The sequence below is a fragment of the Runella sp. R0.1_18 genome (assembly GCF_057652155.1).
The window spans coordinates 173,015-265,308 of record NZ_JBYFCK010000009.1 but is presented as its reverse complement, the minus strand read 5'-3'; the positions used below and the strand labels follow the sequence as shown (position 1 = coordinate 265,308).

The window sequence follows — 92,294 nt, the reverse complement described above, 5'->3', positions numbered from 1 at the left end:
AAATGAATCGGAATATCATTCAAAATATCGAATCTGTCCTACAAGGCTCTTTTCAATGGGCTACCTAAACAGTTACGTTTTTTTTAGTTATTGCAAGCATTTCTCTAGCATTTGCGCAAGCCCCTGTCATTACTGATTTTAATCCTAAAAAAGGCCCCATCGGAACAGAAGTAACTTTTGTTGGAACAGGTTTTCATCTGGCTCCTGATAGCAATATCGTTTATTTTGGGGCGACTAAAGCTAAAGTTCTTCAGGCATCTGCTAATCAACTAATTGTAAATGTTCCTAACGGTGCGTCTCCTCAATACCCTACCGTCACAAATAGTCAAAATGGCCTTACAGGCTATGCTGCAAAAATTTTTGATGTAACCTTCAAAGGTTCACTAAATTTCCTGCCCTATACAAAGCTTAGCTCAAATGGTTCTAGCCCAGTTGCTGTACAAATTGTTGACTTCAATAATGACGGAAAACCAGATGTTCATGTTACCAATTATGGTCAAAGAGCTCCCATTCAGTACTCAACCTCGACTATATTCAAAAATTTGACTGGTTCAAATTTAATTAATTTAGGAAACCCGAGGATTTTGTCCATACCTAACACTACCGAATCGTCTAATGTTGGTGACTTAGATGGGGATGGAATGATTGACATCGTTTTTTATACTGGTAAACCTTATTTAAAAAACATTTCAAAAATTGATACTATCAACTTCTCTCCTTTATCTTTTATTAATTTAAATACGGATAGTTGGAGTAATGAATCTGTGGTAATTGACTTAGATAATGATGGAAAGCCTGAAATTGTTGGAGCTTCTCCGTTCAATAGTATAATGGTTTACCGTAATAATTCTACCGTAGGCACTATTAATTTTTCAGAAGTATTGACCTTCAATACTGGGGCTAGTAGTTATAATATTTGCGTCGGCGATTTGGACGGCGATTCTAAAGCCGACGTTGCCCTCTATAATTCTTCCAACATTTCAGTCCTTAGAAATACAAGTTCAGCACCTGGACAAATCAGCTTTGCTCCATTTATTAGCTTCCCCAAAACTCCAGATGTATATAACTATGGTGCCAGATATGCTATTAAAATGGAAGACTTAGATGGTGACGGAAAACTGGATTTAGCGGTCTCAAATGGAGGTGGCTATACGGTCTCTGTTCTGAGAAATACTTCAACAATTGGCGCGATAAATTTTGCCCCGAAAATTGACTTCACTGTTGGTTTTAGTCCTTATTCTGTTTCCATTGGGGATGTCGATGGTGATGGTAAACCTGAATTAGTGTCTGCCAACCAAGGGTCGTACTCTTTGTCAATTTTACGCAATCTATCTACGCCTGGTACGATAAATTTTGCCCCAAAAAATGATGTAACAGTCGAACAACAACCGTACGCCGTTGCTATTGGTGATTTGAATATGGATGGCAAAACTGACCTTGTAGCAGCCACCGCTGGCACTATTTCCATCTTACAACAAACCTCTACCACCAAAGGAAGTTTATACGCCAATGGCCCTTTTTGTGGTTCGGGGATGGGGAAACTTACTTTTTTAGGCGCTGCAGGAAGTGGCCCCTATACAATCGTATATAACGACGGAGTAGCTAACCGAACGGTCACTAACGTATTCAGTGGAATACCCTTCAACACAACTACGGCCCCTGTCAATTCTACAACCACCTATCGGCTTGTTTCCGTTACAAACCCCGACAATTCGGTACAAACAAGCGGTTTTGACATTGATACAGCTACTATTACTATTCAGAGCCCACCTGCCAATGTCAATGTAACCACCGATTATTCTTCTGGGAATTACCTTATTTCTGCTGGAAATATATCAGCGAATAACAAAATTACCAATGCAAATGTCGAATACAAAGCCACTCAATCAGTCATTTTGGCTCCAGGGTTTTCAGCCGTTGGTAATGTCTTCAAAGCATCAATCGGGAATGCATGTAATTAAGACAACACGTATTTCCGCCCCAACTGTTACCTTTGCGTTTCGTTTGGAGTAAGGGTATGATTCACGATATTTTAAAACAGTACTGGAACTACGATTCATTTCGTCCATTACAAGAAGATATTATTCAAAGTATTTTGTCGGGGCGAGATACGCTCGCGTTGCTCCCGACAGGCGGGGGAAAGTCGGTGTGTTTTCAAGTTCCTGCATTGGCCAAGGAAGGCGTTTGTATTGTCGTTACGCCATTGATTGCCCTCATGAAAGACCAAGTGGAGCAACTCAAGCGGCGGCGTATCATGGCGGCAGCGATTTATTCGGGGATGAACTGGCACGAAATCGACATCGTACTTGACAATTGTATTCACGGCACGACCAAGTTCCTGTACGTTTCGCCCGAACGCTTACGAACTGATATTTTTTTGGCGCGGGTAAAACAAATGAAAATTTCGCTTCTCGCCATCGACGAAGCGCACTGTATTTCGCAGTGGGGGTATGACTTTCGTCCAGCCTATTTACAAATTGCCGCTTTTCGGGCATTGATTCCTACCGTTCCGCTCATCGCATTGACAGCTTCGGCTACCGACCCCGTCAAGAAGGATATTTGTGAGAAATTGGAAATGCGCGAACCTGCCATTTTCCAATCTACCTTTGCCCGCTCCAATTTGTCGTATTCTGCTTTTTTTGAAGAAAATAAAGACGCTCGGCTGCTTCGTATCTTGCAAAATGTGCAAGGTAGCTCCATCATCTACGTCCGCAACCGCCGACGCACCAAAGAAGTGGCTGATTGGCTCAATCGTAACGGTATCCGTGCCGATTTTTACCACGCAGGTGTACCCAATAAACAGCGCAGCGAAAAGCAAGAAGCTTGGATTCGGAATCGTTCGCGGGTAATGGTCGCCACCAATGCTTTTGGTATGGGTATCGACAAACCCGACGTGCGCTCCGTCATTCATATTGACTTACCCGATACCCTCGAAGCGTACTACCAAGAAGCTGGCCGTGCTGGTCGTGACGGGTTAAAAGCCTATGCCGTTGCGCTGTATTCCCAAAAAGACCTAGAAGAACTTCAACGCAATGTCGAGCAAAAATACCCCCCCATCGACTTTTTGCGGAGGGTTTATCAGGCATTGTCAAACTATTACCAAATCCCCGTCGGAGGTGGCGAATTTGAAAGTTTCGACTTTGATTTACAAGACTTTACGGGCACCTTTGGGCTTCCTTTATCAGAAACGCACTTTGCCATTAAGTTGCTTGAAGATGAAGGATTTGTGCAACTTAGCGAAGCCTATAACAGTTCGTCGAAAGTCCACATTATCGTCGATAATCGTGCGTTATACGATTTACAACTCAAACATCCTCAGTACGATAGCTTTATAAAACTGCTACTTAGAATGTACGGAGGCGAACTGTTTACGCAGTTTGTCCATATCTCCGAAACCGCCATTGGCCAAAAACATTACACCATGGAAACCGATGTGGTCAAACTTCTACAAGGACTCCATGACCTTGGCATGATTGTCTATGACAAACAGCGAGTTAAGCCCCAATTTGGCTTTGCTACTCCCCGCTTCGATGCCTCCCAAATGCCCATTAACGCCCTGGCGATTGAGGAAAAGCACCAGACTGATTTGCAACGAATTGCAGCCGTGATTAGTTACGTTCAACAAAAAAACCGTTGCCGCACGCAATTACTTCAAAACTATTTTGGCGAACCAAGCGACGCCGATTGCGGCATTTGCGATAATTGTTTGGCCAAAAAGAAAAAAGCTGCTTCTCCCGCCGAACACGCCCCCATTCGGGCTGAAATACTGCGTTTGTTAAAACTCAGCCCCTTAAGTCCTCAACAACTGGTAGCCGCCTTTGGCTTAAAAAACGAACAAATCGCTATCGCAACCCTGCGGGAACTATTAGAAGACGAAGTCGTTTTGTATGAAAGTGAAGGAAGAATACGACTAAAGGAGTCATGAAGCTTCAAAAAACAAGTTACTTTTGTAATGAACGCGTTTAATAACTATTCAACATGAACTGGCAAGACTATATTTATTCAACTCCTGAAATCTTAAACGGAAGACCTGTTTTTAGAGGTACAAGGCTCTCCGTAGAGTTTGTGTTAGAGCGTTTGAGCGAAGGCTGGTCAGAACAAATGATTATTGAAAACTACCCTCGTCTGAGTCATGAATCCATTTTGGCCGTTTATGCTTTTATGCTTCAAATGGCAAAAGACGGGCTGTTGTATATGCCACCTTCTACTTTTCAGCAAGCATCATGAAGTTGAAATGGATAGCCGATGAAAATTTCCCTTTCGCATCTTACAAATTATTAAAACAAGAAGGTTGGGATATTATCCATATTGCAGAAGAAAACGCTAGTGTGTCGGACACTGAAGTAATTCAAATTGCCAATACCCAACAACGTATTATTCTTACATTTGACAGTGATTTTGGGACACTCATTTTCAAAAATGATTACAAAACTATTGGAGTAATTTATTTTCGTTTACCTCAGTTTGATCCTAAATACCCCGCACAAATCCTGTTAAATTTAATTCAGTCAGGTTTTCAAACATTTTTATTCCATTTCACAGTCATAAGCGACGACGGAATAAGACAACGCATTCTAACACAATGAACATAGGCGATAAAGTCCGATTAATCCATTCCAAAGAAGAGGGTATCGTTACCCGAATTTTACCCAACAACGTCATCGAAATCGAAATCGAAGACGGTTTTCGTTTGCCCGTTTTAAAGCGCGAATTGGCCGTAGTTTCAGCGGCTGAAGCACAGGCATTTCGTACGGTAAAACCCCAACCTACTCCCGATAAAGCTACCGATAGCCGCCCCACGGGCATTCGTGCCGAAAAGGGGATTTTTATGGCGTTTGTTCCGCTCAATGACCGCGAAATTGTTCTCCATCTCGTCAATAATACCGACTGGGATTTACCTTACTCGCTCACTACTCCCACCGAACGCCATCAGCGAGGAATTTCGGGTGGGTATCTCAAAGCCAAAAGTGCCATTAAGGTTCACGAGTTACTCATCAAAGACTTTGAAGACTGGGGCACGTTTGTGTTTCATTGCCTCTATTTTACCGTAGGGTTTTCACCAGAAAGAGCACCTTTGAGCAAACGTATTAAGTTTAGGGCAAATACTTTTTTCAAAAACAAACGCAAAGCGCCAATCCTTGAAAAGGACGCTTACCTCTTTCAGCTCGACGCTGACGAAAAGTTAGACCAGCCGCTCAACGCGCAGGTGTTGAAAGAAAAGATGATGGAGAAAAACGAACCAGAACCTACTGTTTCTCAACCTATTGAGCGCCCTTCTTCGGTCGTTGATTTGCACATTGAAAAACTAACGCGTGATTTTTTGGCATTGAGCAACAACGAAATGATTTCGATTCAATTAAAAACGTTTGAACAACAACTCGAAAAGGCCATCGCAAGTGGCATGGACGAAATTACGTTTATTCATGGCGTTGGGAACGGAGTTTTGCGTACTGAACTCCACCGCCGAATGAGCAAGCACAAAAACGTAAAGTTTTACGAAGACGCTCAAAAAGAGAAGTTTGGCTACGGAGCCACTAAGGTAAAAATCAAATAAGGTGTCCAACCTTCCCGAAAGTTTGAAACTTTCGGGAAGGTAAATTTCTAATCCCTCAAAAAGCCCAAAATAACCATTCCTATTCCACTAATGGCCAAGCCCAACGACTCACGGGCTAATTCAATATTGATGGATCTCATCGACATTTCTCCCCAAAATACGCCTTCGTACTTAGGTGGCCACTGCTGAAACGCTGCCAAAAAGTAAGCCCCTGCCAAAATAAAAAATACGTAACGATTAGGGGCTTTCCCAAAAAATATACTCAAACAAGCCGCTACTACAATCCCATAAATCGGCATCCACAGCTGCGGGTCGGGGTCGTTGTACTGCACTACAACAAAATACGAAAATAATATCGCTAATACCAGCGACACGGCTTTTTTTAGGTTCATTTTTATTGGTTAGGTTAAACGTAAAATACACTGATTTTTGGCCAAAAATAGCTAATTTGCCCATTCAACAACACTTCATAAAATCCAATGAAAAACCTTTCTACTCTTTCTCTCCTACTGATTTCTGTCAGTATTTGGGCACAAAGACCTTATTACCCCGAACCAAAATGGCCTGAACAAGACACTGCTAACAAATTCTACACCGTTAAGGGTGAACGGCATGGCGTGAGTTTTTTTAAAAAACATTACTTCAAAGACGTCCAATACACCCCCTCCGACAAACTCGCTTTTGACGTTTACCACTCGCCCGATGTGATGTATCATTGGTACCGAAAATGGGCTGAACAATACCCCAATCTCGTTGATTTATACGAAGTTGCCAAAAGTTATGAAGGACGCCCAATTCTTCAAATGACCCTCACAAATAAAAAAACGGGCAAACATACCGACAAGCCCGCTGCTTACTTTGAAGCAGGACGCCACAGCGGTGAAGTAACCAGCAGTGAGGCCATTTTGTGGCTCACCAAACACCTACTCGACAACTACGGCAAAGACGCCGCCATCACCAAGTTGATTGATACAAAAACCATTTACCTTCGCCCCGAAAATAACCCCGATGGGTCAACGATGTATTTGTTTTCGGCCCAACGCAACCGCAGTACTGTACATCCCAAAGACGATGACCGCGACGGTTTGCTCGACGAAGACCCCGAGGAAGACCTCGATGGTGATGGGGTAATTTATCAGATTCGTAAAAAAGCCGTTACAAAAGCCGAAAAAGAAAAGGCTGACTTTATCCTAGACCCGCGCGATTCTCGCTTGATGAAACGCGTGCAAGAAGGCAAAGGAGAATGGCTCGTCTATACCGAAGGCATTGACAATGACGGCGATGGCAAGTACAACGAAGACGGGATTGGCGGCCTCGACAATCACCGCAACTACCCCGAAAACTGGCGTCCCGACCAAGGCGGCGACCTCACTGGTCGAGGCTATACCCAAGGCGGAGCAGGTGAGTATCCGTTGAGCGAGATTGAAACCCGTTCCACCGTACTATGGCTGCTCCAACATCCCAATATTTCAGTAGTCAATTCGATGGATACCCGCGTGCCTATGCACTTGCGCCCACCATCAACGTCGAAAAGTGAAGAAAGTATGTTTCCCGCTGACCTTGCTATCTACAAACACATGGACAGCCTAGGACTATCGCACACCAACTACCCTTGGGCGGGCGATGTGTATTATACCTATGCCACGCGCAGCAAAACCGACCGCGTCACGGGTGATCCTTCCAAGCCTCAGCCGCTGTTTGGCCACGGCCCTGATTTTGGGTATTTTTATTACGGTTCAATCTGGTACGGCGATGAACTTTGGAACGGTGGCGCCATGAAAGATTACGATAAAGATGGCCAATACGACGAATATGACGGCCTAATGTGGGACGATGAAGCCAACAAAAAGAACGGTTTCAAGCCTTGGTCTAAACTTACACATCCCGTGTTGGGCGAAGTAGAAATTGGCGGTTTTCACCCTAAATTTTTTGCGCAAAACGGCCCCGCTTGGAACTTGGAAACCTGGATTTCGAAACAATCGCTCTTCAACTTAGGCATGGCACTGGAGCTTCCACAGGTAGAGTTCAAAGACGTATCAGTGAAAGCCCTTCCCAACAAAGAATACGAAATTCGAGTTAAATGGAGTAACACTGGAAAACTTCCCGTGGCGTTGGAACAGGCCAAACGCGTCAAAATCGTTCAGGAAGACCGCCTTACCCTCGACATTGATAAAAACTTGTTGAAAGGTTTTGAAGAAGCAAAAGTAGTTATTACACAACCAACCTTATTTGATAAAACCATTTTTGCGGGTTATACCGCTCCAAACGAAACCAAAGAGGGAATTTTTCGCGTAAAACTTAACCAAACAGGGAGTGTTAAAGCCAAAATTAAACTGCTTTCAACGCGGGGAGGTTATCAAGAAAAAGAAATTGTGATTGGACAATAGTTTTATTTCATTTTGGCCAATACTTTTTCTAACGACAAGTTATTGGCCAAAATTTCCAGTCTTTTCAAAAACCTAACTACATCTTTCGCCCACCTAAACTAATAAATTTATGTCAATCAAAAATTTATCTTCTCAAATTGAGCTTAGCAATACCCCTAAATTAGAAGCTACTTACAACCAATTTGATACGTTACTCATTGAGTTAAGAAAGAAAGAAATTCCTTCCCAGCTCATCGACCGTATCAATACGGAAGTAAACGAAATCAACTCATTCACGGGTTCGGGAGCAAATTTTGGGAAATTTATTAAAATGAAGCAATCAAAAATCATCAACCTGTTGGCCAAAGAAGTTAAGATTGTTCCTAAAAAGTATTATCAAACCCTTTGGATGAGCACGGGCATGGCGGCGATTGGCCTTCCTATTGGCGTTGCGATAGGGACGGCTACCAAAAACATGGGGCTCTTAGGGCTGGGGTTACCCATTGGGCTGGGTTTGGGAGTAGTTCTCGGTAGTAGAATGGACGTAAAAGCCGCCAAAGAAAATCGTCAGTTGAATATTGAGTTGACTAAAAACTTTTAAGCAAAAAAGACTTTCCAAGTTTGTTCGTTACACAACAGTTAAACTTGGAAAGCCTAAATAAAAAACTTTCCAAGCTTGTTCGTTACACAACAGTTAAACTTGGAAAGTCTAAATAAAAAACTTTCCAAGTTTGTTCGTTACACAACAGTTAAACTTGGAAAGTCTAAATAAAAAACTTTCCAAGTTTAAGATACCTTTTTAATCCTTCTGTGGCTTAATCGTTTTCATTTGGATTATATCCACCAAAAAGGCAAATGCCATCGAGAAATAGATATATCCTTTAGGAATTTTAAAATGAAAACCTTCGGCTAACAATGCCACGCCAATCATCATTAAAAAGCAGAGTGCCAATATTTTGAAGGATGGATGCTTTCTGATAAACTCACTTATGGGCTTTGAGGCAACCAACATAATACCCACCGTAACGATAACCGCCGTGTACATCACCCAAAGCTCCTGAACCATTCCAACTGCCGTAATAATAGAGTCGATAGAAAACACCAAATCCAGCACAATAACCTCTGCAAGTAACTGATTGAAGGTACTTTTTTTAGCAGTTAGAGCTGTGTCATTTTTATTAGCTTCTGTTTTATGGTAAATTTCTTTGGTACTTTTATAAAGAAGAAACAATCCTCCACCAATCAAAATCAGCCCTTTCCCTGAAAAAGGAATATCTAGTAGGGTGAATAACGTTTGGTCTAATTTTAAAATCCAAGAAATAAAAGCCAATAAACATAGGCGCATTACCATGGCCAAGCCAATTCCCCAAACCCTAAGCTTATTCCTCTGATTTTCGGGTAATTTATCAGCTAAAATGGATATAAATATGATATTATCAATCCCAAGAATAACTTCTAGGGCAATAAGTGAAATCAAAGGAATTACTACATCAAGCATTTTAATTGATTATTTAGTGGTTGGATAACTAAAAATAAAACAGCAAAGCAATCTATTGACCAATTCCCAATCGACTAAGGATAAAGGCGTAGTTAAAGGCTTCGTCTTTGAGGTAATCAAAACGCCCCGTCGAACCACCGTGGCCTGAATCCATGTTGGTCTTGAGCAGAACTACATTTTGGTCAGTTTTAAGGGTACGAATTTTGGCGACCCATTTGGCAGGTTCATGAAAACCAACTTGCGAGTCATTTAAACCACCCGTAGCCAAAATGTTGGGATAACTCCCTTTTTTGAGGTTATCGTAAGGTGAGTACGTCATGATATAATCGTAATCAGCTTTTACGTTGGGGTTGCCCCATTGTTCGTATTCTTGGGTCGTCAGTGGAAGGTTAGGATCAAGCATGGTATTAATCACATCCACAAAAGGTACTTCTGCCACTACTACTTTAAACAAATCAGGACGTAGGTTGGTCACTGCTCCTACCAACAAGCCCCCCGCACTTCCACCGTTGATGGCCAGTTTTTCGGGAGATGTATATTTATCCTTTATGAGGTGCTCAGCGCAGGCAATAAAATCGGTGAACGTGTTCATTTTTTTCTGCAATTTCCCGTCTTCGTACCATTGTTCGCCCAAGTCAGACCCACCACGAATCTGCGCAATGACATAGACAAACCCACGGTTGACCAAGCTAAAGACGTTGGCATTGAAGCCCGCATCCGACGAATACCCGTACGAACCATACGAATACAACAAACAAGGGTTCGTCCCGTCGAGGGTTATTCCTTTTTTGTGAACTACAGCCATCGGTACTTTAACACCATCTTTCGCCGTCGCCCAAAGTCGTTTTACTTCATATTCGTCAGGATTAAAGCCGCTTGGCACTTCACGTTCTTTGAGCTTTGTGCTAGTGTTGGTCAACATATCGTAGTCGTAGGTCGTGGTAGGGCGGTTGAGCGAAGTATAAGCGTAACGGAATTTCGTCGAACTAAAATCAGGCGTACCCATCGGATAGGCGGTATAGACAGGTTCGGGAAACGAAATCGTTTTGCTATTGCCCGTTGTCAATTCCCGTACCTGCATCTCTAGCAACCCATTGATTCGTTTGGTGATAATCATATACTTTTCAAAAATATCTATCCCTTCGATTTTTGCTTTGGGGTCATGTGCAACAATCTCCTTCCAAGTACTGCGATTTTGGTATCCTTCCTTGGGCAATTCGTATATCTTTTGGTTTTTGTTTTGCGGGTCTTTCCACGACACATAGTAATGCGCAGGGTGGTCGGTAAGGTTGTATTCAACATCTTTTTGACGTGGCAAAAACAGCGTAAACTTTCCATTGGGCTGGTCAGCGGGCAGGATTCGGGTATCGCTGCTGGTAAAGCTTCCCGACTGAATCGCAATGATGCGTTTGGTTTTGGAACGACCTACATAGCAGTTAAATAACTCGTCTTTTTCTTCATATACCAATTCGTCTTTGGCTTTGCTTCCGACTACATGTTTATAAATTTTGTGCGAACGAAGGGCAGCATTAGGCACCGAATAAAACACTGTTTGGTTATCAGCTGCCCAAGCAAGGCTACCTCCCATGCGACTGATAACGTCGGGTAGATCTTTACCCGTTTGTAAGTCACGGAAACGAAGCTCAAACTCCGCATAAGAACCTGTCGTGTTGCTGACGTAAGCCGCGATGTTGTTGTTGTCGCTTACTTCATAACCACCCATGATGAATGCGCCCTTGCCTTCAGCCATTTTGTTTTCGTCAAAAATGACCTCCTCGGCGGCGTCAAGGCTGCCTTTTTTGCGACAATGAACGCTGTATTGTTGGCCTTTTCCAACGCGAGAATAGTAAAAATAGCCATTGTCGAACGACGGCACCGACTGATCTTCTTCTTTGATGCGGCCCTTCATTTCGTCAAAAAGCGTTTTTTGAAGCGCTTTGGTTGAAGCCATCACCGTATCAGCATAGGCATTTTCAGCTTTTAGATAAGCAATTGTTTCAGGGTTCTTTTTGTCTTTGAGCCAATAGTAGTCGTCCACGCGCTGATAGCCGTGGTTGGTAAAAGTTTGGGGCTTTTTGGCGGCAACGGGAGCGGCAGGAAATTCGGCTTGGGTGAGAACTTTTGTTTGTTCGGGAGTGGTTTTGCACGCTCCCAAAGCCAAACATACCACTAGGGTGCTGGGAATGAGGTTTTTCATCGAAAATGGTTTTTAGAATTTGGGGGTAATTTACACAATGGAACTGCCATTTCCCAACGAAAAAAGTGAGCCTCTTCCCATCCATTCATCTATAAAATAACCTGATTAGTCTGCACATTGTAGTAAAATAAAAAGACTGAATAAGATATTCCTCAGAAAACTCATCTTAAAATCTTACATTTAAAAATGTTTTTACCAAGAGCCATCACCTTTATTGTTCTCTGTTTGCTGTGGGTTTCGTGCGTTGAAGTCTATGAGGTAAACTATCATTTCAATTCGGATGTCATCACAGTGGATGGATTCGTAACCAATGGATACGGTCTGACTGTCACCTTAAAAACGGCTCGTTCAGAAAATGCCACCTATTATTCAGTCCCACTGCGAAATTGTGAAGTCGAAGTCAGAGTAGGCGACGGTTCGGTTGTAAAACTAACCGAATACGAAAGTGGCGTCTATACAGCACCAGCTACTTTTAATGGCCAAGTCGGTCAAACCTACCAATTACATTTCCGAACCCCCACTGGAAAAGTATATGAGTCAGAAAAAGAGCAGCTGAGGGCATCCCCTGAAATTGATAAAATCTACCACAAATACAACCGTGACGGCATCCTGGACCGCACAGGAAAACGCGTTGCTTTTTCTTCGTTAGATGTTTACGTTGATTTTAAAGACCCCGCCAATGAGCGCAACTTCTATTTGTGGCGCTGGACAGACTACGAAGAGCAAGGCTTATGTGCCACTTGCGAAGGCGGAAAACTGGACTCAAAAACTTTCGTGTGTATTCCTGAGCGTAACAGTCGGATGATATACGACTATCGATGTGATGCACCTTGTTGGGAGATTTTTTACAGTAATGAAATTACCGTCTTTTCGGATATTTATTCCAATGGTCGCCAAGTTCAGGCCCAACAAGTTGCTAAAATTCCGTTCTATTCTATGGGGGGGGGATTTGCCAATCGGGCAGCGCTGGTCGAAATCCAGCAATTATCCATTTCTCCTAATGCCTACGAATATTACAAACTCCTACGAGACCAAGCCCAGAATACTGGTAATCTGACCGATACTCCTCCCTCTGCAATTATCGGCAATGTTAGAAACATAGATGACAGTACCGAAGAAGTAGTTGGCTATTTCGGGACGGCAGGAGTGGCAAAATCCCGCCATTTTATTGACAAACGCCCTTATTCTAACGCTTATAAGTACCTTATGCTTGGCCGAGAGCCTTCTCTTGAACCAGATTCACCCCCTATGCCACCTTTGTTTGAGTCCAGGCCGCCCTTGGCACCTTGTGTTAAAAGTAATACCCGAACCCCAACTCGCCCCGAAGGATGGCTTTTGTAAAAATGAAAATAAGGCTACTTTTTTTTCTCTGGCTAATCGCAGGAATAGGGATGGCGGCGGCCCAACAACGCGTCAAACAAGCCCCCACCCGACCATTTGAACTGAGTGGCATCGTTAGAGATTCGCTGACGGGCGAACTTATCAGCAATGCCGCTATTCGCCTAAACTTTGACAAATCGGGTCTTTATACCGATTCTACAGGAACCTTCACCATCATGCTTAGTGAAGCCGAATACACCTTAGTTATCAGCCGATTAGGATACCGACCACACCGCCTAAAATTTAGGCTTGATCAAAATATTCGCTTGGATGTAAAACTTCTCAACGTGGCAAAAGAGCTGGAAGAGGTCGTTATTTCGACCCAAGCGGTGGACCAAAATGTTGCTCGTCCACTGCTGGGAGTGACACAGCTAAACATAAAAACTATCAAACGCCTCCCTGCTATTATGGGAGAAGTAGATGTACTGCGAAGTCTGCAAATGCTACCTGGGGTCACTTCGGTGGGGGAAGCCTCCAACGGCGTCAATATCAGGGGTGGTGCCGTTGATCAAAACCTTATTTTACTCGACGACGCCCCGATTTTTAACCCCACCCACTTGTTTGGGCTATTTTCTGTTTTTCCGCCCGATGCTGTTTCGAGCATGGAATTATACAAAGGCACTTCCCCCGCTCGGTTTGGCGGGCGTGCAGCATCAGTGCTTGATATTTCAATGGCTAATCCATCATTGGATAAATTTAAACTCCAAGGTGGCATCAGTTTCGTTGCCAACCGTTTGACCGCCGAAATTCCTCTGGTCAAAGAAAAAGTGGGGTTATTGATAACAGGACGCGGGGCATTCAACGATTTTGCGTTTCAGTGGGGGCCTCAAAAATTAAAAAACATTCGGGCAAGTTTTGGGGATGCCGCCGCCAAGCTCTTTTGGAAAATCAATGATAAAAACACCTTTTCATTGTCCAATTATTACAGCACCGATTTCTTCCAAACCGACCTGCTAGGTGGCATCAACAACATCAACTCTGTTTCTACTCAATACGCTTATAACACCCTCAATTTTACCGCTCGCTGGTTTCATGCTTTTCATGACCGACTCAACGTGCAAACCACCGCCGTTTTTAGCCAATATCGTCCCACCATCCTTTTACCCGAACTCAACAGCGATAATAAAGTAACAATTGGCTCCGAAATCCTTCAGCGCCAAGCAAAGACCAATTTTAACTATACCCCAAACAAAGACCACAAAATAGAATTTGGGGCAAACATGACCCATTATCAGCTACAGCCTGGCAACCTTAACCCTGGCGTCAACGACCGCGTAAATCCCCTGCGTGTACCCACCGAATATGGACTTGAGCTGGCATTACACGCCGAAGATGAAATCACTCTAAATCCCAAAACAACTGTTTCGGTAGGACTGCGTTATTCGTATTTTATGGCTTTAGGCCCCGCCGCTGTGCGTTCGTACACCGACGGTAGCCCAAAATCCGAAGCCAGCATCATCGACTCCACTTTTTACGGAAGCGGCAAATCCCTCCAAACCTACGGAGGTTTTGAGCCACGCGTGGGATTACGCTATAACATCAACGAACTGTCGTCGGTAAAGTTTGGCTACAACCTCATGCGTCAATATTTACAAGTAGTCTCCAACACCACCACTCCCCTTCCCACGTCGCGTTGGAAAATGAGTGATGCCCACATTCGGCCGCAAGTGAGTCAGTTGTGGACAATTGGTTATTTCAAAAATCTTAAAAATAACATCTATGAATTTTCAGTAGAAGCTTACTACCGCGCCACCCAAAACGTACTAGACTTTAAACCTGGTGCCGATTTTTTGTTGCAAAATTACATCGAGACCCAGGTATTGCAGGGTCGTAGCAAATCGTACGGCTTAGAATTAATGCTCACCAAGAAACGAGGCGAAATGACGGGTTGGGTCAACTATACCTACTCAAGGGTATTTAATTTGGTGGATGAAGGCCCACGTTTTAGCGAACGTATCAACGATGGCAAATGGTATCCTGCCAACTTCGACCGCCCACACAACGTCAATATGTCGCTCAATTTCAGCGAGAATAAATACCACAGCCTCTCTTTGACTTTTACCTACGGCACAGGTCGCCCTTACACCATTCCCAATGGCTTTGTGAGCTTCCAAGGAAAAGCCTACCCCTACTATGCCGAGCGCAACCAAGGCCGAATCAAAGACTACCATCGGCTTGATTTTTCGTGGCAAATCAACAACCCTTCACTCAAAGATAAACGTTGGATTGGGAGCTGGATTTTTACCGTATATAACCTCTACGGGCGCAAAAATCAGTACTCGGTATTTTTGAAAACCCAAGGAACTGCCTATACCGCCTATCAGCTTCAAATTTTTGCCTCCCCAATTGTATCTTTGGCATACAATTTCAAGTTTATGTAGTGAAGTACAACGAACAGATTAAACGCATTAAAAACGAAGTAGCCTCAGCGAGGCTAAACCTTTGTAGAAATATAGGGACAAAGCCCCCCAGCCCCATTCATTTTTAACCAACAACCAATGGCCATTGATTATTCAATAAAAGACGGGGTAGCGATGATTGTGTGGAACATGACAAGCTCCCCCATGAACGTCCTCAACGACGACTCTGTTCCTGCCTTTGGAGAAGCACTCGAAAAAGCCTTCTCCGATGCTGAGGTAAAAGGAATCGTCATCACATCCTCCAAGCCCGAGTTTGTGGCAGGAGCTGACCTAAAAATGATTTTGCGCAACCAAGGAGGCGACCCTGCCGAAATGCTCAAAATCTCCGCAGGACTTAACGAACTTTTTCGCCGCATCGAAACCAATGGCAAACCCGTAGTCGCTGCCATCAATGGCACAGCCCTGGGCGGAGGACTGGAAATATGTCTAGCTTGCCATTACCGAGTCGCCCTCAATAACCCCAAATCCAAACTAGGACTTCCCGAAGTAAAAGTTGGGCTACTCCCTGGGGCAGGTGGTACGCAACGATTGCCGCGCATGATCGGAATGCAGGCCGCTTTACCATTGATTTTGGAAGGCAAAGAACTCTCCCCCAAAGATGCTTTAGGCATGGGCATTGTCGATGCCGTAGCCGAAACCCGCGAAGAAATGCTAGAAAAGGCTTTTTCGTGGATTGCAGCCAATCCAAAACCGCTAAAACCTTGGGACGAAATCAATAAAAAAACGGGTAAAATTCAGGCAAAAGACAACTATAAAGTGCCTAATGGCGCGGTTTTGAGCCCCGTCGGAATGCAAACTTTTACAGTAGGCACGGCGATGATGATGGACAAATCAAAAGGCAATTATCCTTCAACGCAGCACATCATGTCGTGTGTTTACGAAGGATTGTTGGTCAACATCGACCGAGGTATTGCCATTGAAGCCCGTCATTTTGTGAAAGTTGCTACCTCCAAAGAAGCAGGCAATTTGATTAGAACCATGTTCTTGGGCTTAAACGAAGCCAACAAAGGCGCAAGCCGTCCCAAAGACATGGCCAAAACCGACGTAAAAAAATTGGGTGTTTTGGGTGCGGGCATGATGGGTGCGGGCATTGCCTACGTAAGTGCGCTGGCGGGCATCGAAGTCATTTTAAAAGACGTCAGTCAAGATGCGGCTGAAAAAGGCAAGGACTACGCGCGTGGCTTGTTAAAAAAAGCGGTAGAGCGCGGCAAATTCGACGCCTTGAAAGCCGAAGGCGTATTGGACTTAATCAAACCAACAGCCAACGCCGATGACTTGGCGGGTAGCGATCTAATCATCGAAGCCGTCTTTGAAAACCGTGAGCTAAAAGCCGCCGTCACGCAAGAAGCCGAACCTCAATTAGTAAATAACGGCGTATTTGCCTCCAATACATCCACCTTGCCCATCACGGGCCTTGCCAAAGCCTCGACGAATCCTGCAAATTTCATTGGCATACACTTCTTTTCTCCCGTCGATAAAATGATGTTGGTGGAATTGATTGTCGGCAAAGAAACTTCTGACTATGCCCTAGCAGTGGCGATAGATTATACCCGTAAAATCAAAAAAACGCCGATTGTTGTCAACGACTCGCGCGGTTTTTATACTTCGCGCTGTTTTGGCACTTACACTTCCGAAGGAATGGAGTTACTTAAAGACGGCGTCAACCCTGTCCTGATTGAAAACGCAGGAAAACTGGCAGGAATGCCCGTTGGGCCGTTGGCAGTCTCAGACGAAGTAGCACTCGATTTGGTATATAAAATCGCGAGACAAGCCGTTAAAGACGGGGTACTGGCTGAAACTGATACTAGCTACCAAATTGGGAAACAATTTACTGAAATGGGGCGCTTAGGTAAAAAAGCCAAAGCAGGGTTCTACGAATACCCCGAAGGCGGTCAAAAACACCTATGGGAAGGTCTAGCGGAATTATTCCCTGCCAATGCCCAACAGCCTGCCTTGGAAGAAGTAAAAACCCGTTTGTTGTACCGTCAGGCGATAGAAACGGTACGGTGCTTTGAAGAAGGCGTGATACGAACGCGCCTTGACGCCGATTTGGGGTCGATTCTCGGCTGGGGCTTCCCTCCGTACACGGGCGGCACACTCTCTTTTGTTGACTACGTGGGCATTTCCACCTTCGTATCCGAATGCGACCGTCTTGCCGAAATATACGGGGAGCGCTTCCGTCCCACCCCCAAATTACGAGCAATGGCGACAGCGGGCGAAGGCTTTGTTGAAAAAAAGTAGATTTTTTTTTATTTTTTTCAACACTTATCTTTCTGAGAAGCAGGGCGTTTAGCTCAAAAACGCAGGTTTGACAAAAAATATTTTCAAAAAAAATCAAAAAAAGGCTTGACAAAGGGGTGAAATACCCCTACCTTTGCATTCCCAAAACAACGGGAAATAAGTAAAAAAATAACACGGTTGCGTAGCTCAATTGGATAGAGCATCTGACTACGGATCAGAAGGTTTGGGGTTCGAATCCCTACGTGACCACCAAAAGCCCTCAAATTTCGCTAATTTGAGGGCTTTTTCTTGCCCAAAATCTGCTTACGTACGGACAAGTTACCCTTGCTGTTGTCAATTTATTCCCAATATTTACTATCTTAATAATCTTCCAAATAAGATGGCCGCCGAAAATCAAAATACGGAATGGAAAGAATCATGGCGTGACGAATACCTAAAGTGGATATGCGGATTTGCTAATGCACAAGGAGGTACTATTGCCATTGGCAAGAATGACAGTGGTTGCATTGTGGGCGTACCAGATGCTGACAAACTTATGGAAGATATCCCTAACAAAGTGCGGGATGTGCTCGGAATTGTGGTAGATGTAAACCTTCACCAGCAAGACGGCCTAGAATTTATTGAAATAACTGTTGACCCTTATCCCTACCCTGTCAATTACAAAGGACAATACCACTATCGCAGCGGCAGCACCAAGCAAGAATTGAAAGGCGCAGCCCTCAACAAATTTATCCTCCAAAAAACAGGCCGTCACTGGGACAGTGTGCCCATCCCTAATGTCACTATCAACGACCTTGAGAGTAGGGCGTTTGAAAATTTTCGAAAAAGAGCCTCTCGTTCCAAACGTGTCGAAAAAATAGGTCTTGGAAGCCAGCAATGAAACATTGATAGAGCATTTAAGGCTATTTGAAAATCAGCACATCAAACGTGCAGCTGTATTGCTTTTCCATCCTGATCCTGAAAAGTACATCACAGGGGCTTATATCAAAATTGTTTTTTTTGAAAATGAAGTTGATTTGTTATATCAAGATGAAGTTCACGGAACGCTTTTTGAGCAAGTCGAAAAAACAATGGACTTACTTTTGACTAAGTATATGCGAGCCATTGTGAGTTATGAAGGCATTGGACGTATCGAAACATACCCTTTTCCCTAGCCCTGCGCGAAGCCCTGCTCAATGCCGTAGCGCACAAAGATTACAGCAGCTGTAATCCCATTCAAATCAAAGTCTATGATCATAAGCTTTCATTGTGGAATACGGGTCATATTCCAGAAGGATGGAGTGTGGAGAAGTTTTTGAATATTCATTCCTTCAGCCCCAATAATCCCGATATTGCCAATACATTTTTCAGAGCGGGAATGATAGAATCTTGGGGAAGGGGGATTTATAAAATTCTCAACGAATGTGCAAAAGCAAATGTACCAGCCCCTACCTATGAATTTTATTGGGGCGGGATTGAAGTGCATTTTACGTCGGTGAAAACGTCGGTGAAAACGTCGGTGAAAACGTCGGTGAAAATCTTGGCATTAATGAGAGAAAACCCTGAAATAACAATTCCTGCATTGGCCAAAGAAACAGAAATAGCCATTCGCTCAGTAGAACGAGCTATTGAGAAACTTAAAAAAGAAAATAAAATCGAACGGATTGGCCCCGACAATGGCGGTTACTGGAAGGTATTATAATCTTTTGTCAGCTTTTTCACACCATGCGTCTATTTATCTTCCTTTTGTTTTTTGCCAGTTTTCCCCTCTTACTATGGTCGCAAAGCAGCCCTTCTCAGCCAGTTAATATCAAAGCTAGGTACGATAGTGCTCGGGTAGCGTTTACACAATTTGAGCAAAAACACGGCGGGTTCGTACAAACCAAAAACGTAAAAATGCACTACCTAGAATGGGGAAACCCTCGACATACGCCCTTTATTTGGGTGCATGGTAGCTTCACCAACGCCTACGAATTTGCTGACCTCGCAAAAGAATTGGTGCAAAAAGGGTATTACGTCATTGCGATTGATTATTACGGTCACGGCCAAACACCCATTCCTACCCATGACGTCTCGTTGTACCACGTCGCCGACGATATTAAAACCTTGATGTCGGTCAAAAAACTGTCTAAAGCAGTCATTGGGGGCTGGTCGAGGGGAGGGTTTATTGCCTCGGCATTTTATGGTGCTTATCCCGAAAAAGTGTTAGGATTGGTACTCGAAGACGGCGGGTCGGTAGCTACCAATACCCACTATCACCAACTACCTGATAGTACGTTGGATACGCAAGTAAAAAGTATATTTACAAATAGATTCTCCGCTGCGACGTTCGACACAGAGTTTGAGGCTTACAAAGCTTACTACGATTATTCGTCGTCGGGCACACAATTTGAACTGTTGGCCTAGCTAGGAAAGGATTCTGAGGGCAAATGGACGATTGGAGCGGGTGTCGAGAAGCTATTTCACATGCGCAACGAGGTTGAGTTCAAAGAAACCATTTTACGCCCTACCAAAGCATCTTTATTTGGAAATTCAATGTCACTCATTGAACCCCAAATTATTTATAGAAATTTGCACGTTCCCCTCCTTATCATCGACCCAATTTCTCCCAAAGATCTTTTCCCTTTTGAGAAAGAAAATGCCGCTTTACAGCAGCTACATCCCACGCTTATCACCCATAAGATTTATCCAAATACAGGACACAATGTCCATTATGAGAAGCCAAAAGAGTTTATGGATGATTTAACGGCGTTTTTGAAAAGGGTTTCTGCGCGTTAGAAAACCTTCCAAGTTTGAACGTAATTTAATCACTAAACTTGGAAGGTTTATAAAAGCAAAAAACCTTCCAAGTTTAAACGTAATTCAATTACTAAACTTGGAAGGTCTGTAAAAGAAAAAGACTTCCCAAGTTGCCAATAGTGAAATTGTCAAACTTGGGAAGTCTAGATAATATTAATTTCCTGCTACTTGCGCACGAATGATATTAAGAGCCGCACCTGCTTTGAACCACTCGATTTGTTGTTCATTGTAGGTATGGTTTACCGTAATTTCATCTTTTGAGCCATCAGCATGGTTAAGCACCAACGTAAGTGACTTGCCTGGCGCAAATTCTGTCAATCCAACGATGTCGATTGAATCGTCTTCTTGGATTTTATCATAATCTGCTTTATCCGCAAACGTCAACGCCAACATTCCTTGTTTCTTCAAGTTCGTTTCGTGGATACGGGCAAACGATTTTACCAATACTGCACGAACTCCCAAGTGGCGTGGCTCCATCGCCGCGTGCTCGCGTGACGAACCCTCACCGTAGTTTTCATCTCCAACTACAATCGTGCCGATTCCAGCCGCTTTATATCCACGTTGAGTCGCTGGCACTGGCCCGTACTCTCCTGTTAATTGACTTTTTACATTGTCGGTTTTCTCATTGAAGAAGTTAACCGCACCAATCAACAAGTTATTAGAAATGTTATCCAAGTGACCACGGTACTTCAACCACGGCCCAGCCATTGAGATGTGGTCAGTTGTACACTTGCCTTTGGCTTTGATCAACAATTTCAAACCTTTAAGGTCAGTACCTTCCCAAGCCGCAAATGGATCGAGCAACTGCAAGCGATTTGACGTTGGTGAAACCGCTACTTGAATACCGCTACCGTCTTCGGCTGGTGCTTGGTATCCTGCATCCTCTACGTCAAAACCACGCGGTGGCAATTCATCTCCCGTTGGCGCGTCTAAAGTTACTTGCTCGCCATTTTCGTTGATAAGTGTATCCGTCAATGGGTTGAAAGTCAAATCACCCGCAATGGCCAGCGCAGTCACCAATTCTGGAGAAGCTACAAACGCCAACGTGTTAGGGTTACCATCGGCACGTTTGGCAAAGTTACGGTTGAATGAGTGAACGATGGTGTTACGCTCTTGCTTTTCAGCGCCTACCCGTGCCCACATACCGATACAAGGTCCGCAAGCGTTAGCAAATACTTTCGCGCCGATTTCGTCGAATGTTTCGAGGAATCCATCACGCTCAATCGTGTAGCGAACTTGCTCTGAACCTGGTGTAATGGTAAATTCAGCCTTGGTTTTAAGATTTTTAGAGGCTACTTGTTTTGCCAATGAAGCCGCACGAGCGATGTCTTCGTACGACGAGTTGGTACAAGAACCAATCAAACCTACCTCAACTTTTGTTGGCCAGCCGTTGGCCGCAGCGGCTTCTTTCATCTTAGAAATTGGCGTAGCCAAATCTGGCGTGAAAGGCCCGTTCAAGTGTGGCTCAAGGTCCGAAAGGTTAATTTCGATTACTTGATCGAAGTATTTCTCTGGTTCATCGTAAACGCCTGCATCCGCAGTGAGGTGTTCTTTTACCGAGTTAGCAAGGTCAGCAACGGCGTCACGGCCTGTAGCGCGCAAATAGCGCTCCATCGACTCGTCGTAAGCAAACGTCGAAGTCGTTGCTCCGATTTCAGCACCCATGTTACAGATAGTACCTTTACCCGTACATGACATCGAAGTGGCTCCTTCGCCGAAGTATTCTACGATAGCACCCGTTCCACCTTTTACGGTAAGAATACCAGCTACTTTCAAGATGACGTCTTTTGGAGAAGTCCAGCCATTGAGTTTACCTGTCAATTTAACCCCGATTAATTTAGGGAATTTAAGCTCCCAAGGAAGGCCCGCCATTACGTCGCACGCATCGGCACCACCTACCCCAATAGCAATCATACCCAAACCACCCGCGTTTACGGTGTGTGAGTCGGTACCAATCATCATACCGCCTGGGAAAGCGTAGTTTTCAATCACAACTTGGTGAATGATACCCGCGCCTGCTTTCCAGAAGCCGATGCCGTATTTATTAGAAACCGACGATAAGAAATCATACACTTCTTGGTTTTCAACTACCGCTTTACCTAAGTCTTCCGAAGACCCAACTTGAGCAGTAATTAAGTGGTCACAGTGTACAGTTGAAGGAACTGCTACTTTCGGACGGCCAGCCTGCATAAATTGCAACAAGGCCATCTGAGCAGTGGCATCTTGCATAGCTACACGGTCGGGTCCGAAGTCAACGTATGATTTGCCGCGCTCATAAACTGTAGTGGCATCACCTTGGGTAAGGTGAGCGTACAAAATTTTCTCTGTGTAGGTCAAAGGACGTCCTACTACGTTACGAGCCGCCTCCACTCGTTCACCGAGTTTTGCGTAGAGGCCCTGCATCATATCTAAATCGAATAACGCCATGGTATTAATATAGGATGAGTTAATTTTCCAGCCATAAAACTACAAACTGTAAAGCAAAATACCCTAAAATTCTTGCTAAATAGTTGTAGAAAGTCCTACTATCGTTGAAATTTTACCCCAATTTGGGGCAAATTAAGGGAGTATTTTTTGGAAAAAGGGCGAAGAATTACCAAAAAACAAATGCCCTTCCTATCTTTACTCGCTTGATTCAATCAACTTTAAACCTAACTATAAGTCACCAAATACACTTCATGGAACGTTTTACTGGACTCATTGGTATCGTTTTTATCTTGGGCATTGCTTATGCCATGTCTAACAACCGCAAAGCCATCAACTATCGTACGGTTAGCGTTGGGCTTGGTTTGCAGTTTGGCTTGGCCGTATTTATTTTAAAAACGACCATCGGACAAAACATTTTCGACTGGCTAGGACGTGCTGTCCAAAAAACGTTGAGCTTCTCTGACAAAGGAGCTGAGTTTGTGTTTAGTCCTTTGGTCAATGCCACCGTTCTCAGTAAGGCATTTGGTGAAAACAACAGTTTTATCTTTTTCTTTAGCATCATTCCTACCATCATTTTTGTAGCGGTATTGGTCAATATGCTCTATCACATTGGTCTGATGCAGCGCATTGTGGCAGTATTGGCACGGCTTATGAAATGGTTGATGGGGGTCAGCGGTGCGGAAGCTTTGTCAAACGTTGCCTCGGCATTTGTGGGACAAGTGGAAGCCCAAATCATGATTAAGCCTTATTTAAAAGGGATGACCAACTCTGAGCTTTTGGCTTCCATGACGGGTAGCTTTGCTTGTATTGCGGGCGGGGTTATGGCAACGTATATTAAATTAGGTGTGCCTGCTCCTTACTTAATTGCGGCCAGTCTGATGGCTGCACCAGGGGCATTGGTAATTGCCAAAATTGTATTTCCAGAAACAGAAACTTCTGAAACAAAAGGAGTTGTAAAATTAGAAATCAAAAAAGCCCACGCCAATCTTCTCGATGCCATTGCAGCGGGTGCCAGCGAAGGACTTAAAGTTGGCTTCAACGTTGTGGCAATGTTGATTGGTTTTATCGCTTTGATTGGCCTCCTCGACTATTGCCTTGGCAAAGCAGGCGGTTTATTTGCCTTCCCACAACTAAGCCTCGATTTCCTTTTGGGTAAAGTCTTCTCCGTATTTGCTTGGGCAATGGGTGTCCCAGCCAAAGACGTAGAAGCAGCGGGTTCGTTGATGGGCACCAAAATGGTTATTAACGAGTTTGTCGCCTACCTTGACCTCGTAAAAATCAAAGAGTCACTCGACCCCAAAACGATTGCGATTGCCAGTTTCGCACTTTGTGGTTTTGCCAATTTTAGTTCTATCGCCATTCAAGTTGGAGGCATCAGTGAGTTGGCTCCGAGTCGTCGTTCTGACTTGGCACGTTTAGGCTTTAAAGCCCTGATATGTGGCACATTAGCCTCTTATATGTCGGCAACAATTGCGGGACTATTATTTTAATACTTTTCACTGTTCAACTTTCCGAAAGTTGTAACTTTCGGAAAGTTCGATTTTCAACCCTAAACATCTATGCAACGTACGCGAATTGGTGGACGGCTTTTGATTGGGATTATCATGGCTGTCGTTGCGCTTTTTGGGTATTTCAGCAAGACCCAAGTCAATCCCGTGACGGGCAAAAAGCAACAAGTAAGCCTCACGCCCGAAGAAGAAGTTGCCATCGGCTTACAAAGTGCGCCCCAAATGGCCGCCGAGTATGGTGGCCTGTACCGTGATGAAAAAGTACAATTTTTGGTCAAAAAAGTCGGGCAAGGCATCGTTCAAAGTACCGAGGCCAAAAACTCTCCTTACCAATTTGACTTTCACGTCTTAGCCGACCCCGAAACAATCAACGCTTTTGCCATCCCAGGTGGGCAGGTTTTTATCACCATGGGTTTACTCAAACGTCTCAAAACCGAAGACCAATTGGCGGGCGTTTTGGGTCATGAAATTGGGCACGTGGTGGGGCGGCATTCAGCCCAACAAATGGCCAAGCAAGAATTGGTAGGGGGATTGGCAGGGGCGGCTTCTACCGTTATGTCTGACCCCAACTCACCCAGTAGCGGCGCATATATTGCCCAATACGTTGCCAACTTGATGAACCTAAAATATGGCCGCGATGATGAACTCGAAGCGGATGATTTTGGCGTTAAATACATGATTCAGACAGGGCGCGACCCCGAAGCTATGATTCAGGTCATGGAAATTTTGGCCCAAGCGGGTGGCTCTGAGCGCCCCGCCGAGTTCCAAAGTACACACCCTAACCCCGAAAATCGGATTGTTAAAATAAAAGAAGCAATGGCTAAATACAGTAACCAATGAAACACACCTCATTTTTTCTTACCCTTCTCTTCATCAGCAGTACGTTATTCGCACAATTCAACCGTGGCGTCCAGTGGACCAAAGACGGAAATGCTTATTACCGCGTAGAAAACAAGGAAATTGTCCAGTATAACCTGCCTGATTTGCAAAAAAAAGTAGTCGTAAGCGCCGCTCAACTTACGCCAGCGGGCAAAACCGACCCTTTGAACGTACGTAGTTACACGTATTCTAATGATTTCCGTAAAGTTCTCATTTATACCAATACCCAACGCGTATGGCGCTACGATACGCGCGGTGATTATTGGGTTTTAGACTTGGATAAAAACACCCTTACCCAACTCGGTAAAGGTCGCCCCGTTTCATCGCTTATGTTCGCCAAGTTTTCGCCCGATAGTAAAAAAGTAGCTTACGTAAGTGAACGAAATGTGTATTCGGAAGACCTTGCCACGGGCAAAATTACCGCACTCACCAAAGACGGCACCACCCGCCTCATCAACGGGACGTTTGACTGGGTCTATGAAGAAGAATTTGATTGTCGTGACGGCTTTCGTTGGAGCCCCGACAGCAAAAACATTGCGTATTGGCAAATTGATGCCACCAAAATTCGCAACTTCTTGATGATTAACAACACCGACTCGATTTATGCGTTCAATGTGCCTGTTGAATATCCGAAAGTGGGTGAACGGCCTTCACCGTACAAAATTGGTGTTGTGAGCGCCAACGGCGGCCCCACCAAATGGATGAGCACCCCAGGCGACCCAGGCAACACCTACATTCCACGCATGGAATGGGGAAGTGCGGGAGAACTCATTATGCAGCAGTTGAATCGTAAACAAAATGAATCAAAAATTTTAGCTGCCGATATTAAAACGGGAAAAACAACCGAGTTTTACACCGACCGCGACGATGCTTGGGTAGAAACCAAAAGTAGTTATTCGTGGAGCGAAACGCCCGAAGGCTGGGATTGGATCAACGGCGGGAAAGAGTTTTTGTGGATGAGCGAAAAGGACGGCTGGCGTCACATGTACCGCGTGGCACGCGACGGAAAAAGTGAAAAGTGCATTACGGCGGGTGACTACGACATCATTTCGGTGGTGTTGGTAGATGAAAAAAACAACCAGTTGTATTTCATGGCGTCGCCCGACAATGCCACGCAAAGTTATTTGTACCGTGCCCCGCTCGATGGCAGTAAAAAAGCCGAGCGCGTTACCCCTGCCGACCAGTCTGGCTCGCACCGCTACGACCTATCTCCTAACGCCATGTGGGCTTCGCATTCGTTTTCTAATGCCAATACCTCGCCCATGAATGAGTGGATTCGTTTACCTGAACACAAAGCCTTGAAAGACGCCGACGACATTTCAAAAAAATTGGCGACCAAAGCCGATGCGCCAAAACGAGTAGAGTTTTTCAAAGTAAAAACTGAAGATGGTATTGAGCTGGATGCTTGGATGGTGAAACCTGCCAACTTTGACCCAACCAAAAAATACCCCATCGTTTTTACCGTTTATGGCGAACCTGCCAGCGCGACCGTGCGCGACAGCTGGGGAACAGGACGTAACGGACTCTACGCAGGCGACATGGCCAAAGACGGTTACATTTACGCATCGGTTGACAACCGTGGCACGCCTTCTCCCCGTGGTAGAAACTGGAGAAAAGCCATTTATCGTAAAATTGGGGTGATAAACATCCGCGATATGGCCATGGGCGCAAAAGCTATGTTTGAGAAAAATTCGTTTATTGATACCAGCCGCGTGGCCGTACACGGATGGAGCGGCGGTGGTTCTTCTACCCTCAACTTGTTGTTCCAATATCCTGCTTTGTTCAAAACGGGCATTGCCGTAGCTGCCGTAGCCGACCAATTGACCTACGATAACATTTACCAAGAGCGCTACATGGGGATTCCGCAAGAAAACCGCGAGGACTTTGTGGCAGGCTCGCCCATCACACACGCGCACAAACTACAATCGAACCAAAACCTGTTGTATATCCACGGTACGGGCGACGATAACGTTCATTACCAAAATGCTGAGCGATTGGTGAATGAGTTTATCAAGCACAACAAACAGTTTCAGTTTATGCCGTATCCTAATCGTTCGCACGGAATTTACGAAGGCGATGGTACATCGAAACACTTAAATACACTGTTTACAAAGTACCTGAGAGAGCATTGCCCAGCAGGAGCAAAATAATACTTACCAAAATAGAAAAACTAAAAGCGGCTTACACCTTCCTATTGAGGGTAAGCCGCTTTTTTTCCATTCAGCAAATTGATTTAGTATGAAACAGCCACATTCTAGTATCGAAGAATACCTTGCGTTGGAAAAAGAAACGGACACCAAATACGAATACCACGACGGCGAAGTCTATGCCATGGCGGGTGGTACACCTACTCACAGTTTGATTTCAAATAATGTGGGTAGAGGATTAGGCAATGCCTTAATAGGAAAACGATGCTTTACCTATAACAGTGATTTACGCGTTGCGACTTCACGCAATCGTTATGTTTACCCTGATGTTACAGTGGTTTGTGGCAAGGTTACTTATTTTGAAGAGTTGAAGAATGCGGCCAACAACCCCGTTGTGATTGTTGAGGTATTGTCACAAGACACCGAAGCCTACGATCGTGGGGGAAAATTTATGCGTTATCGCATGATTGATACCTTAAAAGAGTACGTTTTAGTACACCAATACCTGCCCTTGGTTGAAGTATTTTTCAAAAACGTGCTTGATGTTTGGGAATACCGCGCTTACAATAACCTGCAAGATACCGTTCAACTTCATTCAATAGATGTGCAACTTTCGCTTGAGGACATTTATTTGGGTGTGGAGTTTTTGCCCTTTGACGAAGAGAACTGGAAGTTAATCTAATAAGACCTAGCTCAAATACAAAAAACCACCAATACCGAACGTACTGGTGGTTATGCCCAAAACCCTATCTACTTTATTTTACTTCCACTTCAGCACCCGCTGCTTCCAAAGCAGACTTGATCGTTGCCGCTTCGTCTTTCGTAGGATTTTTTGAGAGCACTACAGGCGCACTTGCCACGATAGCTTTGGCTTCTTTTTGAGATACGCCTAGTATAGTCGCTACTACTTTTGTTACGTGAGCTACCGTTTTTTGATTTTTTGGCTGTAATAGGACAACGGTAAAATATCCATCTTTTTCATCGACTACCTCAGCTAAAGGCTTGGCAATAAGTATCGTTGACAAAGACAACATGGCAAGGAAAAGAACTGATTTCATTTGAGAAGAGAGTTGTTTAGTGAACATATCTATTGAATAAAAGCTAGTCTGTTAGCTCTGCAAAATCTTGAGGACGAACCTTAAATTTGGGACGCTCTCCTTTGGGCACAATCACAATGAGGTCAGTAGAAACCCGTGAGCCGTTTTTAAGCAAATATCCCCCTTCCACTTTGGTAGTCGAGCCATTTACCGTGTACGGAACAAAAAAAGGTTTGGCCTTTACGTTGGCACCTTTGGAAGTCAGGCGCTTTCCAGTAGCATTCGTACATTCAAAACGCGCAATAGCCGACGGGTCTCCTTCAAAAATGCTACTCAAATTATCCCCCTCCTTTTTGAAGTAAATCAACATACACCCACTCTTATTTTGTGCTACTACCGACACTTCATAACGCGAATAGGTTTCCTCGGTACGCTCGTTCCGAACTGTATAACTAAATTCGATACCATTCAATGCAGAAGGCTTGTCCTCTGTCAATTCGATGGCGGCTTGGGCAAAAGCTGCGTTCATTAAGAAAAGTGATGCGACAAAACTCAATACTATTTTCATTGTTAAAATAGATGTAATGATTTGATTTAAAACTAATTAACGATTCGACAACACAAAAGTACAATACATAACTTAGCTGCCTTTGCCCAATCCACGAAATGCAGGCTACCATCCACCAACTGTTTATTTCAGTTCATAAACCCAAAAACAGAGATGCGATTTTTTAAAATATACCAAAACATGAAGTATCTTTAGCCGTTCGTTTCAACCCCTACCTATGCTCGTCAATGCAATTATTGTCGATGATGAACCCTCGGCGCGTTCATTACTTCGGCAAATTCTTTCGGAACACTGCCCTGCGGTACGCGTACTTGAAGAGGCCGCCGACGTAAAATCGGCCGTGAAATTGATTAATAAACACGCAGTAGATTTGGTATTTTTGGACATCGAAATGCCCGAAGAAAACGGTTTTGCCTTGTTTGAGTATTTCAATCAGCCCACTTTTCAGGTTATCTTTTGTACGGCTTATTCAGAATATGCGCTCAAAGCGTTTGAAGTTTCGGCCGTGGACTATATTCTTAAACCCGTTAGTATTTCCAAACTCGTAGCCGCCGTTGAGAAAGCAAGCAAGCTAATTGGACAGCCTCAGTTGCCCAAACGCGTCCAAACTTTACGGGAGAATTTAAGCGTTACTACCCTTCAAAAAATAGCCCTTCCGATGTCAGATAGTCTTGTTTTTGTACAATTGGAGGATATTTTCTTTTTTGAAGCCGATGGCTCTTACACCCACGTAGTAACCAAAAATGGAAAAACCTTGGTCAGTAAAAAAATCAAAGAATTTGATGAATTGCTCAGTAACGACGCGCGCTTTTATCGAATTCACCGCTCTTTTCTAATCAATACGCACCAAATTAGAAAATACAATAAAAAAGACGGCGCTTCTGTCGAATTTGAGAACGGTTTGAGTGTGTCCATTGCCCGTGAAAAAGTTAAAGAGTTTGATGATTTTATTGCTGGCATTCGCGTTTAAAAATAAACCCAAATGAAACCCTTTATTCTCGTTCTTTTGGTATTCATGACTCAAAGCCTTTGGGGTCAGAAAACGTACGAACAACTGCTCGTTGATATTGAAAAACACCATCCACAAGATAGTATTCGGGTAGAATTGCTCGTTGATGCTTGTGTAGCTGCCACGTTTCGGGCCGACACGCTGGTGTTAAAAATGGCGACTGAAGCCAATCAAATTTCCAATAAATTAGGGTATGAATTGGGGAAAATTCGTTCGTTAAACTGCTTAGGAAATTACTATTTTAGCCGCGCCCTCAACGATAAAGCGATTAATTTTTACCTCCAAGCACTCCGAATCGCCGAAAAAAAAGGAGACTATCAAAACATTGTCATTGGGAAAAGTAACTTAGCCAACGTTTTCTCGCATAATTTTGAAGACCAAAAATCCATCAAATTATTGAACGAATGTGACCAACTTTTACTCAAAAATGGGCAAGTTTTCACCCAAAACAGAGCAGCAATTCTGACTAACTTGGCGAACTCTTACTTTCAATTAAAACAATACACCAAAGCGATTCAAACCTACAACGAAGTTCTTGCTATTTGTCGAAAACTTAACATCGGTTTTGGGCTTGCTCTAACGCTTGATAACCTTGGTAAAACCTATTTTGAGCTTAAACAATACCCCAAAGCCCTCGATTATTTTGAAAAAGCCAAAGTTGAAATTGAAAAATATCGCGTCGATTTTGTACGGGGAAAAAACTTAAAAAACCTCGGAAAAACCTATAATGCCCTCGGCAATCCCACCAAAGGACTGGCTTTCTTGCAACAAGCCAAGGCAATTGCTGTCCAAAACCAAGACAATGAAGCGCTCCGTGACATTTATTTTGAAATGCAGCGGGGGTTTGCACGAACCAACCAATTCAAAGCGGCATTCGAATATTTAGAAAAATATACCGCCCTGAAAGACAGCGCATTTAGTTCAGAAAAAAACAAAACCATTCAAGAACTAAATACCAAATACGAAACCGAAAAGAAAGACAGCGAAATCAAATCGTTGGCCCAACAAAAGCAAATTTCAGAACTAGAATCGGGAAGAAAAACTGCCATTATTTACGCGATTCTGGCTTTCTTGCTGATTGGAAGTATTTTGGCCTATGCGTTGTTTATGCGTTTTAAAACTCAAAAGCAGAACGAACTGCTCACCTCTCAGCTCGAAGAAGCACAACGCCGCATTGAAATTGAACAAAAAGCAACCGAAAGCGAGCTGAAAGCCCTAAAAAGCCAGATGAATCCTCACTTTATGTTCAATGCCCTCAATAGCATTCAAGAACAGTTTATGTACGGTGACAAAACCCTTGCCAACGAACAAATGGGAAATTTCACCTACCTTACTCGCCAAATTTTAAGTATTTCAGGAAAAAAACGCATCACACTGGCAACCGAAATCGAACTCCTTACGAAATATCTTGAACTCGAAAAAATGCGCTTTTCGGAGGGTTTTAGCTACGAAATTTCACTTGATGACCAATTAGATGAAGATTATCACCAACTTCCACCCATGTTGATTCAACCCTTCGTTGAAAACAGCATCAAACATGGGTTATTGCATAAAAATGGCGACAAACGGTTGTCAATCCTGTTTTCGATGAACGAAACGGAAGAATATATTATATGCGTGGTAGAGGATAACGGCGTCGGAAGGGCAAAATCAGCGGAAATAAAACAAAAACGATTCGCTTCGCACGAATCATTTTCAACAGCTGCCACTTCTGAACGGCTCAGGCTTTTAAGTTCGTCCTTCAACTCCCAAGAATTGGTACATTACGACGATTTGCTAGATGAACTAGGTCAAAGCTTGGGCACGCGTGTCACGCTCAAAATTCCGCTTTAGAACCAACACCTTTCTAACCTCTTTTCCCTCTTAAATATTGAACAGGCACATTTACTTCTTCTCCCAGCTCATACGCGGCATTTTGGGCAAAATAGGGATTCCTCAAAACTTCTCGTGCCAAAAAAATCAAGTCAGCTTTGCCTGACTGAATGATTTCATTGGCTTGTTCAGCCGAAGTTATCAGTCCAACAGCCCCTGTTTTAATTCCCGTTTCGACCTTAATCTGCTCGGCAAATGGAACTTGGTAATTGGGCGCAATCGGAATCGCTGAAGGAGCTACAAAACCACCCGTTGAGCAATCAATTAAGTCCACTCCTGCATCCTTTAACAAATGCGCCAATCGAACCGAGTCCTCCCCCGTCCAACCATCTTCCCGCCAATCAGTGGCCGAAATGCGTACAAAAAGGGGAATTTCGGGTGTAATTACCTCTTTGACTGCTTCTATCACTTGAAGCAATAGCCTTACTCGATTTTCAAAACTACCGCCGTATTCGTCGGTACGGTGATTGGCTACGGGAGATAAAAACTCGTTCAATAAATAACCATGCGCCGCGTGAATTTCGATGACTTTAAAACCTGCTTCCAACGCACGTTGAGTGGCATTTTTAAAATCTGAAATTACTTCTTCAATCGCTACGAGTGTCAGCGCCCTTGACCGTGTTTTGCCATCCCCCAAGAGCGTTTCACTTGGTGAAACAGGAATCCATCCTCCCTCCTCTTCCGAAACATACCCTCTTCCTTCCCAAGGAACAGCCGTGCTGGCCTTGTAGCCCGCATGAGCCAACTGAATCCCCGCAACAGCACCTTGGCTATGAATAAAACTGGTAATTCGACGAAGCGGTTCGATGTGTTTTTGGGACCAAATACCCAAATCTCCCGCCGAAATTCGGCCTTCTGGCGAGACAGAGACCGCTTCGGTGATAATCAGGCCCGTGCCGCCCACCGCTCTACTCCCCAAATGAACCAAGTGCCAATCATCCGCAAAACCATGTTTTGCCGAATACTGGCACATGGGCGACATTACGATTCTATTTTTGAGGGTAATTCCCTTTATTGTCAGGGGTGAAAAAAGTGTATTTTCCGTCGTCATGGTTGCAACTGTGTTTCTCCAAAAACCTTTTTTGGAGGGCGAATAGTTTCTTCGGAGTTAAAGATTGAGCAATTTAAACGTAGCTTTTTTATTTCACATTCATTCTACATGGATAAAGTAAGTTGAACTATAACCCTTCTTTTATAGTCGAAGATTCGTAACCTTAACCATCATCAGTAATCATGAAATTCGTATCCCTTTGTAAGGTGCTACTGCTATGCAGTTGCCTTTATTTTCCTGCCTTTGCCCAACAAATCTCCAAAGAAGAACTCCTTTTTCTCACCCCCGAATGGAAAGGTGAACGCTTCCCCGATGGCCGCCCCAAAGTGCCCGATGCTATTTTAAAACGAATGCGTTTGGTTACCCACGAAGAGGCTTGGGCCGTTATGAAAGGTGAAAACTTTCGTTACCAATACGCCGAAGGCTGGCAGTGTATCAACCCCGACAGCGTGCTGATTGGGCGAGCGCTTACGGCTACCTTTATGCCTGGACGACCTGACGTTCATCGGGTTATTGACAAAAAAGGGCACGAAAAAGACGGCCGTATCAAATCTCAAAACGCGTGGCCGATTGACATGCTTGTCAGGGGAGACGTGTATGTCGTTGACCAACTTGGTGCCCACGAAAACGGCCCAACGATTGGTGACAATCTTGGAAATTCTATCTATGCCAAAACGGGTAATGGAATTGTGTATGAAGGAGCCATTCGGGATATTGCGGGCTTAAAAGAAATTGGTGGATTTACTTCGTTTTTTAGGACCTACCACCCTTCGCATCACCTCAACAACCCCGATGGTGACTTAAATACGACCCTCGTGGCCATCAACCGCCCTACCCGCATCGGAAAAGTCATGGTTATACCAGGAGATATTGTGCTGGGTCGCGATGGTGCCGTGACTTTTATCCCACCTCATTTGGCCGAAAAAGTGGTTACGGTTTCCGAAATTGTACGCCTTCGCGACATGTTTGGCCACGAACGGCTTCGACAACAAAAATATACTCCTGGGCAAATCGACAACCGCTGGTCGGACGAAATTGAAAAGGATTTTTCGCAATGGTTGAACGCCCACATCAACGAATTGCCCGTTCCCAAAGAACAAATTCAGGAATACCTCAAAAAACGAACTTGGTAACCTCCTCCGATTTCAGTTGCAACATTTACCTATCAGTTTACATAAACCTCATCAGTAACTCATGACATCACGGCGTAATTTTTTAACCAAAGGTGCTATTTCGGCAGCGCTTGGTTTATCATCCTTGCAAAGTTTTGGGCAAGAACTCGAAGCTGCCGTCGAGCGGACACCTCTCTCATCTGCTCCCTCCGACCTCAAAATCACTGACATCAAGTGTGGTTTTATCAGAGGCGGGCATAGTTTATTTGTTAAAATTTATACAAATCAAGGCATTTATGGCTGTGGTGAAGGCGTTGATGCCACCCCAGGCACCTACCATTTAGTCAAAATGATGGGCGACCGTATCAAGGGAAAAAGCCCACTCAACGTACACCGACTTTTTGAGGACATTCGTCGCTCGGGCTATTTTGAGGGGTCACAGGCGGGAATGTACATTGCGGTACTTTCAGCCGTCGAAACAGCCCTTTGGGACCTCACAGGCAAAGCCCTCGGACTTCCTGTGTATCAGTTGTTAGGTGGAAAGTTTCGGGACAAAATCCGCGTTTACTGCGATACAGGGGCCTACCGTACCAGTGGCCCTACCCCCGATGACTTTGCCAAAGCTGCCAAAAATGCCGCTAAAATGGGCTTTACGGCCGTAAAATTTGACATTGACGAACGCAACGACCCCAACAAATTTGATTCGTACAACTGGACTGCCAGCAATGGCGAGCTCGAACGAATGTACAACCAAATCGCCGCCGTTCGGGAAGCAGTAGGGCCTAAGGTCGATATTTGTGTTGATATGCACGGACGTTATGATACCACAACGGGCAAGCGTGTGGCCAAAATGATGGAGCCTTTGAAGTTATTATTTTTGGAAGAACCCTTTCCCGCCGACAACCCTGAAGCCTATAAAATTGTCCGCGATTCGACCCAAACGCCCATTTGTGCGGGAGAAAACCACTATTTGGCCCACGGTTTCCGCAAATTATTGGAATTAGGCGCGGTTGACATCGTCATGCCCGATTTACAAAAAGCAGGCGGGCTCGGCGAAGGCCAACGAATTGCGAACCTTTCCAATCTCTATTACGTCCCTTTTGCGCCGCACATGGTAGCGTCGTATTTGGGGGCGATGGCCGCCTCTCACGTGTGCGCAACCGTGCCCAATTTCCTCATTTTAGAATGGCAAATTTACTTCCACGAAGATCCTATGTTTAAGGAAATTGTCACCTTCGACGGCCCCATGGTGAAAGACGGCTACATTCCGCTTTCCGAAAAACCTGGCATTGGCGTTGACATCAACGAAGAAGGAATGCGAAAATACGCGCCCAAAGGCGTTCCTTTTTTTGAATAAATGCAATTTCCCCAACCCCAATATTAGAACGGGTTGGGGAAATTAGCCTAAGCTGTCACCACAAAACGAATTCCACCCACGACCTTGTTTTGGTCAGCATCTGTTAGTTCAATATCAACCACTACTGCTTCGTTGTTTTTAAGCTTAAAATCAGGAATCGCCACTTCTAGTTCTCTTGTTCCTTTGTCCAATTTAAAATCCCATAGATTTTTACGCACAGGAGGCAAAACGGCCAAATTAGAAACCTCTAAAGCGGCATTTCTTACCAATAAAGCACGGTTTGGGGTAGTTGCTCGCATTCTATTTATCTCAATTCCTGCGTTTACTTTTAAGGGTTTAATTGAAAATTCGGGGAGAACTACCGCCTGTAGCGGCGAAATCAGTCTCCGAAGCTGCGGTATTCGTGTGCCTTTGATGACATCCATTTTACGCGGCACCACTTTCACCTGAAAGTTTTTCTGACCCGCAAATTCATTTGTCATCAGCACTTTCACAAAGTTATTTTGCTGAATAATGTTCAAATTTTGCTGACCAATGTGCCTGTCTGCCACCACAGGAAAAGTAGTAGCCGAACTGGGCAAGTCATTATTGACAAAACTAAACACCCTTGCAAAAAGGCAGCGGTGCCCAATCATGGCGGAGGTTGCCACAATTGGAAACGAAAGGGTCGTGTCGCCTTGGGCTTGTACTTGCGTGGTTTGTACGCCCAATAATGTGCCGTGAATGGGGTCAAAACCCAAGGATGGATTACAGATAAAGAGCTCAACGTGGCAAGAATAACAGGGCAAATCACCACCATTCCGAACGGTAACGGCAATTTGGTAATTTTTTCCCGCCACCAGCTGATTATTGGCAATGGGCGTAGTTCCGTCAAAAATTTCAATATCAGGACTCATCCAAAACACCGTACCAGTGAGCATGGGGCGGTTGCCTGTATCCGAATCATATCCTTTGATGTACAAAAATGTTTTATCACGATAGGGCTTGGGAGGGCGCTTTTCGTGCTGACGCATTTCTTTAAAATCACGGCTATTCTGAAAAATTTCTATATTTTTCTTTGCCTTTTGACGCCGCTCACGAATAAATTTAAGAGTGTCCATAAGAAGTTTGGTTTAGAGAATGGTAGAAGAATTTGGACTAATGATGTCAGTTTGAACGTGCTTCACCGTTTCACTGGGTAGCACTGCCACTGTCGGCGCAGAAGGGTCGTTGAGTGCCGTATCATCCTTGACTTTACGCCAGCACAAATAGCCCACTCCCCTATCTCCATCCAAATTAAAATCAGGAATCATTTCACCATTTAGGAACTCACGGTACAAAAAAACCGAAAAATCAATGGCATTCCCGAGCGTGTCTCCTACCACTTTTCGCTCCATGCGGTCAAACCGACTTTGAACGTCGGAGGGGGCGTCGGCGGGCGTAATTTTGTCCCGAAACTCCTTCAGTTCTTTATAAATCTCCTTTTCAAATTTTATTTGTCCTTGAATATAATGCAAATTAGTTGCCTTGTAGTAGCTACTCGGTGCGCCCGTCGTGGCATCGGGTTCGAGTTCGGCAAGCGCTGGTACAGGATACACCAAGTGGCAATCTTGTTCCAAACCTTCTACCTCAAAAAATCGCGTGGGATACATCGAAAGCAAACTATTGGCCGTTTGTCCCATGTTGTCGGGCAAATAACTTGCTACCGTATGTTTTGACAAATAATGCCCCAACTGCGCTTTGGTAGGAAAAGCAAGGCCGTTCAGCACCACCCCTTGGTAGAAATTCATGAACGCATTGTAGAGGCTTTCGTAGGCCAAAGAGATCAAAAATCGAATGGGGGCAGCGCCTAAAGTGGTGATAGCGCCCGCCAAAAAATCAATCAATGCCGCCGCCAACAACGCCCCACCAAGTACCAATGCCGCCAAAAATTCTAAAATAGACGCCAAGCTAAAATCACCTGGCGCGGCACCCGACACCATGTCGCCAATATCGCCCACATTGTCGGTAAATGTTTCCCAAACTTCCGCAATTTCGGCCGTAAACGAATATGGCACTGGCGGAGGTAACTCCCCACTTTGGGTCGTATTTTTAAACCACTTTAGCCACATTCGATACACATCGTCGAGGTCTTCATCGTTCATTTCAGCACCATATTCCGAATCGTTGTTTTTGAAATAAACCTCCTTGATACTTTTCAAAATGAGGTTTCTCACGCCATCGGGCAGTTTTGTTTCACTCCCCATCACGTAGTCTTTCCAAAGGTCACTTTCTACAAACTCTTCCCCCGAGCGCATTTCTTTAAATGCGTACGTATCTTGATGATTCTCCACAAATTTGTGGCGCTGGGCGTGGGTGCGGTACGGCCCTCCCGACATGATATTAACAAACGGGTGCCCAACGGTATCAGCCGCAAAATGGGTCAAATAACCAATGGCATAAGCATGTTCGGCCGTGCCAGGATTTGCATTTTTTAGCAAGGTTTGAGCAAACTGCCCCGTGCGGCGGTAATGCAGCGTATCGAACCACCACCAAATATCGTGGGGCTGCCCCACGTCCTGAATCGGGTGTTTAAGCTGATTAAAGACATTGACCGTATCGGTCAAATACTTAATCGCCGCTTGTTGCAAAGTCGATTGAAGCAGCCCTAACAATGCCTGCGACTCACCCAATAGTTGTTGAATTTCGGTGATGGTTGAGGAACGCGCCGCAACGTTGTCCCAAACTGCTTCGAGGGTTTCTACTGCCGCAATTAATTCTGGAGGAATGATTTTCAAAATTTCCTTTTTAAATTCCTCCATAAAGTCCACCGCGTCAAAATACAATCTGACGAGTGTTCGTAGTTCGGGACTCAAATCTTTGGTATTAAAAAACAATGGATCGGGGCCTTGGGCACCAAAATGTAAGTACGGCGCAAAATCAGCGAGTAATTTTGCCGCGTCGGGAGTCAGATTAAGGGCATGTATGCGTTTAGCCACTTCATCCGAAATCAAGTGATGGACAGCTGGACCTGGCATAATTGTAAAGAGTTAACGTTGTGAACTTATTTTTTGCAAAGCACCATTGTATTTAAACATCAGCGGAGTAACCCGCTGTACTTCAAGCGACTGCGGCGAAACTTTGGTGTAAGTTGAAATTTTCTGCTTGTACGTTTTTTCAACTTGGGCTGGAGAAACGGTCATCAATTGAGGAGAAACGCGCACGTAAATATCCTTTACATTGATTTTTTTCTCCTCTTGCATTTTCGCCAAAGTGGCTATTTTCAAAAAATCATACTTAGAATACCAGCCTGGGTAAAATGGCTTTTTAGGCCCTGACGGACTACTTGGTTTACAATCTGCCACCAGCGGGTCTGACGTTGGAATGGCTTCGGGTGTGGGTGCAGGTGGATAAAGAATCGCCGAAATCTCATTGATAGCCATCTGCTTACTTCTCGCTACTTCGGCACTAACCGTGGCTACACGACACATATCAAGGGCTTCCAGGGCTTTCATACCAATGATATGCAAATCGGCAGTGCTTGCGCCGTTGTTCTTTTGGGTCACAAATTGCGCATAATAAGCATCGCCATCTTCACAGTACTTTTCCCATTTGGGGATTTTAATCTCTTTTCCTGCGATTTTGGCCATGGCCGAACTCGATACCAGCACCGTGCCCATCCCAATCATTACCACCGTTACAAACCCCATCACGATTTTTTGGTGGGTTTGCATCCGATTAATATTTTGTTTGTAAAGGGTACGTACCATCCAAAAAAGTAGAATAAAAATAGCCACCAACAATCCGATACGTATGGCATTTTCAAGGGTTTTGTCAAGCACCACAACCACACTATTTGTGCCTTGGTCAATAATTTCAACGGCGCCGATGCGTACCCTATCAATGGTTTGCTGAATGATGACCGAGGTTTTATCAATCAGCTCAATCATGGTATCTTTGATTTGCGCAATCCGTTTTGCCAAGACCTCGTCAAGGCATTTGACGGCATCGCGTACCATTTGATTGACTTCCGCCAGCAGTTTTCGGGCTTCTTGGGTAAGGGTTTGGATAATGGCCCTAATCTCGGCAGAAGCCGCTTTCAATACGTCGATGGAAGCATCTTTGATGTTGCTAATTTGCTGCGTAATTTTATCATTCAGCTCATCTACCGTTCGCCGTAGCTCAATCCCCAACTGCCCCGTTAGTCCCTGCGTAACGTCTTCGAGTTGTTGAATCAAACGCTGAAGTTCTTCAATCGGAATTTTTACATCCACATCGGCGTCGGCCATGGCACGGCCCATTTTTAGAGGAAACAGGCATAAAATAAACGACATCCCCAAAAGCAGCACCTTGAGTTGTCGATACGACAGATCGAATTGGGTTGACTTCATAACATGAAAGTTTAGGTGTAAAACAAAAGGTTAATTCGTACGCTACTGACACACTCCTTGGGAGTTTGGATAGGTAAAAACAAATCTTGGACTGTGTTTATCGTCCATTTTGCAGCTACATTGGCTCGACCAAGCGTCGGCCTGAACCCGCACAGTCCACGTCCCATATTTTAGGGCGACTCGGGTAATAGAAGGATTGGGGTGTACACTCCCCGCTTTGATTTCGTAAGAGCGATTGACACTAAAAGCCGTCTCGCCAAATTTTGAATCACTGTTTTCTAAATTCCCTGAATAGCTCACCGTGACGTATTTTTTTTCGCCACTGGTTGATAGCTGTTCAAGCCCCGTTACATTAACCACGACTTGGCCTGACACCGTTTCGGCAGGTTCGCCTACGGTCGCATCCAAACAAGCACAACTCAAAAAGTTAGAAGAAGAAAAAAACAAAAAGAGGAGGGCAATGATGCCTCTTGACGCAGGAAGAATTTTCATAACAATCACAGTTTAAAGTATTGATAGAAAGATATTTACCTGATTAGTACGCGATGTACTAATCAAAACTAGCTACGATTCTATCTAAACTGGATGTTAAACTTAGTAAGCGGTATTTCAATTTATTAAACGGTAATAAAAAAGCCCCAAAAAGGGGCTTTTCTTTATACTGCTATTCCAATCTACCTTTATTCAGTTCTTCTTGCCAAGCCTTTAGCTCATCCCATTGGCCGTCGCGCGCCATGGCTGATTGTTTTGGCCAAGTAGTTGGGTCGTGCATTTGGAAGCGAGGCCCTGCGGCGTCCAATATTTCTTTGATGCGCTCGGGGGCAGTGGCGGCAAGTTGGGCGAAGGTAAAAATGCCCTCGTTGTTGAGCAGTCCTTCAATTTTTGGCCCAATACCTTCCACAATTTTTAAATCATCGGGCACGACAGGAACGACTGGCTCAGGAGCAATCGCCGCAAAGGACGCGGGGATTATCACTGGGGTTTCAGTCGGTGCAGGTGCAGTTTTAACAACCACTTTTGACTTTTTACAATCGTCTAAAGCGGTACGTTTTGCATCAATATCAGCGTGTAAGCCTTCGATTTTGACGGCAAAGGTTCGCTGACCTAGCCACCAACCAATGTAGGCAGCCAACGCAAGTAGGGCAATTGCTTCTAAACCTGCGACCCAAAAATTTTGACTTAAAGGAGTTACTTGTAATATAATCATGGTAAAAGTCAGTTTGAAAGTAAAACCATTATCCCTTGCGGCCTTTGTTGAGTTCGTCTTGCCACGCTTTCAATTCCTCAAGCTTCCCGTCGCGGGCCAATGCCGATTGCTCAGGCCAAGTAGTAGGATCGTGCATTTGGAAGCGCGAGCCTCCAGCCACTAATATTTCCTTGATACGCTCTGGGGAGGTCGTTGCAAGTTGGGCAAAAGTCAGAATACCCTCATTATTGAGTAATTCCTCAATTTTTGGGCCAATGCCCTCCACAATTTTTAAATCGTCAGGAACGACAACGGGTGCAGGAACAACCAGCGGTGCAAGCGACGCTGCAACAGGCACCACCGTTGCGGTCTCCACCTTAACAGGCGCAGGCGCTACTGAAATCACTTGCGTTTTTTGGCAATCATCCACTGCTGCATCCAAAGAGGCTAGTTCTGCTTCTAGGTTTTCTACTTCGCTTTTTTTGGTGATATAGCCAATAATGTACCCCAACACCGCCGCTATCACAACCATGAGTATATGCTGCCACCACGCACCTGTTTGTTCAAAAGGATTAAAATGTCCGTACATAAAAGTCAAATTTGAATGAGTAAATGTTTATTGAACCACAATACTTACACGTCGATTGGCTTTGCGGCCTTCGGGGGTATCATTGGATGCCTTGGGTTGGGTTTCTCCTTTGGCTTCGGTCGATAGTTGGTCGGCAGCGATGCCAAATTTCACAAAAGCCGACTTCACTCCCGCTGCTCGTTTGCCCGAAAGTGCCAAGTTTTTATCATCAGCCCCAACGTTATCGGTATGCCCCGTCAACGACAGCTTTTTATCTTTGTGCGTAGCTAAGTATTTTTTAGCTTCATCCAAAAACTTCTCATTGTCGGGTGTATGGATGTAATCAGCACTTCCCGTTTTGAAATACAAGTCCATTGGTTTAAAAACATCCTCATATTTTTCGGCGGCGGCCAGTGCTTCTTCTGACTTTGGAAGGGCTAGGCTATCAAAACCAAATTCCATTCCGTGCGTAGAATCATCGGCGCTAAACTGCAAATCAATCATCCTACTTGCCGTTTGGAGCTGCGCTGCTGGCACACCTGCAGCAACAAGGTACTTCTTGAGCGCGTCGGCACGGGCGAATCCCAAGTCGGGAAAAGTAGTGTTGTTTTGCTCAATAGACGCATACAAGCCCGTGACGGTCAGTTTTCGACCTGGGTTTGCTTTGAGGTAAGCAGCCAAAGAGTCTAGCTCTTTCTTCACATTGGCGTAGTTGGGATCAGCTACCGATTTCTTAAAACCAAAATTCAGCGGCGAACTTAGGTTGAGCTGGGCGCCGTCAACAATAGACAGCGGGGGATTCACATAAGTGGGGGCTGTGGTCATAGTTGAGGGACCATCACACAGGAGTTTGATTTTACAAACGTGCCAGTAGGTAGCCCCACCTATCCAGCCAACAAGCAGAATCCAAGCAAGCGTTTTGACACCTGAAGACATAGTACGTAATGAGGGGATTGGTGGTGAAAAGGAGAATTTGCACTTACGACGGTGAAAATAAGTATAAGTATCACAAAAACAATGATTTATCTATTTTTCTTCTACACCACCCAATAACCATCTTTACAAAATTCAATTATCGCGGAATAATACCATATAATAAACAAAATATTATTTTGTTTTAAATTGTATTTTATTTATTTTTCATTTAACTATTACTATTTGGCTGCATATTATTGGTATATTTTAAGAATATTATTCTGTTTTCTACAATTTCAATAACCACTCATCCCTTAAAATAATCCACTTATCCATTTTCAATTCTTCTACCCAAAAAAAGGCTGCACATTTGCATTGTCATCAGAACAACAACGACATCTCTGATACACCACAACAGCCAAAAGCAGATTGCTAAATCGTTAATTTTAAACAGAGTACCACTATGAAATCTATTATGATTGCCCTTGTTTTAAGTGTTTCGACACTTGGACAGTTCGCAGAGGCACAAGATGGCAAAAGCCTCCGCACCCAAACACAGATTGCCGAACAATTGATGGCATCTTTGCCAACACACGATAACTTCACAGAGCCTACGTCAACAGTATTGTTCTCGAAAAATGATTTGCGCTTAATCTCAATGCTTCCAACGCAGGATGTAAACGTAGAGATTCCAGCCATTGTAGTAGAAAACGTCGCGGTAGCCAAATCAACAGTTATTGCACCTTCTACCACAAAAACAGAAGTAAAGAATACGACTCGCGCTGACAAGTAGGCGTATTGAAATAAATAAGTGTAAGTGTTTGCAAATGAGATACATGAAAAAAGGCGGGTTAACCCGCCTTTTTTCATGTATCAGTACTTTTATCCTTACTTTCCTCCTGTTTTTCGGAAGTAATTGTCGGCTTCTCGTTTATAGAAAGGTGCAAAACTTGGTGGCACCGTGCGCAACAACTCCGTTTGGCGTTGCTTTTCTTTCACGTATTGTTCAAAAGCCGCAGGCGGTGTTTTTGGCTGAGGCTTGGCCGTTTCTGATTTCCGTTGGTTGTCTTCTTCTTGCTGACGTAGGGCTTTTTCCGATTCCAACAAACGCGTCACAATCTCTTCTTGGCGTTTTATCAAATTAGGATTTACTCGCTTATTCACCAAATCCGTTTCGGTTTCGTCCATTTTTTGCATCAAATCTTTGACTTCATTGCCCAGCTTTTTACCAGCTTCAGTCCCTTTCTGAGAGTCCATCAGTTCTTTCATCATCTGGCGAATCATGGCTTGCTCAGCCGCCATTTTAGCTAATTGTTCCGACATTTGGCGCCCTCCCATGCCACCTTGGCCACCTTGCTGGTTTTTCTGAAGTTGCTGAATCCGCTGGTTCAGTTGCTTTTGTAAATCACCCATGCTTTGCCCTGGGTTCTTACCTTTTCCTTTTTTGCTACCTTTCCCTGGCATACTCATCGCCATCATGGCCGCTTGCATTTGTTGAAGGGTTTGGCTCAACATCAACGACAAATTGTTCATCGACGTCATCGCAAATTGCTGCTTGCTAGTGGCCATATTCAGACGGCGTTCGCGAATAAAACGCGTACTTTCGGTCATGTGAAACTTCATGTCGTTCAGTTCGCGGGTAACAAAAGTCTGAATTTGCATCACTCGTTTTGCCAACGCGTAGAGGCTATCTTCAATCACCTTGGCGTCGTCCTGTAGCTTGAGTTGGTCTTGTGCCAATTTGATAAAACGAGGATCTTGCAGCCCTACGCCGCGAAAATCTTTCATTACGCGTTCTTGGTCAAACGACAAATGAATGAGGTTTTCGAGAATATCGCGGAGGTTGTCAATGTTTTCGTCCATCGCTTCCATTTCGGCACTCTCCATCGACTCCTGCATTTTTTGCGCCATTTTTCTCATCGACTTCGCGGCGTTTTTCTGCGACTTCGAAGCGCTTTTGTTTTGCTTTTGTTGCAGCTGTTTCGAGCTGTTCTCTTGTTCCTGATCGACATCTTTTTGGTCTTCTTTGCCCGTATCAATGTCATTTTTATCGTCTAGCTCTTCATTGAGCTTTTCAAGTTCTTCAATGTCCTTCTTGGTTTCGTCAAACTCCTTGTTGAGCTCTTCCTGCTCTTTTTTAAGCTCTTCTTGTTTTTGCTCCTGTTCTTTGTTTTGACCGTCTTTATTTTGTTGGTCTTTGCCCTTTTGGTCTTTCTCTTTCTGCTCTTGTTCTTTGGCCAGCTGCTCGGCTTTTTCGGCGAGTTTTTCTTCTTTCTCTGCCATTTCGTTCAAATCCTTCTGGATCTGCTCGGCCTTTTGCTGCACCTGCATTTGTTTGAACATCTCAAGGGCCTTCTCAATTTCCTTTTGCGCGTTGAACTCCTTGTTTTTCAACTTGTTCATCAACTCTTGCATTTTATCATCGCGTTGTTGTTGATCCAAGAGTTTCTCAAGTTGTTCGTACAATTTTTGCGTTTCTGGGTCAAGCAGTTCTTTCATCAGTTTTTGCAACTGTTCCATTTTTTGCTTCATCTCAGGACTTTGTTCCGAAAACCTATCTTGCTTTTCTTGCGAAGTTTGCGCTTGCTCCTGCATACTTTTCATGTCGTTTTGCAGTTCATCGCGTTTTTTCAACAAGTCTTCAATTTGTTTTTTGTCCTTGAAATCCAGCTCTTTTTCGCTCTTCAAACGCTGGTCGAGTTTTTCGATTTCTTTTTGTAAGCTCTTAGCTTTTTGAAGGGTTTTGTTGATTTGGGCTTCGGTTTTTTCGGCCGACTTTTCGGCCTCAGCCCGCACCTCCTCTTTCGACGGAACGGCAAAATCAATCATGCGCGATTTGGCGGATTTAGGCCCGTTTACCCCGTCATTGTCCCATACCTGCACATAGTATTCGATGCGGTCTCCAGGCGTCAGGCGAAGGCTATCCACATACCACTGAAAATAGAACGTTTGGCTTGTCGTAGATTTATTAAAAGGAATACTAAATCCTTTGTAAGCCACCTTTTTAGGGTCGGTTTTATCGGTTTTACGGCGCAAATTATAGAAGACCCGCAGGTTAGAAAATCCATAGTCATCAGCTATGTTACCTCCCAACACAAAATAATTATACAAGGTCGTATCTTGGTAATTCTCAAGGGTCAATGTTGGGTGCTTGTCGTTGATGACATTGAGGAAGTAGCTAATTTTCTCACGGTTTTGCGAATCATCGTTTTTGAGTTTGATTTCGTAATTGCCCGAGCGGCGCACCGTACGTTTAAACTCGTAGCCCCCCGTCAGTTTGCTCTCAGCAGTGTAGGCTTTTTGGTCACCTTCAAAGGCCAATGACATGTCTTTGGTGGCATCTGTATTAAAATCCCAACTAATGGTTGTCCCTTCGGGAATCGTCAAGTTCCCCACGTTGCTTAACTGCTCAGCGGGTTTTCCCAAATACGCAGGATAATTTAAAGTAACATCAAATGACAACAAACTTGGGCGTTCGGCCACAGTCAATTCATACTCTTTCGACTTATAACCCGCTGCCTCAAATTGAAAATCAATCGGACGTTGTACATTTTTGAAAGTATAAGAATACGTGTTATTATCTTCGGCATCAAGTTTAAACTTCGCCTTGTTATGAACTACATAAACAGCTTCTGGCAAAGCCCCTCCTGCCAACGACAATCGAAGCGTAAAATCCTCATTACGAAACGCTTTTAAGTTTGGATTGTCTAATTGAAAAGTAAAAGGAGCGTCATTAAATTCTTTTTCAAAGTGAATGATACGGTCAGAACTGCTGGCAAAAAAGCGGGGATTGATGGCCAAAACCAACGCAATAGCGGCCAAAGGATACACCGCATATTTGAGGTAACGGCGGTTTTGCTCAATTTTGATGGCATCCGAAAACCGAACAATCATCAATTGCTTTGATTTCTGTTGAATACTCGCCTCAATCAAGTCAGTTTGCTGTCCCGACAAGCCACGAAGCTGGAGGGTATTGACAAGTTTATCACCAATTTCGGGAAAAAAACTCCCAATCTGGCTGGCAGCTTCTTCGTCCGACAGTGATTTACGCAACCCCCATAAGTGAAAAATGGGAATGGCTACCCACCGCACAAGGGCATAGCCCAAGATGCCGATAAATCCATAGAAAAGCGCAGCTCGTACGCCCGAACTAAATCGCCCAAAGTACTCTAATGTGTTGACAAACAGATAGGCTGACAGAACAAAAGCGGCCGCAAAGATGACGCCTTTTATGAGCTGATTGAGGTAAAATTTCCGCTTGTACTCACCAATGCGCTCCAGCAGTACGGAAAGGGTTGGGGTTGTCATAAACTCGATTTTTTTATTGGCTGGTGTTTAGTCAATAGTAAAGTAACTCCTTGTACGAAGATACGTTTAAAGATAACGCAAAAATGATGCAAAAAGTAATGGTTTGCTAGAAAGATTCTGCGGATAACGCATTTTGGGGGACATCTATGGCCTTTTTGCCGACGATTGCTTGGGTTTGTTTTCTTATTATGTTTCAAAAAAACACCCTGTTATTCTCCAGGCTTATAAGTTCGTTCGGCATTTGCCAAAACATCCTTTTTATAAAAAAAGATTTCCTTAAACTGCGCATTGATATATCCATTGACTTGATCCGTATAATGAGGCGAAGTCGAGTCTGTACTAGCCCCTCCTGTCAATACTGTTTTGGCTTTCAACACTTTACCAAATTCAACTGCTGCCACAAACGTGTTACCTGTGGCTCCATAACGAGCCTTGGTTTGCATTGATTTCCGACTTACATAGGCATTGAGTGAGCCCATGTAACCTGGGGTAGCAGGCACTGCCCAGCTTTTCTCGGTGTCACTAAAAGGTTTCCCCTCCGCTGGGCGCTGAAAACGGTTGATTTTCCCCCAAGACACTTCCCAAGTACCAAAATCTTTCCGCAAATCCATCACTACCTGACTAAGCATCTTGACTTGTTCGGCAGGCGACAAAAAATCAACCGACAAATTGGAGCCGTTGGTTACTGAGTATTGTTCTTCATTGGTGATGGGTTTGGGCAATTTGGCCACGTTCATTTGCACCAATCGTTCTGTCCATAATACGGCCAAGGTCGTTGCCACAGAAGAAGTATCAGTACGATAATCCCAAGTGCTCAACGTTTTGATTGCCTCTGCCAAAGCGGCAAAAACTGTGTCGTTTTTTACCGTCTCGAAAGATGCAATCAGCGTTGGAATAAAACGTGCAGCATTGGGTAAATAAGGGTCGTGAGCGGCCTTAATTACGTCGTCCAACGTCGCATTTTGAAGTTGACTTAACACCCGAACGGCATTAACCGCTCTTGGGGTATTTCCGTCAGGAAGCATATAAACAGGCTTTCGATTCATGACTGAATCAAACTTCCCTGCGGCATACAAAGGCGTGGAATTACAGTTTTGAACCCAACCATTGGCAGGATTGATGTAATGTGGCAATTCCTCCAATGCGTGCGTTCCTTGCCATTCAGTTTCTTTAACACTGCCATCCACCTGGCGTTTCCAATCGTAGGAAGGGTTACGTTTTGGCACAAAATTACCGTGCCAGTAGCCAATATTACCGTCGCGGTCGGCATAAACGATGTTGTTGCCCACCATTACTCGTTTGTTGAGCACCTTGGTAAATTGCGCCAGGTTTTTTGCCTTCATTTTCTGCCAATTTATTGCCAACAAATCAATATTCGACTCTTGAGATTTGAGACTTATCCACTTTTTATTGCGTACTGCTACTACTGAGCCATGGTGAGTACGGTAGATGGTAAATGTTTTGGACAACAACTCATTGCCCTTTTTATACTTCAGTGTTACTTTTGAGCTATCGACTGCTTTCGATTTCCCCTCATACTGATAAACATAGCCATTTTCTTTTCGCGTTACGGTTTCGGCATACAGGTCTTTTCCATCCGACAGTGTCACGGGGTGCATCCAGCCTAAATGTTCGTTGAATCCCTGAAAAATATTGAATTGCCCCAAAAATGGAGCTCCGTAGGAATTAAGTCCTTCTTCGCTCACGAGGTGAATTTCGATACGACCATAAAACTCTGAGTGGGGATTGATGAGTAAAATTGAGTTTTTGTTTTGTGTCCGTGAAGGAGCAATCGCCCAGCCATTGGATCCACCCGCTTGCTGAAAGTCATGTTCGGGCAACTGACTCACAGAAGCCAAAGAAACACTGGCATCTTTGCCATAAAATGCCCGAAACTCGGCCTCGGTCAAGTTACTGTTGGCAATGGAAGGGATATTGTTCATCAATGCCATCCAAGGCTCAACGCGTGTGAGTAACCTAGGCTTTAGTTGAGGATGCGAAAGCAAAAAAAAATTAATCCCAGCGGCGTAGGCATCACACAATTTGCGCAACCATTTCGGAGAGTGATGGTACAGTTGAAGCGCTTTGGTAGGGTCAATAAACGTTCTTGCCCATAAATCTTGGTACAAATCCGTTTCACCGTTCACTTCTGCTTGTCGTCCAAGCCTAACTATCAATGAGTTTTCTACTTTATTAAAAAACTCTTCGCACTGAACGTACATCATTCCAAACACGGCGTCAGCATCGGTTTTAGTATATACGTGAGGGACTCCCCACTTGTCTTTGACGATGGTGATTTGGTTGGCTTGCTGTTGCAACTTGGCGACTTCTTCCGTTGAGAAATTTTGGGCAAAAGCGAACGATTGTACTAAAAAACCAATAAGGGTTGGAAAAATAAACCGCTGAAGCATGATGAAGAGTGAATTTTAGGTTAACGAAAAAATCAGGTTTTTAACTTGTTTATCTGGAATTTGTGCGTTAGAATTGCTTACTATTCCAAGTAAATCTAGTGAAAATACCCTTGCCATGAAACCTATTTTACTTTCTTTTTCCGCATCAAACGTTTGCAAATGGCTTTTTTTTGCTTTGATAGCCCTTTTAGGTATATCTCCAACACAAGCCCAAACCATTACCGACAATGCCTTTGCAGGAGCCATCCGAGAGGTGTGTCCAACTTGTATTGACGACGCCAACAAGCTGCTTTTCCCCGCTACGAGCCTTACGTCTTTGGACATCTCCAACAAAGGAGTCAGTGACTTAAATGGGATTGGTGGGTTTACATCTTTAAAGTCCCTGAATTGCCACAGCAACAAACTCACCCAATTACCAACACTTCCATCTACCCTGACGACCCTCCAGTGCGATGTCAACCAAATCACGAGTTTACCAACTTTACCTGCTGGTTTGACTACGCTGTCTTGCAGCTATAATCAACTACCATTTTTACCCAATCTTCCCAATACCCTAACCGCCCTGGCCTGCAACAACAACCAGCTTACTAACTTACCCGACCTCCCAAACACACTGACATCGCTCACGTGTTCCAACAATCAGTTGGTGACCCTGCCAAATGCCTTGCCTGCGGGTCTTAAAACATTGTTTTGTTTATCCAACAAACTTACCCAATTACCAACCCTACCCAATAGCCTCACAACCTTGTACTGTCAAGAGAACCAAATCAGTTGTTTGCCCGCCTTGCCTAGTTCTTTGTCAGTTTTATACTTAGATACCGATAAAATTAGCTGCCTACCCACGGCCATAGCAGACTTGAAGGTTTATAATGCCAAGGGGAATCTTGTGGAAGGGATGGAGGCTTGTGTGACGATAAGCGATCCAAAATTTGCCGAAGCTATTCGTAGTGCCTGCATTCAATGTATTGATAATTGTGACAATCTGACACCTTATGCTTCAACAGTTCAATCCCTTTATCTTGAAGACAAGGGCATCGTTTCGATTAGTGGAATAGAGCAATTCCGCTCACTACAAAGCCTCTATTGCGGCAAAAATAGGCTTAAAGCAATTCCAGATAATTTGCCTGCTAGTTTAAGAGATTTATCTATCGAATACAATGAACTAACCACCCTACCAAAGTTACCTTCTGGACTCAATCGATTGAATTGTAGTAACAACCAATTGACGACGATTCAAAACCTACCCTTTTCTTTAGAAATCTTATTTTGTAATCTCAATAAATTAACTCAAGTGTCTGATTTACCATCTAAATTAACCTATTTCAACTGTCAAGAGAACCTTTTAACGACTTTACCTACATTACCCCCGACTTTAATTACTTTAATAGCCAATAACAATAAGCTTTCTAGCTTACCCAGCTTGCCAAATAAACTCCAACAGCTGAATGTCGGCTTCAATCAACTTACGAAGCTTCCGACTTTCCCTAGCCAATTATATTTACTCGACTGTAACAACAACCTCCTTGAGTGTTTACCATTGTTGCCTACAGTAATGAGAAATTTGAATATCAGCAACAATAAAATTACGTGCATACCTAATAAGCCAAATGGAATTTATATAAACTCCAATGGTATAAATGTACCTATATGTGGATTTAGTGACTCCAATTTAGCAGCGTCTGTTAAGCAAACATGTCCAAATTGCTTTGATGAGTGCGGACGACTTATCCCTGCTGAAGTAGGTAAAATAAAAACACTTGATTTGAGCAATAAAAACATTTCAAATATTTCAGAAATTGATTTATTAACGTCTCTTGAGTCCTTAAATTTAAGCAACAATCCATTAATCAAGTGCATTCCATCTATCCCAGCTTCATTAACATCGCTTACTATTGATACCACAACTATTAAATGTGTACCTTCAAATTCACTATCGTTAAAAATTTATAGTAGCTCAGGTGAATTGCTAGTCAACTTCCCAAGTTGTATAACTATCAAAGATGCCCAATTTGCTAATGCAATCAGAAATAGTTGCAATAATTGTATTAACGAATGTAACCAATTACTGCCTGCTACAAGTACATTGAAAAATCTAGTTTGTTACAATGTAAAAGATATAACTCATATTGAAAAACTTATAAATCTGGATGAATTCAGTTGCTATAATTGTGAAGGAACTGAGCTACCTAAGCTTCCAGAAAATTTAAGAAAACTTGAATGGATAGGTGGCTCTCTATCAAAAACATCTAACTTACCTATTAACCTTTCTATTCTACATATAAGTAGCAATAAAATCACACAAATCGAGTCATTACCTAATTCACTAAGGGAATTTGATATAAGTAATAACCAATTAGTGTCTGTTATAAATTTACCCAATTCAATTAAAATTCTTGAGATAGGATACAATCAAATACAAGAGATTGGAAACTTACCGAATGACCTAACAATTTTAACATGTGAGAATAATCAAATTAAGTCTTTACCTACTCTTCCTCAAAATTTGCAATTTTTAAATTGTGGAAATAACAAATTAATAACATTACCAGAACTACCTAATAATCTTGTAAGGTTGTACTGTGAAAATAACGTTGATATGACTTGTCTTCCACTTTTACCAAATTCTTTAAAAGAACTTATTATTATTGGAAACACAAAAATCGCATGTCTTCCCAACAAAGTATCACTTCAATATTTCGTAAACAATGGTAATTCATCGCTTCCGCTTTGTGGATTAGCAGACATAAACCTTATTAAGGCAGTCCAAGGGCAATGCCCCGCTTGCTTTGACGCCTGTTTTAATCTTAACAAAAGTGAAGTAGAAAAAATAAAAAGTATTGATTTGACAAACAAACAAATAACCAACCTAAGCGGACTAGAACTGTTCTCGAATCTAGAAACTTTAATTGTTGCCGACATACCTGCAAATTGTATCACAGCTCTGCCAAATTCGCTCACTTCTCTGACCATTAACCCAGAAAAAATCACATGCTTGCCCGCTCACAACGCTAGTTTAAAAGTGTATAATATTGAAAATCAGCTTATTCCTACACCACCACAATGTACTAAACGTATTTCAGACTTAAATTTCGCAAATGCTATCCGACGAAATTGTCCCACTTGTATTGATGAATGTAACCAACTCTTACCTCCTGCTAATCAACTCGTTTCACTAACTATTCCATACTCAAATATCAAGGATATTTCAGGCATCTCTAATTTTAGTTCTTTAGAACGTCTAATTGTAAGTAATAATTTGCTTACCTCCCTTCCAGAATTACCCGCTTCACTATCGTACATCGACGTCAGCAATAATTTGTTAACTAGAATTTCAACCCTACCTAGCAAAATAACAACGCTCATTTGTTCATTCAATAAAATTTCAAAAATCGACAGTTTCCCAACGTTACTTCAATCAATAGAATGCAATAATAATGAACTAGAGCTTCTACCTAAATTACCAGAAGACTTGAAAACTTTAATACTTAATAACAATTTACTATTAAAATGCTTACCTTTTCTTCCGCCAAACTTGCAAACATTATATATTTTCAGCACTCCTCTTATTAACTGTTTACCAAATAGACCTCCCAACTTGTATATTTTAGGCGAAGGAAACAATCAAATCAACCTCTGTGGACTTCCAAACGAGAATCTTAAAAAAGCTATCCTTAGCATTTGTCCTACCTGTTTTGATGAATGCAGCAAATTAATAATTTCAGAAGTTAACAAAATCACAACACTCAATCTTTCAAATGCAAATCTTTCAAGTTTAGTAGGGATTGAAGTATTTAATAATCTAGATTCATTGGTGTTGACTAACAACTCAATTACTTGCTTACCTCCCCTACCATCAAACATTAACTCAATCACTATTGATTCTTCAAAAATCAAATGTGTTAGCTCCTCAAATTCAAATTTAAGAGTGTATGCAAGCAATGGACAGCGTATTTCTAAACCAACTTCCTGTGGAACCTACATTCCAGATATTAACTTTGCTACTGCAATTCGCGGATACTGTTATAATTGCATCGATGATTGTAATTATTTATTGCCACCTGCCGCATCACTCACTTACTTATCAGTAAGTTATAGTCGTATAAACGATTTGACTGGTATTGAGGGGTTCGCATCTCTCCAGACGCTATATGCTTCTGGAAATTCACTCAAAACTTTACCCAAATTACCCTCTACTTTACGCACGCTGGAAGTAAGGTCTAATGCTTTACAATCCATTAGTTCTCTACCTAATAATATTACTGAATTATACATCAGTAATAACTCTTTAACACAATTACCTGCACTTCCAAACAGCTTACAAAAACTAGATTGTATCAACAATAAACTTTCAACAATTCCAACTCTACCCGCTTCTTTGATTGACCTACGCTGCTCGTACAATCAAATCACCTGCCTTCCATCTCTGCCTTTTTCACTGAACTATTTAGAATTTGATAGCCATAAAATTGGGTGTTTAAAAAACCTAAAAAGTGGCATTTCTTTACGAACTCCGTCAAGTCAACAACTTACTACCTACCCCGAATGTAGTAACCCCATTATTCTTTCGGACGTCACTGCCAATGTCCCTAATCCTGTGGCACCAAGCACAACAGTTTCGTTGGTTGTAAAACGCAACTATACAGGCAACGTAAGAAATTAAACGACAGTGATTATTCTGACTTGCAAATTGATACCATTTCGGCCGCAACAAACACTGACTTTGTCTATACAATCCCCAACGTAACTGTCGCCGACAATGGCAGTGCATATCGCTTGATGGTCACTTCGGCCTGTTCTGGAACTTTCACGGCAAAAGCGTTTACATTGGCGGTAAAAGACGAATCGCTCTCTCCACCGACAATCACAGCAAGTCCTCGTGATACGGTATGCCTAACCCAAACGATTCGGCTCACCTCCAACTGCCCCCCCGCCTCCGCTACCATTTGGAGCACAGGAGAAAACGCACCTTTTATCGACATCCATTCGTCCACGCAAACAAGTCGAACTTTTACGGCAAAATGCAGTACAGGCGCCCTTCAATCGCCCGAAAGTCCCGTTAAAACCATTTTTTGGAAACCGTTTGAGGTAATTCTCATCAACATTGGCCAATCAAAAAGTGCAACCAAACAAGGACAAAACATCGCACTTTCTACTTGGAATTCGCAATTTGTTACCCCCGACAATGGTCCATCTTTGGCCTTTAGCACACAAGCGAACCCTAGCATCTATTATCTCGATAATCCCAACAAAATTCAACCTCGTTTTTGGACAGCTTACGTTGATATTTGTGATGTTTCTAGCGAAGGTTCTGTTTCGTTTGACATGCTGGCGACCCCAGAGATTGGCATTCCTGTTTCCTTCAACACGCATGAAAATAATGCGCCCTATTTCATGTACGCCAATAGAGACGGTTTTACGGAGTTATACGCCCAAAATCACCCTAATTTTGGTTTTTACGCAGAAAACGAAAACAAGCAAAACCGCTATGATGATGGTCTGCCAGAGGGTTTATATAAGCTCAGTATTCGTTATTGGACGCAAAAAGGCTTAGGGCTTGCACCAGCTGTGAGGATACCCCAAGGGACAGCCCTTACCTACCAAGAACACTGGTTTCGCATTCAATCAAAGGTGGAAAATAAATCTACCAGACTTTCCGCTGACTCATCTACAGATGTTGCTTCATTCAGTATTACGCCCAATCCAGCCGCTACTACCGCCGTTCTCAGTGTGAAACAAGCCAAGCAACAAGAAATTCAGTATGAATGGGTGGACGTTACTGGACGGGTGCATCATAAAAGTCAATTTGTTGCCGAGACAAACAATCACACGGAGCAGCTTAACATCTCTAACTTGCCAACGGGGCTTTATTTCCTACGAATAACCACCCCAACCCAGCAAGTAAATTTGAAAGTAACTAAACTAGATTAACCTCCCCAAAGCCGACTAACCATCGGCTTTTTTTAGTACTTTCGCCCTCCTAAACTGAACCACTTCAACCCTATGAAACGATTTTTGTTGACCTTTTCATCGGTAATTTGCCTGAGTTTTTGTGGCTTCGCTCAACCTGCGCCCAAGCAAGCTCAGTGGTCCAAATTGTACATTGCCCCCGACAAGCGCGTCATTTCGCGCGGCGATGGCAAACCGTTCTTTTGGTTGGGAGATACCGCTTGGGAATTGTTTCATCGGTTGACCAAAGAAGAGGCTGATTTCTACCTTAAACGTCGTGTAGAACAAGGCTTTACGGTCATTCAGGCCGTGGCACTGGCCGAATTTGACGGACTGGGGCAACCCAACCAATACGGACAGCTTCCCTTAAAAAACAATGACCCTTCTCAACCTAATGAGTTGTATTTTCAACACGTTGACTATGTGGTCAATAAAGCTGCCTCGTTGGGGCTTGTGATTGGAATGCTGCCCACGTGGGGGGATAAATTTAACAAAAAATGGGGAGTAGGTCCCGAGGTTTTTACCCCCGAAAATGCCCGAATATACGGCCAATGGCTAGGAAAACGTTATAAGGGGAAGCCCATCATTTGGATTTTGGGCGGCGACCGTAACCCCGAAACTGAAAAACATTTTGCTACCATAAATGCAATGGCCGAAGGCTTAAAAGCAGGACACGGAGGCACCCAACTTATGACCTATCATCCCATGGGAGGAAGCAACTCAGCCGCATTTTTTCACAAAGAAAGCTGGCTCAATTTCAACATGTTTCAGTCGGGACATTCGGCAAAAAATGCCAAAAATTACGTCATGCAGCGCCAAAATTATCAGCTTTTTCCCGTAAAACCCACCCTCGACGGCGAGCCTCGCTATGAAGACCATCCCATTGATTGGAAACCCGAAAAAGATTATTTCAACTCCCACGACGTTCGCCAGGCAGCTTGGTGGGCGATGCTTTCTGGAGGAGCAGGCCATACTTACGGCAACCATAACGTTTGGCAATTTTTTGACCCCAATCGCAATCCAGCCATTTCAGTAGCGCGTACCCACTGGCGTGCCGCTACCAACCACGAGGGCGCTTGGCAAATGGGCTACATGCGTAAACTTTTTGAAGCCTATCCTTGGGCGCAATTGATTCCTGACCAGAGCGTTATAAAAAACGAAAATACCGAAGATGCGGGTTATCAGATGGCTGCTGTTAGTGAAAATAAAGATTTTATGTTTGCCTATTCTCCAACAGGAAAACCATTAAAAATTGACCTTGCCAAGTTCTCTATATCTCAACTCAAAGCCACTTGGTTTAACCCCCGCGATGGTGTTTCTACGCCGATTGGAGCCATCAAAAACGAAGGTATTCAAGAATTTAAACCTCCCGTAGCTTGCCCTACCTGTGATTGGACATTGGTGATAAGTAATAAATAAATTGCTCCAGCGAGGCTACTTTTTTAATGCGTTCAACCTGAACCCGAAACAGGAAACAGGAAACAGAAAACCCGAAACTGAAAACAGATAAATGAATTTTCCCTTATTTGTAGCACGTCGTTATTTTACTTCTAAGAAAAAGAAAAGCTTCATCAGCCTCATTTCCAACATTTCAATGTTAAGTGTGGGAGTTGGGACAATGGCGTTGGTGATTGTGATGTCGGTCTTTAATGGCATGGGAGAACTGAATCGACAGCTATTTCGGAGTTTTGACCCCGACCTTAAAGTTACACCCGCTCAAGGTAAACGCTTTACCCTTTCGTCCAAAACACTGGCTGAATTGCGGGCAACGGAAGGCGTTAAGTTTGTTACCCAAGTGGTAGAAGACAATGCCCTTGCTACCTACGGCGATCGTCGGGTAGTGACAAAAATCAAGGGAGTCGATGAGACATTTATTCAGCGCCATCAGCTAGATACCGCCATGATTGAAGGAAAATTTGCCCTGACCACCGACAATGAACCCAAGGCAATTGTCGGTGGAACGGTACAGCAGCTGCTTGGCATTTCGGTCAACAATCAGTTTACCCCCCTCGAACTCGCCTACCCTCGTTCGGATGTAAAAACGCTTAATTTGACCAATGCTGACGCTTTTAACCAACAAATTATTCGCGTCGGTGGAGTGTATATGTTAGAACTGCGGTTTGACGATTACGTGATTGTGCCCCTCGAATTTGCCACCGAACTACTTGGATATGGCCACCAACGTTCAGCGCTTGAAATTCAGCTTCAACCCGATGCAAAAGCAGAGCAAGTACAAACTCAAATCCAAACCTTACTTGGAGATAAGTTTGTAGTACGTACCCGCGACGAACAAAACGCCGATCTTTTACGCGCCATTCGCATCGAAAAATTGTTCGTAACCGTCACGCTTGGACTCATTATTTTGGTAGCAGCAGTCAATATTTTCTTTTCCCTTTCAATGCTGGTGATTGAAAAACGAGACGATATTAAAATGCTATTTGCCATGGGCGCCACTGCCTCCACCATTCAACGCATTTTTTTGTTAGAAGGCAGCCTTGTGGCATTCACTGGGGCGTTTATTGGACTGATTTTAGGCATCATTGTTTGTTGGTTTCAGCAAACCTACGGCCTTGTCTCCATGGGTATGGTCAGCTCGGTGGTAGATGCTTATCCCGTAAAAATGGAGTGGCCAGACTTTGTTATTACGGCTGTCACCGTCATTTCTATCACGATTTTGGTGTCGTTTATTCCCGCTCAACGTGCAAGCCGACTTTAATTTGAGGCTGACATTTTGACCGAAACAAGTAATCTAACCCTTAAAATGTCATTAAACTGCTGACAAAAAGCTAATTTTGTAGAAAATTCCCGAAGTGGGTGCGATATTTGTGATATAGAAAAATACATAAACCGTTGGCCTTTGCTGGTTGACTCATACAGTAACAATGATTAAATTCCTCACAAAAAGTTTTTCTGGGCTGTTTGGGACCAAATCGGAACGTGATTTGAAAGAACTTGCCCCTTACGTGGACAAAGTAAATGCCGAATTTGCTAAACTACGTACACTCAGCCATGACCAGCTTCGAAACGCAACGCAAGAACTCAAAACTTTTATTGCGAATGAACTCAAGGCCATCGACGACCAAATAGACGCGCTGCGCCAGCAAGTGGCTACTAATACCGACATGGACGTTGATGCCAAAGAGAACATTTTCAAAAAAATTGATAGCTTGGGGCTTGAACGCGACAAAGAGTTGGAAAAAGTCCTGATGCAGATTTTGCCCACCGCCTTTGCCATTGTCAAAGAAACGGCACGTCGTTTTACCGAAAATGAAAGTCTTGAGGTCACGGCCACTCTTTTAGACCACGAACTCGCAGTTAGGAAAAATCATATTACCATCGACGGCGATAAAGCGATTTGGAGAACGACCTGGGATGTGGCAGGCCACCCTATCAAATGGAACATGGTTCACTACGATGTTCAAATCATCGGGGGAACGGTCTTGCACCAAGGGAAAATTTCCGAAATGGCTACGGGTGAAGGTAAAACCCTCGTTGCAACGCTACCTGCTTTCTTAAATGCCATCGCAGGACAAGGCGTTCACGTCGTAACTGTCAATGACTACCTTGCCCGCCGCGATAGTGAGTGGAATGCTCCTTTGTTTGAATTTCATGGTTTGCGCGTTGATTGTATCGACCGCCACCAACCCAATACCTACGCCCGCCGCCAAGCCTACTTGGCTGACATCACTTACGGAACCAACAACGAATTTGGTTTTGACTACCTTCGCGACAACATGGCGCACTCGCCCGAAGAGCTTGTGCAACGCAAACACCACTTTGCAATGGTCGATGAAGTTGACTCCGTTTTGGTAGATGATGCCCGTACGCCTTTGATTATCAGCGGCCCTGTACCGCGCGGCGACGAACAAGACTTTGCCGAGCTAAAACCCCGCGTATCGCGCATTGTAGAAGCCCAAAAACGCCTCGTGACAGATTTGCTCAACGAAGCCAAAAAGAAAATTGCGGCTGGCGACAAAAAAGAAGGAGGTTTGGCCCTTTTCCGCGCGCACCGTGGTTTCCCAAAATACAAACCGCTTATTAAGTTCTTGAGTGAAACGGGTATCAAAACCCTCATGCAAGAAACGGAGAAAATCTATTTGGCAGAAAACCAAAAGTTGATGCCAGAAGCCGATGCTCCCCTCTATTTTACCATTGAAGAGAAAAACAATAGTATCGAGCTTACTGAAAAGGGGCTTGACTATATGACAGGCTCAGCCGAAGACCCTAACTTCTTCGTATTGCCTGACTTGTCGATTGATTTGAATGTGATTGACAAAGATTCTGAGCTTACCGACCAGCAAAAACTTATTCGTAAAGAAGAAGTTTTGCGCGATTATTCGGTCAAAACGCAGCGTATTCACACAATCCAACAGTTGTTGAAAGCCTATTCGTTATTTGAACGTGACGTGGACTATGTGTTGATGGACGGAAAGGTAAAAATCGTTGACGAGCAAACGGGCCGTATCATGGAAGGCCGTCGTTGGTCAGACGGATTGCACCAAGCCGTTGAAGCCAAAGAAAACGTAAAAGTAGAAGACGCTACGCAGACTTACGCCACGGTTACGCTCCAAAACTACTTCCGTATGTACCACAAGCTTTGTGGGATGACGGGTACTGCCCAAACCGAAGCAGGTGAATTCTGGACGATTTATAAATTGGACGTTGTTAGTATTCCAACCAACATTCCGATTGCGCGTAAAGACGAAGAAGATAAAGTATATCGTTCGGTACGGGAGAAATACAACGCCGTGGTGGACGAAATCGTTGAGCTGGTGGGCAAAGGACGTCCAGTATTGGTGGGTACAACTTCGGTTGAAAACTCGGAGTTATTGAGCCGTATGCTTACCCTTCGTAAGATTCCACACCAAGTCTTGAACGCCAAACAACACCAACGCGAAGCCGAAATTGTGTCGGAAGCAGGGAAACCTGGTACGGTGACGATTGCGACCAACATGGCAGGTCGTGGTACCGACATCAAGCTTACCCCAGAGTCAAAAGCAGCGGGAGGTTTGGCCATCATTGGTACCGAACGCCACGAAAGCCGCCGCGTTGACCGTCAGTTGCGTGGTCGTGCAGGTCGCCAAGGAGACCCAGGAACGTCGCAGTTCTTTGTGTCGTTGGAAGATGGGCTGATGCGTATGTTTGGTTCTGACCGCATCGCAGGTGTGATGGATCGCATGGGCTTGGAAGAAGGAGAAGTGATTCAGCACTCAATGGTGTCAAAGTCGATTGAAAGAGCGCAGAAAAAAGTCGAAGAAAACAACTTCGGTACGCGTAAGCGCCTCCTCGAATACGATGACGTCATGAACATGCAGCGTGAAAGCATCTACAAACGCCGTCGGAATGCCCTTTTTGGTGACCGCCTAGCAATTGATATTGCGGATACCATGTACGATGTTTGTAGCGAAATCGTCAACAATACAGAAGGAAGCTACGAAGAACTCGAATTGGCAGTCATTACCAACTTCGGAATCGAACCACCATTTACTCGCGAAGACTATAACAAGTTAAAGCCCGAGCAACGTACGCAGCGCTTGTACGAAGCGGCCGAGAGTCATTATGCCAATAAAAATAAGTTCATTGCGGAGCAAGTATTGCCTGTATTGAAACAAATTCACGAAGAACGCGGCGGAACCATCCAAGAAATCGTGATTCCTTTCACGGACGGCATCAAAGGCACGCAAATTGGCGTCAATCTCGTGAAAGCTATTGAGTCAAATGGACGTGAGATTGTGCGTGAGATGGAGAAATTTGTGGTGCTTTCACTCATCGACCAAGAATGGAAAGAGCACCTTCGCGACATGGACGACCTCAAACAATCGGTACAAAACGCAGCTTACGAGCAAAAAGACCCGTTGTTGATTTATAAGTTTGAGTCGATTGAGTTGTTCAAGAAGCTGATGAGTAAAGTCAATTTTGAGACGGTTAGTTTCTTGGTAAAATCGTTTATTCCGCAAGAGGAACCACCACAGCAGCAAGCACAACGCCAAGTGCGTCAGCCTGAGCCAGAACTTCACACCAACCGCGAGGATGAGGAGTTTGAGGAAGTAGGTGGCCCAGACGCATACGCCGCTCGTCAGACCGAAAAAACGATGCCTGTACGTGCCATTAAAATCGCCGACCGCAACCAAAAAGTAACGGTTCAGTACCGCGATGGCCGTGTGGTGAAAGATGTAAAATACAAGAAAGTAGAACACGAAGTGGAACGCGGCGATTGTGTCGTGATTGCTTAAGTTCTACTATATTGAATAAAGAAGAAAGCCCCGACCGCATGGTCGGGGCTTTTTCGTGGTCGGGTTGTGAGCAACCCTCCACACAGTTATCGCGAACCAAAAATAGCACTACCTACTCGGACGAGCGTACTTCCCTCTTCCACCGCAAGGAGATAATCCCCACTCATTCCCATCGAAATTTCTTTGAAGTCAACATTTGCAGGAAAATCAACTGCATGTGCATTTAGCTTGTCAAAAAGTTGTTTTAAACCCCTAAACTCCAAACGAACTTGTTGCTCATCATCGGTATTAGAGGCCATACCCATCAACCCTACGATACGCACATTTTGCATTGATTTTAACTCCTCCGAAAGCAATAGCTCCTCTAATTCTTCCTCCGAAAGCCCAAATTTTGTTTCTTCTTGGGCAATAAATACCTGCAACAAACAGTCAATCACTCGATTGTTTTTGGCGGCCTGTTTATTAATTTCTTGCAACAATTTCAGGCTATCCACCGAATGAATCATGGCAACAAAAGAGGCCATGTATTTGACTTTATTGCTTTGTAAATGCCCAATCAAATGCCATTCTATGTCTTTCGGCATTTGTTCGTATTTACCCACCATTTCTTGCACTTTATTTTCTCCATAGCGCTTAAAACCAGCTTGATATGCTTCCATGAGCATCTCAACAGGCTTGGTTTTGGTAACAGCAATGAGCCGTGCCACAGGTGAAATTTCAGTTACTATTTGTTGTATATTTTCAGCAATACCCATCCTTCTTTGGCCTTTAAAAATCTAAATGACAATTGATCCACTCTCCATCCAAACGCGCGCCGTAGCGTTCATAAAACTTAATGGACGGCTCATTCCAATCCAGCACTTGCCACATCACTCCTGTACAATTGGTATCTTTTGCCTCTTGAACGGTGGTATCCAACAACATTTTTCCCAATCCATGCCCCCGCATCGACTCCGTCACAATCAAATCCTCCAAATAGAGTCGTTTTCCTTTCCAAGTCGAGTACCGATAATAATACAGCGAAATCCCGACGATTTGCCCATCTACCTCCGCCACAAAAAGGCCAAAAATGGGTTCTGGGCCAAAACCATCTTTCAACATCATTTCGGGGGTGTTGGTGACTTGCTCAGGCGCACGCTCATACAAGGCAAGCTCCTGAACCAAAGCGAATACTTGCGGTACATCTTCGGGTGTACCTTTACGAATGGTAATTTGCATAACTACTTACTTTGAAAAAAAATACTTGTTGTCTTCTGATTGAATATATTCTACCCCTGTTTTATACCCCTGCACAATCAGCCGCACAATGTCTTCCGACTGAAATTTGAGCATGTCCAAATGCAAAGGCTCGTGTGGACGAATGACCTTTAGCTTCAACGGTCGCCCTTTTAAGTTTTCTTTTTCGACATAGCTTTGCGCCCAAGCGATGTCGCTGTTTACAATTTGGTTGACGTTGATGTCCTTTACTCGCTCCATCAATTGCAGCACATTTCGGTAATTGACCGTTTCGCCGTAAATATGCTCGGAGTGGCAAGCCACGCACACCACTTCGGTCGCGCCGTCTTCCAAGGCTGCTTTCAAAGGCGCGACCACCCTCAACCCTCCATCCAATAGGGCTATTTTTCGTTGACCTTTGATTAAGACAGGTGGCATAATCGTCGGCAATGAGCTACTCGCAAGTACATAATCCAAAAAATCGGCCTCTTGGGGAGTGGCATACACCATTTTGCCACTGATAACGTCCACCGCACCTACTTTGAGCTTAATGGGGCTTGTTCGTAAAATAAATTCATCCACGTTTGTACGTAGCAAATTTTTTAGGGGCGTATTGTCCAAAAGGCCATCAAAACGGCTCATAAGCGTATCAAAACCTAATGTAAGACGTGAGCGCGGTTTTGCAATGGCTTCGGGACCTGTAATATTTTTGATCCAAAATTCAATGAGGAGGCGGCTCAAACGCGGCCAATCAATTTTTTTGTGTTCAATTGTCTGACGCCCCGCTTCGTTCACCAAATAACTTGCATTCAAGCTTCCAACCGATACTCCGTAAATCATGTCGGGTTCAAAACCTTCCTCTAAAATAGCTTGAATAACTCCCGCTTGAAATGCCCCTTTAAGCGAACCACCGCCCAATACTAATGCTCTCATACATCTAACTTTTGCCTGATTTTTTTATTTTCTTCACAAATTCCAAACAAATTATGCCACTTTGGTGTAATGTTAATAGATTTTGTCCCAAATTTGGCGTTTGTTAGACAACAAATCAAAAAAAGGTTAAAGTTGCAGGCCCTTTCAGCTAAACTATTTTCCCCACATTCATTGTTTACTGAATAGCCCACTGATAATATGTCCCTCTCAATAAAAGATATTCAGGCGCCAATTGCCTCCGAAATGGATGCTTTTGAAAGCAAATTTCGGCAGTTTATGAAAAGCGAGGTGATGCTCCTCGACCAAATCATGAATTACATTGTCCGTCGTAAAGGCAAACAACTCAGGCCCATGTTTGTTTTTTTAACGGCGGGCGTAAGTGGTACAATTACAGAAGCTACTTACCGTGGTGCTGCGCTTATCGAATTGCTCCATACTGCTACCCTTGTTCACGACGATGTGGTGGATGACTCCAACTACCGTCGTGGTTTTTTCTCGGTTAATGCCCTTTGGAAAAACAAAATTGCGGTATTAGTAGGCGACTACTTACTCTCACGAGGACTGCTTTTATCCGTTGATAATAAAGACTTTACACTCCTACAGCTCGTATCAAATGCCGTTCGTGAAATGAGTGAGGGTGAATTGCTCCAATTGGCCAAAGCACGTCGGTTAGACATTACGGAGGAAGTGTATTTTCAAATCATTCGGCAAAAAACGGCGTCTCTCATCGCTTCTTGCTGCGCCGTAGGTGCCCAGTCGGCAGGTGCGACCGAAGATTTAGTAGAAAAAATGAGGGAGTTTGGCGAAAAAGTAGGGCTTGCTTTCCAAATCAAAGACGACCTCTTTGACTTTGGCGATGCGGAAGTTGGTAAACCGCTCGGTATTGATATTAAAGAGAAAAAAATGACGCTTCCGCTCATTCATGCGCTGAGTCAGTCTTCTTGGAGTACCAAACGCCACATCATCAATCTCATTAAAAACCACAGCGACAAGCCGCAAAAAGTTGCGGAAGTCATCAAATTTGTTCGCGAATCGGGTGGCATCCAGTACGCTACGCAAGCCATGCAGCGCTTGGTGGACGAGGCTAAGGTTATCTTGCATTCTTTCCCCGAATCAGCTTATCGTAATTCCTTAGAAGGCTTGGTGCAGTTTACGATTGAACGTAACAAGTAAGACCAAAAAGAGGCTGTCCAAAAAGTAACAGGTCACAAAATATTCTTTGGTTTCAACCTCATCCCAACCCTTCTCCTTCCAGGAGAAGGGCTTTTAAAGTCCCCATCTCCAGAAAGGCCGCGACGGCGTACAGTGAGGGGGATTTAGGGGACGGTCGGCCGCTGCCGTGAGGTTGAACAGACGCCGAAGATAATTTGGTGATACCAGACTTTTTGGACAGCCTCTTTGAAATTTTGTATTATTTTTTACAAACTCAGCATATCTTTGAATCGGATGGCTTGGCGGCGCGAAATTTCTATTTTCTCCCCGCTTCCTCTCAACGTCACCAAAAGCCCTCCCGAAAACCACGGCTCAATTTTATCAATCCACTGCAAATTGATGATGTGCTTGCGATTCGCGCGGAAGAAACACACGGGGTCAAGCCGCTCTTCCAAGGCATTTAACGACTTGAGAACCAACGGTTTTTGGTCATCAAAATGTAAACGCACATAGTTGCCCATTGACTCGAAAAGGCGCACCTTTCCTAACTTTACAAACCAACATTTTTCGCCGTCTTTGATAAATACTTGGTCGTTTTCCCCCAGAATTTTACGCTCAGACACCGACTCTCCTTCGTGCTTACGGTCAAATTCTTCAAAAACGCGGTGAACAGCCTCACTCAAACGTGCCAAATCAATTGGCTTGAGGATGTAGTCCAAGGCATTGTATTCAAAGGCTTTGAGCGCATATTCATCGTAGGCAGTTGTAAAAATCACTTCGGGGATGGTATCATCTTCGAGCGATTCCAACAGTTCAAATCCATTTTTGCCAGGCATTTGAATATCCAAAAAAAGCAAGTCGGGGCGAAGATCTTCAACGAGTTTTTTGGCTTCGTCGGCGTTGGCAGCTTCTCCCACTATTTCAATTTTAGGAAAGTTTTCAAGTAAACGACGCAATTCGTTCCGCGCCAACCGTTCATCATCAATAATAAGGGCTTTCATTCGTGGTATTTTAGTGGGCAAGCCACGGTTATTGGTTATATATTAATAGACTCTCTTACGAAGTTTGGGATGTCAATTTTGAAAAAGTAAGGCTGGAGCCACTCTTAAAAACGCCCTCAGTTTGGGTAGGAACGATGATTTCAGCCCGAACTACCTCTTCCGATTCTTGAAAGATTCGGAACTTGGCATCTTCTCCGTACAACAAATGTAAGCGACGTTCGGTATTTTCAAGGCCAAAACCGCTGGCTTCTTTTTGTTTGTCAATGCTGTCTTTTTTGGCCAAAACGCCCGTATTTCGGATGTGGATATGTACGTAGTCTCCTTCCAAAAACGTTGTCACTTGCACAAAACCTCCACTGACCGCTTTTTGCACCCCATGTTTGATGGCATTTTCGACCAAGGTTTGCAGCATCATGGGTGGCACTTGTAAGTAAACCGTTTTGGGGTCAATGTGGAAGTCGGCTTTCAAACGTTCTTCGTAACGAACTTTTTCAAGGCTTAAATAGTCTTCTACTGTTTTGAGTTCTTCCCGTAACTCCACTGTTTTACGGCGGTCGGCCAACAACGAATTGCGAAGGATATTGGAAAGCTGCGTAACACCTTGCTGCGCCTTGGAAGGGTCTTCCGACACCAACGCCCGAATCGAATTAAGGGCATTAAAAACAAAGTGTGGATTCAGCTGAGAGCGAAGTACTTTTGCCTCCGACTCTTTGATGGAAGTTTTGAGTAAAATACGCTCGATTTCGGCATCTAGTTTGTGCTCTACGTAATGGTAAACCGTGTAGCTCAGCACCCACATAAACATACTTTTGCTCCACGAAAGCCAATCGGCAAAAAAGATATAAGGTTGGCTTTTAAAGGTATCCTTCAAAACTTTTAAATCAATTGGGTAATTCATCAGGGTCATTAAAAGCCCTAAACTTAGTCCAGAAATGACAACCCTAAGGGCGATTTGATACACGGGCAAGCTCACCCAATTTTGCTCCCGCACGATTAGGCGGTAAAAGTGGGTAAGTAAAATACAGACTAAAATATTAGCCAGAGCGAAAAAAAAGTCCCCCATTGTAACTTTTCCTTCTAGGGTATAAATCGCTAATTCATAAAGAATTAGCGCCGTCCATCCTCCAACTTGGCAAATCCAATATATTCTTTTTTTCGTCATTCGTTCAATTTATCTAATTTTGTCGCAGTTTTCAATCTTAACTCACCTATGCAAGTTATCAAAAAATCGCTCGAAGGATTGCTAGAAATTATACCAACGGTTTATAAAGATGAAAGAGGGTATTTTTTTGAGACTTACAATAAGCAAGCATTCGAGGCCCACGGCTTGCCCACTCATTTTGTGCAAGATAACCAGTCTTTTTCCAAAAAAGGGGTAGTACGTGGTTTGCATTTTCAACGGGAGCCGCACGCGCAAGGCAAATTGGTTCGGGTTGTCATGGGTCGTGTGCTAGATTTTGCCGTTGATATCCGCCCCAACTCTCCCACTTTTGGTCAATATGAGGCCGTAGAGCTTGATGCTAACCGCGGAAACCTATTTTATGTACCCGAAGGTTTTGCCCATGGATTTGTCGCCTTAGAGGATTCTATATTTATTTATAAATGTACCAATCTATATAATAAAGCTGCCGAAGGAGGTATTCTGTGGAATGACCCTACGCTCAATATCGACTGGCAAGTAACTAACCCTATTGTCTCCTCAAAAGACCTTGAGTTGCCCCAGTTTGACCAAATTTCCTTTTAGCAATTTACATACCACACTTTTCACTTTGCCTTTTTTTGATGTACCAAAAGAGTTAAAAAACCACGTATTTATGTTTTAAAAGGCAAAAGAATTTATTTTTTTTTAGGGGTAAGTTTGGCACAATTCATGGAAATGATATACCTAAACAGTACAATAGGTTCTCCATGATTTGATTCGTTTATGCCATTCTCATTTTTAAAGCGCAACCGAACGCCCGACACCATCCCACGTTCTTCTGCATTTACGGTAGATATGCACGCGCACGTACTGCCCAAGTTAGATAATGGCCCCGAAACCCTCGAAGACGCGCTTGCTTTGTTGCATGAAATGGCTTCCAAAGGTATTCGTAAAGTCATTGCCACTCCGCACATCATGGGCGACTATTACCCAAATAGTTTTGAAGATATTCAAATTTCCAAAAAAGTACTCAACCACGCCCTCATTCGCCGATGTATCCCCATTGAACTCGAAGTAGCGGCAGAATATTACCTTGATGTTTCTTTTTTATCACTTCTTGACACCCAACAACCACTTTTAACGATTGCCAACAACTACTTACTCTTTGAAACAGGCATTGTGGGACTTCCGTCGTTCTTGAATGATGCCATTTCACTCATACAAAAACAACAACTGACGCCCGTTTTAGCCCATCCCGAGCGTTATTACTATCTGCAACAAGATTTTAACCAAGTGCTTCGGCTACATCGAAGTGGTGTTCTTTTTCAGGTAAATCTTGGGGCGTGGCAATCGAACCATCCCGCCACTCGTCTTCTAGCCGAACGGCTCATCAATGAAGGTCTCGTGGACTTTATGGGCAGTAACGCGCACAATCTGCGTGATTGGGGACAAGCGTCCGACGCCCTGAGATCGAAGGCATTTGGGGTCGCGCTTGAAAAAGGGCTGCTCAACGGCAGTTTGCTGTAAGATGTAGTAAAAAAAGGCGTACTTTTGGGCAGTAACTACCGATGCCACTCATGTTAAAAGGAACCAAACTATACAGTATTTTTGGCAACAAATGCCCGCATTGCCACAAGGGTGCTTTTTTCAAAAACGATAATCCGTTCAATTTTAAAGACTTCGACAAAATGAACGACCACTGCGAAGTCTGTAATGAGCCATTCGAGCGGGAGCCTGGCTTTTATTTTGGAGGGATGTATGGTAGCTACGCGCTTTATACCGCACTGATTGCCACAGTGTTCGTTACGTGTGTAGTAATGTGGGAAATGAACATTTTTTACGTTTTGGGCGTATTAATCCCCATAATTATCATTTCACAACCACTTTTTTTTCGTTGGGGTCGATTGTTATGGATTAATATTTTTGTCAGTTATGACCCCGAAGCGCCTAAAAATCCCCATCGTAACGTGCCTAAATGGTAACTTCTGACAGTTGATAAGGCAGATACTGATCGACGTTATGCCCGTACTTGTGCAGTTCACGAATAATCGTCGAACTGATGGGAGCTAAATGGGGCGACGTAATCAAAAATACCGTTTCTACGTCGGGGTAAACGTGGCGGTTTACTTGTGAAATGCTGTTTTCGTATTCAAAATCGGTGGTATTTCGCAAACCTCTTACCAAAAATCGAGCTCCAAGTGAGCGTGCCATATTGGCTGTCAAATCATCATAAGTAACGACACTTACCTGCGGAAAAGCTTCAAAGGTTTTTTCAATCAGCCCTTGCATTGCCTCTAGGGAGAAATACCTCTTTTTATTAGAGTTATGTCCTATGCCAACAATGATTTTATCAAACAGATTAAGCCCCCGCAAGACAATGTCTTCATGGCCTTTGGTAAATGGGTCAAATGAACCAGGAAAAAGAGCGATGCGATCTGTCATTTTTTGGGAGGTTGGGTTGCAAAATAAACGTTGTAAAGGCTAAAGTAACGGTGTTCGGGCAGGTCTTCAAAAACTTCTTTCAACAAAAAACCCGTCGGATTTTTACCTAATTGAAGATAAGGCAAAAACTTCTGGAGCAATTGATAATCTTCTGAGTACGGGGTTGTTTCGCCGTAGATGTTACAAAGCACATTTTCTTGCGCAAGGCCAAGAGAATCGAGTACAAACATCACAAAATAGCCCATATCGTTGGCCGATTTGTAACCAAACTTATTACAAAACAGCAGCTTATCCGCTTTTGCAACTGTTAACGTCACGAAGTCATCCTCAAAATAACAGGTCAGCAAAGTCCGTGCTTTTTCCACCGACGCCAAGCTGAGCGTTCCTTCAATAAGCGCACTCGTTTGGTGAATAAAATGAGGCACGTGTTGCGTATAAGTTGTCAGAAACCATTCCCATATTTCTTTTTCAACCATAAATACATTGCGCGCACCAAGTTTACGAACCTCGTGGTGCAACAAATGCTCTCCTTCAGGCACCTCTCCTTGGACCAATCCCAAGTAGCTATTGGCATATTCTTTTCTAAAAAAGACGTCGGGAATCAGGGTAAAAGAAGGTGTGTTGAAACAGACCGATACATTCTTCCATAGGTTACTGTTCAAAAATGGGTGCTCATCGTACAGTTGTTTCAGCCAAACAACCCATTTATTTTCCATGGGAAGTCCGCCAATAGAATAATCTTCCAAACACAAGACGTGTTTGGTTTTGCTTTCTAATACAAAAAACCGAAAACGTTCAACTCCCAATTCCAGCATCAATTCGTACTCGGCGCACTTATCGGGGTTGAATGAAGGGTCTTTAATCTCCAACAATGGAGTAATAGCCACTTGCGTACCAATCATCAGTTTTGAAATACGATTTGTCTTATGCTACGTTCGTCGTGTATTTCGGTAGGGACATGTCCAAGGTACCCTTTTAAGTCATAAATAGCTTCCAGCGAGTCGCAATACTTAAACATGGCATGAACTTCGTTCGCAGGATATTTTTTTATGTCTTCGATGCTCATCCATTTCATTTCCTGAATGATTTGGTTGGCATCGGTCATTTCGGGGTCACTACCAAGGTGCTGTTGTCCACCGACCACTTTCACTTCAAAAAACAATTCCAACGCGTGCAGAGGTGGTTGCATAAATTCGTTGACAAACAACAAATTCCCTACTTCCACCTCTAAGCCTGTTTCTTCCACAAACTCACGCTGTAGGGCTTCTAAGGTTGATTCCTCAAATTGGACACCTCCCCCAGGCGGACACCAAAAAACATCGGTATTTCCGATACCACGGTGACTCAACATCAATATTTTATTATGTTGGATACACACCCCGCAAACACGTATGCGAAGTCGGTTTCCATAAAGTCGTGCTACTTCTTCTCTCGCCTTTTCCAACGGTTGAAAACAGTTATGGTTTTCTTACAAGGCTGCAAAGATACGCATATATTAATATGGGCTACCTGAAATGTAGCTTTCGAGCGATTGGATGCGCGCTTTTTGGTCCTTGATAATACTCGAAACAACGTCGTTGATAGAAATAATTCCAATCAGCTCGCCTTCATCCACCACAGGCAAGTGGCGAATATGCTTTTCTGACATAATCAACATGGCCTCTTCAAGCTTTTGTTCGGAGCTCACAGTAATTAATTTTGAGGTCATCACGTCCTTAATGAGGGTGCTTTGGGACGAGCGGCCTTGCAAAATTCCTTTACGGGCATAATCCCGTTCCGAAAAAATCCCTGTGAGATTTCCCTCGTCGATCACCAACACCGCTCCAATGTTTTTTTCAGCCATTTGTTGAAGCGCTTCATACACTGTTGTTTCGGAGGTCACTGAGAAAATCGCATTGCGAGACTTGTCGCGAAGTACATTTTTAATGTTCATTTGGAAGGTTAAGTTATAGGATTTATAAAAGATTAACTACGGGTTTTTCAAGGTGGCGTTTCCATTTTAAACGCGTTATTGGCATCAAAATAGTTTTTTTTCTTTTATAATGGCAACTTTTAGTTGGGAATAATTTTAAATGGTTGTGAATTTTGCATTCCTGCCGTAGTTTTGGATACATGAAAGAAACATCGCCTCCTTCGCCGTCCGACTTACTCAAAAAGAGTTTTCCGCACGAGCCCACTGCTGGACAAGAACATTTTTTCCTAAAAATAGCCGAATTTTTGGAAGATGAAAACCTACGTGATTGTTTTTTGCTGAAAGGGTATGCGGGTACGGGTAAAACAACCCTGATAAGTACGCTCATCAAAGTCATCCCAAAATTTGGATTTAAAATAGTTTTACTTGCCCCTACAGGCCGAGCCGCTAAAGTAATGGCCAACTACTCTCGCAAAAAAGCGTTGACCATTCACAAAAAAATTTATCGCCAGGTGGCTGATGCTTATACAGGCGCTTTACACTTTGAATTACAATCCAACAAACACCGCGATACACTGTTTATCGTCGATGAAGCTTCCATGATTTCGGACGAAGCGGAGTTTGGCTCGCGCGGGTTGCTGTCGGACTTAGTAGAATACGTTTTTGAAGGAATTGGCAACAAAATGCTGATTGTGGGGGATGTGGCTCAGCTCCCTCCTGTCAATAAAGACATAAGCCCTGCCCTCGATAAGTCGGTGCTCGAAGCCGCCTATTACATGAGCGTCTATGAGCAAGAACTGACCGAGGTAACCCGCCAAGGGCAGGATTCTGGCATCCTCCATAATGCAACCCGCTTGCGGGATTCATTGTCCAAAGAAACCCTTTCCATTCAGCTAAAAACCAAAGGCTTACGCGATTTCTATAAAATGCCCAGCGACCGCCTAGAAGATGGTTTGCGATATGCTTATGACAAATATGGCCGCGAAAATGTGACGATGATTACCCGCTCCAATCGCGAAGCCGTGCAACTCAACCAGTTTGTAAGGCGGCAAATCAACGGTGCCGAAGAGGAGTTAGATACGGGCGATTTGCTGATGATTGTACGCAATAATTACACCGTTTTGGGCGAAGACTCCCCCGCAGGCTTTCTGGCCAATGGTGATTTTGTGGAAGTAAAACGCATACGCCGCGAAGAAGAAGTTCACGGTTTCCGTTTTGCCACTGTCGAATTACAACTGCTTGATTACGAAGACCAACCGCCGTTTGAAGCAAAAATATTTTTAGATACACTTCACTCCCCAAGCCCGTCGCTGAGTCAAGAAGAAAATCGGCGACTGTACGATGCTGTTTCGCAAGATTACCAATACCTTAAAACGAAAAAAGCCCGAACAGAAGCCATCCGTCAAGACGTGTACCTGAACGCGTTACAAGTGAAATTTGCGTATGCCCTGACTTGTCATAAATCACAAGGTGGGCAGTGGAAGGCAGTTTTTGTGAACCAAGGTTTTTTGCCCGAAGACCAGCTGAACCGTGAGTTTGTGCGTTGGCTTTACACCGCCGTAACGCGCGCTACGGACGAGGTTTTTATGATGAACTTTCACGCGCAGTTTTTTGAGTAATCTAACCTCCCGAAAGTTTTTAACTTTCGGGAGGTTGAGTTAAACCTTTCGGGAGGTTGAGGTATTATAAAGGAATATTCCCGTGTTTTTTCTTGGGAAGCGTCGCCACTTTGTTTTCGAGCATTTTGAAGGCGCGCAACAATTTTTCGCGTGTTTGCTCTGGGTAAATCACTTCGTCGATGTAGCCACGGTGAGCGGCACGGTAGGGGTTCGCAAATTTTTCGGTGTATTCTTGGACTTTTTCTTGCAACTTAGCCGCAGGGTCCTCTGCTTCCGCAATCTCTTTTTTGAAGATAATTTCGGCGGCCCCACTTGCTCCCATTACCGCGATTTCAGCGCTTGGCCAAGCGTAGTTCATGTCGGCACCGATGTGCTTTGAGTTCATTACATCGTACGCTCCGCCGTAGGCTTTACGCGTAATGACTGTCACTCGTGGAACAGTAGCTTCGCAAAATGCGTACAACAATTTGGCACCGTTGGTGATAATCGCATTCCATTCTTGGTCGGTGCCAGGTAAGAAGCCTGGGACATCTTCAAGTACAAGCAATGGAATATTAAAGCTATCGCAGAAACGTACAAAGCGGGCGCCTTTGGTACTTGAGTCAATATCGAGTACACCTGCTAAAACGGCTGGTTGATTGGCAACAATACCTATGCTACGACCGCCCAAGCGAGCAAACCCTACGACAATGTTTTCTGCAAAATATTTATGTACTTCCCAAAAACTTCCCTCATCCACAATTTCACTGATGACCTCCCGCATATCGTACGGTTGGTTGGGATTTGCGGGGATAATTGAGTTTAGTTTAACGCGCTTCTCATTTCCACCTTCGTAGGCTAACGCTGGGGCTTCTTCCTCGCAATTTTGGGGCATATAGCTCAACAAACGGCGAATATCGCTGATGCACTCCACTTCGTTGGCACTCACAAAATGCGTCACCCCCGACTTAGACGCGTGCGTCATCGCTCCACCCAATTCTTCCGAAGTCACGTCTTCGTGGGTAACGGTTTTTACCACGTTGGGACCCGTTACAAACATATACGACGTATTTTCTACCATCATAATGAAGTCGGTGATGGCTGGTGAATAGACAGCACCGCCCGCACATGGCCCCATGATGGCCGAAATTTGAGGAATGACTCCCGAAGCGAGGGTATTCTTGTAAAAAATATCGGCATAACCTGCCAATGACAACACGCCTTCTTGGATGCGTGCACCGCCCGAATCGTTTAGACCGATGATAGGAGCGCCATTTTTCATGGCCAAATCCATGATTTTACAGATTTTTTCGGCGTGGGTTTCAGACAAAGAACCGCCAAAAACCGTAAAATCTTGCGCAAAAACATAGACCAAACGCCCGTCGATGGTACCATAACCCGTAATGACGCCATCACCCAAATAATATTCTTTGTCGAGGCCAAAATCCTTGCAACGGTGCATGACAAACTTCCCAATTTCTTCAAAAGAACCTGGATCGAGCAACAACTCTACGCGCTCACGGGCGTGAAGTTTTCCTTTTTTGTGCTGCTGCTCAATGCGCTTGGCACCGCCACCGAGCAATGCTTCTTCGTTTTTTGTGTCTAAAATCTGAATTTTATCTGAGGCTTGCATCGTCAAAGATTTTGTTACTCGTCTATTTGGTTTAGCTTGGAATAATCCTGCACAAATGTAAGAGAGATTATGGCTTTATTTACCGATTGCAACGACAAACAGTTGCTAAAGAAGTATAGTTTACCGTTTTTCAATTCCCGACAAAATACGGCGGATGTCATTGGCTCGTTGCATAAAATCAAAGCTCGATTTTACGTCGCGGTCGTCGATAAACTGCTTGTATTGCTGCAAAAAGTCAATATAATCGCCCAAAGCGCGGGATAAATTTTCCCGATTTTGGTCAAAAATAGGCGCCCACATCGCGGGGGAACTTTTGGCCAAACGCACCGTTGAACTAAAACCCGTACTGGCCATATCAAAGATATTTTGTTCGTCTCGCTCCTTTTCAAGCACCGTATAGCCCAAAGCAAAGGAAGTAACATGGCTCAAATGAGACACATAGGCCAGATGCAAATCGTGCTCGGTGGGGGTCATGTAATGGATTTTCATGCCAATGTCACGGAACAATGCCTCCGCCAACGCCACACATTCGGGGCTACTTTTTTCGCAATCGCACAAAATCACGTTTTTTTCGGGCAACAACTCCCGAAAAGCCGCCGACGGGCCTGAGTTTTCCGTTCCCGCCATCGGGTGCGCCGCCACAAAACGGTCACGCTTTGGATGGGTATCTGCCGTTTCGCAAATCAATCCTTTCGTCGAGCCCAAATCTATCACTGTTCCCTTCTCACCGATTAAATCGAGCACTTGCGGGACTAGCGTAACAATGTGGTTTACGGGAACGGCCAAAACCACTAAATCCGACTTAGGTACGGCCAATTCGAGCGGCAATATTTCGTCCACAATGCCTTTAGCTACCGCCAATCGCCCGTGAACTTCAGAAGCATCAACGCCAATAAAGTGCATTTTGGGGTATTTATCGCGCAAAGAAAGGGCATACGACCCTCCCAAAAGTCCAATTCCTATAATGGTTGTTATCACGTCAGTATCAGATTAAAATTTACTTTTTATCTATTTTTCAGAAAAGTGTGCAAAAGTAATGAGTTCTCCGTTTTTTTGTCTCGTTTATTTCAGGTTTTAAGTGGTTGAGTAAAAGTTATAGCGTAACTCAAAGTAGCCTCGGTAGAGACGAAACATTTGTAACCAAGTGAAAAGGGTTTCTCAAAACCCGATAACCAATAAAACATTGAACCAAAAAATGCTAAAATGAATGAAAAATACATGGTTCGGGCGCTTGAACTAGCCGAACTTGGACGAGGAAACGTAAGCCCCAACCCCATAGTGGGCTGTGTGATTGTGCACGATGATACAATCATCGGAGAAGGCTGGCACCGTCGCTACGGCGATTGGCACGCAGAGGTCAATGCCGTAAATGACGCGATTGCGCGGGGAAATGAACATTTATTATCCGAAAGCACCGTTTATGTTACCCTAGAACCTTGCTCACATTTTGGCAAAACACCACCTTGCGCGGATTTGTTGGTCGAAAAACGAGTCAAACAAGTCGTTATTTGCAACGACGACCCCAATCCGTTGGTGGCAGGAAAGGGAATTCAAAAACTCAGAGAGGCAGGGATTGAAGTGATAAATGGGATTTTGGTCAAAGAAGGACGACGACTAAACGCCCGTTTTTTTACATTTTTTGAGCAAAAACGCCCTTATATTCTTTTGAAATGGGCCGAAACCGCCGATGGTTTCATTGCCGACGAGCACAAACAGCCCCTTTCTATCAGTTGCTTGCAATCACGGGTGTTGAGTCATCAATGGCGTAGTCAAGAAGATGCCATTTTGGTAGGAACCAACACGGCGCTTCACGACAACCCCCAACTAAATACTCGACTTTGGGAAGGTCCTCACCCTACTCGAATTGTCATTGACCGTACGTTACGGCTTCCGCAGGAATTACGCTTATTTGATAATTCGCAAAAGACCCTCTGTTACAACGCTTTCAAGAACGAAGAACAAGGCAATACTACCTTTGTACAAATTGATTTTGACGAAAATTTCCTCAAACATTTGCTGGCTGATTTGTACCAACGCAAAATCCAGTCGGTCATCGTAGAGGGAGGAACGTTGGTGTTACAAACGTTTCTAAACGAAGGAATTTTTGACGAAATACACATTTTTAAGAGTGCAAATGCGATACAAAAAGGCACTGCTGCTCCCCTACTCCCCACGGGCGTTCGGCTGGTGAATCAAACCAAAATTGGCGGGGATTGGCTAAGTTCTTACCAACAAAACTAATTTTAAAAATATGAATACTGAGTCAACCTTCTCTTTAAAAGAGTTTATACTTAGTAAAATCTAGCTATTCCATAATAGTCAGGGCTAAAGCCCCACCGCAGACCCCAGCCTAAAGGCATGGGGTTAAAATAGCAATAATCCTTACCGAGCTTAGTTTACCTTAATTGATTTTATTGAATCAAATTCCCGCAATCATCTCCGCTACTTCCCTTCCCGTTGCCATGGCGGCATTGAGGGATGGGTACGCTACGTGATCGCCGCATTCGTACAATGTATCCGTTATTTTTAATTCAGTTGATGACGAATTTGCAGGAAAGCTCAACAACGATTCGGGCAAATGATAGGTTCGTAAGTGTTTCCACGATTTGACATCGGCCCCAAACCATTCTGTCAACTCCTTGACAATGTGCGTCGTCAGTTTTTGTTCATCTACCCCTTCTAATCCTTGCGTACTCACCGAAACTAATGTTTTTCCTGCGGGGGCGTAGGAAGGCGCAATGTCGCTTGGCACGCATACATTGTGAACAGTTGAAAGGCGATTGGGATTCAAGGCCAGCATTTTTTCCGTCAAAGGAGAACGGTCAGCGGCAAAATACGTGCAGGTGGTTTTGTTAAAAGTCCGATGAACGTTTCGGCCTAAAAGTCGGTCTGCTTGTAAGGCATCCGTTGCTACCACCACGGCCTTTGCGGTGAGGGTTTTACCGTCGGCCAAAGTCACCTTATTTCCAACGATTTTAGCAACTTTTGTTTGAAGTTGCACCGCACCCTCGGGTAGTTTGGCTGCCAACTGATTCGGGATTTCCTGCATCCCTTGCGCGGGAATGACGGCTTCACCGTTGTAAAATTGTTTGAACACAAACCGAAAAAAATTACTCGACGTGGCCAGCTCATTTTCCAGAAAAACACCCCCAAAAAACGGTTTAAAAAAGTTTCTAATCATGCCTTCACTCCAACCCAAATCGCGCAAATACGACAGCGTATCGGTGGATTTATCGTTAAAAAAGGCATCCGTTGATTCCTTAGAAACCTCATTCGACAACTGTAAAACCTTGAGTTTGTCCACCAACGAACCTACGGGGGAAAACAGCGTATTGACCAATTGAGAAGGTTCTTTAAAAGGGTCGCTCATGACCGAAAAAGCGCCATCGAGGCGTATTAGTGCCCCCGAACGAAAGCTTTTCAAATCAAGGGCTTGGTAATCAAGCAGTTTTTGGGCCTCGGGGTAAGCTGTTAGAAGAATTTGAAATCCGCGGTCCAGTAAAAAACCTTCAATTTTATCGGTACGAACGCGGCCACCCACTGCCTCCGACGCTTCCAATACCAAAGATGAAATCCCGAAACGATTTAAATAAGTAGCACAGGTAAGCCCCGCCATGCCTGCACCTACAATAATTACGTCATGATTTGCCATGCAATGAAAACTATTTCCCGAACAAATTGTTTCCACTTTTTTTACAAAAATGCCCGTTGGTCAACTGCCGAGTAACGGCTACCTTTGTGACCAAATTTTATTCAAACGACCAAAAACAGCGTTAACAGTATGCTTAAAGCAGAAATGATTACCGACGAGGGGACGGTGTTATTTCCTGATTAGGTAAGTTTCTTTAACTATTACCCGCTGAGTTACGCCGATTGAAAATCGCAGATGACGCTGATTAATGACAATATAAAACCCTTTGTCAGCGAAAATCAGCGCTTGTAATTCTGCGGCTCTCTGCGGGTAAAAAATAAAATGACTTAGCTAACAATGTAGTAAGCCTTTTTGAACCAAGTGCTTTTAATAGTTGTATTTTCATTATAATCACAAGCCAAGCTACGTATGAAAGTAGAATTAGTTCGCGTTGACGATGGGTTTCACTTTGAGGCCACAGGTTCGTCAGATATAAAAGTACATACCGATGCGTCGCCAGCCATTGGTGGCCAAAACGCGGGAGTACGTCCCATGGAGTTGTTGTTGATGGGGGTTGGGAGTTGCAGTGCGATTGACGTTGTTCTTATTCTCAAAAAACAACGCCAAGAAGTTACCGACTTCAGAATCACCGTAGAGGGCGACCGCGTGAAAGAAGAAACCACAGAACGCTCACCTTTCCGCTCGGTTACTATTCATTATTTCTTCAAAGGAAATAACCTCGACCGCGCCAAAATCGAACGTGCGGTAAAATTATCAATGGAAAAATACTGCTCAGCCACGGCTCAATTTGAACCTTTAGCGCAAATCGGGCACACAATTACAATTGAAGAGTAAAAGGGTTTGGGGTTGAGGGTTTGGGGTTTACTGTTTGAGGTTGGGGGTTTGCAGTTTGAGGGTTCAAACCAAAAACCAAAACGGTAAACCCGAAACAAAAAACTCTAAACGGTAAACCCGAAACCGTAAACCCCAAACAAAAAACTCTAAACCCAAAAAAATCACCCTACCACCAACGGTAGAATAACCCAACCCGTGCATTGATTGACGACGCAGCGTTGAGTCCTTCACTTTCAATTTTAAAAGGGATGTGCTGATAGGTTGCGCCAAGTTCAAGCCCCACATTCCCTGTTTTGCTCAGCAATACGCGCACTCCTGCGCCTCCCTGTGCGACAAACTTAAAGCCATTGTCGCCCGTTGACAACATTCCGTAGTAATTGGCCACTTCGGCAAACGCCGCCCCCAATCCTGCCTGCACATAAGGCCGAACACGCGCATTGACATCCCCAACGTGATAGCTACCAGTCAACGTAATCGGATAAGCCGTGACTGTACGCGTTTGCACGGCCGAAATTGCGCCATTATCATATTCATACACCTGACGAGGCAAACGGTTTTTAAAATACTGTGAACCGATTGCAAACCCCACCGACATATTGTTTTTGGGGAAAACAAAATCAACGGCCAATGAATAGTTACGAAACGTATTGGCCGCCATAAAATCACCTAACGAACCTGTAGCAACCCCCAAACCTCCCGTCAAAGAAACACGATAAGAGGTATATCTCAAGTAAGGAGATTCTCTTTTGAACAACTGAGGTCGGTCAATAACTTGCTGTGCCTCAGCTATATTCACCAAAAATACTCCCATAAAAAAGAGTACAATGGCGCTCATTGTTTTTACTTTTCTAATTTTCATGCCAACCATCATAAGCTGTTGTTTTACTACTTTTTCAAATACATCGACTGCTTAAACACATTGTCTATCAAATTCGTCAAAGACGCTGCGTCAAAAATGCCATTTCCTCGAATCTGGGCATTCCAAACTACTTTGGGTTGCAGACCGTTGGTCGCATTTTTTAAATCCACCATTTCCAAATACCAATAGGTTTCTGAAGTTTGATAGTAAGAGTAGGTTGGAGGATAATAAAAGCCTCCGCCACCCGCATATCCCCAGTAGCTATTCCAAGGGTTATAGTTGGCCACAAGCCCCGTTTGGGTTTCTCTGATGCGAGCTACACTGACGCCCAAATCTGGTTTGGCTTCACGCGTTACTCGCTTGTATCCGCGCTGCGTCATGGTTGATGTGATACGATCCAGTACTGAATAATCTTGCGTAGAAGTCGAAACACCCGTTTGCTGGTTTTGAATTACATATACGGTATCGGCCAAGCTAAAGGTCTGGTAATTAGCAAAATTGGTCGTAGGTTCGTAATTAGTAATAAAAACTTGGGTTTCCTCTTCCGTCAAATCTTTCAAGGGGTCAGGTGCACAAGCCGTGGCTATTACGGCGACCGTTACTCCTAAAATAAGTGCTTGAAATTTAACTTTCATGGTTTATTCTCGGTTTTTTTATAACCTACTAACGAAAAGTTGGCCCAAATCATTTCATCTTTTTTATGCTCAAAATTGCCCACGACCCAATTTATTGTCATCCCCTTCCCAAAGGGCCTAACGGAGAACCACATCGTTTTCCAATGGCGAAATACGAACTTATCCCCGAACAACTCCTGTATGAAGGCACCTGCACGTTCGATAACTTCTTCTCCCCTAGCCACTTGGACGAGCGCTGGATTTTGGGCGTACACGATGATGCCTACTGGGAAGATTTAAAAAATTTGAGAATTTCGGACAAAATGATTCGACGCATCGGTTTCCCGCTGAATCAACGACTCATTGAGCGCGAAACACGCATTGCCCAAGGAACGATTGAATGCTGTCATTTTGCCTTAGAATTTGGCATCTCAATGAATGTCGCAGGCGGCACTCACCACGCCTATGCCGATCGTGGTGAAGGATTTTGTTTGTTGAACGATGTGGCCATCGCTGCCAATTATTTACGTACGAAGCAACTTGCTAATAAAATTTTGGTGGTTGATTTGGATGTTCACCAAGGCAATGGAACAGCCGTTATTTTTCAGAACAACCCTCAAGTTTTCACCTTTTCAATGCACGGAAAAGACAATTATCCGTTGTTCAAAGAAAAATCAGACCTCGACATCGAACTGCCTACGGGAACACAAGAACAAGAATATCTGCGCTTGCTTTATGAGGCATTACCTTTCCTCATCGACCAACAACAGCCCGATTTTATTTTTTACATTTCGGGAGTTGATATTTTGGAGACGGATAAATTGGGGAAATTGAAAGTAACCCGCGAGGGCTGTTATCGACGTGATGAGTTTGTATTTTCTCAGTGTAAGCAACGAAATATCCCTGTCGTAGTTTCGATGGGAGGTGGCTATTCACCGCGCTTGGCCGATATTGTGGAAGCGCATTGCAATACGTACCGAATTGCACAGCAGATGTATTTCTGAACTACATTTGCTCTCACAGAAAGCCACAGATAAAACAGCCCACAGAACAACACAGAGGACGTCTGGATTTTTCTGTGTCTTAAAATCTGTGCTTCTCTGTGTGAAAAATTAGCGTAGTACTTGGTAAGTCAAAAACGCCAACCCGTACGCCAAAACCGTCATGTATGCCAATTGAATGAGGGGCCATTTCCAGCCGTGGGTTTCGCGCTTTACCGTCGCAATGGTACTCATGCACATCATCGCAAATACGTAAAACACCAACAACGAAAACGCCAGCGCAGGTGTGTACATGGCTTCGCCCGTTTTAGGATTTACCTCAGCACGCATTCGGGCTTTGATTGTGCCGTTGTCTTCATCGGCTTCGCTTCCGATGCTATAAATAGTACTCATCGTGCCCACAAACACTTCACGGGCTGCAAAGGAGGCTAATAATGCAATGCCTATTTTCCAATCGTATCCCAAAGGCGCAATGGCAGGTTCGATAAATTTACCAAAATGGCCTGCGTATGAGTGTTCCAATTTGTAAGCTGCAACGGCATTATCCATTTCAGCACCTTTCAATGTTGGTTGCTCTTTTTGAATAGTTTCTTCGGCTTTTGAAATGGCATCGCCAGGGCCATAAGTAGCCAGCACCCAAAGAATGATGGAGATAGCTACGATGATTTTACCCGCTTGGGTTACAAATGACTTGACACTGTCCCAAACCGCAATACCTACATGGTACCAGCGCGGAATTTGGTACGTGGGCATCTCCATGACAAAATAGCCCGTTTCGGCACTTTCAACCCTCCCCTTGATTGCCCAAGCTGATACCAAGGCACTGATCAGCCCCAATAAATACAACCCCATGAGTGTTAACCCTTGGAGCGTAAAAAAGCCAAGTACTGCCGTAGAAGGCACAACCAACGCAATAAGCACCGTATAAATCGGCAAACGAGCAGAACAACTCATCAGTGGAGTGACCAATATGGTCAACAAACGTTCTTTTCTATTTCCGATGCTTCTGGCAGCCATAATGGCTGGAACAGCACAAGCTACTCCTGAGATAAGCGGCACCACACTCCGACCATTTAAGCCAAATTTCCGCATAAGTTTGTCCATGATGACCATCACCCGCGCCATGTAGCCCGATTCTTCAAGCAACGAAACCAAGAAAAATAAGAAGGCGATTTGAGGAATAAAAATCACAACCCCGCCAATACCCGCCACCAGTCCATCGGTCAATAAATCGGTCAATGCTCCTTCTGGAAGTTGTTGTTTTAACCAATCATTCAACGACGCCATGCCCGCATCAATCAAGTCCATGGGGTAGCTGGCAAACGTAAATACGGCTTGAAATATAACCAACAGTACCACTAAGAAAACCGCATATCCCCAAAAAGGGTGAAGCAAAACTTTATCTAAACGCCTTGTCCACAACGGCTTCACCAAAAACTCTGCCACCGTTTTTACCGATTCTTTGACGAGACCGTCGATGACCGCATATCGGTGCATGGTTTCAGCCGCTTGAAAACCACTTTCTTTGAAACCGTGTTTTTCAATCATCTTATCGAAAGCTACCCGCTTTTCGTGGGGTACAAACGAAAAAATATCGTGTTGCTGAACGTGGTGCAATGCCAAATAATTATTGGAAATATCGTTCGTACGTTTTACTTCGTCGATCAATTCAGGGAATTGGTCCGCAGGATTAAAATAATATTTCTCAACCGAAATTTTGGGGCTTTCTAGCTGTTGCACAACTGCCTGTTTGAGTTGGTCTAAGCCTTCCCCTACCCGCGCATTGATGCGAACGACAGGCACGCCCAATTTCATCGCTAATTTTACGGCATTGACTTGCAAATTTTTATCCCGCGCTACGTCAAGCATGTTCAAAGCCAAAACTACGGGCAAACCTAAGTCTGCTACTTGCGTAAATAGCAATAAGTTACGCTTGAGATTGGAAGCATCTGCTACCACTACCACCACATCAGGATAATCCTCGTGGTTGGGGTTAGCCAAAATATCAATGACTACGCGCTCGTCCAGCGCTTTTGGATATAGACTATACAGCCCAGGCAAGTCAACAACGACTGCTTCAGTAGCGTCATTGAGCATCCAAGGGCCTGATTTTTTTTCTACCGTAACACTCGGAAAATTTCCAACTTTTTGACGCAATCCAGTCAGTTGATTAAACAACGATGACTTACCGATATTCGGATTGCCGACGATGGCGATGATGGGATTCTTTTTCAAAGGATATTAAATGCTTTCTTCAACAATAACCGTAGCCGCTTCTTCTTTACGCATCGCCAAACAATAGCCGTTTACCTGTACACCGATTGGGTCACCCAAAGGAGCCACAAAGTCGAGCATAACTTCTATACCAGGCAAAAAACCCATTTCGAGTAGTTTTAATGATAAATCTTCTTGGCGAAACTCTTTTACAAAGGCTCTTTCTCCCACTTGAAGGTCAGCGATGGTTTTCATATTGGACGGGTGTTTCAGTCTATTTTCTCAAAAGGGTTTTGAGTCATATAACACAATTTATTTAGATTGAGTTTAAATAGAACTGCACAAAATAACATTTTCAAGCCAACAATATCAAATGATTCCAATCAGGTTTTCCAAAGAAACTACACACAACACCCAACAACCACCTGCTTATCAATACATTACAACAAATAATATCTATACTAATTCTAAATTTTAAAGATTATTCCTCCAATCAATACATTGTTTTAACCAAGACTATACATTTGTTTTTCTATTTTTTCCATCGTCAATGAAAGCCACGCTTACTTTTTTACTGGCCATAATTGTGTTTGCACAAAGTCTCCTTCCTCGGACGGCGACCGAGTTGTTGCATTCACCTGACGTGTGGGAACATTTTGAGGAGCACAAGGCGGAGTGCCCTGCGTCATTAAGTTTTTTTGATTTTTTGTGGATGCACTATTCCGCTGATTCGGAGCATACCAAACAAAAAGAGCATCATCTTCCAAGTTTTGATTTCAACAGTGTAGCCAGCTTTTTTGTGTTACCTTCGGCTTCCGTATCGTTTGATGCCCAAACTTTCGTTACCTTCTTAACTTCTGCCAACTTTCATTGGCTCAATTCCTACGCCTTTTTGTCATTCAAGGCACTCATTTGTCCACCCCGAGCCTAGGGCTTCTTTCTTTGATGGGAGAAGTGTATCCTTTCTATGCTGCGTTTCCCGCTTTTCATCTATTCTAACAATAGGTCACTCGGGCAAATTCTCAATCCATTCGTCAATCATAGTATCGGCTACTGGTTCTAGCCTCCCTACAATCGTGGTTCTTTAGGTTTCGATTTTTTAGGCGTTTCCAACTTAGACTTATAACCAAGTTCTTTGATGAGCGCCAAAAACTCTTCTGCTTTTTTTGCGGGGACGGTGACCGTGATTTGCATAGGATAACAACTTCATTTTTCAACAAAAATAAAACAAAATATGATTGATTCACTGATTCATTACAGTATCAAAAACAAGCTGGTCATCGGATTGGCAGTGGTGGCACTGGTGATTTGGGGAGGGTACTCACTTTCGCGGCTGCCGATTGATGCCGTTCCTGACATCACCACCAACCAAGTCCAAATTTTGACGCTCACGCCCACCTTGGCCGCCCAAGAAGTTGAGCAGTTTGTGACTACGCCCATTGAGTTATCGCTCGCCAATATCCCCGATGTGACCGAGATTCGTTCGGTGTCCAAACTTGGTCTATCGGTGGTGACGGTCGTTTTTAAGGACGAGGTGGACATTGTCCGAGGTAAACAATGGATAACCGAACAACTCAAAACCGTGGAAGCTGATATTCCTGCGGAGTTTGGCAAACCCATGATTGCCCCCCTCACAACGGGTTTGGGCGAAATTTATCAATATACATTGGCCGTTAAAAAAGGGGCGAAGTCCAACTATGACCTCACTGAGCTGCGCACTATTCAAGACTGGATTGTCAAACGCCAATTGGTAGGCATTGAAGGAGTAATTGAAATAAGTAGCTTTGGGGGATTCGTAAAACAATACGAAGTAAGTGTCAATCCCGAACGCCTGCGCGCGCACAATGTCACCCTTTCGGAATTATACGACGCCTTACAAAAAAACAACGCCAACACAGGCGGAAGCTACATCGAACGAATCGGGCAAGCGCAGTTTATTCGTGGCGAAGGGGTCGTTAAAAGCCTCAGCGATATTGAGCAAATTGTGATTAAAAACGTAGGAGGAATTCCCGTTTTGGTACGTGACGTAGCTGGGGTTGGTTTTGGCCACGCCAATCGTTTTGGGGCTTTGGTGCGGAATGGCGAAGGCGAAGCCGTTGGAGGTATTGTCTTAATGCTAAAAGGTGCCAACTCCGCCAATACCGTAAATGCCGTCAAAGAACGCATCGCGCGTATTCAAAAAAGCCTTCCCGAAGGCATTGAAATTGTGCCGTTTATTGAACGCACCAAGCTCATCAACAAAACCATCACTACCGTCAGCGAAAACCTTCTTTTGGGGGGACTTATCGTCATTGTAGTCTTGGTACTTCTCATGGGCAGTTTGCGGGCAGGGTTGGTAGCGGCCTCTGTTATCCCATTGGCCATGTTGTTCACCATTGGCATGATGAATACCTTCGATATTTCGGCCAACTTGATGTCGTTGGGAGCCATTGATTTTGGGGTTATTGTGGACGGTGCCGTGATTATCGTGGAAGCCATCGTCCATCGGTTTCAGATTTGGTACGCCGACAACAAGCGCAACAATGTCGATGACCCGCTCGAACGCGACCAATTGGTGTATGAAACTGCCAAACGCATTCGTACCTCGGCGGCCTTTGGCGAAATCATCATTTTGATGGTGTATTTACCTATTTTATCACTGGTGGGAATTGAAGGAAAAATGTTCAAACCTATGGCCATGACGGTGGGTTTTGCCATTTTTGGGGCTTTTATTTTGTCATTGACCTACGTTCCGATGATGTCGTCGTTGGTCATGGGCAAAAACTTACACAAACACTGGAATTTTTCTGAGCGGGTACTCGCTTGGTTGTACCGCCGTTATGAACCCCTCATCATCTGGTCGTTACAATGGAAAAAAGCTACAGTAGGCATTACCTTAGGGCTTTTTGTAATTTCACTTCTTGTCTTTAACCGTCTTGGTGGTGAATTTGTCCCTACCCTCGACGAGGGCGACTTGGCGATTGACTTCCGCACAGCTTCGGGGACTTCTTTGACAGAAACTATTAATTCTGCCAATAAAGCCCATCAAATTCTCCGAAAACATTTCCCCGAAATTCAACAAATTGTAGGGCGTGTGGGTGCTTCCGAAATCCCTACTGACCCTATGCCCATTGAAATGGTGGATCAAATGATTAACATGAAAGACATTTCGGAGTGGAAAAACGCCAAAAACCGCGAAGAAATGTCCGAAAAAATGGCGGCGGTGTTGGCAGAAGAACTACCTGGAACCAGCGTAGAAATGACCCAACCCATTCAGATGCGATTTAATGAAATGATTACGGGGGTACGCTCCGATGTGGTCGTTAAAATCTTTGGCAACGACCTTGAGGTTTTGTACGAACGTGCCAACGCTGCGGCCAAAGTCATCGAAAAAATTGAGGGTGTCGCCAGTGTACGTGTGGAGCAAATTGTGGGTTTACCTCAAATCAGTATCAACTACAATCGAGCAAAAATTGCCCAATACGGCCTGAGTATTGCCGACATCAACCGCCTCGTTCGCAGCGGTTTTGCGGGCGAAACCGCTGGAACGGTGTATGAACAAGAGCGCCGCTTTGACCTAGTGGTGCGGTTGGATGCTCAACATCGTCAAGACATTGAAAACGTACGACAATTGCTCATTCCGTTGCCACAAGGAGGTACCGTTCCACTCGCTGAATTGGCCGATATTGGTTTCCGCAAGGCTCCTGCACAGATTTCCCATGAAGAAACCCGTCGGCGTATCACGATTGGAATTGGAGTTCTTAACCGCGATGTTGAAAGTGTCGTCAACGATGTTCAGGCCACAATAGAGGAAAAAGTGGCCTTACCATCGGGTTATTTTTATACCTACGGTGGCGCTTTTGAAAACCTTCAACGCGCCAAAGAACGCCTAAGTTTTGCCGTGCCCTTAGCACTTTTCCTCATCTTTACTTTGCTCTATTTTACCTTCCATTCTTTAAAAGAATCACTTTTGATTTTCTCCGCCGTTCCCATGTCTGCCATCGGAGGAATTATCGCTCTTTGGATGCGCGACATGCCCTTTAGTATCTCGGCGGGAGTCGGGTTTATTGCGTTGTTTGGTGTAGCAGTTTTGAACGGAATTGTACTCATCAGCTACCTCAACGACCTTGAAAAAGAAGGAGTTACCAACCTAAAAGAACGCATCTTACGGACGGTAGAGGTACGATTCAGGCCCGTAATTATCACGGCGACGGTAGCCTCATTGGGTTTTTTACCCATGGCTATTTCAAACTCAGGCGGGGCCGAAGTACAGCGTCCACTGGCCACGGTGGTGATTGGCGGAATTTTATCCGCTACGCTCCTTACGCTAGTTGTCTTGCCTGTGTTGTATGCGTTGTTTTCGAAGGTGTCCACTTCTACAAAAGGAGTAGCAAGCGTACTGGTACTGATTACGCTTTCATTGCCATCCCACACACAAATCAGTGTATCACAAGCGGTTGAACGGGCTTCACAGAATAACCTAACCCTAAAAACAACGGAGTTAACCCAGCAATCACAAAAGGCGTTGATTGGGTCTGCTTGGCAGCTGCCCAAACTTTCTGCCGACCTAGCCGCAGGTCAAACCCAAAGTCGCCCCTTTGATTATACCCTTAGTGCAGTCCAAAGTTTTGAGCCTTTCGGCGTATATCGAAATCGCGCAAAAGTGTTGACCCAACAAGTGAATGTAACCCAAAAACAACAGGAAATTCAGCGCAATGAATTGGCTTTCAGTGTCAAGCAGCAGTATTATCAAATTCTGTTTTTGTATAAAAATCGTCAACTGATTCAAGCGCAAGACACCTTGTACGTGAAAGCGCTGGAGGCCGCCAAATCTCGTTACAAAACGGGGGAAACCAACCAGTTGGAGGTAGTAGCAAGCGAAACCAATCGGCGCGAGATTCAGAACCGTCGGACGGTTATTGACCGCGAAATTCAGCTGGCATTCATGGGTTTACAAACCTTGTTGTACAGCAATGAATCCTTAATGATTGATACCTTGCTCAATTTACAACGCCCCGCCCCTTCCCAAGAAGGAATCAATCGGTATGCTGCCCTTGCGTCGGAAGAATCTCAGTTGAGTCGTAATTTGACGGACTTAGAACGGGCACAACTCAAACCAGACTGGAGAATTGGGGCCGCCAATCAATCCATTGAAGGTAAACTCGGCTTTATGTACCTTTCGGGTGGTTTGGGAATACCGTTGACCAATAAACCTCAAAAAGCGCGCATCGAAGCGGCAAAAGTGAGCGAGCAAGCCAGCGAAAATCAGCTCAAAGCTGTTCAGTTTCAGACCGAAGCCAACACCAAAATTTTACGAGAAAGTCTCCAAAAAATTCAGACAACGCTCAATTATTACGAACAATCGGCACTTCCGCAGGCAGAATTACTACTTAAAACTGCCTACAAACAATTTCGTTTGGGGGACATCGAATACGTAGAATTTTTCCAAAATACCCGTCAAGCTTGGCAAATCCGTGAAGCCTATTTGACCGAACAATTGCGCTTTACCCAAACCGTCATTGAGCTTGAAAAATGGCTAGGTATTGAATAAAATGACGATTTTTTGAATGACGACTAACAACTTCAACACAATTCCAATGAACACATTAATTCACTCTATACGCCGCCTATTTTCTCTGCATTTTCCCCCTCGCCCCTTGCCTATCGCCCTTTGCTTAGTAGCAGCTCTCAGCAGTTGCAACAAAACCGAAACCGCCCAAACCGAAGAAGCGGCTCCCGAAAAGGCTCCAACCGAACTTAAACTCACGGCGGAACAAGAAAAAAACTTTGGCATTAGCCTCGGCAGTCCTGAAACCCGAACGGTATTTGACGCCATTGTTCTGAATGGCGTTGTTGAATCGTCGCCTCAACAAAGCGCTAGTGTGAGTTTTCCGCTCACAGGGATTGTCCGCAGTATTGGGGTCTTGTCTGGCAATTCAGTAGGAAAAGGGAGTACACTTGCCACCATCGAAAGCCTCGAACTCATTCAGTTACAGGAAGATTATTGGAAAACGGCAGGTCAACTTCAATTTGCCGAACAAGAACGCCAACGCCAGACGACCCTATCGCAGGAAGATGTAGGAGCCAAACGCAAACTACAACAAGCCGAATCAGAAATGCGGGTTTTGGAAGCGACCAAACAAGGCATCGAAGCAAAACTGCAAGTAGTGGGAATTGACCCAAAATCGCTAAAAATAAATCAAATCGTTCGTACCATCGCCCTTCGCTCTCCGATTGGCGGCGTAGTTAAGAGTGTTCAAACAACCCTTGGGAAGTCCATTAACGGCGGAGAATCGTTGTTTGAAATTATTAATCAGGCAGGTGCGCGTTTGGTACTCAAAGTATTTGAGAAAGATGTAGCTCGCATCAAAGTAGGCCAAAAAGTAACGTTTGACAATGGCACAGCCACCATCAGCAGTTTAGGAACTACCTTCGACCCCAACAGTCGCACCATAGATGCCTACGCCACCCTCAACGCAACCCGCTTATTGGCAGGCCAATACGTGAATGGCAAAGTGGCATCCTCCCCGCGCCAAGCCGAAACGCTCCCCGAAACGGCGATTGTTCGCACGGGGGAGACTGCCCACGTATTTGTCAAAACTCCTCAAGGTATTTATCGCCCCATCGACGTGAAAACGGGCGCTTCACAAGATGGTTTTGTAGAAGTTATTTTTAACCAAAAACCAACCTTACCCATTGTTATCACAGGCGCGCAAACCCTGCAAGCCGAACTAACCAAAGGCGAAGGAGAAGAGGAATAAGGGACAAAATGGCAAGTATGCAAGGGGTGAAGAGCAATAGGCAAGTTGCAAAATTGCCCCTTACTTTCGTACATTAGCTGGTGATTCAACCTAACTTTTAAAATCTGCGCATCATGTACAAAAGCTTACTGGCAGCCCTGTTTTCGGCCGTTTTACTTGGTTTTACATTTAAAGAAAAAAAATACGATGTTGGTCACATCAAAACCAACATGGGGGATATTTACTTTTGGTTGTACAACGAAACCCCCAACCACAAAGCAAGTTTTAAAAAACTGGCGGGAGAGCATTACTGGGATTCGTTTACTTTCAACCGAGTCATCAATAATTTTGTTGCCCAAGGCGGTTGTCCTGATACCCCCGAAGGTTTCGCCAATTCACCTTATTTGCTCAAGCCAGAGTTCAATAAAAAGATTCGGCACGTGTATGGCGCTGTGGGGGCAGGTCGCGACAACAACCCCGATATGCTTTCGGCGGGTTGTCAGTTTTACATTGTTCAAAACAAAAAAGGCTTGGCACGTCTTGACGATAAATACACGGTGTTTGGGCAAGTTTTTAAGGGAATGGACATTGTGGACGCCATCGTTGCCGTCAAAACTGATTCTACTGATACGCCGCTCAAACCCATTACACTGAAGGTTCGTGTTGTTCAGATGACCGCCAAGGAGTTACAGAAACTGGGCTGGACAGAGGCCTTGGATTAATCTTACTTTTCTTCTTCATTTATGGGCAAACATATCTAAATACGCAACATATTACGCATTTAGATATGTTTGCCCCAATATTTCGGCATTTTTTTGCAAAAAAAGCATTATATTGCACATTCAATATTCTGTTTATGACACTTGTGCAAATAGGTGAAGCCATCAAGCAGCGGCGCCAACGGCTCCATATTCGACAAAATGATTTGGCTGAATTAGCAGGGATTAGCCTTCGCACCCTCGTTGCTATTGAAAATGGCCTAGGTAATCCATCGTTTGAAACCCTCACTCGCTTAGTTGATGTGCTGGGTTTGCAACTTACTTTGACTATTAAATCATGAGAAAAGCAGTCGTTTATCTTAATCAAGACGTGGCGGGTACGCTTTCCGAAACCCCCAATGGCTTTATCTTTCGGTACGATGAATATTACCTAGCTCATCCCAATGCTCACGCCCTCAGCTTGACTCTCCCCATTTCTCAACAAGAGTTTAAAGCAGACTATTTGTTTCCATTTTTTTGTGGGCTATTATCGGAAGGATACAACCGTGCAGTACAATGTCGATTGCTAAAGTTGGACGAAAATGACGATTTCGGACTTTTGTTAGCCACGACACACACAGATACGGTTGGGGCAGTACGAGTAGTAGAACAAACTACCCAAACGGCTTCTGACTTATGACAATAATTGTTTGCCCCTCAACGCTTCAATCAGGCTTCGATACCTATAGCCCAAGCGCTCGAAAATCCCTTTTTGGCGGGAAACGAGTAGCTCATACCTTACCATTTAAACATGAAGACATCAAAGCGGCAACCTTTCAAGGGTTTGGCCAATCGTTTCGTCAGCTTTCCATTTCGGGTGTTCAAGAAAAATACGGGTTGACGCTCGACGGAAATAAACTACGGCTTCCTAACCCTAACGAACAAACTCAGTACATTCTAAAACCAATTCCGCCAGAGTTGCCCAAAGCAGCAGAAATTCCTGCCAATGAGCACCTAACAATGCAGATTGCCCGACAGGTATATGGAATCCCAACCGCCGACAATGGGCTCATTTTCTTTGCTGATGGCGAGCCTGCTTTGCTCATTCGACGCTTTGATTTTCGCCCTGATGGACTCAAATGGCGCCAAGAAGATTTTGCTTCTTTATCCAATCGTACCAAACAAACCGCAGGACCCAATTATAAATACGAAGGCAGTTACGAAGAAATAGCTCAATTGATTAAACAGCATTTACCAGCTTACCGAGTGGAGATTGAAAAATTCTTTCGTTTGGTTGTGTTCAATTATTTGTTTTCCAACGGGGATGCCCATCTTAAAAATTTCTCAGTCCTAGAGACC

The 92,294-nt window shown here is 44.1% G+C and carries 77 protein-coding genes and 1 tRNA gene (1 of these 78 cut by a window edge); 45 read left to right on the top strand and 33 right to left on the bottom strand.

Annotation, left to right across the window (positions count from 1 at the left end; genetic code table 11):
* Positions 1 to 89 precede the first annotated feature (89 nt).
* From AC23P2_RS17640 to AC23P2_RS17620, 5 genes are read left to right on the top strand one after another with little or no spacing between them, the layout of a single operon-like run.
* Positions 90 to 1,961: an FG-GAP-like repeat-containing protein gene (locus AC23P2_RS17640; protein WP_487774418.1), complete on the top strand. Its 1,872-nt coding sequence runs from the start codon at positions 90 to 92 to the stop codon at positions 1,959 to 1,961.
* Positions 1,962 to 2,017: 56 nt separating this feature from the next.
* Positions 2,018 to 3,925: a RecQ family ATP-dependent DNA helicase gene (locus AC23P2_RS17635; protein WP_487774416.1), complete on the top strand. Its 1,908-nt coding sequence runs from the start codon at positions 2,018 to 2,020 to the stop codon at positions 3,923 to 3,925.
* Between the two features lie 53 nt (positions 3,926 to 3,978).
* Positions 3,979 to 4,227, top strand: coding sequence for a DUF433 domain-containing protein (locus AC23P2_RS17630; protein WP_487774415.1), 249 nt, complete (start codon positions 3,979 to 3,981; stop codon positions 4,225 to 4,227).
* Positions 4,224 to 4,586 (top strand): DUF5615 family PIN-like protein, encoded by a 363-nt coding sequence (locus AC23P2_RS17625; protein ID WP_487774414.1) that lies wholly within the window; start codon positions 4,224 to 4,226, stop codon positions 4,584 to 4,586. Before AC23P2_RS17630 ends, AC23P2_RS17625 begins: the two co-directional genes overlap by 4 nt.
* Positions 4,583 to 5,554 carry a Smr/MutS family protein gene (locus AC23P2_RS17620; protein ID WP_487774413.1) on the top strand — a complete coding sequence of 324 codons (972 nt, stop codon included), beginning with the start codon at positions 4,583 to 4,585 and terminating at the stop codon, positions 5,552 to 5,554. Before AC23P2_RS17625 ends, AC23P2_RS17620 begins: the two co-directional genes overlap by 4 nt.
* Before the next feature lie 47 nt (positions 5,555 to 5,601).
* Here the strand turns inward: AC23P2_RS17620 and AC23P2_RS17615 are convergent, their stop codons facing one another.
* Positions 5,602 to 5,946 (bottom strand): transmembrane 220 family protein, encoded by a 345-nt coding sequence (locus AC23P2_RS17615; RefSeq protein ID WP_487774412.1) that lies wholly within the window; start codon positions 5,944 to 5,946, stop codon positions 5,602 to 5,604.
* An 87-nt stretch (positions 5,947 to 6,033) separates the two neighbouring features.
* Between AC23P2_RS17615 and AC23P2_RS17610 the strand changes: the two genes are divergently transcribed.
* Both AC23P2_RS17610 and AC23P2_RS17605 read left to right on the top strand, forming a co-directional pair.
* A complete protein-coding gene (locus tag AC23P2_RS17610) occupies positions 6,034 to 7,941 on the top strand; it encodes a M14 family metallopeptidase (RefSeq protein WP_487774411.1) in 1,908 nt (635 codons plus the stop codon).
* Positions 7,942 to 8,050: 109 nt separating this feature from the next.
* Positions 8,051 to 8,521, top strand: coding sequence for a hypothetical protein (locus AC23P2_RS17605; protein ID WP_487774410.1), 471 nt, complete (start codon positions 8,051 to 8,053; stop codon positions 8,519 to 8,521).
* Between the two features lie 198 nt (positions 8,522 to 8,719).
* Here the strand turns inward: AC23P2_RS17605 and AC23P2_RS17600 are convergent, their stop codons facing one another.
* Positions 8,720 to 9,418, bottom strand: a complete 699-nt coding sequence (locus AC23P2_RS17600; protein ID WP_487774409.1) for a TerC family protein — start codon at positions 9,416 to 9,418, stop codon at positions 8,720 to 8,722.
* A gap of 52 nt (positions 9,419 to 9,470) precedes the next feature.
* Entirely contained in the window at positions 9,471 to 11,615 is a 2,145-nt protein-coding gene (locus AC23P2_RS17595; RefSeq protein ID WP_487774408.1) for a S9 family peptidase, read from the bottom strand.
* A 186-nt stretch (positions 11,616 to 11,801) separates the two neighbouring features.
* On the opposite strand from AC23P2_RS17595, the gene AC23P2_RS17590 reads away from it, so the two are divergent.
* The 9 genes from AC23P2_RS17590 to AC23P2_RS17550 all read left to right on the top strand — a co-directional run bounded on the left by AC23P2_RS17590 (position 11,802) and on the right by AC23P2_RS17550 (position 20,413).
* Positions 11,802 to 12,956 carry a DUF4249 domain-containing protein gene (locus AC23P2_RS17590; RefSeq protein ID WP_487774407.1) on the top strand — a complete coding sequence of 385 codons (1,155 nt, stop codon included), beginning with the start codon at positions 11,802 to 11,804 and terminating at the stop codon, positions 12,954 to 12,956.
* Between the two features lie 2 nt (positions 12,957 to 12,958).
* Positions 12,959 to 15,376: a TonB-dependent receptor gene (locus tag AC23P2_RS17585; protein WP_487774406.1), complete on the top strand. Its 2,418-nt coding sequence runs from the start codon at positions 12,959 to 12,961 to the stop codon at positions 15,374 to 15,376.
* A 117-nt stretch (positions 15,377 to 15,493) separates the two neighbouring features.
* Entirely contained in the window at positions 15,494 to 17,656 is a 2,163-nt protein-coding gene (locus AC23P2_RS17580) for a 3-hydroxyacyl-CoA dehydrogenase NAD-binding domain-containing protein (protein WP_487774405.1), read from the top strand.
* A gap of 175 nt (positions 17,657 to 17,831) precedes the next feature.
* Positions 17,832 to 17,908 (top strand) — tRNA-Arg (locus AC23P2_RS17575).
* A 127-nt stretch (positions 17,909 to 18,035) separates the two neighbouring features.
* A complete protein-coding gene (locus AC23P2_RS17570) occupies positions 18,036 to 18,536 on the top strand; it encodes an AlbA family DNA-binding domain-containing protein (RefSeq protein ID WP_487774404.1) in 501 nt (166 codons plus the stop codon).
* 4 nt (positions 18,537 to 18,540) lie between these two features.
* Positions 18,541 to 18,810: a hypothetical protein gene (locus tag AC23P2_RS17565; RefSeq protein WP_487774403.1), complete on the top strand. Its 270-nt coding sequence runs from the start codon at positions 18,541 to 18,543 to the stop codon at positions 18,808 to 18,810.
* Positions 18,795 to 19,337, top strand: a complete 543-nt coding sequence (locus tag AC23P2_RS17560; protein ID WP_487774417.1) for an ATP-binding protein — start codon at positions 18,795 to 18,797, stop codon at positions 19,335 to 19,337. The genes AC23P2_RS17565 and AC23P2_RS17560 overlap by 16 nt, the downstream gene beginning before the upstream one ends.
* Before the next feature lie 23 nt (positions 19,338 to 19,360).
* Complete coding sequence (locus AC23P2_RS17555) at positions 19,361 to 20,041, top strand: alpha/beta fold hydrolase (RefSeq protein WP_487774402.1); 681 nt, start codon at positions 19,361 to 19,363, stop codon at positions 20,039 to 20,041.
* Between the two features lie 60 nt (positions 20,042 to 20,101).
* Positions 20,102 to 20,413 carry an alpha/beta fold hydrolase gene (locus AC23P2_RS17550; RefSeq protein ID WP_487774401.1) on the top strand — a complete coding sequence of 104 codons (312 nt, stop codon included), beginning with the start codon at positions 20,102 to 20,104 and terminating at the stop codon, positions 20,411 to 20,413.
* A 174-nt stretch (positions 20,414 to 20,587) separates the two neighbouring features.
* Here the strand turns inward: AC23P2_RS17550 and AC23P2_RS17545 are convergent, their stop codons facing one another.
* Entirely contained in the window at positions 20,588 to 22,861 is a 2,274-nt protein-coding gene (locus tag AC23P2_RS17545; protein WP_487774400.1) for an aconitate hydratase, read from the bottom strand.
* Between the two features lie 251 nt (positions 22,862 to 23,112).
* Here AC23P2_RS17545 and AC23P2_RS17540 point away from each other — a divergent pair, with 251 nt between their 5' ends.
* From AC23P2_RS17540 to AC23P2_RS17525, 4 genes are all read left to right on the top strand, one after another.
* Positions 23,113 to 24,351: a NupC/NupG family nucleoside CNT transporter gene (locus AC23P2_RS17540; protein ID WP_487774399.1), complete on the top strand. Its 1,239-nt coding sequence runs from the start codon at positions 23,113 to 23,115 to the stop codon at positions 24,349 to 24,351.
* Between the two features lie 69 nt (positions 24,352 to 24,420).
* Positions 24,421 to 25,209 (top strand): M48 family metalloprotease, encoded by a 789-nt coding sequence (locus tag AC23P2_RS17535; RefSeq protein ID WP_487774398.1) that lies wholly within the window; start codon positions 24,421 to 24,423, stop codon positions 25,207 to 25,209.
* Entirely contained in the window at positions 25,206 to 27,398 is a 2,193-nt protein-coding gene (locus AC23P2_RS17530; protein WP_487774397.1) for a S9 family peptidase, read from the top strand. Before AC23P2_RS17535 ends, AC23P2_RS17530 begins: the two co-directional genes overlap by 4 nt.
* An 88-nt stretch (positions 27,399 to 27,486) precedes the next feature.
* Positions 27,487 to 28,077, top strand: coding sequence for a Uma2 family endonuclease (locus AC23P2_RS17525; RefSeq protein ID WP_487774396.1), 591 nt, complete (start codon positions 27,487 to 27,489; stop codon positions 28,075 to 28,077).
* 73 nt (positions 28,078 to 28,150) lie between these two features.
* Here the strand turns inward: AC23P2_RS17525 and AC23P2_RS17520 are convergent, their stop codons facing one another.
* Together AC23P2_RS17520 and AC23P2_RS17515 are read right to left on the bottom strand one after the other, a co-directional pair.
* Complete coding sequence (locus AC23P2_RS17520) at positions 28,151 to 28,453, bottom strand: ribosomal protein L7/L12 (protein WP_487774395.1); 303 nt, start codon at positions 28,451 to 28,453, stop codon at positions 28,151 to 28,153.
* A 43-nt stretch (positions 28,454 to 28,496) separates the two neighbouring features.
* The gene (locus AC23P2_RS17515; protein WP_487774394.1) at positions 28,497 to 29,000 is read right to left on the bottom strand and encodes an ABC transporter permease; all 504 of its coding nucleotides are present in this window, start codon (positions 28,998 to 29,000) and stop codon (positions 28,497 to 28,499) included.
* Between the two features lie 217 nt (positions 29,001 to 29,217).
* Between AC23P2_RS17515 and AC23P2_RS17510 the strand changes: the two genes are divergently transcribed.
* The gene (locus tag AC23P2_RS17510) at positions 29,218 to 29,970 is read left to right on the top strand and encodes a LytR/AlgR family response regulator transcription factor (protein ID WP_487774393.1); all 753 of its coding nucleotides are present in this window, start codon (positions 29,218 to 29,220) and stop codon (positions 29,968 to 29,970) included.
* A gap of 12 nt (positions 29,971 to 29,982) precedes the next feature.
* Positions 29,983 to 31,842, top strand: coding sequence for a tetratricopeptide repeat-containing sensor histidine kinase (locus tag AC23P2_RS17505; protein ID WP_487774392.1), 1,860 nt, complete (start codon positions 29,983 to 29,985; stop codon positions 31,840 to 31,842).
* A gap of 13 nt (positions 31,843 to 31,855) precedes the next feature.
* Here the strand turns inward: AC23P2_RS17505 and AC23P2_RS17500 are convergent, their stop codons facing one another.
* On the bottom strand, positions 31,856 to 32,932 hold the full coding sequence (locus AC23P2_RS17500) for an NADH:flavin oxidoreductase/NADH oxidase (protein WP_487774391.1): 1,077 nt from the start codon (positions 32,930 to 32,932) through the stop codon (positions 31,856 to 31,858).
* A gap of 182 nt (positions 32,933 to 33,114) precedes the next feature.
* On the opposite strand from AC23P2_RS17500, the gene AC23P2_RS17495 reads away from it, so the two are divergent.
* Positions 33,115 to 34,065, top strand: a complete 951-nt coding sequence (locus AC23P2_RS17495) for an RraA family protein (protein ID WP_028526207.1) — start codon at positions 33,115 to 33,117, stop codon at positions 34,063 to 34,065.
* Positions 34,066 to 34,126: 61 nt separating this feature from the next.
* On the top strand, positions 34,127 to 35,401 hold the full coding sequence (locus tag AC23P2_RS17490; RefSeq protein WP_487774390.1) for a mandelate racemase/muconate lactonizing enzyme family protein: 1,275 nt from the start codon (positions 34,127 to 34,129) through the stop codon (positions 35,399 to 35,401).
* Between the two features lie 47 nt (positions 35,402 to 35,448).
* Here the strand turns inward: AC23P2_RS17490 and AC23P2_RS17485 are convergent, their stop codons facing one another.
* The 7 genes from AC23P2_RS17485 to AC23P2_RS17455 all read right to left on the bottom strand — a co-directional run bounded on the left by AC23P2_RS17485 (position 35,449) and on the right by AC23P2_RS17455 (position 42,440).
* Entirely contained in the window at positions 35,449 to 36,501 is a 1,053-nt protein-coding gene (locus AC23P2_RS17485) for a hypothetical protein (protein ID WP_487774389.1), read from the bottom strand.
* 12 nt (positions 36,502 to 36,513) lie between these two features.
* Positions 36,514 to 38,397, bottom strand: coding sequence for a zinc dependent phospholipase C family protein (locus AC23P2_RS17480; RefSeq protein ID WP_487774388.1), 1,884 nt, complete (start codon positions 38,395 to 38,397; stop codon positions 36,514 to 36,516).
* A gap of 12 nt (positions 38,398 to 38,409) precedes the next feature.
* Positions 38,410 to 39,750 (bottom strand): hypothetical protein, encoded by a 1,341-nt coding sequence (locus AC23P2_RS17475; protein ID WP_487774387.1) that lies wholly within the window; start codon positions 39,748 to 39,750, stop codon positions 38,410 to 38,412.
* A gap of 42 nt (positions 39,751 to 39,792) precedes the next feature.
* Complete coding sequence (locus tag AC23P2_RS17470; protein WP_487774386.1) at positions 39,793 to 40,242, bottom strand: hypothetical protein; 450 nt, start codon at positions 40,240 to 40,242, stop codon at positions 39,793 to 39,795.
* A 172-nt stretch (positions 40,243 to 40,414) separates the two neighbouring features.
* On the bottom strand, positions 40,415 to 40,957 hold the full coding sequence (locus AC23P2_RS17465; RefSeq protein WP_487774385.1) for a hypothetical protein: 543 nt from the start codon (positions 40,955 to 40,957) through the stop codon (positions 40,415 to 40,417).
* Between the two features lie 28 nt (positions 40,958 to 40,985).
* Positions 40,986 to 41,525: a hypothetical protein gene (locus AC23P2_RS17460; protein ID WP_487774384.1), complete on the bottom strand. Its 540-nt coding sequence runs from the start codon at positions 41,523 to 41,525 to the stop codon at positions 40,986 to 40,988.
* Positions 41,526 to 41,552: 27 nt separating this feature from the next.
* On the bottom strand, positions 41,553 to 42,440 hold the full coding sequence (locus tag AC23P2_RS17455) for an OmpA family protein (protein WP_487774383.1): 888 nt from the start codon (positions 42,438 to 42,440) through the stop codon (positions 41,553 to 41,555).
* Positions 42,441 to 42,882: 442 nt separating this feature from the next.
* Here AC23P2_RS17455 and AC23P2_RS17450 point away from each other — a divergent pair, with 442 nt between their 5' ends.
* Entirely contained in the window at positions 42,883 to 43,212 is a 330-nt protein-coding gene (locus AC23P2_RS17450; RefSeq protein ID WP_487774382.1) for a hypothetical protein, read from the top strand.
* A 95-nt stretch (positions 43,213 to 43,307) separates the two neighbouring features.
* Here the strand turns inward: AC23P2_RS17450 and AC23P2_RS17445 are convergent, their stop codons facing one another.
* Together AC23P2_RS17445 and AC23P2_RS17440 are read right to left on the bottom strand one after the other, a co-directional pair.
* Positions 43,308 to 46,727 (bottom strand): DUF4175 family protein, encoded by a 3,420-nt coding sequence (locus AC23P2_RS17445; RefSeq protein WP_487774381.1) that lies wholly within the window; start codon positions 46,725 to 46,727, stop codon positions 43,308 to 43,310.
* 209 nt (positions 46,728 to 46,936) lie between these two features.
* Positions 46,937 to 49,138 carry a penicillin acylase family protein gene (locus AC23P2_RS17440; protein WP_487774380.1) on the bottom strand — a complete coding sequence of 734 codons (2,202 nt, stop codon included), beginning with the start codon at positions 49,136 to 49,138 and terminating at the stop codon, positions 46,937 to 46,939.
* Positions 49,139 to 49,253: 115 nt separating this feature from the next.
* On the opposite strand from AC23P2_RS17440, the gene AC23P2_RS17435 reads away from it, so the two are divergent.
* From AC23P2_RS17435 to secA, 5 genes are all read left to right on the top strand, one after another.
* Positions 49,254 to 53,798 carry a leucine-rich repeat domain-containing protein gene (locus AC23P2_RS17435; protein ID WP_487774379.1) on the top strand — a complete coding sequence of 1,515 codons (4,545 nt, stop codon included), beginning with the start codon at positions 49,254 to 49,256 and terminating at the stop codon, positions 53,796 to 53,798.
* Positions 53,799 to 53,818: 20 nt separating this feature from the next.
* Positions 53,819 to 55,066, top strand: a complete 1,248-nt coding sequence (locus tag AC23P2_RS17430) for a T9SS type A sorting domain-containing protein (RefSeq protein ID WP_487774378.1) — start codon at positions 53,819 to 53,821, stop codon at positions 55,064 to 55,066.
* Positions 55,067 to 55,138: 72 nt separating this feature from the next.
* Complete coding sequence (locus tag AC23P2_RS17425; RefSeq protein ID WP_487774377.1) at positions 55,139 to 56,503, top strand: glycoside hydrolase family 140 protein; 1,365 nt, start codon at positions 55,139 to 55,141, stop codon at positions 56,501 to 56,503.
* A gap of 91 nt (positions 56,504 to 56,594) precedes the next feature.
* Entirely contained in the window at positions 56,595 to 57,800 is a 1,206-nt protein-coding gene (locus tag AC23P2_RS17420; RefSeq protein ID WP_487774376.1) for an ABC transporter permease, read from the top strand.
* 166 nt (positions 57,801 to 57,966) lie between these two features.
* Positions 57,967 to 61,317 carry a preprotein translocase subunit SecA gene (secA, locus tag AC23P2_RS17415; RefSeq protein WP_487774375.1) on the top strand — a complete coding sequence of 1,117 codons (3,351 nt, stop codon included), beginning with the start codon at positions 57,967 to 57,969 and terminating at the stop codon, positions 61,315 to 61,317.
* Positions 61,318 to 61,403: 86 nt separating this feature from the next.
* Here secA and AC23P2_RS17410 read toward each other — a convergent pair whose 3' ends face one another.
* From AC23P2_RS17410 to AC23P2_RS17400, 3 genes are read right to left on the bottom strand one after another with little or no spacing between them, the layout of a single operon-like run.
* A complete protein-coding gene (locus AC23P2_RS17410; RefSeq protein WP_487774374.1) occupies positions 61,404 to 62,072 on the bottom strand; it encodes a YggS family pyridoxal phosphate-dependent enzyme in 669 nt (222 codons plus the stop codon).
* A 13-nt stretch (positions 62,073 to 62,085) separates the two neighbouring features.
* Positions 62,086 to 62,535, bottom strand: coding sequence for a GNAT family N-acetyltransferase (locus AC23P2_RS17405; protein WP_028526189.1), 450 nt, complete (start codon positions 62,533 to 62,535; stop codon positions 62,086 to 62,088).
* Positions 62,536 to 62,541: 6 nt separating this feature from the next.
* Positions 62,542 to 63,465, bottom strand: a complete 924-nt coding sequence (locus AC23P2_RS17400) for a patatin-like phospholipase family protein (RefSeq protein ID WP_487774373.1) — start codon at positions 63,463 to 63,465, stop codon at positions 62,542 to 62,544.
* A 198-nt stretch (positions 63,466 to 63,663) separates the two neighbouring features.
* Between AC23P2_RS17400 and AC23P2_RS17395 the strand changes: the two genes are divergently transcribed.
* The gene (locus tag AC23P2_RS17395) at positions 63,664 to 64,638 is read left to right on the top strand and encodes a polyprenyl synthetase family protein (protein WP_028526188.1); all 975 of its coding nucleotides are present in this window, start codon (positions 63,664 to 63,666) and stop codon (positions 64,636 to 64,638) included.
* A 245-nt stretch (positions 64,639 to 64,883) separates the two neighbouring features.
* Here AC23P2_RS17395 and AC23P2_RS17390 read toward each other — a convergent pair whose 3' ends face one another.
* Positions 64,884 to 65,618: a LytR/AlgR family response regulator transcription factor gene (locus tag AC23P2_RS17390; protein WP_028526187.1), complete on the bottom strand. Its 735-nt coding sequence runs from the start codon at positions 65,616 to 65,618 to the stop codon at positions 64,884 to 64,886.
* A 55-nt stretch (positions 65,619 to 65,673) separates the two neighbouring features.
* Positions 65,674 to 66,780: a sensor histidine kinase gene (locus tag AC23P2_RS17385; RefSeq protein ID WP_487774372.1), complete on the bottom strand. Its 1,107-nt coding sequence runs from the start codon at positions 66,778 to 66,780 to the stop codon at positions 65,674 to 65,676.
* 48 nt (positions 66,781 to 66,828) lie between these two features.
* Here AC23P2_RS17385 and rfbC point away from each other — a divergent pair, with 48 nt between their 5' ends.
* The 3 genes from rfbC (at position 66,829) to AC23P2_RS17370 (ending at position 68,741) form a co-directional block, all read left to right on the top strand.
* Positions 66,829 to 67,362 (top strand): dTDP-4-dehydrorhamnose 3,5-epimerase, encoded by a 534-nt coding sequence (gene rfbC, locus AC23P2_RS17380; RefSeq protein ID WP_487774371.1) that lies wholly within the window; start codon positions 66,829 to 66,831, stop codon positions 67,360 to 67,362.
* Positions 67,363 to 67,542: 180 nt separating this feature from the next.
* Entirely contained in the window at positions 67,543 to 68,286 is a 744-nt protein-coding gene (locus AC23P2_RS17375) for a tyrosine-protein phosphatase (protein ID WP_487774370.1), read from the top strand.
* Positions 68,287 to 68,336: 50 nt separating this feature from the next.
* On the top strand, positions 68,337 to 68,741 hold the full coding sequence (locus AC23P2_RS17370; protein ID WP_487774369.1) for a DUF983 domain-containing protein: 405 nt from the start codon (positions 68,337 to 68,339) through the stop codon (positions 68,739 to 68,741).
* Here AC23P2_RS17370 and coaD read toward each other — a convergent pair.
* From coaD to AC23P2_RS17350, 4 genes are read right to left on the bottom strand one after another with little or no spacing between them, the layout of a single operon-like run.
* The gene (gene coaD, locus AC23P2_RS17365) at positions 68,731 to 69,201 is read right to left on the bottom strand and encodes a pantetheine-phosphate adenylyltransferase (RefSeq protein WP_472492604.1); all 471 of its coding nucleotides are present in this window, start codon (positions 69,199 to 69,201) and stop codon (positions 68,731 to 68,733) included. The genes AC23P2_RS17370 and coaD overlap by 11 nt on opposite strands.
* Positions 69,198 to 70,103: a DUF3822 family protein gene (locus AC23P2_RS17360; RefSeq protein WP_487774368.1), complete on the bottom strand. Its 906-nt coding sequence runs from the start codon at positions 70,101 to 70,103 to the stop codon at positions 69,198 to 69,200. The genes coaD and AC23P2_RS17360 overlap by 4 nt, the downstream gene beginning before the upstream one ends.
* Positions 70,103 to 70,645 carry an NUDIX domain-containing protein gene (locus AC23P2_RS17355; protein ID WP_487774367.1) on the bottom strand — a complete coding sequence of 181 codons (543 nt, stop codon included), beginning with the start codon at positions 70,643 to 70,645 and terminating at the stop codon, positions 70,103 to 70,105. The genes AC23P2_RS17360 and AC23P2_RS17355 overlap by 1 nt, the downstream gene beginning before the upstream one ends.
* A gap of 51 nt (positions 70,646 to 70,696) precedes the next feature.
* Complete coding sequence (locus AC23P2_RS17350) at positions 70,697 to 71,134, bottom strand: CBS domain-containing protein (protein WP_028526180.1); 438 nt, start codon at positions 71,132 to 71,134, stop codon at positions 70,697 to 70,699.
* Positions 71,135 to 71,313: 179 nt separating this feature from the next.
* On the opposite strand from AC23P2_RS17350, the gene AC23P2_RS17345 reads away from it, so the two are divergent.
* Positions 71,314 to 72,732, top strand: a complete 1,419-nt coding sequence (locus AC23P2_RS17345) for an ATP-dependent DNA helicase (RefSeq protein ID WP_487774366.1) — start codon at positions 71,314 to 71,316, stop codon at positions 72,730 to 72,732.
* Positions 72,733 to 72,796: 64 nt separating this feature from the next.
* Here the strand turns inward: AC23P2_RS17345 and AC23P2_RS17340 are convergent, their stop codons facing one another.
* Together AC23P2_RS17340 and AC23P2_RS17335 are read right to left on the bottom strand one after the other, a co-directional pair.
* Positions 72,797 to 74,344, bottom strand: a complete 1,548-nt coding sequence (locus AC23P2_RS17340) for an acyl-CoA carboxylase subunit beta (protein WP_487774365.1) — start codon at positions 74,342 to 74,344, stop codon at positions 72,797 to 72,799.
* 120 nt (positions 74,345 to 74,464) lie between these two features.
* Positions 74,465 to 75,322 carry a prephenate dehydrogenase gene (locus AC23P2_RS17335; RefSeq protein WP_487774364.1) on the bottom strand — a complete coding sequence of 286 codons (858 nt, stop codon included), beginning with the start codon at positions 75,320 to 75,322 and terminating at the stop codon, positions 74,465 to 74,467.
* 225 nt (positions 75,323 to 75,547) lie between these two features.
* Here AC23P2_RS17335 and ribD point away from each other — a divergent pair, with 225 nt between their 5' ends.
* On the top strand, positions 75,548 to 76,585 hold the full coding sequence (gene ribD, locus AC23P2_RS17330) for a bifunctional diaminohydroxyphosphoribosylaminopyrimidine deaminase/5-amino-6-(5-phosphoribosylamino)uracil reductase RibD (RefSeq protein WP_487774363.1): 1,038 nt from the start codon (positions 75,548 to 75,550) through the stop codon (positions 76,583 to 76,585).
* 178 nt (positions 76,586 to 76,763) lie between these two features.
* On the opposite strand, the gene AC23P2_RS17325 is transcribed toward ribD, so the two are convergent.
* Complete coding sequence (locus AC23P2_RS17325) at positions 76,764 to 77,996, bottom strand: NAD(P)/FAD-dependent oxidoreductase (protein ID WP_487774362.1); 1,233 nt, start codon at positions 77,994 to 77,996, stop codon at positions 76,764 to 76,766.
* Positions 77,997 to 78,404: 408 nt separating this feature from the next.
* Here AC23P2_RS17325 and AC23P2_RS17320 point away from each other — a divergent pair, with 408 nt between their 5' ends.
* Positions 78,405 to 78,830 (top strand): OsmC family protein, encoded by a 426-nt coding sequence (locus tag AC23P2_RS17320; protein WP_028526173.1) that lies wholly within the window; start codon positions 78,405 to 78,407, stop codon positions 78,828 to 78,830.
* Between the two features lie 166 nt (positions 78,831 to 78,996).
* Here the strand turns inward: AC23P2_RS17320 and AC23P2_RS17315 are convergent, their stop codons facing one another.
* Positions 78,997 to 79,665, bottom strand: coding sequence for a hypothetical protein (locus AC23P2_RS17315; RefSeq protein WP_487774361.1), 669 nt, complete (start codon positions 79,663 to 79,665; stop codon positions 78,997 to 78,999).
* Positions 79,666 to 79,715: 50 nt separating this feature from the next.
* Positions 79,716 to 80,324: a DUF4136 domain-containing protein gene (locus AC23P2_RS17310; RefSeq protein ID WP_487774360.1), complete on the bottom strand. Its 609-nt coding sequence runs from the start codon at positions 80,322 to 80,324 to the stop codon at positions 79,716 to 79,718.
* Between the two features lie 65 nt (positions 80,325 to 80,389).
* Here AC23P2_RS17310 and AC23P2_RS17305 point away from each other — a divergent pair, with 65 nt between their 5' ends.
* The gene (locus tag AC23P2_RS17305) at positions 80,390 to 81,307 is read left to right on the top strand and encodes a histone deacetylase family protein (protein WP_487774359.1); all 918 of its coding nucleotides are present in this window, start codon (positions 80,390 to 80,392) and stop codon (positions 81,305 to 81,307) included.
* Positions 81,308 to 81,415: 108 nt separating this feature from the next.
* On the opposite strand, the gene feoB is transcribed toward AC23P2_RS17305, so the two are convergent.
* Positions 81,416 to 83,539, bottom strand: coding sequence for a ferrous iron transport protein B (feoB, locus tag AC23P2_RS17300; protein WP_487774358.1), 2,124 nt, complete (start codon positions 83,537 to 83,539; stop codon positions 81,416 to 81,418).
* A 6-nt stretch (positions 83,540 to 83,545) separates the two neighbouring features.
* Positions 83,546 to 83,773: a FeoA family protein gene (locus AC23P2_RS17295; RefSeq protein ID WP_487774357.1), complete on the bottom strand. Its 228-nt coding sequence runs from the start codon at positions 83,771 to 83,773 to the stop codon at positions 83,546 to 83,548.
* 295 nt (positions 83,774 to 84,068) lie between these two features.
* Here AC23P2_RS17295 and AC23P2_RS17290 point away from each other — a divergent pair, with 295 nt between their 5' ends.
* The gene (locus AC23P2_RS17290) at positions 84,069 to 84,449 is read left to right on the top strand and encodes a hypothetical protein (RefSeq protein ID WP_487774356.1); all 381 of its coding nucleotides are present in this window, start codon (positions 84,069 to 84,071) and stop codon (positions 84,447 to 84,449) included.
* Between the two features lie 137 nt (positions 84,450 to 84,586).
* Here the strand turns inward: AC23P2_RS17290 and AC23P2_RS17285 are convergent, their stop codons facing one another.
* Positions 84,587 to 84,712 carry a hypothetical protein gene (locus tag AC23P2_RS17285; RefSeq protein ID WP_487774355.1) on the bottom strand — a complete coding sequence of 42 codons (126 nt, stop codon included), beginning with the start codon at positions 84,710 to 84,712 and terminating at the stop codon, positions 84,587 to 84,589.
* A 40-nt stretch (positions 84,713 to 84,752) separates the two neighbouring features.
* On the opposite strand from AC23P2_RS17285, the gene AC23P2_RS17280 reads away from it, so the two are divergent.
* The 6 genes from AC23P2_RS17280 to AC23P2_RS17255 all read left to right on the top strand — a co-directional run.
* Positions 84,753 to 89,048 (top strand): CusA/CzcA family heavy metal efflux RND transporter, encoded by a 4,296-nt coding sequence (locus AC23P2_RS17280; RefSeq protein WP_487774354.1) that lies wholly within the window; start codon positions 84,753 to 84,755, stop codon positions 89,046 to 89,048.
* A 46-nt stretch (positions 89,049 to 89,094) separates the two neighbouring features.
* Complete coding sequence (locus AC23P2_RS17275; RefSeq protein WP_487774353.1) at positions 89,095 to 90,258, top strand: efflux RND transporter periplasmic adaptor subunit; 1,164 nt, start codon at positions 89,095 to 89,097, stop codon at positions 90,256 to 90,258.
* A gap of 113 nt (positions 90,259 to 90,371) precedes the next feature.
* Positions 90,372 to 90,959 (top strand): peptidylprolyl isomerase, encoded by a 588-nt coding sequence (locus AC23P2_RS17270; protein ID WP_487774352.1) that lies wholly within the window; start codon positions 90,372 to 90,374, stop codon positions 90,957 to 90,959.
* 134 nt (positions 90,960 to 91,093) lie between these two features.
* On the top strand, positions 91,094 to 91,297 hold the full coding sequence (locus tag AC23P2_RS17265; protein ID WP_487774351.1) for a helix-turn-helix domain-containing protein: 204 nt from the start codon (positions 91,094 to 91,096) through the stop codon (positions 91,295 to 91,297).
* On the top strand, positions 91,294 to 91,635 hold the full coding sequence (locus AC23P2_RS17260; RefSeq protein WP_487774350.1) for a HipA N-terminal domain-containing protein: 342 nt from the start codon (positions 91,294 to 91,296) through the stop codon (positions 91,633 to 91,635). Before AC23P2_RS17265 ends, AC23P2_RS17260 begins: the two co-directional genes overlap by 4 nt.
* Positions 91,632 to 92,294 carry the 5' portion of a HipA domain-containing protein gene (locus AC23P2_RS17255; RefSeq protein ID WP_487774349.1) on the top strand. Its footprint extends 345 nt past the window's final position, so the window shows 663 of its 1,008 coding nt (coding positions 1-663); the start codon lies at positions 91,632 to 91,634; its stop codon lies off the right edge, out of view. Before AC23P2_RS17260 ends, AC23P2_RS17255 begins: the two co-directional genes overlap by 4 nt.

Coding starts and splice junctions, on each gene's coding strand:
- AC23P2_RS17470 (WP_487774386.1), bottom strand. CDS start 40,242: ATGAAAATTCTTCCTGCGTCAAGAGGCATCATTGCCCTCCTCTTTTTG.
- AC23P2_RS17635 (WP_487774416.1), top strand. CDS start 2,018: ATGATTCACGATATTTTAAAACAGTACTGGAACTACGATTCATTTCGT.
- AC23P2_RS17280 (WP_487774354.1), top strand. CDS start 84,753: ATGATTGATTCACTGATTCATTACAGTATCAAAAACAAGCTGGTCATC.
- AC23P2_RS17310 (WP_487774360.1), bottom strand. CDS start 80,324: ATGAAAGTTAAATTTCAAGCACTTATTTTAGGAGTAACGGTCGCCGTA.
- AC23P2_RS17460 (WP_487774384.1), bottom strand. CDS start 41,525: ATGTACGGACATTTTAATCCTTTTGAACAAACAGGTGCGTGGTGGCAG.
- AC23P2_RS17360 (WP_487774368.1), bottom strand. CDS start 70,103: ATGATTGGTACGCAAGTGGCTATTACTCCATTGTTGGAGATTAAAGAC.
- AC23P2_RS17500 (WP_487774391.1), bottom strand. CDS start 32,932: ATGACGACGGAAAATACACTTTTTTCACCCCTGACAATAAAGGGAATT.
- AC23P2_RS17370 (WP_487774369.1), top strand. CDS start 68,337: ATGTTAAAAGGAACCAAACTATACAGTATTTTTGGCAACAAATGCCCG.
- AC23P2_RS17605 (WP_487774410.1), top strand. CDS start 8,051: ATGTCAATCAAAAATTTATCTTCTCAAATTGAGCTTAGCAATACCCCT.
- AC23P2_RS17530 (WP_487774397.1), top strand. CDS start 25,206: ATGAAACACACCTCATTTTTTCTTACCCTTCTCTTCATCAGCAGTACG.
- AC23P2_RS17490 (WP_487774390.1), top strand. CDS start 34,127: ATGACATCACGGCGTAATTTTTTAACCAAAGGTGCTATTTCGGCAGCG.
- AC23P2_RS17435 (WP_487774379.1), top strand. CDS start 49,254: ATGAAACCTATTTTACTTTCTTTTTCCGCATCAAACGTTTGCAAATGG.
- AC23P2_RS17540 (WP_487774399.1), top strand. CDS start 23,113: ATGGAACGTTTTACTGGACTCATTGGTATCGTTTTTATCTTGGGCATT.
- AC23P2_RS17535 (WP_487774398.1), top strand. CDS start 24,421: ATGCAACGTACGCGAATTGGTGGACGGCTTTTGATTGGGATTATCATG.
- AC23P2_RS17340 (WP_487774365.1), bottom strand. CDS start 74,344: ATGCAAGCCTCAGATAAAATTCAGATTTTAGACACAAAAAACGAAGAA.
- AC23P2_RS17440 (WP_487774380.1), bottom strand. CDS start 49,138: ATGCTTCAGCGGTTTATTTTTCCAACCCTTATTGGTTTTTTAGTACAA.
- AC23P2_RS17320 (WP_028526173.1), top strand. CDS start 78,405: ATGAAAGTAGAATTAGTTCGCGTTGACGATGGGTTTCACTTTGAGGCC.
- AC23P2_RS17285 (WP_487774355.1), bottom strand. CDS start 84,712: ATGCAAATCACGGTCACCGTCCCCGCAAAAAAAGCAGAAGAGTTTTTG.
- AC23P2_RS17385 (WP_487774372.1), bottom strand. CDS start 66,780: ATGACGAAAAAAAGAATATATTGGATTTGCCAAGTTGGAGGATGGACG.
- AC23P2_RS17425 (WP_487774377.1), top strand. CDS start 55,139: ATGAAACGATTTTTGTTGACCTTTTCATCGGTAATTTGCCTGAGTTTT.
- AC23P2_RS17475 (WP_487774387.1), bottom strand. CDS start 39,750: ATGAAGTCAACCCAATTCGATCTGTCGTATCGACAACTCAAGGTGCTG.
- AC23P2_RS17630 (WP_487774415.1), top strand. CDS start 3,979: ATGAACTGGCAAGACTATATTTATTCAACTCCTGAAATCTTAAACGGA.
- AC23P2_RS17395 (WP_028526188.1), top strand. CDS start 63,664: ATGTCCCTCTCAATAAAAGATATTCAGGCGCCAATTGCCTCCGAAATG.
- AC23P2_RS17515 (WP_487774394.1), bottom strand. CDS start 29,000: ATGAAAATAGTATTGAGTTTTGTCGCATCACTTTTCTTAATGAACGCA.
- AC23P2_RS17585 (WP_487774406.1), top strand. CDS start 12,959: ATGAAAATAAGGCTACTTTTTTTTCTCTGGCTAATCGCAGGAATAGGG.
- AC23P2_RS17485 (WP_487774389.1), bottom strand. CDS start 36,501: ATGGACACTCTTAAATTTATTCGTGAGCGGCGTCAAAAGGCAAAGAAA.
- AC23P2_RS17595 (WP_487774408.1), bottom strand. CDS start 11,615: ATGAAAAACCTCATTCCCAGCACCCTAGTGGTATGTTTGGCTTTGGGA.
- AC23P2_RS17315 (WP_487774361.1), bottom strand. CDS start 79,665: ATGAGCGCCATTGTACTCTTTTTTATGGGAGTATTTTTGGTGAATATA.
- AC23P2_RS17275 (WP_487774353.1), top strand. CDS start 89,095: ATGAACACATTAATTCACTCTATACGCCGCCTATTTTCTCTGCATTTT.
- AC23P2_RS17590 (WP_487774407.1), top strand. CDS start 11,802: ATGTTTTTACCAAGAGCCATCACCTTTATTGTTCTCTGTTTGCTGTGG.
- AC23P2_RS17545 (WP_487774400.1), bottom strand. CDS start 22,861: ATGGCGTTATTCGATTTAGATATGATGCAGGGCCTCTACGCAAAACTC.
- AC23P2_RS17520 (WP_487774395.1), bottom strand. CDS start 28,453: ATGAAATCAGTTCTTTTCCTTGCCATGTTGTCTTTGTCAACGATACTT.
- AC23P2_RS17305 (WP_487774359.1), top strand. CDS start 80,390: ATGCTCAAAATTGCCCACGACCCAATTTATTGTCATCCCCTTCCCAAA.
- AC23P2_RS17420 (WP_487774376.1), top strand. CDS start 56,595: ATGAATTTTCCCTTATTTGTAGCACGTCGTTATTTTACTTCTAAGAAA.
- AC23P2_RS17525 (WP_487774396.1), top strand. CDS start 27,487: ATGAAACAGCCACATTCTAGTATCGAAGAATACCTTGCGTTGGAAAAA.
- AC23P2_RS17350 (WP_028526180.1), bottom strand. CDS start 71,134: ATGAACATTAAAAATGTACTTCGCGACAAGTCTCGCAATGCGATTTTC.
- AC23P2_RS17610 (WP_487774411.1), top strand. CDS start 6,034: ATGAAAAACCTTTCTACTCTTTCTCTCCTACTGATTTCTGTCAGTATT.
- AC23P2_RS17410 (WP_487774374.1), bottom strand. CDS start 62,072: ATGGGTATTGCTGAAAATATACAACAAATAGTAACTGAAATTTCACCT.
- AC23P2_RS17555 (WP_487774402.1), top strand. CDS start 19,361: ATGCGTCTATTTATCTTCCTTTTGTTTTTTGCCAGTTTTCCCCTCTTA.
- AC23P2_RS17505 (WP_487774392.1), top strand. CDS start 29,983: ATGAAACCCTTTATTCTCGTTCTTTTGGTATTCATGACTCAAAGCCTT.
- AC23P2_RS17325 (WP_487774362.1), bottom strand. CDS start 77,996: ATGGCAAATCATGACGTAATTATTGTAGGTGCAGGCATGGCGGGGCTT.
- AC23P2_RS17465 (WP_487774385.1), bottom strand. CDS start 40,957: ATGATTATATTACAAGTAACTCCTTTAAGTCAAAATTTTTGGGTCGCA.
- AC23P2_RS17600 (WP_487774409.1), bottom strand. CDS start 9,418: ATGCTTGATGTAGTAATTCCTTTGATTTCACTTATTGCCCTAGAAGTT.
- AC23P2_RS17400 (WP_487774373.1), bottom strand. CDS start 63,465: ATGAGAGCATTAGTATTGGGCGGTGGTTCGCTTAAAGGGGCATTTCAA.
- AC23P2_RS17405 (WP_028526189.1), bottom strand. CDS start 62,535: ATGCAAATTACCATTCGTAAAGGTACACCCGAAGATGTACCGCAAGTA.
- AC23P2_RS17495 (WP_028526207.1), top strand. CDS start 33,115: ATGAAATTCGTATCCCTTTGTAAGGTGCTACTGCTATGCAGTTGCCTT.
- AC23P2_RS17295 (WP_487774357.1), bottom strand. CDS start 83,773: ATGAAAACCATCGCTGACCTTCAAGTGGGAGAAAGAGCCTTTGTAAAA.
- coaD (WP_472492604.1), bottom strand. CDS start 69,201: ATGACAGATCGCATCGCTCTTTTTCCTGGTTCATTTGACCCATTTACC.
- ribD (WP_487774363.1), top strand. CDS start 75,548: ATGAATGAAAAATACATGGTTCGGGCGCTTGAACTAGCCGAACTTGGA.
- AC23P2_RS17480 (WP_487774388.1), bottom strand. CDS start 38,397: ATGCCAGGTCCAGCTGTCCATCACTTGATTTCGGATGAAGTGGCTAAA.
- AC23P2_RS17625 (WP_487774414.1), top strand. CDS start 4,224: ATGAAGTTGAAATGGATAGCCGATGAAAATTTCCCTTTCGCATCTTAC.
- AC23P2_RS17615 (WP_487774412.1), bottom strand. CDS start 5,946: ATGAACCTAAAAAAAGCCGTGTCGCTGGTATTAGCGATATTATTTTCG.
- AC23P2_RS17265 (WP_487774351.1), top strand. CDS start 91,094: ATGACACTTGTGCAAATAGGTGAAGCCATCAAGCAGCGGCGCCAACGG.
- AC23P2_RS17390 (WP_028526187.1), bottom strand. CDS start 65,618: ATGAAAGCCCTTATTATTGATGATGAACGGTTGGCGCGGAACGAATTG.
- AC23P2_RS17345 (WP_487774366.1), top strand. CDS start 71,314: ATGAAAGAAACATCGCCTCCTTCGCCGTCCGACTTACTCAAAAAGAGT.
- AC23P2_RS17375 (WP_487774370.1), top strand. CDS start 67,543: ATGCCATTCTCATTTTTAAAGCGCAACCGAACGCCCGACACCATCCCA.
- AC23P2_RS17455 (WP_487774383.1), bottom strand. CDS start 42,440: ATGTCTTCAGGTGTCAAAACGCTTGCTTGGATTCTGCTTGTTGGCTGG.
- rfbC (WP_487774371.1), top strand. CDS start 66,829: ATGCAAGTTATCAAAAAATCGCTCGAAGGATTGCTAGAAATTATACCA.
- AC23P2_RS17620 (WP_487774413.1), top strand. CDS start 4,583: ATGAACATAGGCGATAAAGTCCGATTAATCCATTCCAAAGAAGAGGGT.
- AC23P2_RS17570 (WP_487774404.1), top strand. CDS start 18,036: ATGGCCGCCGAAAATCAAAATACGGAATGGAAAGAATCATGGCGTGAC.
- AC23P2_RS17510 (WP_487774393.1), top strand. CDS start 29,218: ATGCTCGTCAATGCAATTATTGTCGATGATGAACCCTCGGCGCGTTCA.
- AC23P2_RS17270 (WP_487774352.1), top strand. CDS start 90,372: ATGTACAAAAGCTTACTGGCAGCCCTGTTTTCGGCCGTTTTACTTGGT.
- AC23P2_RS17445 (WP_487774381.1), bottom strand. CDS start 46,727: ATGACAACCCCAACCCTTTCCGTACTGCTGGAGCGCATTGGTGAGTAC.
- AC23P2_RS17580 (WP_487774405.1), top strand. CDS start 15,494: ATGGCCATTGATTATTCAATAAAAGACGGGGTAGCGATGATTGTGTGG.
- AC23P2_RS17450 (WP_487774382.1), top strand. CDS start 42,883: ATGAAATCTATTATGATTGCCCTTGTTTTAAGTGTTTCGACACTTGGA.
- secA (WP_487774375.1), top strand. CDS start 57,967: ATGATTAAATTCCTCACAAAAAGTTTTTCTGGGCTGTTTGGGACCAAA.
- AC23P2_RS17260 (WP_487774350.1), top strand. CDS start 91,294: ATGAGAAAAGCAGTCGTTTATCTTAATCAAGACGTGGCGGGTACGCTT.
- AC23P2_RS17290 (WP_487774356.1), top strand. CDS start 84,069: ATGAAAGCCACGCTTACTTTTTTACTGGCCATAATTGTGTTTGCACAA.
- AC23P2_RS17550 (WP_487774401.1), top strand. CDS start 20,102: ATGCGCAACGAGGTTGAGTTCAAAGAAACCATTTTACGCCCTACCAAA.